This is a genomic window from Hydrogenophaga sp. YM1 (assembly GCF_016903055.1).
Lineage (GTDB): Bacteria > Pseudomonadota > Gammaproteobacteria > Burkholderiales > Burkholderiaceae_C > Hydrogenophaga > Hydrogenophaga borbori.
On record NZ_CP070223.1, the window covers coordinates 3,066,207 to 3,177,624 of the forward strand.

At 69.1% G+C, this 111,418-nt stretch carries 109 protein-coding genes and 3 tRNA genes (2 of these 112 only partly in view); 65 read left to right on the top strand and 47 right to left on the bottom strand.

Annotation, left to right across the window (positions count from 1 at the left end; translation table 11 throughout):
* The 5 genes from JNX00_RS14400 to JNX00_RS14420 all read left to right on the top strand — a co-directional run.
* A protein-coding gene (locus tag JNX00_RS14400) for a TAXI family TRAP transporter solute-binding subunit (RefSeq protein ID WP_083293248.1) crosses the window boundary here: on the top strand, positions 1-210 show its 3' portion. It extends 750 nt beyond the left edge of the window; the window shows 210 of its 960 coding nt (coding positions 751-960); its start codon lies beyond the left edge, outside the window; it ends in the stop codon at positions 208-210.
* Between the two features lie 72 nt (positions 211-282).
* A complete protein-coding gene (locus JNX00_RS14405) occupies positions 283-2,337 on the top strand; it encodes a TRAP transporter permease (protein WP_070399911.1) in 2,055 nt (684 codons plus the stop codon).
* A gap of 13 nt (positions 2,338-2,350) precedes the next feature.
* On the top strand, positions 2,351-2,761 hold the full coding sequence (locus JNX00_RS14410) for a DUF1850 domain-containing protein (protein WP_204742702.1): 411 nt from the start codon (positions 2,351-2,353) through the stop codon (positions 2,759-2,761).
* A gap of 29 nt (positions 2,762-2,790) precedes the next feature.
* Positions 2,791-3,705, top strand: coding sequence for an AEC family transporter (locus JNX00_RS14415; RefSeq protein ID WP_070399910.1), 915 nt, complete (start codon positions 2,791-2,793; stop codon positions 3,703-3,705).
* A gap of 67 nt (positions 3,706-3,772) precedes the next feature.
* The gene (locus tag JNX00_RS14420) at positions 3,773-4,336 is read left to right on the top strand and encodes a glutathione peroxidase (RefSeq protein ID WP_239478148.1); all 564 of its coding nucleotides are present in this window, start codon (positions 3,773-3,775) and stop codon (positions 4,334-4,336) included.
* A gap of 66 nt (positions 4,337-4,402) precedes the next feature.
* On the opposite strand, the gene JNX00_RS14425 is transcribed toward JNX00_RS14420, so the two are convergent.
* The 3 genes from JNX00_RS14425 to JNX00_RS14435 form a co-directional block, all read right to left on the bottom strand.
* Positions 4,403-5,602 carry a branched-chain amino acid ABC transporter substrate-binding protein gene (locus tag JNX00_RS14425; protein ID WP_070399908.1) on the bottom strand — a complete coding sequence of 400 codons (1,200 nt, stop codon included), beginning with the start codon at positions 5,600-5,602 and terminating at the stop codon, positions 4,403-4,405.
* Between the two features lie 163 nt (positions 5,603-5,765).
* Positions 5,766-6,197 (bottom strand): DNA polymerase III subunit chi, encoded by a 432-nt coding sequence (locus tag JNX00_RS14430; RefSeq protein WP_204742703.1) that lies wholly within the window; start codon positions 6,195-6,197, stop codon positions 5,766-5,768.
* A gap of 14 nt (positions 6,198-6,211) precedes the next feature.
* Complete coding sequence (locus JNX00_RS14435; protein WP_204742704.1) at positions 6,212-7,705, bottom strand: leucyl aminopeptidase; 1,494 nt, start codon at positions 7,703-7,705, stop codon at positions 6,212-6,214.
* A gap of 27 nt (positions 7,706-7,732) precedes the next feature.
* Here JNX00_RS14435 and lptF point away from each other — a divergent pair, with 27 nt between their 5' ends.
* From lptF to JNX00_RS14460, 5 genes are all read left to right on the top strand, one after another.
* Positions 7,733-8,839, top strand: coding sequence for an LPS export ABC transporter permease LptF (lptF, locus tag JNX00_RS14440; protein WP_070399905.1), 1,107 nt, complete (start codon positions 7,733-7,735; stop codon positions 8,837-8,839).
* Positions 8,836-9,954 carry an LPS export ABC transporter permease LptG gene (gene lptG / locus JNX00_RS14445; protein WP_204742705.1) on the top strand — a complete coding sequence of 373 codons (1,119 nt, stop codon included), beginning with the start codon at positions 8,836-8,838 and terminating at the stop codon, positions 9,952-9,954. The genes lptF and lptG overlap by 4 nt, the downstream gene beginning before the upstream one ends.
* A gap of 2 nt (positions 9,955-9,956) precedes the next feature.
* Complete coding sequence (locus JNX00_RS14450; protein WP_070399903.1) at positions 9,957-10,322, top strand: CbiX/SirB N-terminal domain-containing protein; 366 nt, start codon at positions 9,957-9,959, stop codon at positions 10,320-10,322.
* Positions 10,319-11,263, top strand: coding sequence for a CysB family HTH-type transcriptional regulator (locus JNX00_RS14455; protein WP_070399902.1), 945 nt, complete (start codon positions 10,319-10,321; stop codon positions 11,261-11,263). The genes JNX00_RS14450 and JNX00_RS14455 overlap by 4 nt, the downstream gene beginning before the upstream one ends.
* 112 nt (positions 11,264-11,375) lie before the next feature.
* Positions 11,376-12,554, top strand: coding sequence for a pyridoxal phosphate-dependent aminotransferase (locus JNX00_RS14460; RefSeq protein ID WP_204742706.1), 1,179 nt, complete (start codon positions 11,376-11,378; stop codon positions 12,552-12,554).
* A 72-nt stretch (positions 12,555-12,626) separates the two neighbouring features.
* Here the strand turns inward: JNX00_RS14460 and JNX00_RS14465 are convergent, their stop codons facing one another.
* A complete protein-coding gene (locus tag JNX00_RS14465; RefSeq protein ID WP_083293246.1) occupies positions 12,627-13,343 on the bottom strand; it encodes a (2Fe-2S)-binding protein in 717 nt (238 codons plus the stop codon).
* 108 nt (positions 13,344-13,451) lie between these two features.
* Positions 13,452-17,342: an ATP-dependent RNA helicase HrpA gene (gene hrpA / locus JNX00_RS14470; protein WP_204742707.1), complete on the bottom strand. Its 3,891-nt coding sequence runs from the start codon at positions 17,340-17,342 to the stop codon at positions 13,452-13,454.
* Positions 17,343-17,418: 76 nt separating this feature from the next.
* Here hrpA and argA point away from each other — a divergent pair, with 76 nt between their 5' ends.
* Complete coding sequence (gene argA / locus JNX00_RS14475; RefSeq protein ID WP_070399899.1) at positions 17,419-18,759, top strand: amino-acid N-acetyltransferase; 1,341 nt, start codon at positions 17,419-17,421, stop codon at positions 18,757-18,759.
* A 7-nt stretch (positions 18,760-18,766) separates the two neighbouring features.
* Here the strand turns inward: argA and JNX00_RS14480 are convergent, their stop codons facing one another.
* Both JNX00_RS14480 and JNX00_RS14485 read right to left on the bottom strand, forming a co-directional pair.
* The gene (locus JNX00_RS14480; protein ID WP_070399898.1) at positions 18,767-19,282 is read right to left on the bottom strand and encodes a disulfide bond formation protein B; all 516 of its coding nucleotides are present in this window, start codon (positions 19,280-19,282) and stop codon (positions 18,767-18,769) included.
* A 7-nt stretch (positions 19,283-19,289) separates the two neighbouring features.
* A complete protein-coding gene (locus JNX00_RS14485) occupies positions 19,290-20,060 on the bottom strand; it encodes a ferredoxin--NADP reductase (protein ID WP_070399897.1) in 771 nt (256 codons plus the stop codon).
* Positions 20,061-20,302: 242 nt separating this feature from the next.
* Here JNX00_RS14485 and JNX00_RS14490 point away from each other — a divergent pair, with 242 nt between their 5' ends.
* On the top strand, positions 20,303-20,578 hold the full coding sequence (locus tag JNX00_RS14490; RefSeq protein ID WP_070399896.1) for an oxidative damage protection protein: 276 nt from the start codon (positions 20,303-20,305) through the stop codon (positions 20,576-20,578).
* 55 nt (positions 20,579-20,633) lie between these two features.
* Positions 20,634-21,764 carry an FAD-dependent oxidoreductase gene (locus JNX00_RS14495; RefSeq protein WP_204742708.1) on the top strand — a complete coding sequence of 377 codons (1,131 nt, stop codon included), beginning with the start codon at positions 20,634-20,636 and terminating at the stop codon, positions 21,762-21,764.
* A 26-nt stretch (positions 21,765-21,790) separates the two neighbouring features.
* On the opposite strand, the gene JNX00_RS14500 is transcribed toward JNX00_RS14495, so the two are convergent.
* Complete coding sequence (locus JNX00_RS14500) at positions 21,791-22,591, bottom strand: hypothetical protein (protein ID WP_139147077.1); 801 nt, start codon at positions 22,589-22,591, stop codon at positions 21,791-21,793.
* A gap of 186 nt (positions 22,592-22,777) precedes the next feature.
* On the opposite strand from JNX00_RS14500, the gene JNX00_RS14505 reads away from it, so the two are divergent.
* From JNX00_RS14505 to JNX00_RS14560, 12 genes are all read left to right on the top strand, one after another.
* A complete protein-coding gene (locus JNX00_RS14505) occupies positions 22,778-24,565 on the top strand; it encodes a nitrite/sulfite reductase (RefSeq protein ID WP_204742709.1) in 1,788 nt (595 codons plus the stop codon).
* Between the two features lie 14 nt (positions 24,566-24,579).
* A complete protein-coding gene (locus tag JNX00_RS14510; RefSeq protein WP_070399892.1) occupies positions 24,580-24,963 on the top strand; it encodes a DUF934 domain-containing protein in 384 nt (127 codons plus the stop codon).
* 9 nt (positions 24,964-24,972) lie between these two features.
* The gene (locus JNX00_RS14515) at positions 24,973-25,710 is read left to right on the top strand and encodes a phosphoadenylyl-sulfate reductase (protein ID WP_204742710.1); all 738 of its coding nucleotides are present in this window, start codon (positions 24,973-24,975) and stop codon (positions 25,708-25,710) included.
* Positions 25,707-26,666: a sulfate adenylyltransferase subunit CysD gene (gene cysD, locus JNX00_RS14520; protein ID WP_204742711.1), complete on the top strand. Its 960-nt coding sequence runs from the start codon at positions 25,707-25,709 to the stop codon at positions 26,664-26,666. The genes JNX00_RS14515 and cysD overlap by 4 nt, the downstream gene beginning before the upstream one ends.
* Positions 26,666-27,958, top strand: a complete 1,293-nt coding sequence (locus JNX00_RS14525) for a GTP-binding protein (protein WP_204742712.1) — start codon at positions 26,666-26,668, stop codon at positions 27,956-27,958. Before cysD ends, JNX00_RS14525 begins: the two co-directional genes overlap by 1 nt.
* Before the next feature lie 101 nt (positions 27,959-28,059).
* Positions 28,060-28,389 carry a ferredoxin FdxA gene (gene fdxA, locus JNX00_RS14530; protein ID WP_070399888.1) on the top strand — a complete coding sequence of 110 codons (330 nt, stop codon included), beginning with the start codon at positions 28,060-28,062 and terminating at the stop codon, positions 28,387-28,389.
* Positions 28,390-28,455: 66 nt separating this feature from the next.
* Positions 28,456-29,517: an NAD(P)/FAD-dependent oxidoreductase gene (locus tag JNX00_RS14535; protein ID WP_204742713.1), complete on the top strand. Its 1,062-nt coding sequence runs from the start codon at positions 28,456-28,458 to the stop codon at positions 29,515-29,517.
* Positions 29,518-29,572: 55 nt separating this feature from the next.
* A tRNA-Asn gene (locus JNX00_RS14540) sits at positions 29,573-29,648 on the top strand.
* Positions 29,649-29,718: 70 nt separating this feature from the next.
* Positions 29,719-30,081, top strand: coding sequence for a VanZ family protein (locus JNX00_RS14545; RefSeq protein ID WP_070399886.1), 363 nt, complete (start codon positions 29,719-29,721; stop codon positions 30,079-30,081).
* 45 nt (positions 30,082-30,126) lie between these two features.
* On the top strand, positions 30,127-30,897 hold the full coding sequence (gene aat / locus JNX00_RS14550; protein WP_070399885.1) for a leucyl/phenylalanyl-tRNA--protein transferase: 771 nt from the start codon (positions 30,127-30,129) through the stop codon (positions 30,895-30,897).
* Entirely contained in the window at positions 30,894-31,634 is a 741-nt protein-coding gene (locus JNX00_RS14555; RefSeq protein ID WP_204742714.1) for an arginyltransferase, read from the top strand. The genes aat and JNX00_RS14555 overlap by 4 nt, the downstream gene beginning before the upstream one ends.
* A gap of 80 nt (positions 31,635-31,714) precedes the next feature.
* Positions 31,715-32,497: an IclR family transcriptional regulator gene (locus JNX00_RS14560; protein WP_070399883.1), complete on the top strand. Its 783-nt coding sequence runs from the start codon at positions 31,715-31,717 to the stop codon at positions 32,495-32,497.
* Positions 32,498-32,518: 21 nt separating this feature from the next.
* Here JNX00_RS14560 and JNX00_RS14565 read toward each other — a convergent pair whose 3' ends face one another.
* The 7 genes from JNX00_RS14565 to JNX00_RS14595 form a co-directional block, all read right to left on the bottom strand.
* Positions 32,519-33,664: a serine hydrolase gene (locus JNX00_RS14565; RefSeq protein WP_239478149.1), complete on the bottom strand. Its 1,146-nt coding sequence runs from the start codon at positions 33,662-33,664 to the stop codon at positions 32,519-32,521.
* Between the two features lie 179 nt (positions 33,665-33,843).
* Positions 33,844-35,385, bottom strand: a complete 1,542-nt coding sequence (locus JNX00_RS14570) for a 2-isopropylmalate synthase (protein WP_204742715.1) — start codon at positions 35,383-35,385, stop codon at positions 33,844-33,846.
* Positions 35,386-35,412: 27 nt separating this feature from the next.
* Positions 35,413-37,101, bottom strand: coding sequence for a 2-isopropylmalate synthase (leuA, locus tag JNX00_RS14575; RefSeq protein ID WP_204742716.1), 1,689 nt, complete (start codon positions 37,099-37,101; stop codon positions 35,413-35,415).
* A gap of 220 nt (positions 37,102-37,321) precedes the next feature.
* Entirely contained in the window at positions 37,322-38,131 is an 810-nt protein-coding gene (gene pssA, locus JNX00_RS14580; protein WP_070399879.1) for a CDP-diacylglycerol--serine O-phosphatidyltransferase, read from the bottom strand.
* 116 nt (positions 38,132-38,247) lie between these two features.
* A complete protein-coding gene (gene ilvC / locus JNX00_RS14585; RefSeq protein WP_204742717.1) occupies positions 38,248-39,264 on the bottom strand; it encodes a ketol-acid reductoisomerase in 1,017 nt (338 codons plus the stop codon).
* 28 nt (positions 39,265-39,292) lie between these two features.
* Positions 39,293-39,784 carry an acetolactate synthase small subunit gene (ilvN, locus tag JNX00_RS14590; protein WP_009518995.1) on the bottom strand — a complete coding sequence of 164 codons (492 nt, stop codon included), beginning with the start codon at positions 39,782-39,784 and terminating at the stop codon, positions 39,293-39,295.
* A 114-nt stretch (positions 39,785-39,898) separates the two neighbouring features.
* The gene (locus JNX00_RS14595) at positions 39,899-41,680 is read right to left on the bottom strand and encodes an acetolactate synthase 3 catalytic subunit (protein WP_204742718.1); all 1,782 of its coding nucleotides are present in this window, start codon (positions 41,678-41,680) and stop codon (positions 39,899-39,901) included.
* A 241-nt stretch (positions 41,681-41,921) separates the two neighbouring features.
* On the opposite strand from JNX00_RS14595, the gene JNX00_RS14600 reads away from it, so the two are divergent.
* The 3 genes from JNX00_RS14600 to JNX00_RS14610 are packed head-to-tail and all read left to right on the top strand — an operon-like array spanning position 41,922 to position 43,455.
* Positions 41,922-42,479: an RDD family protein gene (locus tag JNX00_RS14600; protein WP_204742719.1), complete on the top strand. Its 558-nt coding sequence runs from the start codon at positions 41,922-41,924 to the stop codon at positions 42,477-42,479.
* A complete protein-coding gene (locus tag JNX00_RS14605) occupies positions 42,476-42,871 on the top strand; it encodes a diacylglycerol kinase (protein ID WP_070397734.1) in 396 nt (131 codons plus the stop codon). Before JNX00_RS14600 ends, JNX00_RS14605 begins: the two co-directional genes overlap by 4 nt.
* Positions 42,868-43,455: a TIGR00730 family Rossman fold protein gene (locus tag JNX00_RS14610; RefSeq protein ID WP_204742720.1), complete on the top strand. Its 588-nt coding sequence runs from the start codon at positions 42,868-42,870 to the stop codon at positions 43,453-43,455. Before JNX00_RS14605 ends, JNX00_RS14610 begins: the two co-directional genes overlap by 4 nt.
* Before the next feature lie 34 nt (positions 43,456-43,489).
* On the opposite strand, the gene JNX00_RS14615 is transcribed toward JNX00_RS14610, so the two are convergent.
* Entirely contained in the window at positions 43,490-43,828 is a 339-nt protein-coding gene (locus JNX00_RS14615; protein ID WP_070397732.1) for a P-II family nitrogen regulator, read from the bottom strand.
* Positions 43,829-43,994: 166 nt separating this feature from the next.
* Here JNX00_RS14615 and JNX00_RS14620 point away from each other — a divergent pair, with 166 nt between their 5' ends.
* Positions 43,995-45,017 carry an asparaginase gene (locus tag JNX00_RS14620; protein ID WP_204742721.1) on the top strand — a complete coding sequence of 341 codons (1,023 nt, stop codon included), beginning with the start codon at positions 43,995-43,997 and terminating at the stop codon, positions 45,015-45,017.
* Between the two features lie 19 nt (positions 45,018-45,036).
* Here the strand turns inward: JNX00_RS14620 and JNX00_RS14625 are convergent, their stop codons facing one another.
* Positions 45,037-46,725 carry an NAD+ synthase gene (locus tag JNX00_RS14625; RefSeq protein ID WP_204742722.1) on the bottom strand — a complete coding sequence of 563 codons (1,689 nt, stop codon included), beginning with the start codon at positions 46,723-46,725 and terminating at the stop codon, positions 45,037-45,039.
* Between the two features lie 59 nt (positions 46,726-46,784).
* On the opposite strand from JNX00_RS14625, the gene JNX00_RS14630 reads away from it, so the two are divergent.
* Genes JNX00_RS14630 through JNX00_RS14640 form a run of 3 tightly spaced genes read left to right on the top strand, consistent with a single transcriptional unit; the run spans position 46,785 to position 48,731 of the window.
* Positions 46,785-47,912: a GNAT family N-acetyltransferase gene (locus JNX00_RS14630; protein WP_239478342.1), complete on the top strand. Its 1,128-nt coding sequence runs from the start codon at positions 46,785-46,787 to the stop codon at positions 47,910-47,912.
* A 28-nt stretch (positions 47,913-47,940) separates the two neighbouring features.
* Complete coding sequence (locus JNX00_RS14635) at positions 47,941-48,288, top strand: hypothetical protein (protein ID WP_204742724.1); 348 nt, start codon at positions 47,941-47,943, stop codon at positions 48,286-48,288.
* Positions 48,282-48,731, top strand: a complete 450-nt coding sequence (locus tag JNX00_RS14640; RefSeq protein ID WP_070397727.1) for a polymer-forming cytoskeletal protein — start codon at positions 48,282-48,284, stop codon at positions 48,729-48,731. The genes JNX00_RS14635 and JNX00_RS14640 overlap by 7 nt, the downstream gene beginning before the upstream one ends.
* A 13-nt stretch (positions 48,732-48,744) precedes the next feature.
* Here the strand turns inward: JNX00_RS14640 and ppa are convergent, their stop codons facing one another.
* Complete coding sequence (gene ppa / locus JNX00_RS14645) at positions 48,745-49,287, bottom strand: inorganic diphosphatase (RefSeq protein ID WP_070397726.1); 543 nt, start codon at positions 49,285-49,287, stop codon at positions 48,745-48,747.
* A 280-nt stretch (positions 49,288-49,567) separates the two neighbouring features.
* On the opposite strand from ppa, the gene JNX00_RS14650 reads away from it, so the two are divergent.
* A complete protein-coding gene (locus JNX00_RS14650) occupies positions 49,568-51,628 on the top strand; it encodes a sodium-translocating pyrophosphatase (RefSeq protein WP_204742725.1) in 2,061 nt (686 codons plus the stop codon).
* Between the two features lie 49 nt (positions 51,629-51,677).
* On the opposite strand, the gene JNX00_RS14655 is transcribed toward JNX00_RS14650, so the two are convergent.
* A complete protein-coding gene (locus JNX00_RS14655) occupies positions 51,678-52,244 on the bottom strand; it encodes a TetR/AcrR family transcriptional regulator (RefSeq protein WP_116961054.1) in 567 nt (188 codons plus the stop codon).
* A gap of 155 nt (positions 52,245-52,399) precedes the next feature.
* Between JNX00_RS14655 and JNX00_RS14660 the strand changes: the two genes are divergently transcribed.
* Positions 52,400-53,752: a hypothetical protein gene (locus JNX00_RS14660; RefSeq protein ID WP_204742726.1), complete on the top strand. Its 1,353-nt coding sequence runs from the start codon at positions 52,400-52,402 to the stop codon at positions 53,750-53,752.
* Positions 53,753-53,918: 166 nt separating this feature from the next.
* Positions 53,919-54,377, top strand: coding sequence for an ATP-binding cassette domain-containing protein (locus JNX00_RS14665; RefSeq protein WP_204742727.1), 459 nt, complete (start codon positions 53,919-53,921; stop codon positions 54,375-54,377).
* 59 nt (positions 54,378-54,436) lie between these two features.
* Here JNX00_RS14665 and JNX00_RS14670 read toward each other — a convergent pair whose 3' ends face one another.
* Both JNX00_RS14670 and JNX00_RS14675 read right to left on the bottom strand, forming a co-directional pair.
* Complete coding sequence (locus JNX00_RS14670; protein ID WP_204742728.1) at positions 54,437-55,591, bottom strand: aromatic ring-hydroxylating dioxygenase subunit alpha; 1,155 nt, start codon at positions 55,589-55,591, stop codon at positions 54,437-54,439.
* A 101-nt stretch (positions 55,592-55,692) separates the two neighbouring features.
* Positions 55,693-56,097 carry a response regulator gene (locus JNX00_RS14675; protein ID WP_070397722.1) on the bottom strand — a complete coding sequence of 135 codons (405 nt, stop codon included), beginning with the start codon at positions 56,095-56,097 and terminating at the stop codon, positions 55,693-55,695.
* Between the two features lie 414 nt (positions 56,098-56,511).
* Between JNX00_RS14675 and JNX00_RS14680 the strand changes: the two genes are divergently transcribed.
* The 4 genes from JNX00_RS14680 to JNX00_RS14695 all read left to right on the top strand — a co-directional run bounded on the left by JNX00_RS14680 (position 56,512) and on the right by JNX00_RS14695 (position 59,063).
* On the top strand, positions 56,512-57,414 hold the full coding sequence (locus tag JNX00_RS14680) for a LysR substrate-binding domain-containing protein (protein ID WP_204742729.1): 903 nt from the start codon (positions 56,512-56,514) through the stop codon (positions 57,412-57,414).
* A 97-nt stretch (positions 57,415-57,511) separates the two neighbouring features.
* Positions 57,512-58,264: a TSUP family transporter gene (locus JNX00_RS14685; RefSeq protein WP_204742730.1), complete on the top strand. Its 753-nt coding sequence runs from the start codon at positions 57,512-57,514 to the stop codon at positions 58,262-58,264.
* A complete protein-coding gene (locus tag JNX00_RS14690) occupies positions 58,261-58,488 on the top strand; it encodes a hypothetical protein (RefSeq protein ID WP_204742731.1) in 228 nt (75 codons plus the stop codon). The genes JNX00_RS14685 and JNX00_RS14690 overlap by 4 nt, the downstream gene beginning before the upstream one ends.
* A gap of 47 nt (positions 58,489-58,535) precedes the next feature.
* Entirely contained in the window at positions 58,536-59,063 is a 528-nt protein-coding gene (locus JNX00_RS14695; protein ID WP_204742732.1) for a MarR family transcriptional regulator, read from the top strand.
* A 13-nt stretch (positions 59,064-59,076) separates the two neighbouring features.
* Here the strand turns inward: JNX00_RS14695 and JNX00_RS14700 are convergent, their stop codons facing one another.
* Positions 59,077-59,889 carry a hypothetical protein gene (locus JNX00_RS14700; protein ID WP_204742733.1) on the bottom strand — a complete coding sequence of 271 codons (813 nt, stop codon included), beginning with the start codon at positions 59,887-59,889 and terminating at the stop codon, positions 59,077-59,079.
* Between the two features lie 78 nt (positions 59,890-59,967).
* On the opposite strand from JNX00_RS14700, the gene JNX00_RS14705 reads away from it, so the two are divergent.
* The 4 genes from JNX00_RS14705 to JNX00_RS14720 are packed head-to-tail and all read left to right on the top strand — an operon-like array spanning position 59,968 to position 63,546.
* Positions 59,968-60,798, top strand: coding sequence for an SDR family NAD(P)-dependent oxidoreductase (locus JNX00_RS14705; protein ID WP_070397717.1), 831 nt, complete (start codon positions 59,968-59,970; stop codon positions 60,796-60,798).
* Positions 60,795-61,775, top strand: coding sequence for a TRAP transporter substrate-binding protein (locus JNX00_RS14710; RefSeq protein ID WP_070397716.1), 981 nt, complete (start codon positions 60,795-60,797; stop codon positions 61,773-61,775). The genes JNX00_RS14705 and JNX00_RS14710 overlap by 4 nt, the downstream gene beginning before the upstream one ends.
* Positions 61,772-62,248, top strand: coding sequence for a TRAP transporter small permease (locus tag JNX00_RS14715; RefSeq protein WP_070397715.1), 477 nt, complete (start codon positions 61,772-61,774; stop codon positions 62,246-62,248). Before JNX00_RS14710 ends, JNX00_RS14715 begins: the two co-directional genes overlap by 4 nt.
* Positions 62,248-63,546 (top strand): TRAP transporter large permease, encoded by a 1,299-nt coding sequence (locus JNX00_RS14720; protein WP_070397714.1) that lies wholly within the window; start codon positions 62,248-62,250, stop codon positions 63,544-63,546. The genes JNX00_RS14715 and JNX00_RS14720 overlap by 1 nt, the downstream gene beginning before the upstream one ends.
* A gap of 22 nt (positions 63,547-63,568) precedes the next feature.
* Here the strand turns inward: JNX00_RS14720 and JNX00_RS14725 are convergent, their stop codons facing one another.
* The 4 genes from JNX00_RS14725 to JNX00_RS14740 are packed head-to-tail and all read right to left on the bottom strand — an operon-like array spanning position 63,569 to position 68,026.
* Positions 63,569-65,986 (bottom strand): xanthine dehydrogenase family protein molybdopterin-binding subunit, encoded by a 2,418-nt coding sequence (locus JNX00_RS14725; protein ID WP_204742734.1) that lies wholly within the window; start codon positions 65,984-65,986, stop codon positions 63,569-63,571.
* Positions 65,983-66,468: a (2Fe-2S)-binding protein gene (locus JNX00_RS14730; RefSeq protein ID WP_070397713.1), complete on the bottom strand. Its 486-nt coding sequence runs from the start codon at positions 66,466-66,468 to the stop codon at positions 65,983-65,985. Before JNX00_RS14730 ends, JNX00_RS14725 begins: the two co-directional genes overlap by 4 nt.
* A gap of 18 nt (positions 66,469-66,486) precedes the next feature.
* On the bottom strand, positions 66,487-67,341 hold the full coding sequence (locus JNX00_RS14735; RefSeq protein WP_204742735.1) for a xanthine dehydrogenase family protein subunit M: 855 nt from the start codon (positions 67,339-67,341) through the stop codon (positions 66,487-66,489).
* A 10-nt stretch (positions 67,342-67,351) separates the two neighbouring features.
* On the bottom strand, positions 67,352-68,026 hold the full coding sequence (locus JNX00_RS14740; protein ID WP_204742736.1) for a carbon monoxide dehydrogenase subunit G: 675 nt from the start codon (positions 68,024-68,026) through the stop codon (positions 67,352-67,354).
* A gap of 89 nt (positions 68,027-68,115) precedes the next feature.
* On the opposite strand from JNX00_RS14740, the gene JNX00_RS14745 reads away from it, so the two are divergent.
* Genes JNX00_RS14745 through JNX00_RS14760 form a run of 4 tightly spaced genes read left to right on the top strand, consistent with a single transcriptional unit; the run spans position 68,116 to position 71,878 of the window.
* Entirely contained in the window at positions 68,116-68,826 is a 711-nt protein-coding gene (locus tag JNX00_RS14745; RefSeq protein ID WP_239478150.1) for a TetR/AcrR family transcriptional regulator, read from the top strand.
* Positions 68,827-68,863: 37 nt separating this feature from the next.
* Complete coding sequence (locus tag JNX00_RS14750; protein ID WP_204742737.1) at positions 68,864-69,934, top strand: C4-dicarboxylate TRAP transporter substrate-binding protein; 1,071 nt, start codon at positions 68,864-68,866, stop codon at positions 69,932-69,934.
* A gap of 59 nt (positions 69,935-69,993) precedes the next feature.
* On the top strand, positions 69,994-70,557 hold the full coding sequence (locus tag JNX00_RS14755; protein WP_204742738.1) for a TRAP transporter small permease: 564 nt from the start codon (positions 69,994-69,996) through the stop codon (positions 70,555-70,557).
* Entirely contained in the window at positions 70,550-71,878 is a 1,329-nt protein-coding gene (locus tag JNX00_RS14760) for a TRAP transporter large permease (RefSeq protein ID WP_204742739.1), read from the top strand. Before JNX00_RS14755 ends, JNX00_RS14760 begins: the two co-directional genes overlap by 8 nt.
* A gap of 20 nt (positions 71,879-71,898) precedes the next feature.
* Here the strand turns inward: JNX00_RS14760 and JNX00_RS14765 are convergent, their stop codons facing one another.
* From JNX00_RS14765 to JNX00_RS14785, 5 genes are read right to left on the bottom strand one after another with little or no spacing between them, the layout of a single operon-like run.
* Positions 71,899-72,903, bottom strand: coding sequence for an FAD-binding oxidoreductase (locus tag JNX00_RS14765; RefSeq protein WP_204742740.1), 1,005 nt, complete (start codon positions 72,901-72,903; stop codon positions 71,899-71,901).
* Between the two features lie 19 nt (positions 72,904-72,922).
* Positions 72,923-73,879, bottom strand: a complete 957-nt coding sequence (locus tag JNX00_RS14770) for a 4-hydroxythreonine-4-phosphate dehydrogenase PdxA (protein ID WP_204742741.1) — start codon at positions 73,877-73,879, stop codon at positions 72,923-72,925.
* A 17-nt stretch (positions 73,880-73,896) separates the two neighbouring features.
* Positions 73,897-74,361 carry a nuclear transport factor 2 family protein gene (locus tag JNX00_RS14775; protein WP_204742742.1) on the bottom strand — a complete coding sequence of 155 codons (465 nt, stop codon included), beginning with the start codon at positions 74,359-74,361 and terminating at the stop codon, positions 73,897-73,899.
* Complete coding sequence (locus JNX00_RS14780; protein WP_204742743.1) at positions 74,358-75,593, bottom strand: aromatic ring-hydroxylating dioxygenase subunit alpha; 1,236 nt, start codon at positions 75,591-75,593, stop codon at positions 74,358-74,360. The genes JNX00_RS14775 and JNX00_RS14780 overlap by 4 nt, the downstream gene beginning before the upstream one ends.
* 8 nt (positions 75,594-75,601) lie before the next feature.
* Complete coding sequence (locus JNX00_RS14785; protein ID WP_204742744.1) at positions 75,602-76,594, bottom strand: tripartite tricarboxylate transporter substrate binding protein; 993 nt, start codon at positions 76,592-76,594, stop codon at positions 75,602-75,604.
* Positions 76,595-76,703: 109 nt separating this feature from the next.
* Between JNX00_RS14785 and JNX00_RS14790 the strand changes: the two genes are divergently transcribed.
* The gene (locus tag JNX00_RS14790) at positions 76,704-77,531 is read left to right on the top strand and encodes an IclR family transcriptional regulator C-terminal domain-containing protein (RefSeq protein WP_083292876.1); all 828 of its coding nucleotides are present in this window, start codon (positions 76,704-76,706) and stop codon (positions 77,529-77,531) included.
* 120 nt (positions 77,532-77,651) lie between these two features.
* Here the strand turns inward: JNX00_RS14790 and JNX00_RS14795 are convergent.
* The 5 genes from JNX00_RS14795 to JNX00_RS14815 all read right to left on the bottom strand — a co-directional run bounded on the left by JNX00_RS14795 (position 77,652) and on the right by JNX00_RS14815 (position 81,493).
* Positions 77,652-77,727 (bottom strand) — tRNA-His (locus tag JNX00_RS14795).
* Between the two features lie 38 nt (positions 77,728-77,765).
* The gene (locus JNX00_RS14800) at positions 77,766-79,688 is read right to left on the bottom strand and encodes a SurA N-terminal domain-containing protein (RefSeq protein ID WP_204742745.1); all 1,923 of its coding nucleotides are present in this window, start codon (positions 79,686-79,688) and stop codon (positions 77,766-77,768) included.
* A 79-nt stretch (positions 79,689-79,767) separates the two neighbouring features.
* A tRNA-Val gene (locus JNX00_RS14805) sits at positions 79,768-79,843 on the bottom strand.
* A gap of 19 nt (positions 79,844-79,862) precedes the next feature.
* Positions 79,863-80,135, bottom strand: a complete 273-nt coding sequence (locus tag JNX00_RS14810; RefSeq protein WP_070397700.1) for an HU family DNA-binding protein — start codon at positions 80,133-80,135, stop codon at positions 79,863-79,865.
* Positions 80,136-80,407: 272 nt separating this feature from the next.
* Positions 80,408-81,493, bottom strand: coding sequence for a tartrate dehydrogenase (locus JNX00_RS14815; protein WP_204742746.1), 1,086 nt, complete (start codon positions 81,491-81,493; stop codon positions 80,408-80,410).
* 94 nt (positions 81,494-81,587) lie between these two features.
* Between JNX00_RS14815 and JNX00_RS14820 the strand changes: the two genes are divergently transcribed.
* Positions 81,588-82,565: a LysR family transcriptional regulator gene (locus JNX00_RS14820; RefSeq protein WP_070397698.1), complete on the top strand. Its 978-nt coding sequence runs from the start codon at positions 81,588-81,590 to the stop codon at positions 82,563-82,565.
* On the opposite strand, the gene JNX00_RS14825 is transcribed toward JNX00_RS14820, so the two are convergent.
* A complete protein-coding gene (locus JNX00_RS14825; RefSeq protein WP_239478151.1) occupies positions 82,522-83,421 on the bottom strand; it encodes a DMT family transporter in 900 nt (299 codons plus the stop codon). The two genes, JNX00_RS14820 and JNX00_RS14825, sit on opposite strands and share 44 nt — an antisense overlap.
* A 10-nt stretch (positions 83,422-83,431) precedes the next feature.
* On the bottom strand, positions 83,432-84,001 hold the full coding sequence (pgsA, locus tag JNX00_RS14830; protein WP_070397697.1) for a CDP-diacylglycerol--glycerol-3-phosphate 3-phosphatidyltransferase: 570 nt from the start codon (positions 83,999-84,001) through the stop codon (positions 83,432-83,434).
* 129 nt (positions 84,002-84,130) lie between these two features.
* Here pgsA and JNX00_RS14835 point away from each other — a divergent pair, with 129 nt between their 5' ends.
* The 4 genes from JNX00_RS14835 (at position 84,131) to rpoD (ending at position 91,444) form a co-directional block, all read left to right on the top strand.
* On the top strand, positions 84,131-84,889 hold the full coding sequence (locus JNX00_RS14835) for a 3-hydroxyacyl-CoA dehydrogenase (RefSeq protein ID WP_070397696.1): 759 nt from the start codon (positions 84,131-84,133) through the stop codon (positions 84,887-84,889).
* Positions 84,890-84,917: 28 nt separating this feature from the next.
* A complete protein-coding gene (locus tag JNX00_RS14840; RefSeq protein WP_204742747.1) occupies positions 84,918-86,705 on the top strand; it encodes a gamma-glutamyltransferase family protein in 1,788 nt (595 codons plus the stop codon).
* A gap of 132 nt (positions 86,706-86,837) precedes the next feature.
* Complete coding sequence (dnaG, locus tag JNX00_RS14845) at positions 86,838-88,787, top strand: DNA primase (protein WP_070397694.1); 1,950 nt, start codon at positions 86,838-86,840, stop codon at positions 88,785-88,787.
* Between the two features lie 281 nt (positions 88,788-89,068).
* Entirely contained in the window at positions 89,069-91,444 is a 2,376-nt protein-coding gene (rpoD, locus tag JNX00_RS14850; protein ID WP_139146934.1) for an RNA polymerase sigma factor RpoD, read from the top strand.
* A 61-nt stretch (positions 91,445-91,505) separates the two neighbouring features.
* Here rpoD and JNX00_RS14855 read toward each other — a convergent pair whose 3' ends face one another.
* Positions 91,506-91,907 carry a PPC domain-containing DNA-binding protein gene (locus tag JNX00_RS14855; RefSeq protein ID WP_070397692.1) on the bottom strand — a complete coding sequence of 134 codons (402 nt, stop codon included), beginning with the start codon at positions 91,905-91,907 and terminating at the stop codon, positions 91,506-91,508.
* 9 nt (positions 91,908-91,916) lie between these two features.
* Positions 91,917-92,792 (bottom strand): LysR family transcriptional regulator, encoded by an 876-nt coding sequence (locus JNX00_RS14860; RefSeq protein WP_070397691.1) that lies wholly within the window; start codon positions 92,790-92,792, stop codon positions 91,917-91,919.
* Between the two features lie 96 nt (positions 92,793-92,888).
* Between JNX00_RS14860 and JNX00_RS14865 the strand changes: the two genes are divergently transcribed.
* Both JNX00_RS14865 and JNX00_RS14870 read left to right on the top strand, forming a co-directional pair.
* Positions 92,889-93,212 carry a 2Fe-2S iron-sulfur cluster-binding protein gene (locus JNX00_RS14865; RefSeq protein ID WP_070397690.1) on the top strand — a complete coding sequence of 108 codons (324 nt, stop codon included), beginning with the start codon at positions 92,889-92,891 and terminating at the stop codon, positions 93,210-93,212.
* A 44-nt stretch (positions 93,213-93,256) separates the two neighbouring features.
* Positions 93,257-93,679: a hypothetical protein gene (locus tag JNX00_RS14870; RefSeq protein WP_204742748.1), complete on the top strand. Its 423-nt coding sequence runs from the start codon at positions 93,257-93,259 to the stop codon at positions 93,677-93,679.
* 19 nt (positions 93,680-93,698) lie between these two features.
* Here JNX00_RS14870 and phbB read toward each other — a convergent pair whose 3' ends face one another.
* From phbB to phaC, 3 genes are all read right to left on the bottom strand, one after another.
* Complete coding sequence (gene phbB, locus JNX00_RS14875; RefSeq protein WP_070397688.1) at positions 93,699-94,436, bottom strand: acetoacetyl-CoA reductase; 738 nt, start codon at positions 94,434-94,436, stop codon at positions 93,699-93,701.
* Between the two features lie 51 nt (positions 94,437-94,487).
* A complete protein-coding gene (locus JNX00_RS14880; protein WP_204742749.1) occupies positions 94,488-95,666 on the bottom strand; it encodes an acetyl-CoA C-acetyltransferase in 1,179 nt (392 codons plus the stop codon).
* Positions 95,667-95,810: 144 nt separating this feature from the next.
* Positions 95,811-97,622 carry a class I poly(R)-hydroxyalkanoic acid synthase gene (gene phaC / locus JNX00_RS14885; RefSeq protein WP_204742750.1) on the bottom strand — a complete coding sequence of 604 codons (1,812 nt, stop codon included), beginning with the start codon at positions 97,620-97,622 and terminating at the stop codon, positions 95,811-95,813.
* A gap of 118 nt (positions 97,623-97,740) precedes the next feature.
* Between phaC and JNX00_RS14890 the strand changes: the two genes are divergently transcribed.
* Positions 97,741-98,049, top strand: a complete 309-nt coding sequence (locus JNX00_RS14890) for a hypothetical protein (protein ID WP_204742751.1) — start codon at positions 97,741-97,743, stop codon at positions 98,047-98,049.
* Here the strand turns inward: JNX00_RS14890 and pgeF are convergent.
* From pgeF to JNX00_RS14910, 4 genes are all read right to left on the bottom strand, one after another.
* A complete protein-coding gene (pgeF, locus tag JNX00_RS14895; RefSeq protein WP_204742752.1) occupies positions 97,969-98,748 on the bottom strand; it encodes a peptidoglycan editing factor PgeF in 780 nt (259 codons plus the stop codon). The genes JNX00_RS14890 and pgeF overlap by 81 nt on opposite strands.
* 31 nt (positions 98,749-98,779) lie before the next feature.
* Complete coding sequence (maiA, locus tag JNX00_RS14900; protein ID WP_204742753.1) at positions 98,780-99,421, bottom strand: maleylacetoacetate isomerase; 642 nt, start codon at positions 99,419-99,421, stop codon at positions 98,780-98,782.
* Between the two features lie 42 nt (positions 99,422-99,463).
* Positions 99,464-100,570: an alkene reductase gene (locus JNX00_RS14905; protein ID WP_204742754.1), complete on the bottom strand. Its 1,107-nt coding sequence runs from the start codon at positions 100,568-100,570 to the stop codon at positions 99,464-99,466.
* A 141-nt stretch (positions 100,571-100,711) separates the two neighbouring features.
* Positions 100,712-101,431, bottom strand: coding sequence for a GntR family transcriptional regulator (locus JNX00_RS14910; RefSeq protein ID WP_204742755.1), 720 nt, complete (start codon positions 101,429-101,431; stop codon positions 100,712-100,714).
* A 78-nt stretch (positions 101,432-101,509) separates the two neighbouring features.
* Here JNX00_RS14910 and JNX00_RS14915 point away from each other — a divergent pair, with 78 nt between their 5' ends.
* The 9 genes from JNX00_RS14915 to JNX00_RS14955 form a co-directional block, all read left to right on the top strand.
* Positions 101,510-102,883, top strand: a complete 1,374-nt coding sequence (locus tag JNX00_RS14915) for a Rieske 2Fe-2S domain-containing protein (protein ID WP_204742756.1) — start codon at positions 101,510-101,512, stop codon at positions 102,881-102,883.
* Complete coding sequence (locus JNX00_RS14920; RefSeq protein WP_070397679.1) at positions 102,880-104,355, top strand: glutamine synthetase family protein; 1,476 nt, start codon at positions 102,880-102,882, stop codon at positions 104,353-104,355. The genes JNX00_RS14915 and JNX00_RS14920 overlap by 4 nt, the downstream gene beginning before the upstream one ends.
* A 12-nt stretch (positions 104,356-104,367) precedes the next feature.
* Positions 104,368-104,691 (top strand): 2Fe-2S iron-sulfur cluster-binding protein, encoded by a 324-nt coding sequence (locus JNX00_RS14925; protein ID WP_070397678.1) that lies wholly within the window; start codon positions 104,368-104,370, stop codon positions 104,689-104,691.
* An 81-nt stretch (positions 104,692-104,772) separates the two neighbouring features.
* Positions 104,773-105,471, top strand: coding sequence for a fumarylacetoacetate hydrolase family protein (locus JNX00_RS14930; protein ID WP_204742757.1), 699 nt, complete (start codon positions 104,773-104,775; stop codon positions 105,469-105,471).
* A gap of 89 nt (positions 105,472-105,560) precedes the next feature.
* On the top strand, positions 105,561-106,607 hold the full coding sequence (locus tag JNX00_RS14935; RefSeq protein WP_070397676.1) for a TRAP transporter substrate-binding protein: 1,047 nt from the start codon (positions 105,561-105,563) through the stop codon (positions 106,605-106,607).
* Positions 106,608-106,678: 71 nt separating this feature from the next.
* Positions 106,679-107,233, top strand: coding sequence for an NUDIX hydrolase (locus JNX00_RS14940; protein WP_070397675.1), 555 nt, complete (start codon positions 106,679-106,681; stop codon positions 107,231-107,233).
* A 3-nt stretch (positions 107,234-107,236) separates the two neighbouring features.
* Positions 107,237-108,409 (top strand): MFS transporter, encoded by a 1,173-nt coding sequence (locus tag JNX00_RS14945; protein WP_204742758.1) that lies wholly within the window; start codon positions 107,237-107,239, stop codon positions 108,407-108,409.
* A 153-nt stretch (positions 108,410-108,562) separates the two neighbouring features.
* Positions 108,563-109,036, top strand: a complete 474-nt coding sequence (locus JNX00_RS14950) for a hypothetical protein (protein WP_204742759.1) — start codon at positions 108,563-108,565, stop codon at positions 109,034-109,036.
* Between the two features lie 393 nt (positions 109,037-109,429).
* Positions 109,430-111,418, top strand: the 5' portion of a protein-coding gene (locus JNX00_RS14955; protein ID WP_204742760.1) for a hypothetical protein. The gene runs 813 nt beyond the window's last position; the window shows 1,989 of its 2,802 coding nt (coding positions 1-1,989); the start codon lies at positions 109,430-109,432; the stop codon falls past the right edge of the window.

The window sequence follows — 111,418 nt, forward strand, 5'->3', positions numbered from 1 at the left end:
GCGATCCCGAACTTCCTGGTCACGCATTCCGGTGTTTCCGACGAACTGGCCTACCAGATGGCCAAGCAGCTCTACGCCAACCTGGACAAGCTGCACGCCGCGCACAACGCGGCCAAGGCCATCAACCCCGCCAATGCCATCAAGGGCATGCCGGTTCCCCTGCACCCGGGCGCCGAGCGCTACTACAAGGAAGCGGGCCTCATCAAATAGGCCTTCTGCCTTGAACACACGGCCCCGCACGGGGCCGTTCTGCTTTCTTGCCCGTCCCGAGTCGAGGATTTCATGAGCGACGCGACACCCTCTGCCGACACCCCCACCCACGCGCCCTTGCGCGGCGCCATCTTCTGGGTGGCCATCGCCTTCTCGGCCTACCAGATCTGGATGGCCTCCTTTCATCCCCTGTCGAGCCAGGTGATTCGGGCCATCCACGTGGGCTTCGTCCTGCTGATGATCTTCGCCCTGTACCCGCCCTTCGGACAGCGCGAGGGGGCACTGGGCGCGCTCGGCCGAGCGCTGGGTTGGGTGCTGGGCGGGGTCGGCTTCCTGTTCGGGCTGTACCACTGGGTCTACGAAGCCGACCTGACCGCGCGCGCGGGCGAGCTGATTGCACCGGACTGGGTGGTCGGTGTGGTCACCATCGCACTGGTGTTCGAGGCCGCGCGACGGGTCATGGGCTGGGGCCTGCCGCTGATCTGCGCGATGTTTCTTGCCTACGCCCTGTTCGGCCAATACCTGCCCGGCGTGCTCGCCCACCGGGGCTATGGACTCGACCAGGTCGTCGGCCAACTCGGCTTCGGCACCGAGGGCATCTACGGCACGCCCACCTACGTGTCGTCCACCTACATCTTTCTGTTCATCCTGTTCGGCGCCTTCCTGGAACAGGCCGGCATGATCCGCCTGTTCAACGACTTCGCCATGGGCACCGTGGGCCACACCCGAGGCGGCCCGGCCAAGGTGTCGGTCATCTCCTCCGGACTGATGGGCACCATCAACGGTTCCGGCGTGGCCAACGTGGTCACCACGGGCCAGTTCACCATTCCGCTGATGAAACGGTTCGGCTACTCGCCGGCCTTCGCCGGCGGCGTGGAGGCCACCGCCAGCATGGGCGGGCAGATCATGCCGCCGGTGATGGGCGCGGTGGCCTTCATCATGGCCGAGACGATCAACGTGCCCTACGTGGACATCGTCAAGGCCGCCTTGATTCCCGCCATCCTCTACTTCGGTACCGCGTTCTGGATGGTGCATCTCGAAGCCGGCCGCAAGGGCCTGCTGGGACTGCCCAAAGACGAATGCCCCAATCCCTGGACCGCCGTCAAGGACCGCTGGTATCTCCTGCTGCCACTGGCCGGCCTGGTCGGCCTGCTGTTCTCCGGCTACACACCGCTGTTCTCGGGCACGGTGGGGCTGGGGCTCACGGTCATCCTGATCTTCGGCGCCGCCGTCATCAGCGGCGTCAAAGGCCATACGCTGCGCGTGCTGGCCTGGGTGCTGCTGGGCCTGGCCACGGCGGGCTTCTACCGCTTCGGGGTGGGCACCTTCTACGTGATCACGCTGCTGTTGATCGCCCTGACCTTTGCGCTTCGCCGCGGCGGCGATGCCCGCCAGCTGGCCGTGCAGAGCCTGGTGGATGGAGCGCGCCACGCGCTGCCGGTGGCCATCGCCTGCGCGCTCGTGGGCGTGATCATCGGGGTCATCAACCTCACGGGCGTGGCGGCCGAAATCGGTGGACGCGTGATCGCCATCGGGCACGACAACCTGTTCCTGGCCCTGCTGCTGACCATGCTCACCTGCCTCGTGCTGGGCATGGGCATTCCGACCATCCCCAACTACATCATCACCAGCTCGCTCGCCGCACCGGTGCTGCTTGAACTCGGCGTGCCGCTGATCGTCTCGCACATGTTCGTTTTCTACTTCGGCATCATGGCCGACCTCACACCACCGGTGGCCCTGGCCTGCTTCGCGGCCGCGCCCATCGCGCGGGAGACGGGGCTGAAGATCAGCGTTCAGGCGATCCGCGTGGCCATCGCCGGATTCATCATGCCCTTCATGGCGGTGTACTCCCCCGCGCTGATGCTGCAGAGCGACGACTGGGGTGCCGTGGCCTACGTCGTCCTCAAGGCGGTGCTGGCCATCGCCATGTGGGGGGCCGGCGCCATCGGCTTCCTGTTCGCGCCGCTGGCGTGGTGGGAACGCCTGTGGGCGGTGGTGGCTGCCTGCTTCCTGGTGGCCGCCCTGCCACTCACCGACGAGATCGGCCTGGCGGCGATCGTGCTCTTCGTCGCCTGGCACTGGTGGCGCACGCGCCGCCCGGCGATGGGCCGGGCCGGCGCGCGCTGAGGCGGGCGGCCAAGTGTCGGCGGGTCTGCTGGGGCTGTGCCTGGCGCTGGCCGCCGCCCCGCAACAAGTGGTCTTCGTGCCGGGCCGGCACTTCACCCTGGCGTGGACGCACAGCATCGAAAAGGTGCGCTGGGAAGAAGACTACGAGGTGAGCGGACCGCCCGCGCGCCTGTTGGCCAGCGCCGCGCGCATCAAGGGCTCCGCGGCGGGCATGGAACCGCCGCCCGACGCGCGGTTGCGCGGCGGCTGGTACCACTACACGCCCACGGAGCGATCGCCCCGGCGGCTGCCGCTCACGCGCTCGGAGTTCACCGCCGACTTCGAGCTGTGCGTGAACGGCCGCTGCCAGCCCATGGGCCACTGGCTGCCCTCCGATGGCAACGTCACCGAAATGACGGCCTGCGAGCGGGCGGCGTCGCGCTGAGGCCACGTCGCGCCCTTACGATTCGCGCCGTGAACTTCGCCCAACTGCTCTTTCCCGATTTCTCCCTCATCCTGTGCGGCTACCTGGTGTGCCGCTTCACCAAACTCAACCGCCCGGTGTGGGAGCAGGTCGAGAGCCTGGTCTATTACTTCCTGTTCCCGGTGCTGCTGTTCCAGAGCATCGTCAAGAACCCGCTGGACCTAGGGGCCGCCTCCGCCCTGGTCGGCGCGGCCGTGTCGCTCGCGCTGTGCGCCATCGCCCTCACCTACTCGCTGCCGCACTGGCCCTGGCTGGGTCGGCGCATCGACGTGCGGCTGCACGCGGCCAGCGCGCAGGTGGGCTTTCGCTTCAATTCCTTCATCCTGCTCGCGCTGGCCGACCGGATCGCCGGCCCGCAGGCGCTGCTGATGGTGGCGGTGATCATCGGCTGCTGCGTGCCCATCTTCAACGTGGGGGCCGTCTGGCCCATGGCGCGCCACGCCAACAAGGGCTTCGGGCGCGAGCTGCTGCGCAACCCGCTGATCATCGCCACCGCCTCGGGCCTGCTCGCCAACCTGCTGGGCTTCTCGCTGCCCGACTGGCTCTCGCCCACGGTCAACCGCATCGGCCAGGCTTCGCTGGCGCTGGGCCTCATGGCGGCCGGCGCGGGCATGCAGTTCGGCAGCATGGCCTCGGCCAAAACCCTGGCGGTGGCGGTGCTGGCCATCAAGCACCTGGCCATGCCGCTGATGGCCTTCGGCCTGGCCCGGCTGTTCCGGCTGGACGCCACGCAGACCGCCGTGCTGCTGACCTTTTCCGCCGTGCCCACGGCGTCGAGCTGCTACGTGCTGGCTGCGCGCATGGGCTACAACGGGCCCTACGTGGCGGGACTGGTGACGCTGTCCACGCTGCTGGGCATGCTGAGCCTGCCTTTCGCGCTGGGGGTGCTGGGCGGCCTTCGCTAGGGCTTCCCCCGGCTCGCGCCAGGGGCGCTGGGACGCCCGGTTGTCGACCGTCGGGCGGCGGCCCACAATGCCCCGCATGAAACGCCGCCACCTCTGCCTCGCCGCCCCGCTGGCCCTGCTGGGCGCCCCCTTTGCCCGGGCGGGCGCCTGCCCCGCCCTGTTGAACCACCGCTTCCCCCGCCTGCAGGACGGCGCGCCGCAGGACCTGTGCCAGTACGCGGGCAAGGTGCTGCTGGTGGTCAATACCGCCAGCTACTGCGGCTTCACCAAACAATACGAAGGCCTGGAGGCGCTGTTCGCCAAGTACCGCGAGCAGGGGCTGGTGGTCCTGGGATTCCCGTCGAACGATTTCGCCCAGGAAACCGGCGATGCGAAGCAGATTGCCGAGCTGTGCTTCAACACCTACGGCGTGCGCTTCCCCATGTTCGACAAGAGCGTGGTCACGGGCGCGCAGGCCAACCCGCTGTACCTGCAGCTGCGCCAGGCCACCGGCGTGTCGCCGCGCTGGAACTTCCACAAGTACCTCGTCGGCCGCGACGGCCGCGTGATCGATCAGTTCGCCAGCGCCACCGAGCCCATGGGCCGCACCCTGACCCGGGCCGTGGAGGCGGCACTGGCGGCCAAGGGCTGAGCGCCGCCCGCCCAAAGAAAAAGCCACCGCGAGCGGTGGCTTTTTGCTTGCCGAGGGCTGAGGGGATCAGCGGATCACGGCGATGGTGGTGCGGTTGCCGCCCTTGTAGGTCATGAGCGTCAGGGCACCGTTCTTGATGTCGCCCTTCTCGTCGAACTCGATCTTGCCGGTCACGCCGTTGTAGTTCGTGGCCTTGAGCGCGGGCAGGTAGACCTTCGGATCGGCCGAGCCGGCGGTGACCATGGCGTTGGCCATGACCTTGACGGCGTCGTACACGTACGGGGCGTACACCTGCACGTCGGCGTTGAACTTGGTCTTGAAGTCGGCGCGGAACTTGTCCATGCCGGCCTTCTGCTCGCCCTCGACACCACCGGCCTCGGCGCAGTAGACCTGCTCGTCGCTGATGCCGTCGCCGGCCAGCTTGGGCAGCTCGGAGGTGCAGATGCCGTCGCCGCCCATGAACTTGGCCTTGATGCCGAGCTGCTTCATCTGCTTGAGCATGGGGCCGGCCACGGCGTCCATGCCGCCGAAGAACACCACGTCCGGCTTCTTGGCCTTCAGGGTGGTCAGGATGGCGTTGAAGTCGGTCGCCTTGTCGTTGGTGAACTCGCGGCCCACCACGGTGCCGCCAGCGGCCTTCACGCCCTTCTCGAACTCGTCGGCCACGCCTTGGCCATAGGCCGTGCGGTCGTCGATCACGGCCACGTTCTTGGCCTTGAGGGTTTCGATGGCGTACTTGCCGAGCGTGCCGCCCAGGTGCACGTCGTCGGCCACCACGCGGAACGCGCCCGGGAAGCCCTGGCGGGTGTACTTGGGGTTGGTCGCCGAGGGCGAAATCTGGGGGATGCCCGCGTCGTTGTAGAGCTGCGAGGCGGGGATGGTGGTGCCGGAGTTCAGGTGGCCGATGACGCCGTTGACCTTGGCGTCGACCAGCTTCTGCGCGGCGGCCGTGCCCTGCTTGGGATCGGCGGCGTCGTCTTCGGCCAGCAGCTCGAACTTGGCCTTGGCGCCACCGATGGTGAGGCCGGCGGCGTTCAGTTCCTCGATCGCCATGCGGGCGCCGTTCTCGTTGTCCTTACCCAGGTGAGCGATCGCGCCGCTGGTGGGGCCGACGTGACCGATCTTGACCACGACCTCCTGCGGTGCGGCCGGAGCGGGTGCCGCAGCGGGCGCCGCGGCGGGAGCGGGAGCAGCCTCTTCCTTCTTGCCACAGGCGGCGAGCGCGACGGCGGCGGCAAGCACTGCCAGTTTCATGTTCACTTGCATGGGATTTCCTTGATAAGGATGGATTGATTTGCGGAGGGAACTTTTTTTCTCCACCGCATAAAGATACTCCAAAACGATCCGGCTTTTGGCCGGGACAGCAGCCTAAAGCAGGGTTCGGAGAGCCGTTCGAGGGTTTTCCTGAAGCCCTCGCGCGGCCCGGGGCTCACTCGCCGGCGGCCTTCAGGTCGTGGCGCTGCGGCTCGATGCCGTCGGCCTGGTAGCGGCGCCAGCGCTGGCGCGCCGAGGCGCGGTCCTCGTCGTTCAGGCCCACGACCTCGATCACGCGCTCGAAGCGCGTGTAGTCGTCCGGCACGGCCTCGCCCAGGTTGACCAGCACCTGGGTGGGCGCGCGCTGGTCCGGCCGCTCGAGCAGGTGGATGGGCGAGTGGCGGCGCGTGGGCTCGGGGTCGGCCTGAACACAGTGGGGCACGAACTCGCCCTGGGCGAGCAGCCACAGCCCGCGGTCCAGGGCGTCGATCTGGTCGCCGGGCGCCAGCACGGTCACGCGCGCGCCCTTCAGGTAGGCCTTGCGCAGCAGGCGGCAGACGTAGGCGGCCTTGTCGGGCGCGTTGAAATGAAAGGCCACCTCGGCCACGGCGCGGCCCGGCTTCAGCGGCTGGCGGTGCGCGCCTTGGCCTTGGCTTTCGCCTGGCCGACGGGGCGCGCGGCCTCGTTCAACAGGTACTGCAGCAGCAGCGGCACCGGGCGGCCGGTGGCGCCCTTGGCCGCGCCACCGCGCCAGGCCGTGCCGGCGATGTCCAGGTGCGCCCAGGGCAGTTCGGTGGCGAAGCGCTGCAGGAACTTGGCCGCCGTGATGGCGCCGCCCGCGCGACCGGCCACGTTGGCCACGTCGGCGAAGTTCGACTTCAGGCCCTCGGCGTAGTCGTCGTCCAGCGGCAGGCGCCAGCACAGGTCGCCCGACTGCTCGCCGGCCTCGGCCAGGGCCGCGGCCAGGTCGTCGCGCGCGCTGAACAGGCCGCTGCGCACCGCGCCCAGGGCGATGACACAGGCGCCCGTGAGCGTGGCGATGTCGACCACCGCGCGCGGCTTGAAGCGCGCGGCGTAGGTGAGCGCGTCGCACAGGATCAGCCGGCCCTCGGCGTCGGTGTTGAGGATCTCGATGGTCTGGCCGCTCATGCTCTTGACCACGTCGCCGGGCTTGATGGCGCGCCCGTCGGGCATGTTCTCGCAGCTGGGGATGAGGCCCACCACGTTGATGGCCGGCTTGGCCTCGGCCAGGGCGGCGAAGGTGCCCAGCACGCTGGCCGCGCCGCCCATGTCGAACTTCATTTCGTCCATTTCGGCCGCCGGCTTCAGGCTGATGCCGCCGGTGTCGAAGGTGATGCCCTTGCCGACCAGCACCACCGGGGCGTCGGCCTTGGCAGCGCCCTGGTAGCGCAGCACGATGAAGCGCAGCGGCTCGGCCGAGCCCTGGGCCACCGCCATGAACGAGCCCATGCCCAGGGCCTCCACCTCGCGCGGGCCCAACACCTCGGCCTTGATGCCGGGCAGGCGGCCGAGCTGGCGCGCCGCGTCGGCCAGGCGGCTGGGCGTGGCGTGGTTCGCCGGGCGGTTGGCCCATTCCTTGGCGAACTCCACGCCCGCCACCACGGCCTTGCCGGCCTGGAAGCCCGAACGCACGGCGCCGGCGTCGTTCACGCCAAAGGTGACCTTGGCCAGGGCGCGCGGCTTGGCGCTCGGCTTGGTGGTGGTGTACACGTAGGAGGCGTCGGCGCAGGCCTGCACGGCGGCGCGCAGCCCATCGGCGTCGACCGCCACCAGAGAGAACACCACCGCCAGGCGGGTGACGCCCGGCGCCTTGAGCTGGGCCACGCCCGCGCCCACCGCCTTGCGCAGCGCGGCCGCGTCGGCCGTGCCGGCGCGCACCAGCAGCACGCGCGGCGCCTTGATGCCTTCGGGCCGGTAGCAGGCCAGGCTCTTGCTCACCCCGCCTTCCAGGTCGTCGTCCTTGAGCGCCCGGGCCACCAGCGCGTGCAGCGGCGACTGGCCCTTGGGCAGCGCATCGGGCACCAGCACCAGCAGCGCATCGGCGGGGAATTCGGCGGCCTGGGCCGGGCTCAGGGTCTTGAGGTCGAAGTTCATAATTCGGGTTCGTTCTGTAGCCAATCGATGTTATTCCATTCGTCCATCCGCAAGGAGCTGGCCCGCAGCTTTGGGGCCACCCTGGTGATCCTCTTCACCATCGTGCTCACCATGCTGCTCATCCGCACGCTGGGGGCGGCGTCCAAGGGCAGCGTCGATCCCCAGGAGATCATGCTGGTGCTGGGCTACACCGTCATCGGGCGCATGCCCACGGTGCTCACCCTGGCGCTGTTCATCTCCATCGTGTTCACGCTCTCGCGCATGTACCGCGACAGCGAAATGATCATCTGGTTCACCAGCGGGCGCTCGCTGGGGGGCTTTCTGGGGCCGCTCCTGCGCTTCGCCTGGCCGGTGCTGCTGGTGATCATGCTGATGGTGTTCTTCGTCTGGCCCTGGGCGAACCAGCAGGTGAACGACCTGCGCGACCGCTTCGAGCGGCGCGGCGACCTGGAGCGCGTGGAGCCCGGGCAGTTCCAGGAATCCTCCAGCGGCCGGCGCGTGTTCTTCATCGACAAGGACACGGCCGACGGCACCGAGGGCCGCAACATCTTCATCTCCAGCTCCGAGGCCAACGGCAGCGAAACCATCACCTCGGCGCGCTCGGGCCGCATCGAGTGGCTGGACGAGCGCCAGTTCCTGATGCTCAACAACGGGCAGCGGCTCGAAACGCGGCCCGATGGCAGCCTGCGCGTGAGCGACTTCGCCGAGTACGGCACGCAGATCGGCCAGGCGGGTGGCAACCTGGGGGCGGGCGTGGAGCTCAAGGCCCGCCCGAGCTGGGAACTCATCATGGACCCCAACCGCGCCAACCTGGCCGAGCTGGGCTGGCGCGTGGGCCTGGCGATCACGGCCTTCAACTTCGTGCTGATCGCCCTGGCCACCACCGTGGGCAACCCGCGCGCGGGCCGCAGCGGCAACCTGTTCTTCACGCTGTTCGCTTTCGTCTTTTATTACAACCTGCTCAACATCGGGCAGAACTGGGTGGCGCGCGGCGTGATCGATCTGCTGCCCTTCATGCTGGGCCTGCACGGCGGCGTGCTGCTGCTCACGCTGGTGTGGTTCTACAAGCGCCACCAGGGCCTGAGCCTGCGCGACCTGCTCACCGGCTGGCGCCGCCGGGAGGCCGACGCATGAAAACCATCCGCCGGCTGATCTATGGCGAGGTGTTCGCGGCCGTGTTCTTCGTGCTGCTGGCCTTCCTGTCGCTGTTCTTCTTCTTCGATTTCGTTGACGAATTGCCCGACATCGGCAAGGCCTCGGTGCTCGACCCGACGCGCGTCTACGGCCTGCCGGACGCCCTGCTCTACGTGGGCCTGCTCACGCCCAGCCGCATCTACGAGCTGCTGCCGATCGCGGTGCTGATCGGCTCGGTGTTCGTGCTTGCGCGCCTGGCCCAGGGTTCGGAATACACCATCCTGCGCACCAGCGGACTCGGGCCCTGGCGCGCCCTGCGCACCATGCTGGGGCTGGGCGCCGTGTTCGTGCTGCTGACCTTCGCCATCGGCGACTACGTGGCGCCGCTGGCCGACCGCGGCGCTCAGCTGCACAAGGCGCGCTTCCAGGGCGCCATCAGCCTGGGCCAGACCGGCGCCTGGCTGAAGGAGAAGCAGCCCTACAGCAACTTCTCGGTCAACGTGGGGTCGATGTCGCCGCAAGGCGATCTGGGCAATGTGCGCATCTTCGAGTTCAACAACCAGGGCTTCCTGGTGTCCACGCTGCACGCGCAGAGCGGGCGCATCGAGGCCGACGAGAGCTGGACGCTGCGCAAAGTGGAGCGGCGCGAGTTCGACGCCGCTGGCCAGCAGTCGGCCAAGGTGCAACGCAGCACGCTGGAGAGCTTTCGCTGGCCCACCAGCCTGAACGCCGAAATGGTGTCGGTGGCCCTGCTCAAGCCCGAGCGCATGCGCACGGCCGACCTGTTCGCCTACATCCGCCACCTGGAGGCCAACGGCCAGACCGCTCAGAGCCACGAGATCGAGTTCTGGCGCAAGGTGTTCTACCCGCTGTCCTGCCTCGTGATGGTGGTGCTGGCCCTGCCCTTCGCCTACCTGCACTTCCGCTCGGGCAGCATCACGGGCTACGTGTTCGGTGGCGTGATGATCGGCATCAGCTTCTTCCTGCTCAACAACGTGTTCGGCTACATCGGCAACCTCAACCAGTGGCAGCCCTGGCTGGCGGCGGCCTCGCCGGCGCTCATCTATTCGGTCTTCTCGCTGGGCGCCTTCGGGTGGCTGGTGCTCAAGCGCTGACCATGCTGGGCGTCATCGTCTTCGCCCATGGCTCGCGCGACCCGCAATGGCGCGCGCCGGTGGAGGCCGTGGCACGGCGCATCGCCGAGCGCGCGCCCGACACGCTGGCCGGCACCGCCTACCTGGAGCTCACGGAGCCCGATCTGCCCACGGCCGCGCGGGTTCTGGTGCGCGCCGGCGCCACGCGCCTGCGCGTGCTGCCGCTGTTTTTCGGCATGGGCCGGCACGCGCGCGAGGACCTGCCCCAGCTGGTGGAGGGTCTGCGGCGGGAGCACCCGTCCGTGCCCGTCGAGCTCATGCCCACCGCCGGCGAAGACCCGCGTTTGATCGATTTGCTGGCCACACAGGCCTTGAAGGAGGGTGCATGAACCTGCACCAGTTCAAGTTCGTGCAGGAGGCGGTGCGCCGCAACCTCAACCTCACCGAGGCCGCCAAGGCGCTGCACACCTCGCAGCCCGGCGTGTCCAAGGCCATCATCGAACTGGAGGACGAGCTCGGCATCGAGATCTTCGCCCGCCACGGCAAGCGCATCAAACGCGTCACCGAGCCGGGCCAGCAGGTGCTCAAGAGCATCGACATCATCCTGCGCGAGGTGAACAACCTCAAGCGCATCGGCGAGCAGTACTCGGCGCAGGACAGCGGCACCCTGTCCATCGCCACCACCCACACCCAGGCGCGCTACGTGCTGCCGGGGCCGGTGGCCGCGCTGCGCCAGGCCTACCCCAAGGTCGGCATCAGCCTGCACCAGGGCTCGCCCGACCAGGTGGCGCGCATGCTGATCGAAGAGGTGGCCGAGATCGGCATGGCCACCGAATCGCTGGTGAACTACCCCGAGCTCGTCACCCTGCCCGCCTACGAATGGCAGCACGTGCTGGTGTTCCCCTTCGACCACCCGATGCTCGCGCGCGAGCGCATTGGCCTGGAAGAGCTGGCGCAGTTGCCGCTCATCACCTACCACCCCAGCTTCACCGGGCGCACGCGCATCGACCAGGCCTTCGCGCTGCGCCACCTGCAGCCCAACATCGTGCTCGAGGCCATCGACTCGGACGTGATCAAGACCTACGTGAAGCTGGGCATGGGCGTGGGCATCGTGGCCGAGATGGCGGTCAAAGGCGAGAACCAGACGCCCGACCTGGTCTCGCGGCCCGCGGGCGCGCTGTTCGGCCACAACCTGGCCCGCGTGGCCTTCAAGCGCGGCACCTACCTGCGCCAGTTCGTGCTGCGCTTTGCCGAGCTGCTGTCCGAGCGCCTGTCGCGCGAGCTGATCCAGCGCGCCATGGCCGGCGAACCCGACGAATATGACATTTGACACCCCCGCGCCGGCCTGACGGCCGTCACCCCCTCAAGGGGGCAACACCAGCGGCCCAGCAAAGCCGGTTCCGCGGTGTTTCTCGATCCGCCACCGCAAGCGCCACGCTCTCATGACCTCGAACGCACCTCGCACCCCCGCTCTCACCTCCCGCCTGCCCCAGGTGGGCACCACCATCTTCACCGTGATGTCCACGCTGGCGGCCGAGCACGGCGCGGTCAACCTCGGCCAGGGTTTTCCCGACTTCGGCTGCGACCCGGCCCTGCTGGACGCGGTCGACGGGGCCATGCGCGCCGGCCACAACCAGTACCCGCCCATGACCGGCGTGCCCGCGCTGCGCCAGGCCATGGCCGACAAGGTGCAGGCGCTGTACGGCCGCCGCTACCACCCGGACACCGAGATCACCGTCACCGCCGGCGCCACGCAGGCCATCCTCACCGCCATCCTGGCCGTGGTGCACCCGGGCGACGATGTCATCGTTCTGGAGCCCTGCTACGACAGCTACGTGCCCAACATCGAGCTGGCGGGCGGGCGCGTGGTGCGCGTGCCGCTGGTGCCGGGCAGCTTCCGCCCCGACTTTGACGCCATCGCCGCGGCCATCACGCCGCGCACGCGCGCCCTGATCGTCAACACCCCGCACAACCCCAGCGGCATGTGCTGGACGGACGCCGAGATGCGCCGCCTGGACGAGCTGCTGGCGCCCACCGACATCGTGCTCATCAGCGACGAGGTCTACGAGCACATGGTGTTCGACGGCCTGCCGCACCACAGCGCGGCGCGCTACCCCGGCCTGGCGGCGCGCGCCTTCATCGTCAGCAGCTTCGGCAAGACCTACCACGTGACCGGCTGGAAGGTGGGTACCGTGCTGGCGCCCGCGCCGCTCACGGCCGAGTTCCGCAAGGTGCACCAGTTCAACGTGTTCACGGTGAACACGCCCATGCAGCACGCCCTGGCCGCCTACATGGCCGACCCCGCGCCCTACCGCGATCTGCCGGCCTTCTACCAGCGCAAGCGCGACCTGTTCCGCCAGGGCCTGGCGAAGACGCGGTTCCGGCTGCTGCCGGGCGAAGGCACCTACTTCCAGTGCGTGGACATCTCCGCCCTGGCCGTGCCCGAGCGCGAACTGCCGGAGGCCGATTTCTGCCGCTGGCTCACGACCGAGATCGGCGTCGCGGCGATCCCGCTGTCGGCCTTCTATGGCGACGGCTTCGACCAGAAGGTGGTCCGCTTCTGCTTCGCCAAGAAGGACGAGACCCTGCTCGCCGCTCTGGAGCGCCTGCAGCGGCTGTGACCGATCCGGCGCCGGGCCGCCCCCGGCCGGATCGGCCCCCTGGGGGGCCGCCGTGGCGCGTGCAGACCGTGCTCAGCAACGGATGGGGTTGCGGCAGAAGCGCTCCAGCTCGCGCACCGTGCTGCGCCCCGCCACCGCCTGGCGCACGCCGGGCCCCATCTCCAGGCTCAGCTTCATTTCGTATTTCTTGAAAAACGCCTCGAACAGCTCGCCGCCGAGCGTGCCGGTGGCGGTGAGCTGATCGCTCCTGGCGTCGTGCTCCAGCAGCACCGCGCACAGCGGCTGCTCGGCCGGGCCGCGCAGCACCTGGGCGCCGCGCGCGGGGTCGTACTGGCTGTGGTCGGCGCAGCAGTGGATCAGGTCGTTGCCCTGGCTGGGCGTCTGCGGGTTGGCCGCCGGGCCTTTGCGGAAGCTGATGAAGCTCAGCTCCTTCGTGGGGTAGACCAGCTGGTGCGCGCAGATGGCCGAAAAGGCCACCACGCTGCGCTTCGCCCCCACGCCGCCGGGCCATTCGTAGGCCTGCTTGTCCTGGGTCGCCAGCTTCGTGGGCGGCGCGGCCTTGCCCAGGTCGAGCAGGAAGACCGGCGTGGCCTCGAAGGGGTAATGGAACACGTAGTTGACCTGGGCGCGCAGCTGGCTGGCCTTGACCGGCTGGCCCTGCTCGTCCACCAGCAGGGTGCGCGCGTAGGCGCGCGGCCGGGCATCGGCGGCCCAGGCGGTGCGGGCCAGGACGCCGCTCAGGGCGGCGGCGCCGACGGCGCACGATTCGACGAAATCACGGCGGTCCATGGGCGGTCTCCTCATGACCGCGCCAGTGAATCGCAGCAGGCCCCGCCCGTCAATTCGCGGCGGCCATGCCCGAGCGCCGCGTGGGTGAAACGCCGGAACCGGCGGCCCTCAGGCCTGCAGCTGGGCCCAGGCCTTGTCGAGCCGCTTCAGGCTCACCGGCTGCGGCGTGCGCAGTTCCTGGGCGAAGAAGCTCACGCGCAGCTCTTCCAGCAGCCAGCGCAGCTCCTGCAGGCGAGGGTCCTGCACGCCCTTGCGCTCGGCCACCAGGCGCCAGTAGCGCTGGTCCTGCGGCTTGAGCTCGGCCAGGCGCGCGGCGTCGCGCGCGGGGTCGCCGCGCTGCTTGTCCAGCCGCAGTTGCACGGCCTTCAGGTAACGCGGCAAATGCTGCAGCTGCGCGTGCGGCGTCTCGACCAGAAAACGCCGCCCCACCAGGCGCTGCAACTGCTGGGCGATGTCGGCGGCCACGTCGGCGGGCGGCTTGGCGTCTTTCAGCTTGCGCTGGGCGGCGGCGAATTCGGTGAGGATGGCGCCGGCCGAGCGCGCGATCTCGGCGGCGATGAGGTTGAGCCGCCCACGCCCGTCGGCCACGCGCTGCTCGAAGGCCTTGGCATCGGCCGGCAGCGGCTCCTGCAGGAAGGCGCGGTCCAGCGCCAGCTCCAGGAGCTGCTGGCGCAGCTCTTCCAGCGTGCCGCCGCCGCGCTCCTTGTCCACGCCCATGAAGGCCGCGCCCATGGCCTGCAGGCCGGGGATGTTTTTCTCCAGGTACTTCAGCGCGTCCTTGATCTGCAGCGCCACCAGGCGGCGCAGGCCCTCGCGGTGGCGCGCCTGCGCCAGTTCGGGCTCGTCGAAGACCTCGATGCGCACCGCGTCGCCGTCGTCCACCAGCGCCGGAAAGCCGATCAGGGTCTGGCCGCCGCGGCGGATCTCCAGCAGCTCGGGCAGCTCGCCGAAGTCCCAGCGGGTGTGGCGCTGGCTGGCGTCCACCGCAGGCGCGGCCGGCGGCGCGGCCTTGGCCACGCGCGTGGCCTGGCCCGCCAGGGCCGGCGATGGCGCGCCTGGCGAAGCACCCGCCGGCGCCGGCACGGCCGCCGGCACCTTGAGCGCCGCCAGGGCCTGGAAGGCACCGCGCGCCTGCGACCCCAGCTCGGCCTTGAGCGCGGCCAGGCTGCGCCCCTGGCCCAGCTGGCGGCCGTGCTCGTCCACCACGCGCAGGTGCATGAAGAGGTGCGCCGGCAGCTGGTCGGCCTTGAGGTCGTTGCGCACGATGTCGAGCTGGGTCGCCGCGCGCACCCGCTTGAGCACGGCGTCGAGGAAGTTGCCCTGGGCGAAGGCCTCGGGCGCGCACAAGGCCTCGGTGAAGCGCTCGGCCGTGGCCGGCAGCGGCACCAAGCGCGAGCGCGGGCGCTGGTGCAAGGTTTTGAGCAGGGCCAGTACCTTGTCCTTGAGCATGCCGGGCACCAACCAGTCGATGCGCTCCTCGCTCACCTGGTTGAGCGCGTAGATGGGCACCGTGACCGAGAGGCCGTCGCGCGGATCGCCGGGCTCGTGCAGGTAGGCCGCGGCGCAGTCCACGCCGCCCAGGCGCACGGTGCGCGGGAAGGCCTGGGCCGTGATGCCGGCGGCCTCGTGGCGCATGAGGTCCTCGCGCGTGAGGAACAGCAACTTGGGGTTCTCGCGCGCGGCCTGGGCGTACCAGCGCTCGAAGGCGGCGCCGTTGCACAGCTCGGCCGGGACCTGTTCGTCGTACCAGGCGTAGATGACCTCGTCGTCCACCAGCACGTCCTGCCGGCGCGACTTGTGCTCCAGCTCCATCACCTGGCGCACCAGTTTCTGGTTGGCGGCCAGGAAGGGCAGCTTCGTGTCCCACTCGCCCTGCACCAGGGCCTCGCGGATGAAGATCTCGCGCGCGCCGGTCGGGTCGATGCGGCCATAGTCGGCGCGGCGGTTGTGGTAGATCACCAGGCCATAGAGCGTGGCGCGCTCCAGCGCCGACACGCGCGCGGCCTTCTTTTCCCAGTGCGGGTCCAGCAGCTGCTTCTTGAGCAGGTGCGCGCCCACGCGCTCCACCCAGGCGGGCTCGATGGCCGCGATGCCACGCCCGAACAGGCGCGTGGTCTCCACCAGTTCGGCGCAGACGATCCAGCGGCCGGGCTTCTTGCTGAGATGGGCGCCGGGGTGGCGGTGGAATTTGATGCCGCGCGCGCCGAGGTACCAGTCCTCGGTTTCGCTCTTGACGCCCAGGTTGCCGAGCAGGCCGCTGAGCATGGCGCTGTGCAGCTGCTCGTAGCTGGCCGGCGTGGTGTTGGGCTTCCAACCCTGCTCGCCCACCACGGTGTGCAACTGGCTGTGGGTGTCGCGCCACTCGCGCACGCGGCGCACGTTGATGAAGTTCTCGCGCAGCAGGTTCTCGTATTGGCGGTGGCTGAGCTTGTGCGCCTGCCCGTGGCCGCCACGGCTGTCCTCCAGCCACTTCCAGAGCTTGAGCGTGCCGGTGAATTCGCTCTTCTCGTCGTCGAACTTGGCGTGCGCCTGGTCGGCCTGGGCCTGCTTGTCGATGGGCCGGTCGCGCACGTCCTGCACGCTGAGCGCGGCGGCGATGACCAGCACCTCGTCCAGCGCGTGGTGCTCGCGCGCGGCCAGGATCATGCGGCCCACGCGCGGGTCCAGCGGCAGCCGTGCGAGCGACTGGCCGGTGGGCGTGAGTTGGTTGTCGTCGTCCACCGCGCCGAGTTCGGCCAGCAGCTGGTAGCCGTCGGCGATGGCGCGCCGCTGCGGGGCGTCGACGAAGGCGAAGTCTTCCACCGCGCCCAGGTGCAGGGCCTTCATGCGCAGGATGACACCGGCCAGCGAGCTGCGCAGGATCTCGGGGTCGGTGAAGCGGGGGCGGTTGTTGAAGTCCGCCTCGTCGTAGAGGCGGATGCAGATGCCGTCGGCCACCCGTCCGCAGCGGCCCGCGCGCTGGTTGGCCGCTGCCTGGCTGATGGGCTCGATCTGCAGCTGCTCGACCTTCTGGCGAAAGCTGTAGCGCTTGACGCGCGCGGTGCCGGCGTCGATGACGTAGCGGATGCCCGGCACCGTGAGCGAGGTCTCCGCCACGTTGGTGGCCAGCACGATGCGGCGCTGGCCGTGCGGCTGGAAGATGCGGTCCTGCTCGGCCTGGCTCAGGCGCGCGAACAGCGGCAGCACCTCGGCATGGCGGTTCAGCGGCTGGTGGGCCAGGTGCTTGCGCAGGTGGTCGGCGGCCTCGCGGATCTCGCGCTCGCCCGGCAGGAAGACCAGGATGTCGCCACCCTGGCCGCCGCGCCACAGCTCGTCCACGCCGTCGGCGATGGCGTCGTTCAGATCGAACTCGCGGCTTTCCTCGAAAGGCCGCCAGCGCACTTCGACGGGGTAGGTGCGACCCGACACCATGAGCACCGGCGCCGGGCCCTTCGACGAGGAAAAGTACGCGGCGAAGCGGTCGGCGTCGATGGTGGCCGAGGTGACGATCACCTTCAGGTCGGGCCGGCGCGGCAGCAGCTGGCGCAGGTAGCCGAGCAGGAAGTCGATGTTGAGGCTGCGCTCGTGCGCCTCGTCGATGATGATCGTGTCGTAGGCGTTCAGGTCCGGGTCGGTCTGCGTCTCGGCGAGCAGGATGCCATCGGTCATCAGCTTGACCGAAGCCTCGCGCGAGAGCCGGTCCTGGAAACGCACCTTGTAGCCCACCACCTCGCCCAGCGGGGTCTTCAGTTCCTCGGCGATGCGCTTGGCCACCGAGCTGGCGGCGATGCGCCGCGGCTGGGTGTGGCCGATCAGGCGGCCGCGCTGGCCGGGCTTCGCATTCAGGCGGCCGCGCCCCATGGCCAGCGCGATCTTGGGCAGCTGCGTGGTCTTGCCCGAGCCGGTCTCGCCGCAGACGATGACCACCTGGTGCTCGCGCACCGCCGCCTCGATCTCGTGGCGGCGCGCCGACACGGGCAAGGCCTCGGGGAACTCCAGGTGCAGGGCGGGCGTGGGCAAAACGGGACTTCGGTGAAAATCGGCGAACCCGCGATTATCCGGTGCCCCCACGCCCCCTGCAGCCACCCCCGACCTGATGTCCAACGTCTTCAACTTCACCTTCGTCCCGTGGTTCCGCTCGGTCGCGCCGTACATCCACAAGCACCGAGGCAATACCCTGGTGGTGGGCATCGCGGGTGAGGCGATCGCGGCGGGCAAGCTGCAAAACCTGGCGCAGGACCTGGCACTGATCCAGAGCATGGGCGTGAAGATCGTGCTGGTGCACGGCTTCCGGCCGCAGGTGAACGAGCAGCTGCGCCTCAAGGGACACGAGGCGAAATACTCGCACGGCATGCGCATCACCGACGAGGTGGCGCTGGACTGCGCGCAGGAAGCCGCCGGCCAGCTGCGCTACGAGATCGAGGCCGCCTTCAGCCAGGGCCTGCCCAACACGCCCATGGCCGGCGCCACGGTGCGCATGATCTCGGGCAATTTCGTCACCGCTCGGCCCGTGGGCCTGATCGACGGCGTGGACTTCCTGCACTCGGGCCTGGTGCGCAAGATCGACACCGACGGCATCCAGCGCTCGCTGGACATGGGCGCCATGGTGCTGCTCTCGCCCTTCGGCTTCTCACCCACCGGCGAAGCCTTCAACCTCACCATGGAGGACGTGGCCACCTCCGTGGCGGTGTCGCTGCAGGCGGACAAGCTGATCTTCCTCACCGAGATTCCCGGCATCCGCGTGGACGCGGCCAACCCCGACAGCGAGATCGACACCGAGCTGCCCCTGGCCGACGCCAAGCGCCTGCTCGCCAGCCTGCCCAAGCCCGAGCGGCCCACCGACACCGCCTTCTACCTGCAGCACTGCATCCGCGCCTGCGAAGGCGGCGTCGAGCGCAGCCACATCCTGCCCTTCGCGGTAGACGGCTCGCTGCTGCTGGAGATCTACACGCACGACGGCATCGGCACCATGGTGGTGGACGAGAAGCTGGAGAGCGTGCGCGAGGCCTCGATCGACGACGTGGCGGGCATCGTGGCGCTGATCGAGCCGTACGAGAAGGACGGCACCCTGGTCAAGCGCGACCGCCACGAGATCGAGCGCGACGCCGGGCTCTACACCATCATCGAGCACGACGGCGTGATCTTCGGCTGCGCCGCGCTCTACCCCTACCCCGAGGAACGCACCGGCGAGATGGCCGCGCTCACGGTATCGGGGCAGTCACAGAGCCAGGGCGACGGCGAGCGCCTGCTCAAGCGCATCGAGGCGCGCGCGCGCGCCCAGGGGCTGCAGAGCATCTTCGTGCTCACCACGCGCACCATGCACTGGTTCATCAAGCGCGGCTTCGTGCAGGTCGGCGCCGACTGGCTGCCCGAGGCGCGCAAGCGCAAATACAACTGGGACCGGCGCAGCCAGGTGCTGGTGAAAAAGCTGGCCTGAACGCCGCTCAGGCCGCCGCGCGGCGGCGCGCCAGCAGCATCCACGCGGCCAGCCCCCCGAAGGCCACGAACCACAGGAAAGACCAGTTCGCGATCGTCAGACCGAGGAAGGTCCAGTCGACCTTGGCGCAGTCGCCGCTGCCGCGAAAGATCATGGGAATGGCGCGACCCAGCGGAAAGGCCTCGATCATCCCGAAGAAGTCGCGCCCGCAGGCCATGATCTCGGGCGGGTTCCACTGCAGCCAGCTCTGGCGCGCGGCGGTAAAGGCGCCGAAGGCCGCGAACAGGCCCATCAGCGACACACCGGAGGCGCGCGCCACCGGCGAACGCAGACAGGCCGCCACGCCCGCCAGCACCGCCACCAGGATCAGCGCGTAGCGCTGCACGATGCACATGGGGCAAGGCTCCAGCCCCACCACGTGCTGCAAATACATGCCGAAGGCCAGCAGGGCCACGCTGACCGCGGCGATGAGGGCGAGCACCCGTCGGGGACGCTGGCCGGGCAGCGCGAGCAAGCCGTTCATGCCGGCCTCAGCTCACGAAGGCGCGTTCGATGACGAACTCGCCCGGCGTGGTGGTGTTGCCTTCCTTGAAGCCCAGCTTCTCGCACAGGGCCTTGAGGTCGCGCAGCATTTCGGGGCTGCCGCAGATCATCACGCGGTCCTCGGCGGGGTTGAGCGGGGGCAGGCCCAGGTCCTTGGCGACCACCCCGTCGGCCAGCAGCTGCGGGATGCGGCCCTGGTGCATGAAGGGTTCGCGCGTGACCGTGGGGTAGTAGAGCAGTTTCTGTTTGACCATGTCGCCGAGGAATTCGTCCTGCTTGAGCTGCTCTGTGATGAGCTCGCGGTAGGCGAGTTCCTTGACCTGGCGCACGCCGTGGATCAGCACCACCTGTTCATAGCGCTCGTAGGTCTCGGGGTCGCGGATGATGCTCATGAACGGCGCCAGGCCGGTGCCCGTACCCAGCAGGTACAGGCGCTTGGCCGGCAGCAGGTAGTCGGTGAGCAGCGTGCCGGTGGGCTTGCGGCCCACGATGACGGTGTCGCCGGGCTGGATGTGCTGCAGGCGCGAGGTGAGCGGGCCATCCTGCACCTTGATGCTGAGGAACTCCAGGTGCTCCGCCCAGTTGGGGCTGACGATGCTGTAGGCGCGCAGCAGGGGCTTGCCGTCCACCCGCAGGCCGATCATCGTGAAATGGCCGTTGGAGAAGCGCAGCGAGGTGTCGCGCGTGGTGGTGAAGCTGAAGAGCCGGTCCGTCCAGTGGTGAACGCTCAGCACGCGCTCTTCGTTGAATGCACTCATGATGAAAGATGATCCCGGGAGAAAGACGGGTCGTTATTGTAGAAAGTGGCGCTGTCGCGGCGGCTTGGCCCGACCCTGACGGGATTGAGGCCGATCAAAGATTGCTACAGTGCGGGCCTCGCGATGGCCCGTGTCCGCTGGTCGCGCATCTTGCCGCAGCGGCGCGCGAAACCGAACGAATCGTTTATTCCATCCGATATAACTCCCTCGCATAAAGAGGGGCCCACGACAAGGATTCACCGATGGCACGAATGGTTCAATGCATCAAGCTCGGCAAGGAAGCCGAAGGCCTGGATTTCCCGCCCTACCCCGGCGAACTGGGCAAGAAGATTTTCGAGAACGTGAGCAAGGAGGCCTGGGCCGCCTGGCTCAAGCAGCAGACCATGCTGCTCAACGAGAACCGGCTCAACATGGCCGACGCCCGCGCCCGCCAGTACCTGGCGCGCCAGATGGAAAAGCACTTCTTCGGCGAAGGCGCTGACCAGGCCGCCGGCTACGTGCCGCCCAGCGCGTCCTGATGCCCGCCACTCCGGCACCCGCAGGCCCGCCGCGCGCGGGCCTCTTGCTTTGCGCATGCCAGCCCCTGACGAGACGCGCCGAGCGCTGGTGATCGGCGCCGGCCTGGCGGGCGCGGCGGTCACGGCCGCGCTGTGCCGGCGCGGTTGGCGGGTCACGCTGCTCGACGCCGCGGAGGGCCCGGCCCGCGCGGCCTCGGCCCTGCCGGTGGGCGTGCTGAGCCCGCACCTCACGCGCCAGCCCACACCGATGTCGCGCCTCACGGCCCTGGGCGTGCCCATCGCGCGGGCCGAGCTGGAGCGCCTGGTGGCCCCGGGCGCCGGCTGGCAGGCGGCGACGATCGACAACCGCGGCGCCCACGCCCCCGGCCAGCAGCCCGCCGCGCTGGTGCGCCCGGGCGCCTTGGTGCTGGCCTGGCTGGCCGAGGCCGGCGAGCGGCTGGACACCCGCTGGAATGCGCCCGTGGCGGGCCTGTCGCGCGGGACCGGCCAGTGGCAGGCGCTGGACCCCGCGGGCCGGGCCATCGCCGCCGCGCCGCACGCCGTGATCGCCGCCGCACTGGGCAGCCGCGATCTCGCGCCCGAGGTCGGCGGCGCCTGGCCGCTGGGCCCGGTGTTGGGCCAGATGAGCCTGGGCGCGCTGGACGGCGCGCCGCTGAGCGAGCGGCCGCAGCGCGACGACGGCGTCTTCGTGCCGGAGTACCGCGACAGCGGGCTGGCTCCGCGCTGGCCGGCGGCGATCTGGGCCATGGGCTCGACCTATGCGCGCGGCCGCACCGACACCGCCCTGAGCGATGCCGCCCACCGCGACAACGCCGCCCGGCTGCGCGCCCTGGCGCCCGCCGCCGCCGACCGGCTGGAGGACGGGCTCGCGCAAGGCCGTCTGCTGGGCTGGGCCGGCGTGCGCTGCGCCTCCATGGACCGACTGCCCCTGGTGGGCGCCGCGCCCGACCCGGCGGCCTGGGCCGCGCGCGACAGCGCGGGCCACGCGGCATCGGCCGTGCCCCGACTGCCCGGGCTTTGGTTGCTCACGGCCCTGGGTTCGCGCGGGCTGTCGCTGGCCGCGGCCTGCGGCCAGTGGCTGGCGGCCGAGATGGACGGCGAAGCGCCGGGCCTCGACGCCGAACTGCGCACCGCGATCGACCCCGCGCGCTTTGCCTGGCGGCGCGCGCGGCGCACCCGCGGCTGAGCCGCCGGCCGGCGCTCAGCCCCGGCTCAGAGCATTTCCAGGTAACGCGACACCACCGGCGGCTGCAGCGGCAGCGCCAGCAGGCCCGAAACGCCCAGGCGGCGCGTGTGCGCGCGCACCCGCCGCCGGTGCCACCAGCCCGTGAGGGGGCCGGCGAAGCGCTGCGCGTGCTCGCTGGTCGCCAGGGTCATGGCCTCGGGGTAGCGCTGGCGGAACAGCTGCATCAGGCCCCAGGCGTCGATGTGGTGGTCGTCGAGGTTGAACACCCCGCACAGGTAGTGGTGCTGGGCCATGCACTCGGCGGCGCGTTCGGTGCTCGGCGCCTCATCGATATAGGGCACGGCCGCCTGCGTCAGCCGCTCGCGCAGGTAGCCCGACTCGTTCGCCGCGATGCCCACCACCAGGGCCCGGCGCACCTCGACCAAGGGAAATTCGCCAAGCTCGATGTCCAGCGGCGCGGGCTGGGACACGTCCAGGTCCAGGAAACCGGAATCGCTCTGCGTGGCGGCGAAGGTGGTGTCCAGGTCGTGCAGCAGGTGGGCCCAGGCGATGGGCCGCGCCACGACCCGCCAGGCGTGCTCGGGCGCCTGCTCGCCCACCCAGATCAGCCGCTGACCGGGGCGCGGCGCGCGCGCATGCACCAACACGGCTTCGGCGCAGTCGCCATCCACCAGCAGCACGGGGGGCATTTCTTCCAGCAGGCCCGAGGCCGCCCGCCAGGGTCCGTAGGACACCTCGCGCTCACGCGAGAGCCGGAAAACGGTGTTCAACGCGTGGCGCTCCACGTCTGAGAAACCGATCACCTGAACCCGAACGACGCTCGTCATGTTGGGGGATGTTACTTCAGACAAATTGTGATAGCCAATTTTGCTCCATGGGCCACCAGGATTTGCTTATTTCAAATTGATATACAGGCATAAAAAAAAAGTAGTTCGTCGAATAAGGCCAACTTTCTACAGTGCCGGGCATCCCCACGAATCGCCGACCGCTCCGGTGGTCCCATCGCCCGATCCATGTACCGCCACGACACTTTCGACCGCCAGTTCGTGCAACAGCGCGCCGCCCAGTACCGCGACCAGCTGGAGCGCTGGCAGGCCGGCACCCTCTCCGACGACGCCTTCAAGCCGCTGCGCCTGCAGAACGGCTGGTACATCCAGCGCTTCGCGCCCATGCTGCGTGTGGCCGTGCCCTATGGGGAGATCAACAGCGAGCAGCTGCGCGTGCTGGCCCGCGTGGCGCGCGAGTTCGACCACAAGGAAGACAACGACATTTCCAAGGCCAACGCCGGCCTGTCCGACGTGCCGAGCCTGCCCGACCGCACGGCGCACTTCACCACGCGTTCCAACGTGCAGTTCAACTGGATTCCACTGGCGCGCTCGGCCGACGTGATGGAGCTGCTGGCCAGTGTGGGCCTGCACGGCATCCAGACCAGCGGCAACTGCATTCGCAACACCACCTCCGATGCCCTGGCCGGCATCGCCGTGGACGAGGTGGCCGACCCCCGGCCCTTCGCCGAGATCCTGCGCCAGTGGAGCACCCTGCACCACGAGTTCGCCTTCCTGCCGCGCAAGTTCAAGGTGGCCATCACCGGCGCCCGCGAAGACCGCGCCGCCACGCCCTGGCACGACGTGGGCCTGCGCCTGCTGCACAACGTCGACGGCGAGCTGGGCTTCCAGGTGCGCGTGGGCGGCGGCATGGGCCGCACGCCCATCATCGGCACCGTGCTGCGCGAGTTCCTGCCCTGGGACCAGATGCTCAACTACCTGGAAGCCGTGGTGCGCGCCTACAACCGCTTCGGCCGGCGCGACAACATGTACAAGGCGCGCATCAAGATCATCGTGAAGGCCGAGGGCCAGGCCTTCGCCGACCAGGTCGAGGCCGAGTACCGCGACATCCTCGAGCTGGACGGCGCGCCGCACACCATCACCGCCGCCGAGCTGGCCCGCGTCAGCGCCTTCTTCACGCCGCCCGCGCTGGCCTGCGACCGCAAGAGCGCCGACGCCAAGATCGCCCACATCCTCAAGGCCGCGGCCGAGGACGACCTGGAATTCAGCCGCTGGCTCACCCGCAACGTGGTGGCGCACAAGAACCCCGACCTGCGCGCGGTCACGCTCTCCTTCAAGCGCCTGGGCCAGTCGCCCGGCGACGCCACGGCCGAGCAGCTGGAGCGCGCGGCCGAGCTGGCCGACCGCTTCTCCGGCGGCGAGGCGCGTGTGACGCACACCCAGAACCTGCTGCTGCCCTGGGTGCGCTGCGACCAGTTGCCCGAGCTGTGGCGCGAGGCGCGCCGCCTGGGTCTGGCCAAGCCCAACATCGGCCTGCTCACCGACATGATCGCCTGCCCCGGCGGCGATTTCTGCGATCTCGCCAACGCGCGCTCGCTGCCCATCGCCCAGGCCGTGCTCGCGCGCTACGCCGACCTCGACGAGCTGCACGACATCGGCGAGATCGACCTGCACATGAGCGGCTGCATCAACAGCTGCGGCCACCACCACAGCGGCCACATCGGCGTGCTCGGCGTCGACAAGGACGGCCAGGAGTGGTACCAGGTGACGCTGGGCGGCTCCGACGGCAAGCGCCTGTCGGGCGAGGCCACGCCGGGCAAGGTCATCGGCCCGTCCTTCGCGGCCAACGAGGTGCCCGAGGTCATCGAGGCCCTGCTCGACACCTACCGCGCCCAGCGCGAGGACGGCGAACCTTTCATCGCCACCCTGCGCCGGATCGGCCTCGACCCGTTCAAGCAGGCCGCCAACGCCGTGCGCAGCACCACCGCGCGTCCCGTCGACGCCGCCACTGTCTGAACCAGGAGCCGAACATGAGCATCCAGCTGCTGCGCGCCGACACCTTCAGCCCCCCCGAAACCGAGGCCGAACGCCGCGTGCTGGCCAACACCGACGACCCACGCGAGGCCGACCTGAGCGGTGTGCGCGTGGTCGAACTGCAGTTCCCCAAGTTCAGCGACGGCCGCGCCTTCAGCCAGGCCTTCCTGCTGCGCCGTCGCCTGGGCTTCACCGGCGACATCCGCGCCACCGGCGAGGTGCTGATCGACCAGCTGCTGCAGATGCAGCGCAGCGGCTTCAGCCAGGCCGTGCTCAAGGCCGACCAGGACCTGGCGCACGCCGAGCGCCTGCTGCGGCACTACGGCGGCTTCTACCAGGGCGACGCGTTGCAGCCGCAGCCGCGCTTCGCGAACGCCTGAGGACCTGCCATGAGCGCCATCGATCTCTACAACCACCCCTCGGCCGACTTCGCGGCCAAGGTGGAGCGCGCCCTCGCGCTGCTGCGCGAGCAGGCCTCCGCGCACCCACGCCTCACGCAGGCGTCCAGCCTGGGCGCCGAGGACATGGTCGTCACCCACCTGGTCCACCTCGCCGGCGTCGAGGCCAGCGTCTTCGTCCTGGAGACCGGCAAGCTGCACGCCGAAACCCTGGCCATGATCCCCAAGATCGAACGCCGCTACGCCACCAGCGTGCGCGTGTTCCGGCCCAGGCACGAATCGGTGGTGCACTTCGTGCGCCGCCATGGCGAGGACGCCATGTACCGCAGCATCGAGCTGCGCAAGGCCTGCTGCGACGTGCGCAAGATGGAGCCGCTGTCGCGCGCCCTGGCCGGGCACGACGGCTGGATCACCGGCCTGCGGCGCGAGCAGTCGAACGCGCGCGCCGAGGTTGGCGAAGTGATCCAGGAACCCGAGCGCGTGAAGATCAGCCCGCTGGTGGACTGGACCTGGGGCGACGTGTGGCATTTCATCGCCTTGCACGGCCTGGACACCAACGAACTGCACGACCGCTTCTTCCCCAGCATCGGCTGCGAGCCCTGCACCCGCGCCATCAGCGTGGGCGAGGACTTCCGCGCCGGCCGCTGGTGGTGGGAGCAGGAAAGCGCCAAGGAATGCGGGTTGCACGTGCCGCCCGCCGCCTCCTCTCTCGATCGGACCCCCGCATGAACGCCCGCCCAGACCCCGCCGTGATCGAAGCCGCCCTGCTGCACGACAGCGGCCACCAGCTCAGCAACGCCCACCTGGACGCGCTGGAAGAGGAAACCATCTTCATCCTGCGCGAGGTGGCCGGCGCCTTCGAGCGCCCCGCCCTGCTCTTCTCGGGCGGCAAGGACTCGCTGGTCATGCTCAAGTGCGCCGAGAAGGCCTTCGGCGCCGGCCGCATTCCCTACCCGCTGCTGATGATCGACACCGGCCACAACTTTCCCGAAGTGACGGATTTCCGCGACCAGCGCGCGAAAGAACTCGGCGCCGAGCTGATCGTTCGCAGCGTGGAAGACTCCATGGCGCGCGGCACCGTGCGCCTGGCCCACCCGGGCGAGAGCCGCAACGTGCACCAATCGGTCACGCTGCTGGAGGCCATCGAGGAGTTCCGTTTCGACGCCCTGATCGGTGGCGCGCGGCGCGACGAAGAAAAGGCGCGCGCCAAGGAGCGCATCTTTTCGCACCGCGACGGCTTCGGCCAGTGGCAGCCCAAGGCCCAGCGCCCCGAGCTCTGGACCCTGTTCAACACCCGCCTGCAGCCCGGCGAGCACTTCCGCGTGTTCCCCATCAGCAACTGGACCGAGCTCGACGTCTGGCAGTACATCGCGCGCGAGGACATCGGCCTGCCCTCCATCTACTACACCCACCCGCGCGAGGTGGTGGACCGCCGCGGCCTGCTGGTGCCGGTGACCGAGCTCACCCCGCCGCGCGAAGGCGAGCGGGTGGAACGGCGCGACGTGCGCTTTCGCACCGTGGGCGACATCACCTGCACCTGCCCCGTGGAAAGCACGGCCGCCACGCCGCAGCAGATCGTGATCGAGACCCTGGCCGCCGAGGTCAGCGAGCGTGGCGCCACCCGCATGGACGACAAGACCAGCGACGCTTCCATGGAGCGCCGCAAGAAAGAGGGTTACTTCTGATGAGCACCGCCACCTCGCAAGACACCCGCGCCGCGCTGCGCCTGATCACCTGCGGCAGCGTCGACGACGGCAAGAGCACGCTCATCGGCCGCCTGCTGGTCGACAGCAAGGCCGTGCTGCAGGACCACCTGGCCGGCGTGCAGCGCCAGGGCCAGACCGACCTGGCCCTGCTCACCGACGGCCTGTCGGCCGAGCGCGAGCAAGGCATCACCATCGACGTGGCCTACCGCTACTTCAGCACCGAGCAGCGCAAGTTCATCATCGGCGACGCCCCGGGCCACGAGCAGTACACGCGCAACATGGTCACCGCCGCCAGCAGCGCCGACGCCGCCGTGGTGCTGGTCGACGCCACCAAGCTCGACTGGCGCGACCCCGCCCTGGCCCTGCTGCCGCAGACGCGCCGCCACAGCCTGCTGGTCAAGCTGCTGCGCGTGCCCTCGGTGGTGTTCGCGGTGAACAAGCTCGACGCGGTGGACGACGGAGCCACCGCCTACACCCACATCAAGGCCGCGCTGTACGCCTTTGCCCAGCAGGCCGGGCTCGACGTGACGGCCGTGGTGCCGGTGTCCGCCCTGAACGGTTGGAACGTGGTGGACGAGGCAGCGAAAGCCGGCTGGTGCGGCTACCACGGCCCCACGCTGCTGGAAATCCTGGAGCACCTGCCGGTAACGGAACCCGACGCCGAGCTGCCGCTGGCCTTCCCGGTGCAGTGGGTGGAGAAGTTCTCGTCCTCGTCCGACACCTCCCAGGGCCGGCGCGTGTTCTGGGGCCGCGTGGCGGCCGGGCAGTTGCGCCCGGGCCAGGCCGTGCGCGTGGCGCCCCGGGGCCAGAGCGCCGTGGTGGCGCAGGTGCTCGACCATGTGCGCCGGCCCGGCGAGGTGTCCGCCGGTCACAGCGCGGGCATCGTGCTCGACCGCGAGCTCGACGTCTCGCGCGGCGACTGGCTGCTCGGGGTGGACGACGCGGACGCCTCGCTCGACGCGCAGCGCGAGATCGCCGCCACCGTCGCCTGGCTGGACGACGAGCCCCTGGTGCCGGGCCGCGTCTACTGGGCCTTGCACGGCCACCGCTGGGTCAAGGCCAAGGTCAAGCGCATCGCGCACCAGCTCGACATCCACACCCTGGCCGAACATGACGCCCGCGAACTGCCGCCCAACGCCATCGGCCACATCGAACTCGCGCTGCAGGAGCCGCTGGCCACGCGGCCGTTCGCCGAATCGCGCGCCCTGGGCTCGCTGGTGCTGGTGGACACCGCCAGCCACCGCACGGCCGGCGCCGTGCTCGTGCGCTGAATAACCCCACAGACACCGACCGGGAAGCCACCAAGGGCAAGCCCGGCCGGTCGGGTGCGGCACCGTAAAATCACCGCTTTCCGTCTGCCCGATCCGCCACCATGACCCACGTCGTCACCGAAGCCTGCATCCGCTGCAAGTACACCGATTGCGTCGATGTCTGCCCCGTGGACTGCTTCCGCGAAGGCCCGAACTTCCTCACCATCGACCCCGACGAGTGCATCGACTGCGCGGTCTGCATCCCCGAATGCCCGGTGAGCGCCATCTACGCCGAGGAAGACCTGCCCAAGGACCAGCTGCACATGACGGCGCTCAACGCCGAGCTGGCCCGCCTGCCCACCTGGAAGAGCATCACCAAGCGCAAGGCCGCGCTGCCCGACGCCGAAGAGTGGAAGGACAAGACCGGCAAGCTCGACCAGCTGATCCGCTGAGTCCATGAGCGCCGCCCGGCCGCCCGAAGGCGCTCGCGCCGCAGCGCGCCGAGCAAAGGTTTTCCAGTGACCCCTACCGCGCCGATCGAGACCGACGCGCTGGTCATCGGCGCCGGCCCCGTGGGGCTGTGGCAGGTCTTCCAGCTCGGCCTGCAGGACATCCGGGCGCAGGTGGTCGACGCCCTGCCCCACGCCGGCGGTCAGCCCGCCGAGCTCTACCCCGACAAGCCCATCTACGACATCCCCGGCCTGCCCGTGTGCAGCGGCCGGGAACTGGTCGATCGGCTGCTGCTGCAGGTCAAGCCCTTCCAGCCCCGGCTCCACCTCGACCAATCGGTGAGCGCGCTCGCGCGCGAGGCCGATGGCCGCTGGGCCGTTCGCACCAGCGCGGGCCAGGGCTTCCTCGCGCGCCTGGTGTTCATCGCCGCGGGCGTGGGCGCCTTCCAGCCCAAGCGCCTGAAGCTCGACGGCATCGAGGCCCTGGAAGGCCAGCAGGTGCACCACCGCTTCGACGCCACCCGCGACTGGCGCGGCCAGCACGTGGTGGTGCACGGCGGCGACGCGCTCGCGATCGACTGGGCGCTGCGCCTGCTCGACAGCGCCCAGCCCCCCGCGGGCCTGAGCCTGCTGCACCGGCGCGAGGTGCTGCAAGCCGACGACGAGGCCGCGCTCGCGCGCGTGCAAGACGCCATCGCCTCGGGCCGCGTGAGGCTGGTGGTCGGCCAGCCCCTGGGGCTGGACCTGGAAGCCGCGCGGCTGCGCGGCCTGCAGTTGCTCGATCCCCAAGGCCAGACCCAGACCCTGGCGCTGGACCAATTGATCGTCGCCCTCGGCCTGTCGCCGCGCCTGGGGCCCATCGCCGACTGGGGCCTGGCCATGGAGCGCAAGCAGATCGTGGTGAACCCCGAAAGCTTCGAGACCAGCGAAGCCGGCCTGTACGCGGTGGGCGACATCAACACCTACCCGGGCAAGAAAAAACTCATCCTCTGCGGCTTCCACGAAGCCACGCTGGCCGCCTTCGCCGCCGCCGCGCGCCTGCGCCCCGAGGAGCGCGTACCGCTGCAATACACCACCACCAGCCCCCGCCTGCACCGGCTGCTCGGCGTGGCCCCCGAGGCAGAACGCTGACTTTCTTCGGGCCCGCCCGGAAACGCTTCAAAACAACGCTATAATTTGAGGCTGTTCCCTGATAGCTCAGTCGGTAGAGCGACGGACTGTTAATCCGCAGGTCCCTGGTTCGAGTCCAGGTCGGGGAGCCACCCAACACCCGCACAACGGCCTTCTCGCGAAGGCCGTTGTCGTTTTTGCGCCTTCGTCTTCACGCACGCCATGCAACGCCTGATCGCCGTGGGGTTCTGGTGCAGCCTGCTCGGCCTCACCATCGCCTCGCTGGTGCCGGTCGAACTGCTGCCGCCGCAGGCCATGAACATCTGGGACAAGGCGCAGCACGCCCTGGGCTTCGCCTGGCTGGCGCTGTGGGGACTGCTGGCCTACCCGCGCCGGGCCGGCGCGGTGGTGGCGGGGCTCATCCTGTGGGGTGGTCTGATCGAACTCATGCAACTGGCCGCGGGCTGGCGCTACGGTGAATGGATCGATTGGCTGGCCGACGCCATCGGTGTGCTGACCGTGTGGCTGCCCTGGCGCCTGCTGCCGGGACGCCTGACCGGTCGCGTTTTGCCCGCGCGCACTTGATGCCGCGGGGGCGCCGCGCACAATAGCGGCCATACCTCTCGCGCCATGACCCAGACGCCCCCGACCCGACCGCTGCCCTGGCTGGAGCCGGGGGAGCCCTTCCCGCCGGTGGAACAGGCCTGGGGCCCGCACGACCCCGCCCCCGGCCTGTTGGCCGCCGGCGGCGTGCTGGACGTGCCCACGCTCGTGGCCGCCTATTCGCGCGGCATCTTTCCCTGGTACAGCTCGGGCCAGCCCATCCTGTGGTGGAGCACCGATCCGCGCATGGTGCTGTCGCCGACCGAGTTCCGGCTGCACCGTTCGCTGCGCAAGACCATCCAGAAGCTGCTGAACGCCCAGCGGCTGGAGCTGCGCATCGACCACGACTTCGAGCGCGTGATCCTGGCCTGCGCCCAGACCCCGCGCGACGGCCAGAGCGGCACCTGGATACTGCCGGCCATGGTGCAGGCCTATACGCGCCTGCACCGCGCCGGCATGGCCCATTCGGTGGAAACCTGGATCGACGGCGAGCTGGCCGGCGGCCTGTACGTGGTCAACCTCGGTGCCATGGTGTTTGGCGAATCCATGTTCAGCCGGCGCAGCGACGCCTCCAAGATCGCCCTGGCGGGCCTGATGGCGCTGTGCCGGCGGCACGGCATCACGCTGGTGGATTGCCAGCAAAACACCGCCCACCTGGCCTCCATGGGCGGGCGGCTGATGCCGCGCGATCCCTTCGTGCAGCACGTGCGCCTGGCGCTGCTGCAGCCCGCGCCCCGATGGGAATTCCGGCCCGTATACTGGCGCGAGCACCTTTCCATCGGCGACGAACGCGCGTGACGCACCTCAAGGACCTCCCGCTCCAGGCGCTGCAGTTCTACGCCACCGCGCCCTATCCCTGCAGCTACCTGGCGGGACGGCAGGCGCGCTCCCAGGTGGCCACGCCCAGCCACCTCATCCACAACGACGCCTATTCCGATCTGGTCACGCACGGCTTTCGTCGCAGTGGCATGTTCACCTACCGCCCTTACTGCGACGGCTGCAGCGCCTGCGTGCCGCTGCGCGTGCCGGTGGCGGGCTTCCAACCCAACCGCAGCCAACGGCGCAGCCAGCGCCAGCACAGTGGGCTCATCACCCGTGTGCTCAAGCTGTGCTTCATGCCCGAGCACTACCAGCTGTACCTGCGTTACCAGAACAGCCGCCACGCGGGCGGCGGCATGGACCACGACAGCGTGGACCAGTACACCCAATTCCTGCTGCAAAGCCGCGTCAACTCGCGCCTGGTGGAGTTCCATGAACCCGACGCCCAGGGCCGGCCGGCGCGGCTCAAGATGGTCTCGATCATCGACGTGCTCAACGACGGCCTCTCCGCGGTCTACACCTTCTACGAGCCCGACGAGCGCTGCAGCTACGGCACCTACAGCGTGCTCTGGCAGATCGAGCAGGCGCGGGCGCTCGAGCTGCCCCACGTCTACCTGGGCTACTGGATCGCCCAGAGCCCCAAGATGAACTACAAGGCCAGCTTCCGCCCGCACGAGGTCCTGGTGGACGGCCGCTGGACCGCGGCCGACGCCTGATTCGATCCCACCGCAGGGTTTTTCACCGATGCTGCGGTGCGGCGATTTCATCTTGTAAGATGGGGTTTGCACATCCGACCATGAGCAAACGATCCGACTCCCCCCCCACCGCCCCCACCGTTCAGGTGCTGGAGCGCATGTTCAACCTGCTGGAGGTGCTGGCCTCGCGCGAGGAGGCGGTCTCGCTGAAGGAAATCAGCGAGAAGACCGGCCTGCATCCCTCCACGGCGCACCGCATCCTCAATGACCTGACCATCGGCCGCTTCGTCGACCGCCCCGAGGCGGGCAGCTACCGGCTGGGCATGCGCTTGCTGGAGCTCGGCAACCTGGTCAAGGCCCGGCTGAGCGTGCGCGACGCCGCCCTCGGGCCCATGCGCGAGCTGCACAAGCAGATTCAGCAGCCGGTGAACCTCAGCGTGCGCCAGGGCGATGAGATCGTCTATGTGGAGCGCGCCTACAGCGAGCGCTCGGGCATGCAGGTGGTGCGTGCCATCGGAGGCCGTGCGCCGCTGCACCTCACCTCGGTGGGCAAGCTTTTCCTGGCCGACGACGACCCCACGCGCGTGCGCGCCTACGCCACCCGCACCGGCCTGGCCGGCAATACACGCAACAGCTTCACCCAGCTGCCGGCACTGGAGCGTGAACTCGCGCAATGCCGCCAGGCTGGCGTGGCGCGCGACAACGAGGAACTGGAGATGGGCGTGCGCTGCATGGCCGCCGGCATCTACGACGACCAGCGCAAGCTGGTGGCGGGTTTGTCGATCTCGGCGCCGGCCGATCGCATCGACGAAGGCTGGCTGCCCCGCCTCAAGGCCACGGCGGCCGAGATCTCGGCCGCGCTGGGCTTTCCGGCCAGCCGCTGACGCGCCGGCCTTGCCCGGGCATCAGCCCTGGGGACGCACCTTGCTGGCGAGCAATTCGCCCTGGTGCTCCACCCAACGGCGCACGCGCTCGGCGTCCTGCACGCGGCCCAGCTTGCCACTCGCGTCAAGGAACACCATGATCAGTTGGCGGCCGGCCACGCGGGCCTGCATCACCAAGCAGCGACCCGCTTCGGAGATGTAGCCGGTCTTCTGCAGGCCGATGTCCCACTCGGGGTTCTTCACCAGGCGGTTGGAGTTGTTGTACTGCAGCGTGCGGCGGCCCACGTCCACTTCATAACCCGGCGACGTGGACAGGTCGCGCAGCATGGGGCGTTCATAGGCGGTCGACACCAGAGTGGCCAGATCGCGGGCGCTCGAGCGGTTGTCGCTGGACAGCCCCGTGGGCTCCACGTAGCGCGTGTCGTGCATGCCCAGCTCGGCGGCCTTGGCGTTCATGCGGCGCACGAACACATCGAGGCCACCGGGATAGGTGCGGCCCAGCGCATGCGCCGCGCGGTTCTCGCTCGACATCAGCGCCAGGTGCATCAACTCGCCGCGCGTCAGCTGGGTGCCCACGGCCAGGCGCGAGCGGCTTCCCTTGAGGGTGTCGACGTCCTCGCTGGTGATGGTGATCACCTCGTTCATGTTCAGGCCCGCCTCCACGACGACCAGGCCGGTCATGAGCTTGGTGAGCGAGGCGATGGGCAGCACGGCCGAATCGTTCTTCGAGAACAGCACCTCATTGGTCTGCTGGTCCACGACCAGGGCCACGCTGGAATTCAGGTCCAACGCGTCGTCCATGCCATGCAGGCCGAGGCGCTGGCCCACCGACACCACCGGTGGCGTGGCCACGCGTACCACGCTGGGTTTGGCGCTGATGGCACGGGGCTTGGACGCGGGCGCTGCCTTGACCAGCGTGAGCTTGCGCGAAGCGATGCTTTGCTTGCGCTTGGCGGTGGTGGTCTTGGTGACCTTCTTGGTGGGGCGGCTGGCCACCTTGGGCTTGCTGGCCTTCTTGACCGGGGCCTTGGCAGCCTTGCTCGTCTTGCTGGTCTTGGCCGAGGAACCGGAGGCCGCTTGCGCCACACCCGTCGGCCCGAGCGCCCCGATCAACGCAACCGCCATAGCAGCAATCAGCGATTTCAGGGCGATCGGACGGAACAACATGACTCAACTCCAGCAAGACGGGACCAGCGCTGGGGCGGAGTATAGGGAGTCAGAAAAAAATCAGCAATATCAAAAGCTTGGACGGTGGTCTTAAGTGATCGGTGGAATAGACGCGCGTTTGGAGGTCAATTTCCACCGATCAATAAGGAAGTTCTACAAGTCGTTGAAACGTTTGAACTTTATCCCTGTGCCGCCACCCGGTCGGCCTTGCTGTGCAGTTTGTTGAGTGCGCTCAGGTAGGCCTTGGCCGATGCGACCACGATGTCCGGGTCCGCGCCCACGCCGTTGACCACGCGGCCACCATGCTGCAGCCGCACGGTGACCTCGCCCTGACTTTCGGTGGAGCCGCTGGTGATGGCGTTTACCGAATACAGCAGCAACTCGGCGCCACTCTTGACGTGCTGCTCGATCGCCTTGAGCGAGGCATCGACCGGGCCGTTGCCGTCGCTGTCGCCGCGCAGTTCCTTGCCATCCACGGTGAACACCACGCTGGCGTGCGGACGCTCGCCGGTCTCACTGCGCTGGGCCAGCGAAACGAAGCCGTACTGCTCCTTCTCGGCGGTGACGCTCTCGTCGCTCGCCAGGGCCAGGATGTCCTCGTCGAAGATCTCGGCCTTGCGGTCGGCCAATTCCTTGAACTTGGCGAAGGCCGTGTTGATCTCGGCCTCGGACGCCATCTCGATGCCCAGCTCCTGCAGGCGCTGCTTGAAGGCGTTGCGGCCCGAGAGCTTGCCCAGCACGATCTTGTTGGCGCTCCAACCCACGTCCTCGGCGCGCATGATCTCGTAGGTGTCGCGCGCCTTGAGCACGCCGTCCTGGTGGATGCCGCTGGCGTGCGCGAAGGCGTTGGCGCCCACCACGGCCTTGTTGGGCTGCACCACGAAGCCGGTGGTCTGGCTCACCATGCGACTGGCGGGCACGATCTGAGTGGTGTCGATGGCCACGTCGAGGCCGAAGTAATCGCGGCGCGTGCGCACCGCCATCACGATCTCCTCCAGCGAGCAGTTGCCCGCGCGCTCGCCCAGGCCGTTGATGGTGCATTCCACCTGGCGCGCGCCCCCGATCTTCACGCCCGCGAGCGAGTTGGCCACGGCCATGCCCAGGTCGTTGTGGCAGTGCACGCTCCAGATCGCCTTGTCCGAGTTGGGAATCTTCTCGCGCAGCGTGCGGATGAAATGGCCATAGAGCTCGGGCACCGCGTAGCCCACGGTATCGGGGATGTTGAGCGTGGTCGCGCCTTCCTTGATCACGGTCTCGAGCACGCGGCAGAGAAAGTCCACGTCGCTGCGATAACCGTCCTCGGGGCTGAACTCGATGTCCTGCACCAGATTGCGCGCGAAACGCACCGACTGCTTCGCCTGCTCCAGCACCTGCTCGGGCGTCATGCGCAGCTTCTTCTCCATGTGCAGCGCGCTGGTGGCGATAAAGGTGTGGATGCGCGCGCGGCTGGCGCCCTTGAGCGCCTCGGCCGCGCGCGCGATGTCGCGGTCGTTCGCCCGCGCCAGCGAGCACACCGTAGAGTCTTTGATGTGGTCGGCGATGGCCTTCACAGACTCGAAGTCCCCGTTGGAGCTGGCCGCAAAGCCGGCCTCGATCACGTCGACTTTCAGGCGCTCGAGCTGGCGCGCGATGCGCAGCTTCTCGTCCTTGGTCATGGACGCGCCGGGTGATTGCTCGCCATCGCGCAGGGTGGTGTCGAAAATGATCAGCTGTTCGCTCATGGGGACTCCTTGTTGTGTTCGCGCGCCTCAGGGCGCCACGCGTTCCATCGCTTCCTGCGTCTGCTCGGGCGCCACGCGCCGCAGGCCCGAAACGATGGCCTTGAACGAGGCGGACACGATGTTCGTGTCACGCCCCACGCCGAAAACCGTGTGGCGCTCGTCCACGCGCAGTTCCATGTAGGCCATGGCCTGCGCCTGGGCACCGGCGCCGATGGCGTGCTCATGGTAGTCGAGCACGCGCACCGACCGGCCGGTGGCCGCGTTGAGCGCATTGACGAAGGCGTCGATGGGCCCATTGCCCTGCCCTTGCACCGGCACCACCGCGCCCGCCCAGTCCACGTCGGCCGTCACACGCACGCTGCCGCCGGCCAGCTCGGTGGTGGTCGCGTTCGCAGGTGCAGGCGCCGACAGGGCGTACTCGCGCTCGAACAACTGCCACAAATCCTTGGCCGTGAGCTCCTTGCCGTCCAGGTCCATCACGGCCTGCACCACCTGGCTGAACTCGATCTGCAGGCGGCGCGGCAGCTCCACGCCGTACTCGGTCTCGAGCAGGTAGGCGATGCCGCCCTTGCCCGATTGGCTGTTCACGCGGATCACGGCCTCGTAGCTGCGGCCCAGGTCCTTGGGATCGATGGGCAGATAAGGCACGTTCCAGATGTCGTCCGCCCGGCGCGCCGCGAAGGCCTTCTTGATCGCGTCCTGGTGCGAGCCCGAGAACGAGGTATAGACCAGGTCACCCACGTAGGGGTGGCGCGGATGCACGGGCAGCTGGTTGCAGTGCTCCACGGTCCGGCGGATCTCGTCGATATCGGAAAAATCCAGCCCGGGCGACACGCCCTGGGTGTAGAGGTTGAGCGCGACGTTGACGAGGTCGAGGTTGCCCGTGCGCTCACCATTGCCGAACAGGCACCCCTCCAGCCGATCGGCCCCGGCCATGAGCGCGAATTCGCCCGCCGCCGTGCCGGTACCGCGGTCATTGTGCGGGTGCACCGACAGGACGATGGATTCGCGCCGCGCCAGGTGGCGGTGCATCCACTCGATCATGTCGGCGAAGATATTGGGCGTGCTGTGCTCCACCGTCGACGGCAGGTTGACGATGCACTTGTGCTCGGGTGTGGGCGCCCAGACCGCGGTGACCGCATCGACCACCCGCTTGGAGAAGGCGAGTTCGGTGCCCGAGAACATCTCGGGCGAGTACTGGAACGTCCAGCGCGTGTCCGGCTGCTCGGCCGCCAGGCGGGCGAACAGTCGCGCGTTGTCCACGGCCAGCTCCACGATGGCGTCCTCGTCCATGCCCAGCACCACGCGCCGCATGATCGGCGCAGTAGCGTTGTAGAGGTGGACGATCGCGCCGCGCGCACCTCGCAACGCCTCGAAGGTGCGGCGGATCAGGGGCTCGCGGGCCTGGGTGAGCACCTGGATCGTCACGTCGTCAGGGATCAGGTTCTCTTCGATCAGGCGGCGCACGAAGTCGAACTCGATCTGCGAGGCCGAGGGGAAGCCCACCTCGATTTCCTTGAAACCGATCTTCACGAGCTGCTGGAACATGCGCAGCTTGCGCTCCAGGTCCATGGGCTCGATCAGTGCCTGGTTCCCATCGCGCAAATCGGTGCTCAGCCAGGCGGGGGCCTTTTGGATCACGGCGTCTGGCCAGGTGCGGTCCTTGAGGCCGACGGGCCGAAAAGCGGCGTACTTGCTTGCAGGTTGCTTCAGCATGGTGTGGACTCTCTCGTGTCGACAGAACCCGCAACCCCAAAATACAAACGGCCCGTTGCGGGTGCAAACGGGCCGTTGGTGTGAGTCGCTCGCGCGCTACCGCATCTGCCCGTGAAGGACAGCCAGTAGTAGCAGCGAGGCGGCTTGGGAAAACATGCGATGCAATGTATCACAAAGCCCACGAGGGCCGATAGGGCTTGTCCATGGGCTCAATGGCCGATCAGTCGTGCAGACCGCGCTCGTCGGGCTCGTCGGTGGAGGTGCTGATCACGCTGGTGGGCCGGCCCTTGGACTTTCGCCACAGGTACACCCCATAGCCCGACAGGCCGTAGACCACGAACAGCAGGAACAGCACGGTGGGCGGGTGGATGTTGATCACCGCGATGCCCAGGGCCACCAGCACCAGCGCGGCGAAGGGCACGCTCTTCTTCAGGCTCAGGTCCTTGAAGCTGTAGAAGGGCACGTTGGTCACCATGGTGAGGCCGGTGTAGAGCGTGAGCACGAACATCACCCAGCTCACGTCCTGCGGCGGCACCCCCGCCTCCTGCATGAGCCAGATGAAGCCCGCCACCAGCGCCGCCGCCGCGGGTGACGGCAGGCCCTGGAAGTAGCGCTTGTCCACCACACCCGTGTTGACATTGAAGCGTGCGAGGCGCAGCGCGGCGCAGGCGCAATAGACGAAGGCGGCGATCCAGCCCCAGCGCCCCAGGTCGCGCAGGCTCCATTCGTAGGCGATGAGCGCGGGCGCCGCGCCGAAGGACACCATGTCGGAGAGCGAATCCATCTGCTCGCCGAAGGCGCTCTGCGTGTTCGTGAGGCGGGCCACGCGACCGTCCAGGCTGTCGAGCACCATGGCCACGAAGATGCCCACGGTGGCGAGGTCGTAGCGGCCGTTCATGGCCATGACCACCGCGTAGAAACCGCCGAACAGCGCGGCCAGGGTGATCATGTTGGGCAGGAAGTAGATGCCCTTGGGGCGCCGACGCGCCTCGTTCAGGGGCTCCACTTCGGTGTCGTTTCCGTCGTGCATGTCGTGTGTTGGGATGAAATCCGTCGTCCGGAAAGCCATGCAGTGTACGTGGGGGCGAACAAACAAAAAAGGGCCAGGGCCGCGCACGGCCCTGGCCCGGGAACGGCGTTTGCCGATCAGTTGCGGGTCTGGTCGACCAGCTTGTTCTTGGCGATCCAGGGCATCATGGCGCGCAGCTGGGCGCCCACCACCTCGATGCTGTGCTCGGCCGTGTTGCGCCGGCGCGCCGTCATGCTGGGGTAGCCCGTGCGCCCCTCCAGGATGAACATCTTGGCGTAGTCGCCGTTCTGGATGCGCTTGAGCGCGTTGCGCATGGCCGCGCGCGACTGCTCGTTGATCACCTCCGGACCCGTCACGTACTCGCCGTACTCCGCGTTGTTGGAGATCGAGTAGTTCATGTTGGCGATGCCGCCCTCATAGATCAGGTCCACGATCAGCTTCAACTCGTGCAGGCACTCGAAGTAGGCCATCTCGGGCGCGTAGCCGGCTTCCACCAGCGTCTCGTAGCCCATCTTGATCAGCTCGACCGCGCCGCCGCACAGCACCGCCTGCTCGCCGAACAGGTCCGTCTCGGTCTCTTCCTTGAAGTTGGTCTCGATGATGCCGGCCTTGCCGCCACCGTTGGCCATGGCGTAGCTCAGCGCCAGATCGCGCGCCTTGCCGCTCTTGTCCTGGTGCACCGCCACCAGGTGCGGCACGCCGCCGCCCTGCGCGTAGGTGCTGCGCACCGTGTGGCCCGGCGCCTTGGGCGCCACCATCCACACGTCCAGGTCGGCGCGCGGCACCACCTGGTTGTAGTGCACGTTGAAGCCGTGCGCGAAGGCCAGCGAGCCGCCCTGCTTGATGTTCGGCTCCACGTTGTTGCGGTAGACCTCGGCGATCTGCTCGTCGGGCAGCAGGATCATCACCACGTCGGCCGATTTCACCGCCTCGTTGACTTCCAGCACCTTCAGCCCGGCCTTGCCCACCTTGTCCCAGCTCGCGCCGCCCTTGCGCAGGCCCACCACCACCTTCACCCCGCTGTCGTTGAGGTTCTGCGCGTGCGCGTGGCCCTGGCTGCCGTAGCCGATGATCGCGACCGTCTTGCCCTTGATGAGGGACAGATCGCAGTCCTTGTCGTAGAAAACTTTCATGGTTGCTCCGTTGGAATGGAAGGGGTGATCAGACGCGCAGGATTCTCTCGCCGCGGCCGATGCCGCTGGCACCGGTGCGCACCGTCTCCAGGATGGCACCGCGGTCGATGGCTTCCAGGAAGGCGTCGTTCTTGCCCTGGTCGCCGGTGAGTTCGATGGTGTAGCTCTTGTCGGTCACGTCGATGATGCGGCCGCGGAAGATGTCGGCCATGCGCTTCATCTCCTCGCGTTCCTTGCCCACCGCGCGCACCTTCACCATCATGAGCTCGCGCTCGGTGTAGGCGCCTTCGGTGAGGTCGACGACCTTGACCACCTCGATGAGGCGGTTCAGGTGCTTGGTGATCTGCTCGATGACGTCGTCCGACCCGGTGGTCTGGATCGTCATGCGCGACAGGCTCGGGTCCTCCGTCGGCGCCACGGTGAGCGATTCGATGTTGTAGCCACGGGCCGAGAACAGGCCCACCACGCGGGAGAGTGCGCCGGGCTCGTTCTCGAGCAGCACGGCAATGATGTGCTTCATATGCAGCTTCCTCTTTTTGCCGCCCTCCCCCGTGCACGGTAATGCACGGGCTCGACGGTCAATAGATTCGACTTGGGGATGGACCGGCCTCGCGGCCGGTCCGCGGGGGGTGGATCAGAGGTCTTCCGAACCCAGCAGCATCTCGGTGATGCCCTTGCCGGCCTGGACCATGGGGAACACGTTCTCGGTCGGGTCGGTGCGGAAGTCCATGAAGACCGTGCGGTCCTTGAGCTTGCGCGCCTCGCGCAGCGCCGGCTCCACGTCCTGCGGGCGCTCGATCAGCATGCCCACGTGGCCATAAGCCTCGGCCAGCTTCACGAAGTTGGGCAGTGCGTCCATGTAGCTGTGGCTGTAGCGGCCCGAGTACTCGATCTCCTGCCACTGACGCACCATGCCCAGGTAGCGGTTGTTGAGCGAGACCACCTTGATCGGCGTGTTGTATTGCAGGCAGGTGGACAGCTCCTGGATGCACATCTGCACCGAACCTTCGCCGGTGATGCAGAACACCTCGGACTCGGGCTTCGCGAGCTTGATGCCCATGGCGTAGGGAATGCCCACGCCCATGGTGCCCAGGCCACCCGAGTTGATCCAGCGGCGTGGCTCGTCGAAGCGATAGAACTGCGCCGCCCACATCTGGTGCTGGCCGACGTCGGAGGTGATGTACGTCTCCGTGTCCTTGGTCATGTTCCACAGGGTCTCGATGACCATCTGGGGCTTGATGACGTCCGTGTTGTGGCGGTCGTACTTGAGGCAATCGCGCGAGCGCCACCCCTCGATCGTCTTCCACCAATCCGCCAGCGCCTTCTCGTCCGCGCGCTGAGGCGTCTCGCGCACCATGTGGATCAGCTCGGTGAGCACGTCCTTCACGTCGCCGACGATGGGCACATCGACCTTGACGCGCTTGGAGATGCTCGACGGGTCGATGTCGATGTGGATGATCTTGCGCTCGTTCTGCGCGAAGTGCTTGGGGTTACCGATCACGCGGTCGTCGAAACGCGCGCCCACGGCCAGCAGCACGTCACAGTTCTGCATGGCGTTGTTGGCTTCGATGGTGCCGTGCATGCCCAGCATGCCGAGGAACTTGCGGTCCGACGCGGGGTAGGCGCCCAGGCCCATGAGCGTGTTCGTCACCGGGTAGCCGAGCATGTCGACCAGCGTGCGCAATTCCTGCGTGGCATTGCCCAGCAGCACGCCGCCGCCGGTGTAGATGTAGGGACGCTTGGCGCTCAGCAACAGCTGCAAGGCCTTGCGAATCTGGCCACCATGGCCCTTGCGCACCGGGTTGTAGGAGCGCATGGCCACGGACTCGGGGTAACCGGTCCAGGTGGTCTTGTTGAAGGACACGTCCTTCGGGATGTCCACGACCACGGGGCCGGGTCGGCCCGAGCGCGCGATGTGGAACGCCTTCTTCATCACCTCGGCCATGTGGCGCACGTCCTTCACCAGGAAGTTGTGCTTGACGATGGGGCGCGTGATGCCGACCGTGTCGCATTCCTGGAAGGCGTCCAGGCCGATGGCCGCCGATGGCACCTGCCCGGTGAGGATCACCATCGGGATGCTGTCCATGTAGGCCGTGGCGATGCCGGTGACGGCGTTGGTCACGCCGGGACCGGAGGTGACCAGGGCCACACCCACGTCGCCCGTGGCGCGCGCGTAGCCGTCGGCGGCGTGCACGGCGGCCTGCTCGTGGCGCACCAGCACATGCTGGATGCTGTCCTGCTTGTAGAAGGCGTCGTAGATGTGCAGCACGGCACCGCCGGGGTAGCCCCAGACGTACTTCACGCCTTCGGCCTGCAGGGCCTTGACGAGGATTTCCGCGCCGCGGAGTTCGAGGGGGGGCTGGCCGGATGTGGAAGCGGCGGCCGCCGAGGCCAGTTCGGCCTTGGTGATGTCCATGATCAACCTTTCGAGAATTTCTCTGACGAAAAACCTTGGGTGCCCCTTGGCCCACCCTTGTGGGGCGGCTTCGGGACTTGAGACCAGTGGCCATGGGCGGAACGATCTGCCGCCGGACCCTGATCCGTTTGCCTTGTGAAGACGGAAGCCCGAGATTATGGCACTGCAGCAAAAGCCGGCCAGGGCTTTTTTGTCGGCCCGGGCCGGAATGCGACAATTCCGCCCTTCTCCCAGAGTCCCCATGACCCCCGACGCCCCCGCTTCCGGCGCCGCCGACCGCCCCGACCTCACCGCCCCTTCGCTGCGCCGCCGCATGGCCTGCTGGCTGTACGAAGGCATGCTCATGTTCGGTGTGGTCTTCATCGCCGGCTACCTGTTCTCCGCCCTCACCCAACAGCGCCACGCACTGGAAGGCCGCCACGCCCTGCAGGGCTTCCTGTTCGTGGTCTTCGGCATCTACTTCACCTGGTTCTGGCACAAGGGGCAGACCCTGGCGCAGAAGACTTGGCACATCCGCGTGGTGGACACCGCCGGCCGGCCAATTGGCCAGGCCCGCGCCCTGGTGCGCTACGTGTTCTCGTGGCTGTGGCTGCTGCCGCCACTGGCGCTGAGCTGGGTGCTCGGTGCCCAGGGCGGCGAGGCCGCCGTGCTGCTGATCGGCTGGGTGCTGGTCTATGCGCTGCTCTCGCGCCTGCACGCGCAACGCCAGTTCCTGCACGACGCGCTGGCCGGCACCCGGCTCGTGCACCACGCGCCGCCCCCCCAACCGAAGAAACCGAAGAAAGCGCGCCGCCCGTGAACGCCCCCGAAGTGAACCCGCAGAAGCGCCGGCGCGGCATCAGCCGCGTGTGGCACGCGATGTTTTACTCCCTGGCCGGGCTGCGCGCCGGTTGGGGCGAAGCCGCCTTTCGCCAGGAGGCCATCGCCGCCTTCCTGCTGGTGCCGCTGGCTTTCTGGGTGGGAGAGGGATGGGTCGAGGTGGCGCTGCTGATCGGTACCGTGGTGCTGGTGATGGTGGTCGAGTTGCTCAACACCGGCATCGAGACGGCCATCGACCGCATCGGGCCCGAATGGCACGCGCTGTCCAAGCGTGCCAAGGACATGGGCAGCGCCGCCGTGCTGCTGAGCCTGCTGCTGTGCGGTGGCACCTGGCTGGCGGCCTTGTGGGTGCACGCGAAGGATCTGCTGTGAGCGCCCCGAGTTTTTCCCTTTGTGTGTACTGCGGTTCGAGGCCGGGGGGGAGCCCCGCGTTCCTGGACGCCGCCCGCCAGGTGGGCGAATGGATCGGCCGCCACGGTGGCCAGCTCGTCTATGGCGGTGGCCGCAACGGCCTGATGGGCGTGGTCGCCGACAGCACGCTCAAGGCCGGCGGCCGCGTAGTGGGCATCATTCCCAAGGCCTTGGTGGAAAAGGAATGGGCCCACAACGGCTGTACCGAACTGCACGTGGTGGACACCATGCACGAGCGCAAACGCCTCATGGCCGAGCACGCGCACGCCTTCCTGGCCCTGCCCGGCGGCATCGGTACCTTCGAGGAGTTCTTTGAAGTCTGGACCTGGCGCCAGCTGGGCTACCACGACAAGCCCGTGGGCCTGCTCAACGTCGGCGGCTACTACGAGGGCCTGATGGCCTTCCTGCGCACCGCCGTGCAGGCGCAGTTCATGAACGACTGGCAGATGGACCTGATCCGCGTGGACGCGGACACCGAGCACCTGCTGCCGGCGCTCATCGAGGCCGCGGGCACGGCGCCACAGCCTCGTCTGGACGAAATCTGAGCGCCTGAACCTGTGCGGGAGGGCGCGCGGGCGCTCAGACCGCGGTTTCGTCTTCTTCGCCGGTGCGGATGCGCACCACGCGTTCGACAGAGGTGACGAAGATCTTGCCGTCGCCAATCTTGCCGGTGCGCGCGGCGCGCACGATGGCATCGACGCAGCGATCCACGTCTTCGTCCTTCACGACGACCTCGACCTTCACCTTCGGCAGAAAGTCCACCACGTATTCGGCGCCGCGGTACAGCTCGGTGTGTCCCTTCTGCCGCCCGAAGCCCTTGACCTCCGTCACCGTCAAGCCGGTCACGCCTTGTTCGGCCAGCGCTTCGCGCACCTCCTCGAGCTTGAACGGCTTGATGACGGCGGTGATCTGTTTCATGAGCGGGGCCCTTATGGATGACGGAACGTGCCGAAAAATGTATCACGCTCACGTCATCGACCGGCCCCGCAGGCCCGGCCAGCCGAAGGCCGTCGTCGGAAATGGATCTTTCGCTGCCCCCGACACCCTCGCGTGCCATACTGCCGCCCCCATACCGCCCCACGCCATGCCCCCTCACTGGCCCCGCCACGTCCCCATCGCCGTGAGCTGCCGCGGTGGCCACCCGGAGAACGTGCACCATGGCTCGTTCGCGGTGGTCGATCGTGCGGGTCGGGTGCTCGCGAAGGCGGGCGACGTGGACACACCGGTGTTCACGCGCTCTTCGCTCAAGCCGTTCCAGGCCATGCCACTGATCGCGCGCTCGGCGGAGCGGCTGGCGCTGGACGAGGCCGACATCGCCTTGCTGTGCGCCAGTCACAACGGCGAGCCGGAACACGTGGCCCGCGTGGCCGCGCTGCTCGCGCGCATCGGTGCCGACGAATCGGCCCTGGCCTGCGGCGCGCACGAGCCGTATGTGTTCCGCTTCAACGGCCTGACGCCGCCGACTGGCGAGCGCTACGGCCCACTGCACCACAACTGCTCGGGCAAGCACGCGGGCATGCTGCTGCTGGCCGAGGCTTTGGGTGCCCCTCTGGCGGGCTACCTGGCACCCGACCACCCCGCACAACGCGAGATCGCGCGCTGCGTGAGCCACTGGTCGGGCCTGCCCGAGGCCGCTCTGGTGCGCGGCCTCGACGGTTGCAGCGCGCCGAACTTCGCCCTGCCGCTGCGTTCGCTGGCACAAGCCTTCGCGCGGCTCGCCTCGCCCGAGCCCGACCCCGTGTACGGCCAGGCGCCGCAGCGCATCGCGCGAGCCATGAGCCGGCACCCCCACCTGGTGAGCGGCCGGGGCCGCAACGACCTGTTCCTCATGCGCGCGGGCCGGGGCGACTGGGTGAGCAAGGTGGGCGCCGACGGTGTGCAGGCACTGGCCAGTTTCCGTCGCGGCATCGCCATCGCGGCCAAATGCGGCGACGGTCAACTCACGCCGCTGATGGTGGCGCTGGTGGCCGCCCTGGAACAGCTGGGCTGGATCGACGACGGCATCGACCGCGAGGAGCTGGCCCGGCTGCTGCCGCCGCCGATGCAAAACGCGGCCGGCGCGGAGGTGGGCGAGATGCGGGCCGTGCTGCACCTGTCGGCCGCCTGAAGGGCCCCAGGCGGACGGCTCACGCCCGGTACTTGCTCGTGATCGGGTAGCGCCAGTCCTTGCCAAAGCTGCGGTGCGTCACGCGGATGCCCACGGGCGCCTGGCGGCGCTTGTACTCGTTGATGCGGATCAGCCGCACCACCTTCTCGACGTCCGCGCGCGCGAAGCCCGCGGCCACCAGGGTCTGCGGACTCTGGTCGTTCTCCATGTAGCGCTCGATGATGGCATCGAGCACGGCGTACTCGGGCAGGCTGTCCTGGTCCGTCTGGTCGGGGCGCAGTTCGGCGCTGGGCGGGCGCGTGATGATGCGCTCGGGGATGGGGTTGCCGCCGGTGCCGTAAGGGTCGTGCGCGTTGCGCCAGCGCGCGAGCTTGAAAACCGTGGTCTTGGCCACGTCCTTGATGACCGCAAAGCCGCCGGCCATGTCGCCGTACAGCGTGCAGTAGCCCGTGGCCATCTCGCTCTTGTTGCCGGTGGTCAGCACGATGCTGCCGAACTTGTTGGACAGCGCCATGAGCAGCGTGCCTCGGATGCGCGCCTGCAGGTTCTCTTCGGTGGTGTCCTCGGCGCGGCCCTCGAACAGCGGCGCAAGCGAGGCCTTGAAGGCTTCGAACTCGGGCGCGATGGCGATCTCGTCGTAACGCACGCCCAGGCGCGCGGCCATGTCGCGCGCGTCGATCCAGGAAATGTCGGCCGTGTAGGGCGAGGGCATCATCACCGTGCGCACCTTGTCCCTGCCCAGCGCGTCGACGGCGATGGCCAGCACCAGGGCCGAATCGATGCCGCCCGACAGGCCCAGGATGGCGCCGGGAAATCCGTTCTTGCCGACGTAGTCGCGCACGCCGAGCACCAGGGCGTGCCACAGGTCGGCCTCGGCGCTGTGTTCGCGATCGATGGCGGCGTGAATGCGCCAGGCGCCCTGCCCCGCGCGCTCGAAGCGGGCGTCGAACTCGGCTTCCTCGAAGCTGCGCGCGCGCCCGGCGAGATCGCCCGCCGCGTCGAGCACGAAGCTGCGGCCCTCGAACACGATCTCGTCCTGCCCGCCCACCAGGTGGGCGTAGACCAGCGGCAGGCCGGTGGCGCGCACGCGTTCGCGCATCGTGGCCTCGCGTTCACCGCCCTTGCCGGCGTGGAAGGGCGAGGCGTTGATCACCGCCAGCAGCTCGGCGCCCGCGGCGCGCGCGTCGGCGGCCGGCGCCTCGAACCAGGCGTCCTCGCAAATGAGCAGGCCCACGCGCACCGGCTGGCCGTCGGTGCCGGGCACGTCGAACACGCAGGGGGCGTGGCCGGGCACGAAGTAGCGGCGCTCGTCGAAGACCTGGTAATTGGGCAGCTCGCGCTTGGCGTAGGTCGCCACCACACGGCCTTCGCACAGCACCGTGGCGGCGTTGTGCAGCGAGGCCACGGCCACGCTGCGCCCGCGCGCCCCGCCGCCCGCGCGGGCCGGATGGCCCACCACGATGCAAAGGCCTTTGAGCTGCGCCGTGCAAGCCGCCACCGACTTGAGGGCATCATCGCAGGCGTCGACGAAGGCGGGCCGCAGGTACAGGTCTTCGGCGGCGTAGCCGCAGAGGGCGAGTTCGGGCGTGAGCAGCAGCCTCACCCCGCGCGCGTGGGCGGCCGTGGCGGCCTCGACGATGCGGCGGGCATTGCCCGCCATGTCGCCCACCACGAAGTTGAGTTGGGCAACCGATACGGAAAACGACATGGAATCTGGTGCGAAGGCAGGGGTCGGGCGTGGCTGAAATCGATTATGTCACCCGCGTCCTGGGCGATTGGGGCGCGGTGGACGCCGCGCAATGGGCGCAGTTGCTGGCCCTGGAGGACGACCCCAGCCCCTTCGCGCGGCACGAGTACCTGCGGGCCATGAGCGACACGGGCTGCGCCACGCCGGACACCGGCTGGACGCCGCGCATCCTCACCCTGTGGCGGGGTGAACGACTGGAAGCCGCCTGCGCGGTCTATCTCAAGTCGCATTCCTACGGCGAATACGTCTTCGACTGGGCCTGGGCCAACGCCTATGCGCAGCACGGCCTGGCCTACTACCCCAAGGCGCTGGTGGCCGTGCCCTTCACCCCCGTACCGGGCGCGCGGCTGCTGGCGCGCGACGGCGCCGCGCGCGCCGCGCTGGTGCGCTCGCTCGTGCGCTGGTGCGAGGAGGAGCGCCTGTCTTCGCTGCACCTCCTGTTCGCCCAGCCGCGCGACGCGACCGCCTGCGCCGAGGCCGGCCTCATGCTGCGGCACACGGTGCAGTTCCATTGGCAGAACACCGGGTGGCCCGACTGGGACGCCTTCCTCGCCAGCCTGCAGCAGGACAAGCGCAAGAAGATCCGCCAGGAGCGCCGCAAGGTGGCCGAGGCCGGGGTGCTGTTCCGCCACGCCGAGGGCCGCGCCATCGCCCCGACCGACTGGGATTTCTTCTACCGCTGCTACGAGCGCACCTACTGGGAGCACGGCAACCCGCCCTACCTCAGCCGCGGCTTCTTCGAACGCATGGCGAGCGACATGCCGGAGCACTGGCTGCTGTTCATCGCCGAGCGCGGGGGCCAACCCATCGCCAGCAGCCTGATCGCCATCGACCCGGCGCACCGCGTGGCCTATGGCCGCTACTGGGGCGCCCTGCAGCGCGTGGACTGCCTGCACTTCGAGGCCTGCTACTACCAGCCGCTGCAGTGGTGCATCGCCCAGGGCTACCAGCGCTTCGAGGGCGGCGCCCAGGGCGAACACAAGATGGCGCGCGCCCTGCTGCCCGTCAAGACCACCAGCGCCCACTGGCTGGCCCACCCGGCCTTCGCCCAGGCGGTGGACCGCTTCCTCGAACGCGAAGGCGAAGGCGTGGAGCAGTACCTGGGGCATCTCGCCGCGCGCAACCCGCTCAAGGCCGAGCCCTCCTGAGCGAACCCTTTCGCTACACTCGGCCGCCATGGACGAGCAGGACGCGTTCTTCACCCACGGCATCGTGGGCGCCCCGTTTTCGGTGCTGCTCGGGCGACGCCTGGACACGGGCGACCGCAAGGCGCAGGGCCTGCGGCTCGACCCCAACAGCGGCGACAGCCGCCTGAGCTCGGCCTGGCGGTCCTGGGCCATCGAGCGCCTGGCCACGCTGCCCGCGGGGCAGCCGCGGCGCCGCCCCAGGCCCCTGCGCCGCTGGCTGGAGCGCCACGCCCTGGCCATCGCCGCGCTGGGCCTGGTGGCGCTGGCCGCGGGACTGGTGCTCACCGCCCGGTCCCAGGGCTGGCTGGCCCCGTTGTTGCAGAGGCTGCCATGGTGAGCAAGAACGCGCAGGACACCCTCACCATCGACCCGGTGGCGATGGAGATCACCAACCGCGTGGCCGCTGGCTGCGATCTCAGCGGCGACCTCAACTTCGAAGGCGGCCTGCTGGTCCAGGGGCACCTGGAAGGCCACATCCGCGTCGACGGCCGCCTCATCATCTGGACCGGTGCCAGCGTGCGCGGGCGCATCCGCGTGATGGGCGACCTCTACCTCTTCGGCCAGCTCGGCTCGCCCAACGGCGGCCCGCACGACACCAGCCTGGAATGCGAGGGCATGGTCTACGTGAGCAAGTCCGGCGTCAGCACCGGCACCCTGTTCGCGCGGCGGCTGCAGATGTACGAAGGGGCCCAGTTGAAGGGCCCCTTCCATACCCTGCAGGTCGAAGACCGCCTGCCGGTGCTGCGCGACGTGCTGGTGCAGCCGCCCGCCGCGTCCTGAACGCCCTGGCCGCTCAGGCCTTTTTCTGGGCCTTCTCGTAGTTGGCGATCCCGTCCAGGATTTCCTTGTGGGCGGCGGCCTTGTCGGCCCAGCCCAGCACCTTGACCCACTTGCCCTGCTCCAGGTCCTTGTAATGCTCGAAGAAGTGCTGGATGGTCTTGAGGCGCATGGGGTTCAGGTCCTCGGGCTTCTGCCACTGGGTGTAGATCGACAGGATCTTGTCCACCGGCACGGCCAGCAGCTTGGCGTCCTCGCCAGCCTCGTCTTCCATGCGCAGCATGCCCAGGGCGCGGCAGGTCACCACCACGCCAGGGTGCAGGGGCACAGGGGTGATCACCAGCACGTCCACCGGGTCGCCGTCGCCCGAGATGGTCTTGGGGATGTAGCCGTAGTTGGTGGGGTAGTGCATGGACGTGCTCATGAAGCGGTCCACGAAGATGGCGCCGGTTTCCTTGTCGACCTCGTACTTGATCGGGTCGGCGTTCATCGGGATTTCGATGATCACGTTGAACGCTTCGGGAACCTTGCTGCCAGGGGTGACGTTGTCGAGGGACATGAAAGACTCGAGGGGAGGTTGAAGGGGATCGGTCACGGAGCCGTCGCGGGCGCGACGGGTGGGCGCGGCGCCCGCTCCGTATTTACCCTGATTTTACCGACGCCAGCCTGACGCCCCCGATGGCAAACGGGGGGAATCTGGCTACATTGCGTCGGTTGGCCAATCGCCGGTGCCCTGCTGCAAGTTCCGCAGCGCGGGCGACAGCGAGGAAGCAACGCAGCGGGGGCATACCCCGGAGGCGTTGCCCCCTCCAAGTCGAACTCACTGGCAGGAGAACTTCATGGTTGGTCAAAGTGCGCTGATCTTCGCGCTCGTCTGTGGCCTGATCGCCGTGGTCTACGGCTTCTGGTCGCGCAGCTGGATCCTTTCGCAGGACGCCGGCAATCCCCGCATGCAGGAAATCGCCGGCGCCATCCAGACCGGCGCGGCCGCCTATCTGGCGCGGCAGTACAAGACCATCGGCCTCGTGGGCATCGTGCTCGCGGTGCTCATCGGCGTCTTCCTCGACGGCCCCACCGCCATCGGCTTCGTGGTCGGCGCGGTGCTCTCGGGCGCCTGCGGCTTCATCGGGATGAACATCTCGGTGCGCGCCAACGTGCGCACCGCGCAGGCCGCCACCAAGGGCATGGGCCCGGCGCTGGACGTGGCCTTCCGCGGCGGCGCCATCACCGGCATGCTGGTGGTGGGCCTGGGCCTGCTGGGCGTCACCGGTTTCTTCTGGTTCCTGGTGGGCAACGGCAACCTCAACGCCGCCTCCAACCTGTCCAAGATGCTCAACCCGCTGATTGGCCTGGCCTTCGGCTCCTCGCTGATTTCCATCTTCGCGCGCCTGGGCGGCGGCATCTTCACCAAGGGCGCCGACGTGGGCGCCGACCTGGTGGGCAAGGTGGAGGCCGGCATTCCCGAAGACGACCCGCGCAACCCGGCGGTGATCGCCGACAACGTGGGCGACAACGTGGGCGACTGCGCCGGCATGGCGGCCGACCTGTTCGAGACCTACGCCGTCACGCTCATCGCCACCATGGTGCTGGGCGCGCTGATGGTGGCGACCGCACCGCTGCAGGCCGTGATCTACCCGCTGGTGCTGGGCGGCGTGTCCATCATCGCGTCCATCATCGGCTGCTTCTTCGTCAAGGCCAGCCCCGGCATGAAGAACGTGATGCCCGCCCTGTACAAAGGCCTGGTCATCGCCGGCGTGCTCTCGCTGATCGCCTTCTGGTTCGTCACCGCCTGGGTCATGCCCGACAACGCCATCACCCAGAGCGGCAGCCAGCTGCGCCTGTTCGGCGCCTGCGCGGTGGGTCTGGTGCTCACCGGCGTGTTGGTGTGGATCACCGAGTTCTACACGGGCACGCAGTACAGCCCGGTCAAACACATCGCACAGGCCTCCACCACCGGCCACGGCACCAACATCATCGCCGGCCTGGGTGTCTCGATGCGCTCCACGGCCTGGCCCGTGCTGTTCGTCTGCGCGGCCATCGTGGCCGCCTACATGCTCGCGGGCCTGTACGGCATCGCCGTCGCCGCCACCTCCATGCTGAGCATGGCCGGCATCGTGGTCGCGCTCGACGCCTACGGCCCCATCACCGACAACGCCGGCGGCATCGCCGAGATGGCCGAGCTGCCCAGCAGCGTGCGCGACATCACCGACCCGCTGGACGCCGTGGGCAACACCACCAAGGCCGTCACCAAGGGCTACGCCATTGGCTCGGCCGGCCTGGCCTCGCTGGTGCTGTTCGCCGACTACACCCACAAGCTGGAGACCTACGGTGCCAAGGTCAGCTTCGACCTGAGCGACCCGATGGTGATCATCGGCCTGTTCATCGGCGGCATGATTCCCTACCTCTTTGGCGCCATGGCCATGGAGGCCGTGGGCCGCGCGGCTGGCTCGGTGGTGGTAGAGGTGCGCCGCCAGTTCAAGGAGATCGCCGGCATCATGGAAGGCACGGCCAAGCCCGAGTACGGCAAGGCGGTGGACATGCTGACCACGGCGGCCATCAAGGAAATGATCGTGCCCAGCCTGCTGCCGGTGATCGTGCCCATCCTGGTGGGCGTGTTCCTGGGGCCCAAGGCGCTGGGTGGCCTGCTCATGGGCACCATCGTCACCGGCCTGTTCGTCGCCATCTCCATGTGCACCGGTGGCGGCGCCTGGGACAACGCCAAGAAGTACATCGAGGACGGCCACCACGGCGGCAAGGGCTCGGAGGCGCACAAGGCCGCCGTCACCGGGGACACCGTGGGCGACCCCTACAAGGACACGGCCGGCCCGGCGGTGAACCCGCTGATCAAGATCATCAACATCGTGGCGCTGCTGATCGTGCCGCTGCTGCCGCTGACCTGACCCTCGGCAAGCCCATCAGAAAGCCCGCCCCGCGCGGGCTTTTCTGTTTTCAGGCCTGCGCGAGCCGGCGCACGATGTCGCTGGCCGCTGGTGTGAGCGAGGTGAGCTGCGCCTGCTCGCCGCGTTCTATCGCGTCGAGCACCAGCTCGGTGATCGCGCCCACGGCCGCCATGGCCATGGCCTCGCTCAGCGCGTGTTCGGCGTCGCGATCGCGGTTGACCGTGTCGCGCATGAAGTCGGCCAGAGATCGCATGACCTCTCGGCGCACGTTGGCGCCCGCCTCGCCCAGGTGGTGGATCTCCACAAAGAGCGTGCGCAGCAGTTGCGGCCCGGCCGCAAGGTGAGCGAAGTAGGCCTGCAGCGCCGTTTCCAGCTGCGCCTGCCAGGGCCGCTCGGGCTGCACCGACTCGCGCAGCGTGCGCAGCGCCGAGGCGCTGGCCTGGCGGTACAGCGTGAGAAAGCAGGCGTCCTTGTCGCTGAAGTGTTCGTAAAAGGTGCGCTTGGAGACGCCCGCCACGCGCACCACGTCGGACACGGTGGTGGCCGCCAGTCCCTTCTCGCCGGCGACGGCGGCGAGGGCTTGCAGCAGGCGGGTGTCGTGCGGATCTCGGTGCATGGGCGGGTGGTGTTTGAAACGCGCAAGAAATTATGACCAACACCAAACGCGGCATCTGCCGCTGGGCCTGCACTCATAGACTGCCGCGCCTTGTGGCCACCCGCATCCGCACCGGTAGGCCGCGTTGCTTGTGGACATCCAACACCTACCCTTTGATGGCACTCAAGTACCTGTTCACCGACATTCGCGGGTTTCTCATGCAAGTCGCCCGCAATGGACGAGTCTCCGGCGTGCTCTCCCGCGTTCCCATCTCCGGCGCCCTCGTCCCGGGTTGGCAATCCGAAGCCGAATCGGATTTGCAACTGTTGCCCGACGAAGCCAGCTCGCTCACCGATCCTTTCGGCGGTGACCGACTCGTCTTTGCGCAACCGGTTCAGCCCGGCGAGCCGCGTGGGTCCTACCCCATGGACGCTCGGGGCGTGGCGCAGCGCGCCGAAGCCATGCTGCGCACCCTACGCATCGCGGAAAGGGCGCAGGTCGGCGTCGAACTCGAATTCAATCTGTTCAAGGGCGTTCGCTTCGCCACCACCGCCGAACGCAATTTGGTGGAAATCGCAGAAGAGGATGGCTGGGCCGGTAACGCGGGCGAACTCGGTAGCGGTTACCGCAGCGGACACCGGACCTTGCACTTCCTGGCGGGGCCAGCCGATCAACACGCACCCATCCGATCCGAGATTTGCGAACGCCTCACCGCGGCTGGTATCCAACCGCTTCATCAGGCGCATGAGGCCGGGCCCAGCCAACATGAAATCGCCGTCGAACACGCGCCCTTGTGCCGGGCGGCCGATCAAGTGCAACTGCTCAAACATGTGGTTCGAACCGTGGCTGTTGGCCACGATCGAACGGCTACGTTCATGCCGCGACCGATTCCCTATGCCGAATCGAACGGCATGCACGTCAATGTGTCGCTGTGGCGGGATGGTCGCAACATCTTTCACTCGCCTGAAGCGCCCAGCGGCCAACTCAGTGCAGAGGGGCTGGCCTTTGTCGCCGGCATCCTGGTGCACCTTCAGTCCTTGAACGCCATCACCAACCCGACCGTCAACAGCTACAAGCGCTTGAATCACTTCTACTCCCTGATGCGCGGCCCGGGTTGGGGCTATCGCAACAGGACCACCGCCATTCGAATCCCACACTTCACCGGCGAGCAGGATTGCCGCATCGAAATCCGCTTTCCGGATCCCTCCGCCAACCCCTATCTCGCGTTCGCCGCCTTGGTCTGCGCGGGCGTGGATGGCATTCAGCGCGGACTGCAACCGCCCCCGGAAGAGCGCGGCGCACCCAAGTGGTACGAGCAACCGTTTCACGCCGCCCACGGCGTGGAAGCTATGGCGCCTGAGCTTCTTACCGCCTTGAAGGCACTTCACCAAGATCGGCCCTTCCTGACAGCTAACAGCGTGTTCTCCGATGAACTGATTGAAGCCATCCTGCGCGACGGCAGCTTTTTCTGGCACTGGTCCGCGACGACGCCGGCACCGCTCGAATACCAGGTTTTCTACGGACATTGATTGCCGATCCCGCCTGGCAACCCACTTTGCGCATGGTGCGCGAAGACGTGCGACGCACGTTCATACCAAAAAGGAATCCCTATGGATCTCATTGAAGCTGAATTCGGCGACGTCTTGTCCCAAGAGCCCTCTCAACGCGGATTGCATGGCGGTAGTAGCGGAGGTGATGACGGAGGTGTCGCAGGAGGTTGCGGTGGCTTCACACCTCTTCAGCTGTGGGATTTTTGAGAACGTGATGCTCGGCCGCCATTCACCGAATGCCGCCGAGCAGAGCCTGCACCGACTGGATCTGAACGCGCTGCTCACGGCGCAGCCCAACCCGATAGAAGGAGTGGGCCAGTTGTCCGGCGGGGAACGCCAAGGCGTCTGCATCGCGCGCGCCATGGTGCCGCCAGACGCGGCCTTGTTCCTCGACGAACCCACCACCGCCCTGGATGCCGGACGGCGCGCCAACATCGTCTCCTGGCTTCACGCGAAGGCTCGCGAACGCCAGGTCATGGTGTTCGCCACGCACGACAGCAACCTGGCGCAGATCGCCGACTACGTACTTCGCCTCTCTCAAGGTCGCCTGGTCAGCTTCACTCCGCAGGAGGACAGCCTCCATCGGGTCAAGCAGCAAGCCTAGGCTGGACGGCGGCCACCGGCCAATCTGGCGGATGACAGGCCGCCCGGTCGTTCGGTGCGCTATCGACCCACCAGCACCCGCTCCACCGCAGCATGAAACCGCGCCGCGCTGCACTCCGTCGCGCCCAGGTGCCAGTGCGCGTTCGCCCCGCTGGCGAGGGTCGATTGGCAGCTCACCCCGAGCGCGAAGTCCTCGTCCAGCGCTCCCCAGAAGGACTCGACGTTCTTCTGCCAGTGGCGGGCCGCTTTCTCGCTCGTGGGCTTCTCGGGGATCAGCGTGACCGCGCGCACCGTGCTATGGCCCACGCTGTCCGGCAGCACGGTGAACAGGTTGGCGTGGTCGCCCTCGTGCAGGATGAAGGTGGCCGGGAAGAAGAAGTAGATGATGTTTGAGTGCGGGCCAATCGCCCAGCGCTCATGCGGCTGCTCGCGCAGCCCCGCCATGCTGCGCTTGGGCAGCAGCAGCCGCTGGTGGTCGCCGTCGTGGTCGGCGATCAGCAGGTTGTCGTGGAACAGGTGGGCGATGCTCTGGCGGTGCGCGTACTGGAAGTGGTAGGTCTCCAGGTTGCCCTCGAAGGGGATCTTCCAGTTCGCGGCGTTGGGAAAGCTGCGCTCATGGAAGGGCACCCAGCCGTCGTAGCCCCAGTGGCGCAGGTCCTGGCCGAAGCGGCCCAGGTGGCGCTCCAGGTCGATGCGATCGGGCTCGCCCTCGCGCAGCGCGCGCGGCACCACCCACACCAGGCCCAGCGCCTCGCCCACGGGCACGCGGGCGAGCGAGCAGCGCTCGGGGGGTGCGTGCGGAAAATCCGCGGCGTGCGGGCGGCCGCGCAAGGCGCCGTCCAGACCGTAGGTCCAGCTGTGGTACGGGCAGATGAAGGCGCGCTGGTGGTGGTGCGCTCCCGCGCCCAGCAGGCGCGCGCCGCGGTGGCGGCAGGCGTTGATGAAGGCGTTCAGCTCGCCGCCCTCGCCGCGCGCCAGCAGCAGCGGCACACCCGCCACGTCGAGGGCCAGGCTGTCGCCGGCGGCCGCCAGGCTGCCCGAGGCGCAGACCGCGATCGGCAAGGCGCGGAACAGCCGTTCCCGCTCGGCTTCGAAGCGCGCCGGGTCCAGGTAGCGGCTCACGGGGCTGAACGTGGGTTCGCCGCGCTCGCTGGCGCCGGCCTCGATGAGCGCGAGCGCACGCTGGATCAGCCGAACCTGCTCGTCGTGGTGCATGCGGTCTCCTCTGCCCCGTGTGCGGTGCACGGGTGCGGGGCATTGTGCATGCCGTCGCGCACGGCGGACGCCGCCTGGGCGACGCGCCGCCCCCGGCCGGATCAGCCCGCGCTGGCCTTGGCGCGCGCGCGGGCCATCACTCGATCCAGCGCCTCGCGCGTGAGCGGCTTGACCAGGAAGTCCTCAATGACGGGCAGATCCTGCGCCGCGCGGCGGTCGTCGCGCCAGGTGGACGAGGTGAGCACGCTCACGAACACCGGGTGGCCCTCGCCCACCAGGGCCTCGATCTGACGCGCGCAGTCGAAGCCATTCATGCCGGGCAGATTGATGTCCAGCAGCACCAGCGTCGCGGAGCGCTCAGCGTCCTGGCGCAGGAATTGCAAGAAGTCCTCGGCCGATTCGAAGGCCCGGATCTCACCCGCAAAGCCGGTCTTGCGGATGGTGATCTCGTGGAACAGGTTGTCGTTCTCGCTGTCGTCGACGAGCAGGATGCGTTCGGTATTCATGGCGGGCGGGCCAGGGATGGGCCCGGAAAAGCGTCACCACCGCGCCCTCGTGGGGCACCGGCGGGATGAACGGAACGGAAAACGAAAAACCCGAGGGGCACGCCGGGTGGGCGCGCTCGCGCGGTGTGGACGCCAAGGGGCGGCGATGTGGCGGTGCGGTGTTCGCCCGACCGGCGGACCGCGCCGCGAGGGCGCCAATCGCATCGGATGACCCGGGGGACAGGTCGGCGGGAAGTTCCCGCTGGAGGACGCGCAGAAGCGCGTCCCGTCAACGAACGCGCGGAATTTTGCACGCTCATGACCAAAATAACTAGGGTAAACCCTTAGTTCTCGGCGGGAATGCTTGGGCATTGCGGCCGGGTCTCCTGGATCCGCGCCTGTCTATGATCGCCACGCCCTCCCGCGCCCTCCCCCATGAAAGTCGACGTCGCCAAGCTCAAGCTGTTCATCGAGGTGCTCGACGCCGGGTCCATCACGGCCGGTGCCGGGCGCTGCCACCTGTCCGTGGCGGCGGCCAGCAGCCGGTTGCAGGAGCTGGAATCGGCCCTGGGCGTGCGCCTGTTCGAGCGCCGCGCCTCCGGCGTGCGGCCCACCGACGCTGGCATCGAGCTCGCGCGCCACGCCCGGTCGGTGCTGGTGGAGCTGGACCGGCTGCAGCGCGAGATGGCGCCATTCGCGCACGGCGTGCGCGGCCGCGTGAGCCTGCTGGCCAACACCGCCGCGCTCTCGGGCTACCTGCCCGAGCCGCTGTCGCGCTTCCTGAGCGAACACCCCGAGGTCGACGTCGACCTGCAGGAAATGTGGACCGGCGAAATCCTGGAGGCCCTGCACCGCCGCAAGGCCGACGTGGGCGTGCTGGCCGACACCATGGACACCAGCGGCCTGCACGCCATGCCGCTGGCCGACGACCATCTGGTGGTGGTGGGCACCGCGCACCGCCTGGCCGCGCTCGGCGATTCGCCGCGCTTCGACGAGTGCCTGAATCACCCCATGGTCGGCCTGCCCGCGCAGAGCGCGCTCTACACCTACCTGCAGGTGAAGGCGGCCGATCTCGGCAAGGTGATCCGCTACCGCGTGAGCCTGCGCACCTTCGAGGGCGTGCTCAAGATGGTGGCGCTCGACGTGGGCCTGTCCATCGTCTCCAGCCTCGCCACACGCGAACTGGTGCGCCAGTACCCCGGCCTGCAGTGGCGCCCGCTGCGCGACAGCTGGGCCAAGCGCCGCCTGCTCGTGTGCACGCACCACGCACACGACACGGCACCGGCCTCGGTGAAGGCGCTGATCGGCTTCCTGCACGAGCAGTCCGCGCGCGGCTGAGCCGCGCCATGGCCCGCGCGGCCTCCGGTTTTTTCGAACGCCCCCTCCGCTTCTTTGCGATGGCTCGCCCGGCGCGGCCTCGACAGAATCGCGCCGCATGGAAATGCAGCAACTGGTGGCGGTGGCCGCCGTGTTCGTGGTCGCGGGCACCGTCAAAGGGGTGACCGGGCTGGGCCTGCCCACGGTGGCCATCGCCGGGCTGTCGATGGTGCTGCCGCTCGCGCAGGCCGCCGCGCTGCTGGTGCTGCCCTCCCTGCTCACCAACGTCTGGCAGTACCTGCGCTGCGGCGTGGCCTGGGCGGTGTGGCGCCGCACGCGCGGCCTGTGCCTGGGCACCGCGGCCGGGGCCTGGCTCTCGCCGCTGCCCGAGGTGGCCAGCGCCGGCCCCTGGGCGCAGGCCCTCACCGGCGGCCTGCTCGCGTTCTACGGCCTGGCCGGTCTGGTCGGCCTGCGCCTGCCGCCGCCCGGGCGCCACGACGCATGGATCGGTCCCGCCATGGGCCTGGCCACGGGCGCGCTCACGGTGGCCAGCGGCGTGTTCGTCATGCCCAGCGTGCCTTACCTGCAGTCGCTGGGCCTGAACAAGGACACCCTGGTGGGCGCGCTGGGCCTCACCTTCACCGTCTGCACGCTGTGCCTGTGGATCAGCCTGGGTGCCGGTGGCGTGCGCACGGACGCGCTCGCGGCCTCGGCCAGCATGCTGCTGCCCGCGCTGCTGGGGCTGGGCCTGGGCGCCTTCGCGCGCCAGCGGCTCAGCGAGGCCGCGTTCAAACGTGGGTTCCAGATCGCCATCGGCGCGCTGGGCCTCGCCATGGTGCAACGCGCACTGGCATCGATGGGGGCCGCATGAACACGCTGCAAGACCTGTCCGCCCAACTGGAGGCGCTGCACGCATCCGCCTTGGCGCTGCGCTCGCTGATGGAAGACCTGGAGCCCAGCGCCGCGCTGTCCGAGCAGCGCTGGTTCGTGGGCCTGCACCTGGCGCGCCAGCTCACCGAGGCCAGTGACGAGGCGCGCGCGCAGCTGGTGCGCTGGTCGAACGCCGACGCCGCGCCGCCGCGCACGCCCCACTGAACCCAGGCGACGCGGGGCATGGCAGGCCTCGCATACACTGCCGCGCCATGGCTTCGCGCGCGACACCCCCTTCACGCACCGCCGGCGGCGGTGGCCGCGCCCGGCCCGCGAAACGCGCGCTGCTCTCCACCGAGAGTTCGCCCTACTACCGCATCTGGGTGCTCACCAACGTCACGGGCAAGCCCTTCGGCCTGCGCTTTGGGGAGCGCTTCGACCTCAACCTCACCGAGTGGCGCGTGCTGCTCACCGTGGCCGACAAGCCCGGCATCACGGCGCAGACGCTGTCGGATTTCACCGGCCTGGACAAGATGAGCGTCTCGCGCGTGGTGCGCAAGCTCGAATCGCAGGGCCGGCTGGCGCGCGAGAACAGCGAGGCGGACCGCCGCAGCTTCCACCTCAGCCTCACCGACGAGGGCTGGGCCGTGTATGGCGAGATCGCGCAGGCCGCGATCAAGCGCGAGGCCCATGTCTACGCGAGCCTGAGCGAGAGCGAGCTCAAAACCTTGCACAAGCTGCTGGGCAAGCTGCTGCTGCAGGCGCGCAACGACCCCACGGGCGACGACCCGATCGAGTGATCTCGGCGCGCGCTCAGAAGCCGTAAGGCTCCAGCGACGGATCGCCGCCCGCGTGCGCGGGCGCCTCGGCCCAGGCCAGCAAGGAGCAGCCGAAGGTGGACGACACGTCCACGCGCGACCCCGGTTCGATCACCACCACCGACGGCCCCGCCACGCGCGTGTCGCCGATGCGCAGGTCGCCCGCCATCACGAACCAGTCGGTCAGGCCCTGGTGCTGCAGATCGGGCAGGTGCGCGCCGGGCCACAGCTGCAACATGCACAGGCGCCGGTTGTGGCCCGTGCCCGCGTAGTCGAACACCGCGCGGCGCGACACCCGCGCAAACGGCGAAGCCACCGGCACCACCTCGTCGAGCACCACGGTGATGTCCGGGGGGGTGAACGGCGATTCGTTGACCACCGTGGTCTTCTTCGCGTGCGGGTGGATCGCCGCGCCATCGGGCTCGATGGTCACCGGCGCCTCCAGGCGCGAGAACAGCGTGCAGCCGCCGTAGGTCACCGCGTCGTGCGTGGCACCCGCCAGGTTGATGCCCACCGCGCCCGCGCGCGTGGTGCACTGGAAATCGACCAGCTCGCCCGACAGGAAGTAGCTGCTCGCGGTACCCCGGTGCTGGTGCACGCCCGATCGGCTCATGGGATCGAAGGCGATCATCCCGAGGAACAGGCCCGCGGCTTCGTCGCGGCGCACCGCCTTCTCGCGCGCGGTGCCGCGCGGCGTGGTGCGCCAGGGCAGGCTCTCCAGGTCGTAGGCGTACACGCCGGGCAGCGCCTGATGGCCAGGCATCCAGCCGGCGCTTTGGCCCTTCTGCGGTTCGTGGACAGCGTTCATCGAGGCTCCTTAGGGTAAACGAGAGGGTTCGGTATTTGGTAACGATCGTTACTATATGGCCGAACCAAGGATGCTGTCATGTCTTTTGTTTCGACCCCCGACGACGCGCCGGTGAGCGTGGTCACCGGCGGCGCCAGCGGCATCGGCGCCGCCACTGCCGCCCTGCTCGCGCGGCGCGGCCACCAGGTGGTCACGCTCGACCGCGCCGCCGTGCCGGACGCCACGCTCGCGGGCGCGGTGGCCGACGGGCGCCTCACGCACATCGCCTGCGACCTGGCGCGCGAGGACGCGGTGTGCGCCGCCTTCCTGGCCATCGCGCAGCGCTTCGGCCGCATCGGTGGCCTGGTGAACAGCGCCGGCATCGAATCGCGCCACCTGCTCGACGACATGACCGTGGCCGACTGGGACCGCGTGCTCGACGTGAACCTGCGCGGCACCATGCTCTGCCTGCGCGAGGCCGCGCCGCTCATGCGCCACGGCGGCTCCGTGGTCAACGTGGCCTCCATCGCGGGCAAGCGCATGTCCTATTCGGGCGACGCGGCCTACACCGCGTCCAAGGGCGCGGTGCTCGCCTTCACGCGCCACATGGCCTTCGAACTCTCGGGCCAGCGCATCCGCGTGAACGCCGTATGCCCCGGCCCCACACTCACGCCCATGATCCACCGCAGCCTCAGCGCCGAGCGCATTGCCGCCGTGGCCGAGACCGTGCCCCTGGGCCGCTGGGTCGAGGCCGCGGACGTGGCCGAGTCCATCGCCTTCCTGCTTTCCCCCGCCGCCGCCATGATCACCGGCAGCACCATCGACGTCGATGGCGGCATGCTGGTGTCCAACGGCACCCCTTACCGGGACTACGTGGCCGCCCGGCAAGCCCAGCGCCCCATGCCACCCCAACAGGAGACCACGCCATGAAACGCATCCGCCCCTTGCTGGCCGGGCTCGCGCTCGCCAGCCTCGCCTTCGCCGCGACCGCGCAACCCGCGCTGCGCATGGCCTACGTCGCACCGCCGCCGGTGTGGGGGCCCATCGCCGACCGCTACGCGAAAGAAGTGGCCGACCGCAGCAACGGCGAACTCAAGGTGCAGTCCTTCGGCGCCGGCCAGCTCGGCAGCCTGCCGCAGAACTACGCGGGCCTGCGCACCGGCCAGATCGACATGATGCTGGCCGACACCGGCACGCTGGCGCTGGCCAAGGGCGGCAAAGACTTCAACGCCCTGTTCGCGCCCTACGTGTTCCGCGACCACGCGCACTTCAAGGCCTTCATGCAGTCCGACACCTTCCGCCAGATGCTGGCGCCAGTGGAGAAGGAAGCCGGCTTCAAGTACGTGGGCTACGTGTCCGACCGCTCACCGCGCCAGCTCACCACCTCCAACCGCAAGGTGCTCAAGCCCGAGGACATGAAGGGCCTGAAGGTGCGCGTGCCCGAGACGCCCGCCATCCTGGAGGTCATGAAAGGCTGGGGCGCCGCGCCCACGCCCGTGCCCGCGGCCGAGCTCTACCTGGCCATGAAGCAGGGCCTGGTCGACGGCCAGGACAACGGCTTTGACGCCATCGCCGGCGCCAAGTACTACGAGGTGCAGAAATACGCCATGCGCATCGACTACATCCAGTCGGGCCTGATGGTGCTGATGGCCGCGGACAAATGGTCGCGCCTGTCGCCCGCCCACCAGAAGGCCATGACCGAGGCCGTGGCCGCCACCGAGAAGTGGGCCAGCCAGATGACCTGGGACGTGGCCACCAAGTCCATCGACACGCTCAAGGCCAACGGCATGGAGATCGTCGAGCCCGATCTCGCGGCCTTCCGCCAGGCGGCCGACAAGGTCACGACGGGCTTCGACGGCCAGCTCTGGGCCAAGGGCACGGTCGAGAAGATCCGGGCCGTCAAATGAACCGCCTGCTGGGCTGGCTCGACCGGCTGATGCTGGCCCTGCTGGGCGCCTGCCTGCTGGTCCTCGTCCTGGTGGGCGGGGGCCAGATCCTGCTGCGCGAGATCGCGGGCATCCCCCTGCCCTGGGCCACCGAATTCAGCGTCGTGCTCATGATCTGGGCCACCATGCTCACCGGCTACGTGGGCGTGCGCCGCGACAGCCACCTCTCGGCCGACTTCCTGGGCCTGAGCATGTCCGAGCGCAAACGGGCCGTGCTGCGCACCCTGGCGCTGCTGCTCTCGCTGGTGTTCGTCGCGGTCTACGGCTGGGAGAGCCGCCTCGTCATCGACGCCATGGAGGGCATTCCCTTCACCTCCATGCCGGCCACGCAGCCGCTGCTGTACTGGTCGCTTCCGGTGGGCGCGGCGCTGATGGCGCTGGCGCTGCTGGACAAGCTGTGGCAGCAGTGGACCGGCGTTCGCGGAGCGGCCTGATGCAGCAGCTGATCCTCTTCGGCATCCTGATGGCCGCCTTCATGGCCTTCGCGGTCATCGGCGTGCCGGTGTTCTTCGCCATGGGCCTGGCGGCGCTGGTCTTCATCGCCTGCAGCGGCGGGGCCGTGCCGCTCAACATCGTGGCCTCGTCCATGGTGCAGGGCATGGACTCCTTCGCCTTCCTGGCCATCCCCTTCTTCTTCCTCGCGGGCGAGCTCATGAACACCGGCGGCATCACGCGCCGGCTGCTCAACTTCGCCTCCGCCGCGGTGGGGCACATCCGCGGCGGCCTGTCGCACGTGGCCATCCTGGCGAGCATGGTGTTCTCGGGCGTGTCGGGCTCGGCCGTGGCCGACGCCTCGGCCATCGGCTCCTCGATGATTCCGGCCATGAAGGACAAGGGCTACCCCGGCGCCTACGCGGCCGCCGTGGTGGCCGCCGCGTCCACCATGGGTCCCATCATTCCACCCTCCATCGCCTTCGTGGTGTATGCCCTGGTGAGCGACGTGTCGGTGGGCCAGCTGTTCCTGGCCGGCGCCATCCCGGGCCTGCTGATGGGCGTGTACCTGCTGGCCGCCGCAAGCTGGGTCGCGCACCGGCGCAACCTGCCCTATTCCGAACGCACCTCGCTGCGTGCCGTGGGACGCGCCGCCTGGGACGCGCTGCCCGCGCTGGCCATGCCGGTCATCATCATCGGCGGCATCGTGGGCGGCGTGGTCACGCCCACCGAGGCCGGCATCACCGCCGTGCTCTACGCCATCGTGATCAGCGTGCTGTTCTACCGCGAACTCAGCTGGGGCCAGACCTGGCACATCTTCCGCGAGTGCATGGTCAGCTCCGGCATCATCCTGCTCACCATCGCGGCCTCGGGCATCTTCTCCTGGCTGGTGGCCAACCTGGCCATCGGCGAGACCCTGGCCACCACGCTGAAGACGCTCACCGACAGCCCCTGGGTGATGCTCGCGCTCATCAACGTCGTGCTGCTGCTCTGGGGCCTGGCGCTGGAGCCGGCGGTGGCGCTGGTGACGCTGGTGCCGGTGCTGGTGCCCATCGCCAACGCCTATGGCATCGACCTCGTGCACCTGGGCGTGATCGTGGTGCTCAACCTCATGATCGGCCAGCTCACGCCGCCCTCGGGCGTCATCACCTTCCTCACGGCGCAGATCGCGGGATCGCCGCTGCACGCGGTGTTCAAGGAGGCCCTGCCGTTCACGCTGGCGCTGATCGCGGTGCTGCTGATCGTGACCTACGTGCCGCTGGTGTCGCTGTGGCTGCCGGCGGTGTGGATCGGCGGCTGAGCGCCGCCGCGCCCACCCACGCTCACGCCACCTTGCCCAGCGCCCGCAGCAGCTTCTGCGGCGTGATCGGCTGCGAGTGCACCACCGCGCCGAAGGGCGCGATGGCGTCGTTGATGGCGTTCATCACCGCCGCCGGCGCGCCGGCCGTGCCGGCCTCGCCAGCGCCCTTGGCACCCAGCTTCGAACTGCGCGTGGGCGTCATCACGTGCGCCAGCTCGATGTCGGGCATTTCGGCCGACATGGGCACCAGGTAGTCGGCCATGTTGGCGTTGAGCATGAGGCCGGCCTCGTCGTACAGGCATTCCTCGAACAGCGCGCCGCCGATGCCCTGCACGATGGCGCCGCGCATCTGCTCGTCCACCAGCATGGGGTTGAGCACGCGGCCGCAGTCTTCCACCGCCCAGTGCTTGAGCAGTTTCACGAAGCCGGTGTCGGGATCGACTTCCACGTAGGACGCCTGCACGCCGTTGGTGAAGATGAAGGGGTAGTCGCGCTGCGCGTAGTGGCGCGTGACCATGAGCTCGGGCGTGAAGCCCGCCGGCAGCGTGTCCGAACGGAAGTAGGCGATGCGGCCCAGTTCCTGGAGCGGCAGCAGCTCCTGGCCATCGCCAGCGTCGACCACGCGGTCGCGGCGCAGCGCCAGCGTGCCCGGCTCGCGCTGGAGAATGGCCGCCGCCACCTTGAGGATGTTCTCGCGCAAGGCCTGGCCCGCGAGCAGCACCGCCTCGCCGCCGATGCCGGCGCCGCGCGAGGCCCAGGTACCGCCGCCATAGGGCGTCACATCCGTGTCGCCCGTGATGACCTTGACCTTGGCGATGTCCACGCCCACCGCGTCGGCTGCGATCTGGCGATAGATGCCCTCGGTGCCCTGCCCTTGCTCGCCCACACCCACCAACACCGTGACGTCGCCCTCGGGGTCCAGGCGCAGGGTGGCGCCGTCCTGCGAAGCGATGCGCGCGCCGCCCACGCCATAGAACGCGGCGCTGGGGTTGGTGAGCTCGATCACCACCGCAAAGCCGATGCCGCGGTGCACGCCCTGTTTGCGCAGCGCGGTCTGCTCGGCGCGCAGCGCGTCGTAGTTCATCAGTTCGCGCAGCTTCCTCAGGCTGGCCTCGTGCGACAGCACCTCGAGCTTGATGCCTGAGGCACCCGTGGCCGGGTAGGCGTCGTCCCGTATCACGTTGCGGGCGCGGATCTCGAATGGGTCCATGCCGATCTTCTGCGCCGCCAGGTCCACCAGTGCCTCGGTCACGGCGCAGGCGATGGGGTGGCCCACGCCGCGGTACTGGCAGGTGGGCGTCTTGTTCTGGAACACCACGTCCAGCTTGGCGCGGTAGTGCTGGTGCTTGTAGGGCCCGCCCACCAGGTTGACCACCTGGTTGCCCTCGATGGCGCTGGTGCGCGGAAACATCGAGTAGGGCCCGATCGCGGTGAGGTCGTCGATCTCGAAGCCGAGGATCTCGCCGTCTTTGTTGGCCGCGATGCGGCCGCGCACGCGGTGGTGGCGCGCGTGGATGTCGCTGGTGAAACTCTCCAGCCGGTCGGCCACGAACTTCACCGGACGGCACAACAGGATGGACAGGGCCACGGTCGCGAAGTCGTCGGGATAGGCGTGCACCTTGATGCCGAACGAGCCGCCCACGTCCTTGCAGATCACGCGGATGGCGCTCGCGGGCAGGTCGAACTGGCGGCCGTAGAGGTCCTGCATCATGTGCGGCGCCTGGCAGGAGTGGTAGACCGTGAGGCGCTGCTCGGCCGAATTCCAGTGCGCGATCTGCCCGCGCGGCTCCAGCGTCACGCCGGTGTGGCGGCCGAACTCGAACGTGGCCTCGGCCACCGCATCGGCTTCGGCGAACACCCGGTCGACCTCGCCCACGTTCAGGCTGCGCGTGAAGCACAGGTTGTCGCCCAGCTCGGCGTGGATCGGTGGCGTGCCGGCGTCCAGCGCGGACTCCATGTCGGTGGCCAGCGGCAGTTCCTCCCAGTCCACCACCACGTGCTGCAGCGCGTCCTCGGCCTGCGCACGCGTTTCCGCCACCACCGCCACCACGGGCTCGCCCTGCCAGCAGGCGCGTTCCACGGCCAGCGCGTGCTGCGGCGCGGACTTCATGCCCGCCAGGTGGCCCAGCACAGCCACCCAGGGCTTGCAGACCTTGGCGAGGTCGTGGCCGTCGGCCACCATCAGCACGCCGGGCATGGCGCGCGCGGCGTCGGCCTGCACGGCCTTGATGCGCATGTGCGCGACCGGGCTGCGCCAGAACACCACATGCGCCAGGCGCGGCAGTTCGATGTCGTCGATGAACTGGCCCAGGCCCTGCGTGAGGCGCTCAATGCCGCCGCGCGGCACCGGCGCGCCGATGTAGCGCTGGTCCTCGGTGACGGGCGCGATCGGCGTGGCCTGTTCGACGCCGGGCTCGAGGTTGACGATGTCGCGTTTCACAGGGCGGCCTCCTGGCGCTGGCGCAGCACGTCGCAGATCGCATCGACGATGGCGTGGTAGCCGGTGCAGCGGCAGTAGTTGCCCGAGATCCAGTCGCGCACCTCGGCGCGCGTGGCATCGGGGCGCGTCTCCACCAGCTCCTTGGCCGCCATCAGCATGCCCGAGGTGCAGAAGCCGCACTGCAGCGCGTTGCGCGCAACGAAGGCCTGCTGCAGGTCGCGGATCGCGCCACTCTGGCTCAGACCTTCGATGGTCTTGACCTCGCCGCCATCGGCCTGCACGGCCAGCGTGAGGCAGCCGCGCACGATCTGGCCGTTGAGTTCCACGGTGCAGGCGCCACAGACGCCGTGCTCGCAGCCGAGGTGGCTGCCCTTGAGGCCGAGGTCCTCGCGCAGGAAGTCCACCAGGTGGGTGCGCGGCTCGACGCGGCAATGGCGCGTGTGGCCATTGACGCTGACTTGGATGGGATGCAGGTCCGACATGGGCGTGGGGCTTTCGGGTCAGGCGCGCGCCGCGGCCAGCAGGCGCTGCAGCAGCACGCCGGCCAGGTGGCGCTTGGTCTCGGGGGTGTTGGTGAGGTCGGGCAAGGGATCGATCTCGGCGCGCAGGCTGGCCACGGCGAGCGCCAGCGTGGCCTCGTCGGGCGCCTTGCCGTCGAGCAGGGCTTCGGTGCGGCGCGCGCGCCAGGGCGTGGTAGCCACGCCCATGAAGGCCAGCCGCGGCGACGACAGCGCGCCGCCGCGGCGCCGCGCCGAAGCCGCCAGGCCCACGATGGCGTAGTCGCCGTGGCGGCGCGCGAGCTGCGCCATGCCGCTCCACCCATCGGGCGCCGCCACCGGAATTTCGCCCGCGACCACGATCTCATCGGGCCGCAGCGCGGTGGTGTACAGGCCGGTGAAAAAATCGTCGGCGGCGATGCGGCGCTCGCCCGCCGGCCCTTGCGCCACCACCGTACCGCCCAGCGCAAGCAAGCAGGCGGGCCATTCGGCCGCCGGGTCGGCGTAGGCGATGGAGCCGCCCCAGGTGCCGCGGTTGCGGATGGCGCGGTGCGCGATGTGGGGCGCGGCCTCGACGAGCAGTGGCGCGTGCCGCGCCACCAAGGGGCTTTGCTCGATCTGCGAGTGCGTGGCCAGCGCGCCGATGCGCAGCACCTGGCCACGCAGCTCGATGCCGCGCAGCGCGGCCAGGCCGGTGATGTCGATCACCAGCGCGGGCTCGGACAGGCGCATGTTCAGCGTGGCCATCAGCGTTTGCCCGCCGGCCAATACGCGCGCGTCGTCGCCATGGCGAGACAGCAGGTCGATCACCTGCTCGATCGAGCCGGCCTTGACGTAATCGAATGCAGCGGCCTTCAAGGCACCCTCCTCAAGCGGACAACAGGGAAGCGATCCACACGCCGAAGCCGGTGGCCAGGGCGCCCAGCGCGAACCACAGCACACGCACGCCCTCGCCGAGCGGCGCGGGTGCCTGCGCCGATGCGGCCCGGGGTGCGGGCGCGACGGACGCGGTGGTGGTGGCCGGCGCACCCGCCGCCGCGGGTGGCGCGGCGTCAGCGGGCGCGGTCTCTTGCGCCACGGTCTCGGCCAGCGGCACCGCCGCGCCAGGCGCCAACTCGCCCTGGAAGGCCGCGAAGAACTGGTCCGCCATCTGCTTGGCGGCCGCGTCGATCATTCGCCCGCCCACCTGCCCCAGCTTGCCCCCCACCGAGGCCTGCGCCGTGTAGCGCAGCCGCGTGTCGCCGCCTTCGTCGGCCAGCGACACGGTGGACTGCCCCTTGGCCATGCCCGCCGCGCCACCCGAGCCCTCGAACTGCAGCGTGCAGCCCTCGCCGGGGCGCACGTCCTGCAAGCGCAGGTGGCCCGTGAAGCGCGCGCGCACAGGCCCCACCTTCACGGCCACGCGCGCCGTGCGCTCGGTGTCGCTGGTGGCCTCCAGGCTTTCGCAACCGGGGATGCAGCGCGCCAGGACCTGCGGGTCGTTGAGCGCGGCCCAGACCGTGTCGCGAGGTGACGCGATGAGGATGTCTCCGTTGAGTTCCATTCGTTTTTTCTGCCCCCGGGTTTTCACGGGTGCGCTTGTTTACCAACCGTTCAACAATGCTATGTCTCATTGACCGTTCGGTAAATAGCGTGCGCATACAGAAAAACCCTGAGCGAGCCAAAAAAGTCGACGCGGCAGCGGCCGAAGGCGCTCCCGCGCGCCGCCGGCTCAGCGTGTCCGAACGCGAGCGCCAGATCGTCGACGGCGCGATCCAATTCTTCGCCTCCAACGGCTTCGGCGGCCAGTTGCGCGACCTGGCCAAGAGCATTGGCGTGACGCACGCCCTGCTCTACCACTACTTCCCCACCAAGCAGGCCCTCATCGACCGCGTGTACCTCGACGTGTTCGAGGGCCGTTGGCGCGACAGCTGGGACGAACTGCTGGACGACACCAAGGCCGACGTCGAGGACAAGTTCACCGCCTTCTATGCCGACTACGTGAACAACGCGCTCTCGCGCGAGTTCGTCCGCATCCTCATGTTCTCGGGCCTGATGGACCACGCCATCTCCGACCGCTTCTTCGCCATGCTGCGCGAACGCCTGTTCCCGCGCCTGATCCGTGAGACGCGGCGCTTCCGCGGCTCGACTTCGCGCGCCAAGCCCAGCGAGCGCGAACTCGAGTTGCTCATGGGCCTGCACGGCGGCATGTTCTACATCTCGATCCGCCGCTGGATCTATGGCCAGGACGTGCACAGCGAGGCCATGCACGACACCTGCGACGAAGCCCTGGTGCGCGACCGCGTGCGCGGCTACCTGCAAGCCAGCCGCGACCTGCTCATCCAGAAGAACCCGGCTCGATGAGCCGCCACCCCAAGAGCAACAGAAGGAGACACGACAGATGAAGCTTTCGACCCTCGCCGTGGCCAGCGCACTGGCCCTGGGCACCGGCCTGGCCGCGCTGCCCGCCGCCGCGCAACAGCGCATCACGGTCAACATCGGCTCCAGCCACCCCACCTCCAACATCTGGGCCTATGCCATGAAAGAGGTGTTCCAGCCCGAGGTGGACCGCATCCTCAAGGCCGGCGGCGGCAAGTACGAGATCCGCTGGCGTGAGAACTACGGCGGCACGCTCTACAAGTTCACCGACACGCGCACCGCCGTGCGCGACGGCATCGTCGACGTGGGCATGGTCGGCACGGTCTGGGAAAACTCGGCCATGCCGCTGCAGAACGTCACCTACTTCACGCCTTTCGCCACCACCAACCACGAGCTGCTGATCGAAATTTTCGACAAGCTCAACACCACCGTGCCGGCGCTGCGCGAGAGCTGGGCCGCGCAGAACATGGTGCCGCTGTCCTCGCTGATCACCGACAGCTACGACATCTACGCCAACTTCCCGATCCGCACCATGGCCGATCTTCACAACAAGAAGATCAACGCGCCCGGCACCTCGGCCAACTGGCTGCGCGAGACCGGCGCCACGCCGGTCGACGGCGCCCTCACCACCTACTACACCAACATCCAGACCGGCGTGACGCAGGGCGCGCTGTCCTTTGCCAGCGGCATCGGGCCGGCGCGCGTGTACGAAGTGGCCAAGTACCTCACGCGGGTGGACGTCGGCTCCATGTACTTCGGCAGCGTCGCCGCGAACAAGAAGTTCCACGACGCCCTGCCGAAGGAAGTGCAGGACGCCTTCGCCCAGGCCGGCAAGGCCACGTCCAAGGCGCATGGCCAGCACGTCACCAAGACGGCCAACGCCGCGCTGGACACCATGAAGGCCGCGGGCCTGCAAATCGCCGACCTGCCGGCGGCCGAGAAGGCCAAGTGGGTCAACGGCCTGCCCAACATCGTGCAGCCCTGGCTGCAGGCCACGGGCGACAAGGGCAAGGCCGTGCTCAAGGCCTACTTCGACGAGCTGCGCGCGCACGGCGTGAAGCCGCTGCGCGACTGGGACGGCCAGAACCGCTGAAACCCGGCGCCCGCGCCCGACGCCACGCGGCGACGGGCGCGCGCCCGTGAAAGTGAACCGTGCACAAGCCAGCTGAACCCGCCACCGAGGGCGGCGCCCCCGCCCCGGCCGACCCGCACCCGCTGCAAGGCATCGCGCGCACGCTCGCGGCCGCCGGCACCGTGTGGATCTTCCTCATGATGATGATGGTCGTGGCCGACGTGGTCGGCCGCAACTTCCTCGACAGGCCCATCACCGGCGTGGCGGAATTCGCCGCGCGCTCGGTGGCCTCCATCGTGTTCCTGCAGCTCGCCGCCGCCATTTGCTCGGGCCGCATGACGCGCAGCGACTTCCTGCTGCGGCTCATCGGCGCACGCTCGCTCGGCGCGCTGCGCGTGCTCGAGGTGGGCAACGCCCTGCTGGGCTGCCTGCTGTTCGTGGCACTGGCCTTCATCGCCTGGCCCGAACTCTCCCAGGCCTGGCGCACGAACGAGTTCTTCGGCGTGCAGGGCGTGTACACCGTGCCCACCTGGCCCTTTCGCGCACTGATCGTGGGCGGCTCGCTGGTGGCCGCGGGCGCTTACCTGCTGCAGATCCCTTCGCTATGGCGCCACGCGGGCGAATTCGGAGATCCGCATGAGTGAACTGGTTTTTGGCGGGCTGCTGATCGGCGCGCTCGTGGTCTTCGTGCTGCTGGGCGTGCACATCGCCGTGGCGCTCATCGGCATCGGCTTCGCGGGCATCTGGCTCATGCGAGAGGACGTGGAGATGGCCATGCGCCTGCTCTACCTCTCCGCCTACAACGGCGTGGCCGACTACATCTTCGCCACCATCCCGCTGTTCGTGCTGATGGGCCTGTTGGTGTCCATATCGAACGTGGGCAAGGACACCTTCGAGGTGGCCGAGGCCCTGCTGCGCCGCGTGCGCGGCGGGCTGGGCGTGGCCACGGTGGCGGCCAACACTGTGTTCGCCGCGGTCACGGGCGTGTCCATTGCCTCGGCCGCCGTCTTCACCCGCGTGGCCGTGCCCGAGATGGCCCGCCATGGCTACCGCACGGCCTTCGCGGCGGGCACGGTGGCCGGCAGTTCGGTGCTGGGCATGATGATCCCGCCCAGCCTGCTGATGATCATCTACGGCGTGCTCGCCGAGCAGTCCATCGGCACACTGTTCATCGCGGGCATCATCCCGGGCTTCATGCTCGCCGCGGTGTTCGTGGCGATGATCGTGCTGATGGCCACCTTCGCGCCCGGCATGGTCTTCGACCTCAAGCGCCAGCGCGACATGGCCCTGCAGCGCGCCAGTGGCCCGCTGCTGAGCGGCGCGCAGATGGCCGGCAAGCTGGTGCCCATCGTCGCCCTGGTGGCGCTGGTGCTGGGCGGGCTCTACAGCGGCTTCTTCACCCCCACCGAGGCCGGCGGCATCGGCGCCTTCGGCGCGCTGGTGGTGGCGCTGGCGCGGCGCAGCCTGGGCCAGGGCCGCTTCTGGCGCGTGCTGCACGAAACGGGCAGCGTCTCGGTCACCATCCTGATCCTGCTGATCGCCGCGAGCTTCTACAGCCGCATGCTGTCGGTGGCGGGCGTGCCGGTGGCCATCAGCGAGCTGGTGCAGGACGCCGGCCTGGGCCCCTATGGCTTTCTGCTGATCTACGTGCTGATCGTGCTCTTCCTCGGCATGATCCTGGACTCCAGCTCCATCCTGCTGATCATGACGCCCGTGGCCGTGCCGATCGCCAGCGACCTCGGCTTCAACCTCATCCAGTTCGGCGTGCTGACCGTGCTCGCGGTGGAGATCGGTCTGCTCACGCCGCCCTTCGGCATCTCGGTGTTCACGGTGAAGTCCACCTTGAACGATCCGCGCGTGTCGGTGGAGGCCATCTTCGGCGGCACCCTGCCCTACGTGGCCGCCATGCTGTTCGTGCTGCTGCTGGTGGCGGTGTTTCCGGTGCTGTCGCTGGCACTGACCTGAGGCGCCCGCGCGCGGCGGGCTCAGCCCGCCGGGCCGGGCACGAAGATGTCGGCGTGGAAGCGCTCGGCCGACAGTTGCATCGCATCGGCGCAGGCCGCGCGCACGGCGGACACCATGGGTGGCGCGCCGCAGCAGTAGACCTCGCCGCCGCGCGGCAGTTCATCGGCCAGGGCCCGCACGGCGGCGTCCACCCGGCCATGGAAAGCGCCCAAGGCCTTCGCCTCGGCACCGTCCTCCAGCGCCGCCACGAAGCGCCAGTTCGGCAAGGCCTTGGCCCATTTGGCGGCGTGTTCCAGCAGGTAGAGGCCGGCGCGGTCGCGCGCGCCCCAAATCAGGGAAACAGGACGCGCCGACCTGCGCTTCGCGAGGTCGTCGAGCAGCGATTTCACCGGCGCGAAACCGGTGCCGCCGCAGACGCACAGCAAGGGACTGCCGGCCTCGGGGTCGAGGTCCACCTGGCCGAAGGGCAGCTCCACATCGAGCAGGTCACCGGGCTGCAGCTCCGCCACCAGGGCGCTGAAGCGCCCACCCGCGACGTGGCGCACGTGCAGTTGCACGCCGTCGCTTTCGTGCGGCGGGTTGGCCATCGAGTAGCTGCGCCGTTCGCCGTCGGGCAGATGGACCTGCAGGTACTGCCCCGCGCGGAACTTCGCGCGCTGGCCCGCTGGCAGGCGCAGTTGCAACAGGCTGACATCGGGCGCGGCCAGGGTGTTGCGGTAGACCTTGAGCTGCAGGCGCTTGCGCGCGCCGGGCTCCAGGCGGCGCCAGCTCGATGGCGCGATCGCCAGGTCCGCGCGCGGGCGGCATTGGCAGAGCAGCTCCTGGCCAGGCGGCGTCGCTTCGGCGGACACGGGGCCGCGCTCGAAGTCACCGCCCTCGACGCGCGCGGCGCAGTTGCCGCACACGCCCTTGCGGCAGGAGTAAGGCACCTCGATGCCGGCCTTCAGCGCGGCGTCGAGGATGGTTTCTTCGGGCTCGCATCCGAAACACAGGTCGGAGCCCACGATGCGGATCTGGTGGCTCATGGCAAATGAAAGAAAGGGGTCAGGCGCGCACCGGGTCCAGCATCAGGCGCAGGCTGCGCAGCAAGGCATCGGGCCGCGCCCGGCCGGTGCCGGCGATGTCCATGGCGCTGCCATGGCCGGTGCTGGCCAGCAGCACCTCGGCGCCGATGGACAGGGCGCAGGCGCCTTGCGGGGCCAGCAGCTTGATGGGGATGTGGCCCTGGTCGTGGAACATGGCCACGTACAGGTCGTGCGGCCGATGCGCGTGGTCCGCCAGCAGCACGTCGGCGCCTTGTGGTTCGCCCACGTCCAGGCCCTGCTCGCGCAGCGCGCGCGCCGCGGGCACGGTGCAGTGCGCGTCGTGCGGCCCGAACAGCCCCCCTTCGGACGCGTGCGGATTGATGCCGAACAGCGCCACGCGCGGCCGGGACAGGCCCAGCCGCTGGCAGGCGCGCACGCCGGCGCGCGCGGCCGCCGCCACCAGATCGGGACTCAGCCGCGACAGCGCGCGCTCCACGCTTTCGTGCAGCGTGGCGTGCACGATGCGCAGGCCGCCGCCAATGAGCAACAGGAACACCTCGTCTTCACCGAGTCCGCACACCGAGGCCACCAGGCTGGGGTAGCCGCTGAACACGATACCGGCCTGCGCGATGGCGGTCTCGTGGTGCGGGCCGGCCACCACGGCTTGCACCGCCCCCGCGCGGCAGGCCTCAATGGCGGCGCTGGCGCTGGCCACCGCGCTGCGGCCGGCGCCGGCATCGATGCGACCGGGCTGGTGCGCGCCCCTCGGCAGACCGCCCACGTGCACATGCTGCAGGCCGACCAGCAGGTCTTGCAGTCCCAGGCTTTGCGCCGTGGCGCGCAGCACCTCGCCCGGCCCATAGAGCACGAGGCGCTCGCGCGCTTCGGGCGCCAGCTCGGCCAAGGCCTTGAGCGCGATCTCCGGACCGACGCCGTTCGGGTCGCCCAGGCTCAGGGCCACGCGCGAGCTGTTCATCGCGAACGCCGCGCCGCTCACAGCGGCAAGGCCATGAGCGTGTCGGTGACGGTGCTGTCGCACACCGCCACGCGCTCGGCCAGCAGCAGCCTCCCGTCCACCCGAACGAAGCGGTCGCGGTAGACGCCGGTTGCGAAGAGCTGCGTTTCACCGTGCGCCATGATGCGCGCCACCATGAAAGGCGTTCGGGCGCGCGCCGATTGCGCGTCGGCCGACTCCAGCACCGACACGCCCAACAGGTGGCGGTAGCGCTGGCGCTCGTAGATGTTGGCCTCGCGCAGCGCGGCCACCCGGTCTTCGAGCATGGCGCGCGAGTCGGCCCAGACGATGCCAGCCGGCAGGCCCTGCTGTTCGTTCTCCACATGGGTGATGCGGTAGAGCGCATCGGGCGCGAAGAAGTCGGGCCACTGCTCCAGGCGGTCGCTGTCGATGGTGTCGGCGTAGGCCGCGTGAAAGGCCATCAGGCTCAGCAGGTCGATCATGCCGCCACCCCCATGTGCTGGCGGTAGGCTTTCCAGAAGCCGCGCACCGAGGTCTCCGTGGCCCGGCCTTCGCCCGAGGCCACCACCTCGCCGCCCATGGCCACCACGGCCTGCTGGTCTCGCGCCCCCGCGATGCCGCGCTGCACGAAGCCGCCCACGGCGCCGTCTTCCATGGAGATGAAGCCCGCCGGGCCCACCAGGTTGCACTGCTTGAGCCGCACGCGCAGCCGCTCGGGCGTGTCGTCCTCGAAGCCCAGATAGACCCAGTGCAATTCGGCGCGGTCCTTGCCTTTGGTCACCACCTGGCGCACGGCCAGGCAGTTCTGTATCTGCTGCAGCACGAAACCGGGGAACACCGACAGGATCTGCAGCGTGACGCCATCGGGCCATTCCTCGAAGCCCTCGAGCAGACTCGGGTCCTTCAACCGGTAGCGGTCGTGGTCGGAACGCAGGCCCTGCTCCTTGTACGACGCGTCCTTGGCCGAGGGATCGATCATCGAATAGCTCACGTGGTTGCCACCCGATTCGTCCACGATCACCCCACCTTTTTGCGAGAGGCGGTTGATCTCGAAGGTGGTGAAGAACAGGTGCAACAGGCTCGCGTGGTAGCTGTCGCGCACGTTCTCCACGTAGAGCTTCCAGTCGTTGGGCAAGGCCTGCGTGAACCGGCCGATCACCTTCACCGGCTTGTGCAGAACGCGCTCGATGCGCGCGCAGATGTCCTCGCCCAGGTACTCCTCGATCGGCGGCACCTCCTCGCTGAAGCTGCCGAACACCAGGCCGCAGAACACGGCCACGCGCAGCTTGCGCGGGCCGTGGTCTTCCTTGCAGAAATCCGGCGGCATGCCGCCCTGCCCTTTGACGCCCTTCTCGAAGGCCACGCCGGTGAGGTCGCCCTGGCGGTTGTAGCTCCAGGCGTGGTACACGCATTGAAAGCTCTCGGCCTTGCCCGACTTCTCCAGCGCGATCAACGCGCCGCGGTGCGCGCAGCGGTTCTCGAAGGCGTAGATCTCGCCGTCGGCGTCGCGCACCACCACCACGGGCGTCTCGCCCACGTGCGTGGTGCGGTAGCTGCCGGCCTCGGGCAGCTCAGCGTCCAGGCACAGGTAGTTCCAGGTGGCGCCTCTGAACACGCGCGCCTGCTCTTGCTCGTGGGTCCCCTCGTCCGCATAGACCGCGTAGGGCACGCGGCTGAGCCGATCGGTCCACCGGATGGTTTGCACGTCTGGCATGGCCGGCATCACTCGAGGGTCACGTTGGCGGTCTTGATCACGCGCGCCCACTTGTCCGACTCCGCCTTGATGAAGGCGGCCGTCTGCTGGGGCGTTTGTCCACCGGGTTCGGCGCCCTGGGCGGCGAACTTTTCGCGCACGTCGGGCAAGGCCATGGCCTCGGCGAAATGCTTCTGGATCTGCTGGGCCACGGCGTTGGGCGTACCGGCGGGCGCCACCACGCCAAAGAAGGTCACGGCCTGCATGTCGGGCAACTTGAGCTCGGCGAAGCTCGGCACGTCGGGCAAGGCCTTGGAACGGCGACTGTCGGCCACGGCCAGCACCTTGATGCGCTTGCCCTGGTGGTACTGGGCCGACGACGCGATGTTGTCGAAGAAGACGTCGACCTGGCCACCGACCAGGTCCGTGAGCGCGGGCGCGGTGCCGCGGTAGGGGATGTGAACCATGCGCGTGCCCGTGAGCTGCATGAACAGGTTGGCGGTCAGGTGCGAGGTGGAACCATTGCCCTGCGAGGCATAGGTCACCTTGTCGGGGTTGGCCTTGAGGTAGGCGATGAACTCGGCCAGGTTGGCCACCGGCAGGCGGTTCGACACGCCCAGCACGTTGGGCACCGTGGCCACGACGGTCACGGGCACCCACTTGGTGGGGTCGAACGGCATGGACTTGTAGAGGTGGTGGTTGATCGCGATCGGGCCCGGCGGCGATACGAGCAGGGTGCTGCCATCGGGCTCGGCCCGGGCGACGAACTCGCCACCGATGTTGCCGCCCGCGCCGGTGCGGTTCTCCACCACGATGCCGGCGGGATAGGCGTCGCGCATCTTCTCGGCCAGCACGCGCGGCAGCACGTCGGCCGTGCCGCCGGCCGGAAACGGCACCACCAGGCGCAGCACCTTGGGTGCCACGGCCGTTTGGGCCTGCGCGTTAAAGGGCAGCACGGCGCTGAGGCCGGCGGCGACCGACGCCGCGGCCAGCGCGCGTCGCGTGATTCGTGGGGAGCTCATGTCATTCCTCTACTGGGGTGGGCAGAACGTGGCGGCCAAACACCGACACGGCGGCGCAGTCTAGGCGCGCACTTGATGCACATCAACGAATTCGAACAAAATGTGCGCCATGCGAACTTCAACCAAAGCCTCTCCTGGCACCCATGCCGACGACGCAAGCCATGGCGCGGACGAACGCGCCGAGCGCGGCGAGCGCGACTACGTCATGGCGCTGGAAAAGGGGCTGGCCATCATCGAAGCCTTCGGCCAATTGCGCAGCGGGGCCACGCTCACCGAGTTGGCCGACGTCACGGGGCACACCAAGGCGTCGGTGCGCCGTTCGTTGCACACCCTGTGCCACCTGGGCTACGCCACGCAGGACGGCCGTCAGTTCCAGCTCGCCGCGCGCGCCTTGCGCCTGGGCTCTGCCTTCGTGGTGTCGGATGCGCTCACGCGATTGGCCCAGCCCATCCTGGAAACCACCGCCGAGCGCACGAAGGAATCGGCTTCGATCGCGGTACTGGATTCGCAAGACTCCGTGTTCGTGGCCCGCGCCACGCACCGGCGCAGCCTATCGGTGGGGCTGGGCGTGGGCGCGCGCCTGCCGGCCTACGCCAGTGCCACCGGGCGCGTGCTGCTGGCCGGGCAGCCGCGCGACGCGGTGCGCTTCATGCTCAGCCGCATGGGGCGCCCGGCGCTCACGGTCAAAACCATCACCAGCCTGCCGAAGGTGATGCAGCAAGTAGAGCTGGCGCAGCGCCAGGGCTACGCGCTGTGCGACCAGGAACTGGAGATCGGCCTGCGCTCGATCGCGGTGCCCATACTCGACCGCCATGGCCGCACCATCGCGGCAATGAGCCTGTCGGTGGCAACCAGCCGAATGGACATCCCGGCCATCATGGACAAGCTGTTGCCTGAGCTGGAGCGAGCGAAGCAGAAGTTTCCGGCGCTGCTGTGAAGCGGCGCCCCGCGCGCCTCAGGGGTGGCGGCATGGCGGTGGCCCGCTCGGCAATCGAGGCGCCGGAAACAGAAAGCCCCTGGAGCCTGGCGGCTCAGGGGCTTTGTGCGTTTCAGAATCTGGGGTGGCTGATGGGACTCGAACCCACGACAACAGGAATCACAATCCTGGACTCTACCAACTGAGCTACAGCCACCGCAAGCCGCGCATTATAGCCTCAGCTGGAAAGCGCCCTCAGCGCGCGGCCAAGGTGGCCGCGCCGGGCTTGGGCACCTTGATGCTGGCCTTGTAGCGGGCCTTGAGCGTTTCGTAGTAGGCCAGGCCTTCGGCGCCCGACCACCACTGCGACACCTGCTGCACCTCCTGTCCCAGGCGCTGGGCGCTCACCTCGCCGCGCGGCAGCACCTGGCTGACCTGCACCACCGCATAGCCCTGCTCGCCCAGGTTCACGCCCGCCCAGGCCGGCAGGGCCTTGGGATCGGCGCTGAGGGCAGCGTCGAGCACGCGCGGATCCAGGTCGAGCGGAGCGTCGCGCGACACCGTGACCGAGGCACCCAGCGCGGCCGCATCGGCCCCGCCCTTCCAGGCCGCCAGCTGCTTCTCGCCTTCCTGCTTGGCCAGCTCGGTGGCGCGCTGCGCGACCAGTCGGGCGCGCACATCGTCGCGCACCTCGGCCAGGCTCAGGGTGCGCGCGGGGTGGTATTCCACGATGCGCGCCGACACCAGCTGGTTGCTGCCGGTGTCGATGGCCTCGGTATTGCGCTTGCTGGCCGTGGACTCGGGCGCGAACAGGGCCTCGAGCAGGCGGCGGTTGCTCAACACGCCCTGCGCGCCAGGGGCGGGCACGCGGTGCAGGCCCTTGGCGGTCTGGATCGTGAGGTTCAGGCGCTCCGCGGCGGGTTTGAGCGAATCGGACTGTTCGTAGACGAGGTTGGTGAAGGTGTCGGCCGACTCGGCGTAGCGCTGCTGGGCCTGCTGCTTGCGCAGCGCGGCCTCGATCTGCGGGCGCAGTTCCTCGAACGAGCGCTTGGGCGGCGCCTTGATGTCCGTGAGCTGGATGATGTGCAGGCCGAAATCGCTCTCGACCAGGTTCGAGATCTCACCCTTCTTGAGCGAGAACACGGCCTGCTCGAACGGCGGCACCATCGCGCCGCGGCCAAAGAAGTCGAGGTCGCCGCCGTTGGCGGCCGAGCCCGGGTCCTGCGAGTTGGCCTTGGCCAGTTCGGCGAACTTGGAGGGATCGGCCTTGACCTTGGCGAGCAGTTCCTCGGCCTTTTTGCGAATCTCCGCCTTCTGCTCGGGCGTGGCGCCCTGGGGCACGCTCAGCAGGATGTGGCTGGCGCGGCGCTCCTCGGCTCCGCTGAGTTGCGCGGCGTTCTGCTCGTAGTAGGCGCGCAGGTCGGCCTCGTTGAGTTTGACCGATTGCTCCAGCGCCGCGGCGTCGAGCACGAGGTACTCGATGTCGGCCTGCTCGGTGGCCTGGAACAGCGCCTGGTTCTGGTTGTAGAAGGCCTCGATGTCGGCGTCGCTCGGCGCCACGCGCGAGGCAAAGTCTTTGGCCGCGAAGGTCTTGACGCGCACCTGGCGTTTCTGGAAGAAGGCATCGAGCGACATCCGCGCCATCGCGCTGCCGGCGAAACCGCTGTCCTGCACGCTCTGCAGCACCTGGCGCTGCGACAGGTCGGCGCGCACGGAGGCCTCGAACATCTCGGGCGTCATGCCTTGGCGAGAAAGCAGCTGCCGGTAGGCCTCGACGTCGAGGCTGCCGTCGGGGCGGCGCATGGCGGCGATGGTGGGGTTGGACTGCAACTCGCGCGCGAGGCGCTGGTCGCTGGTGTAGAGGTTCAGCTTCTGCGCGGCGGCGGCCAGCACGCGCTCGCGCACCATGCGCTCCAGCGTGCCGTAGCGCGCCTCGTCGGAGTCGAGCATGGCGGGGTCGATCGTCGGCATCATCTCGCGCAAGCGCTGCGACTCCTGGCGGTGCGCCTGCTCCCACTCGTTGCGCTTGATGCTCTTGCCATCGACCGTGGCCACCGTTTCGCCACCTTCGCTGAAGCGGGTGTAGCCCTCGACCCCGAAGAGCACGAAGGAAGGAATGATCAGGATCAGCAGGAAGCCCATGAGGTACTTCTTGTGATCGCGAATGGAATCGAACATGCGAACGTCCTTGAGGTGGCGGGTCGAGTGCCGGATTCTGATGGACAACAAAAAAGGCGAACCCGGGTTCGCCTTTTTTTGGTGGGTGCTGACGGGGTCGAACCGCCGACCTACTCCGTGTAAGAGAGCCGCTCTACCGACTGAGCTAAGCACCCATGTACTTGAATGGCCAGGTCAGTTGACCGCATCCTTCAGTGCCTTGCCGGGGCGGAACTTCGGCACCTTGGCGGCCTTGATTTTAATCTCGGCGCCGGTGCGCGGGTTGCGGCCCTTGCGGGCGGGACGTTTGCTCACGCCGAACGAGCCGAAGCCCACCAGGGAAACGGTGCCGCCCTTCTTGAGCGTGGTGCGGATGGCGGCGATGGTGGAGTCGAGAGCACGCGTCGCAGCGGCCTTGGAGATGTCGGCGTGCTTGGCGATGTGTTCGACGAGTTCGGTTTTGTTCACGAAGAGCCCCTCTTGAAATGGATTGGGTGAAGCGTGTATTGGGCCGGGTGCGACGGCCGCCGCGGGGGCCGGCCGGTGTCTGCCCGGGAGCGCAGGCCCTGGCGGAAGTGCCGGAATCCATGCGCCGAACGATTAGACCCATGTGCCGCGGCGCGTGTCAACAAGACATCGGGCGCCGAGGCCCATGGGCCACACGAGCGGCGATTCTAGACGCAGATGCCCCACACAGGCCTCCCTTGCCTGGGGCATCGGCGCGTCGGCGAGATCAGCGGTCAGAGGAGCGCGGCGATCGCGCGGCCCACGTCGGCCGTGCCCGCGCGCCCGCCCAGATCGGCCGTGCGCGGCGCACCACTCTTGGGCTCCAGCGTGGCTTCGATGGCGCGCAGCACGGCGTCGTGCGCCTCGCGGTGGCCCAGGAAGTCCAGCATCATCGCGCCGCACCAGATCTGTCCGATGGGGTTGGCCACCCCCAAGCCCGCGATGTCCGGCGCCGAGCCGTGCACCGGCTCGAACAGCGACGGCTGGGTGCGGTCGGGGTTGAGGTTGGCGCTGGGCGCGATGCCAATGGTGCCGGTACAGGCGGGCCCCAGATCCGACAGGATGTCTCCGAACAGGTTGCTGCCGACGACCACGTCGAAGAAGTCGGGCCGCTGCACGAAATGCGCGGTGAGGATGTCGATGTGGAACTTGTCCACCGTCACATCTGGATACTCTTTCGCCATCTCAGCCACGCGCTCGTCCCAGTACGGCATGGTGATGGCGATGCCATTGCTCTTGGTGGCGCTGGTCAGGTGCTTCTTGGGCCGCGAACGCGCCACCTCGAAGGCGTAGCGCAGCACGCGGTCGACGCCGTGGCGCGACATCACGGTTTCCTGCATCACGATCTCGCGCGGCGTGCCGGCGTACATGCGCCCGCCGATGCTGCTGTACTCGCCCTCGGTGTTCTCGCGCACGATGACCATGTCGATCTCGCCCGGCTGGCGCGGACTGCCGTCGCGCCGCACCACCGGCGCGACCACGCCGGGCATCAGGCGCGCGGGCCGCAGGTTGATGTATTGGTCGAACTCGCGGCGGAACAGCAGCAGCGAGCCCCACAGCGACACGTGGTCGGGCACCTTGGCGGGCCAGCCCACGGCACCGAAGTAGATGGCCTCGTGCCCCCCGATGAGGTCCTTCCAGTTGTCGGGCAGCATCTGGCCGTGCTTCTCGAAGTAGTCGCAGCTGCTGAAGTCGAAGTGGTCGAACTGCAGGTCGATGCCGAAGCGCGTGGCCGCGGCCTCGAGCACGCGCAGGCCCTCGGGCATGACTTCGGTGCCGATGCCGTCGCCGGCGATGACCGCGATGCGGTGCTTGCTCATGGGGGTCTCCTGGTGGTGCCGTCGAATCGGTGCGCCACTGTAGCGAATCCATTCGCAATAATCCGTGCATTGATTATTGAGGCAGGAGCAATTCATGGACCGCGCCGATCTGGAGATGGTGCAAGCCGTTCGCCAGCACGGCAGCCTGGCGCAGGCCGCCCAGGCCCTGGGGCTCACGCCGTCGGCCATCACGCGGCGGCTGGCGGCGCTCGAGGCCTCGCTCGGTGTGCGCCTGTTCCAGCGCACCACGCGCCGCGTCAGCCCCACGGCCGAAGGCGAGACCCTGTCGCTGCGGGCGGCCGAGCTGCTGCGCGGCTTCGAGGCGGCGCAGGCCGAGCTGCGCGAGCGCCAGGCCGAGCCCGCCGGGCCGATCCGCCTGGCGGCCACCTTCGGCTTCGGGCGGCGCTGGTTGGGGCCGGCGCTGGCGGCCTTCCAGGCGAAGCACCCGGCGGTGTCCATCCAGCTGCAGCTCACCGAGCGCCTGCCCGATCTGGCCGCCGAAGGGCTGGACGGGGCCGTGTGGCTGTGGAGCGCGCCCGACCAGCGCGCGGGCGAGTGGGTGTCGCGCCGGCTGGCGCCCAACCGGCGCGTGCTGGTGGCCGCGCCCGCCTACCTCGCCGTGCACGGCGCGCCGCGCACGCTGGACGACCTGGCCATGCACCACTGCCTGGTGGTGCGCGAGCACACCGACGCCGACCCGAGGCGCCAAGACCACTGGGCGCTGCAGCACGAGGGCGACGCCGCCCTGCGCCGCGTGGCCATCGCCGGGCCGCTGTCGAGCAACTCGGGCGAGCTGGTGCGCGACTGGTGCCTCGCGGGCCAGGGCATCATGCTGCGCAGCCTGTGGGACATCGCGCCGCGGATCGCCAGCGGCGAACTGGTGCACGTGCTGCCGGCCTGGAGTCACCGCGACGCCGACATCCACTGGTTGGCGCCCTGGCAGGCGCAGTCGCCCAAGCGCATCCGGCTGCTCGTGACCGCGCTGGCCGAGGCCTTCCGTGACGAGCCCTGGCGGCCCGCACCGGCGCTCAGCGCGGCGAGCGCACGACCAGGCTCACGCCGAAGGCCGTGACCGCGATGCCCGCCACCGTGAGCGGCGTGATCGGCTCGCGAAACAGCAGCCAGGCGATGACGGCCGTGGTCGGCGGCACCAGGTACATCAGGCTGGCCACACTGGCCGCGGCCCCGCGCTGGATCAGCAGATAGAGCAGCGAGCTGCCGCCCAGCGTGAGCCCCAGCACCGACCACGCCATGGCGCCGATGAACTCGCCCGTGTAGTGCATGGGCTCGGGCTCCAGCAGGGCCAGGGGCAGCGTGACGATGAAGGCCGCGATCAGTTGCACCGTGTTGGCGGTGCGCACGTCGCAGGCCTGTACGAAGCGCTTCTGGTACAGGGTGCCGGCCGTGATGGCGAACAGCGCGAACACCGCGTACGACAGGTTCTCCGCATTGGCGTGGTCGCCCGGCGAGCCTTCGACCAGCTTGCGCGATACCACCAGCACCAGCCCCGCAAACCCCAGCAGCAGGCCCAGCCACTGCCGGCGCGACACCCGCCCCTGCGCGCCGCCCACGGCGCTGAGCCAGATGGCGGTGAGCACCGGCTGCAGGCCGACGATGAGCGAGGACAGGCCCGAGCCCATGCCGGCCTTCACCGCGGCCCACACGCCGCCCAGGTAGCCCGCGTGCATGAGCACACCGACCACCGACAGGTGCAGCCATTGCGTGCGGTTGGCCGGCCACTTCACGCCGGCCCAGACGATCCACGGCAGGAAGCACAGGATGGACAGCGCGTAGCGCATCGCCAGGAAGGACAGCGGCGGCGCGTGCGGCATGCCGTAGCGCGCGACGATGAAACCCGTGCTCCAGATCAGCACGAAAATCCAGGGCATGGCGCGCAGCCAGGCGTTGTCGGACGCGGGAGAACTCACGGGCTCGCTTTCAACGGGAACGCGCGCGGATCTCGGGCAGCGCCTTCTGCAGGTAATAGACCATGGACCACACCGTGAGGACGGCCGACATCCACAGCAGCCAGGTGCCCCACAGGCGGGTGTCGATCAGGCCGAACAGGCGGCCGTCGAACAGCAGGAAAGGGATCGCGATCATCTGCACCATGGTCTTGACCTTGCCGATCATGTGCACCGCCACGCTCTTGGTGGCGCCGATGATGGCCATCCACTCGCGCAGCGAGGAGATCGCGATCTCGCGGCCGATGATGATGAGCGCCGCGAACACGTCGGCCCGGCCCATGTGCACCAGCACCAGCAGGCTGGCGCAGACCAGGAACTTGTCGGCCACCGGGTCGAGGAAGGCGCCGAAGGCCGAGGTTTGGTTGAGCTTGCGCGCCAGGTAGCCGTCGGCCCAGTCGGTGAGCGCGAAGACGATGAACATGGCGGTGGCCACCAGGTTCTGCTCGGCCGGGCTGAGATGCCCCACATAGAACACCCCCACGATCAGCGGAATGGCCACGATGCGGGCCCAGGTCAGCAGGGTGGGGAGGTTGAAGAACATGGCCGGATTATGCGGGCTGGCCCGCACGGGCCAGATCGATGGCTGCGGCCATCGTGCGCCACTGCATAATTGACGTTTACGTCAACGTCAAAGCCACCCCGGCGCACCCATCCCCTCAGGAGCACAAGCATGGAGATTGCAGGCAAGGTATTCATCGTCACCGGCGGCGCCTCGGGCCTCGGCGAAGGCACGGCGCGCATGCTGGCGGCCAACGGCGGCAAGGTCGTCATCGCCGACATGCAGGCCGACAAGGGCGAGGCCGTGGCCAAGGACATCGGCGGCGTGTTCGTCAAGTGCGACGTGAGCAGCGAGGCCGATGGCCAGGCCGTGGTCGCGAAGGCGGTGTCGCTGGGCAAGCTGATGGGCCTGGTCAACTGCGCGGGCATCGCCCCGGCCGAGAAGACCGTGGGCAAGAACGGCCCGCACGCGCTGGCCGTGTACACCAAAACCATCATGGTCAATCTGGTGGGCAGCTTCAACATGATCCGCCTGGCCGCCGACGCGATGTGCAAGAACGAGCCCGAGTCGACCGGTGAGCGCGGCGTGCTCATCAGCACCGCCAGCGTGGCGGCCTACGACGGCCAGATCGGCCAGGCGGCCTACAGTGCCTCCAAGGGTGGCGTGGTCGGCATGACGCTGCCGATCGCGCGCGACCTGGCGCGCAACGGCATCCGCAACATGACGATCGCCCCCGGCATCTTCGGCACGCCCATGCTGTTCGGCATGCCTCAAGAGGTGCAGGACGCGCTGGCCGCCAGCGTGCCCTTCCCCAGCCGCCTGGGCACGCCGCAGGACTACGCCAAACTGGCCAAGCACATCATCGAGAACGACATGCTCAACGGCGAGGTGATCCGCCTGGACGGCGCGATCCGCCTGGCGCCTCGGTAAGCCGGTGCTTCGGGCGTAGAGTCGCGCCATGAAGCGCTGGCTCTCGCCCCTCCTCCTGACCTTGCTGCTGGCGGCCTGCGCGCAGCCGCCCGCCACGCCCCCTCAGCCCGAAGCCGCCTCCGGCTACACCGCGAAGCCGGGCTGGTCTTTCGGGCGCTTGGCCGTCGCCGCCGCCAACCCGCTGGCCACCGAAGCGGGCGCGCGCGTCCTGCGCGAAGGAGGCAGCGCGGTGGACGCCGCGATTGCGGTGCAGATGGTGCTGACGCTCGTGGAGCCGCAGTCCAGCGGCATTGGCGGCGGCGCGTTCCTGCTGCATTGGGACGGCCGGCGCGTGCAGGCCTTCGATGGCCGCGAGACCGCGCCGGCCGCCGTCGACGAGCGCCTCTTCCTCGACGCACAGGGCCAGCCGATGCCCTTCGCGCAAGCAGTGGCCAGCGGCCGTTCGGTGGGCGTGCCGGGCACCGTGGCCATGCTGGCCCTGGCGCACCGGCAGCACGGGCGCCTGCCGTGGGCGCGGCTGTTTCAGCCCGCCATCGACCTGGCCGAGCGCGGCTTTCCCGTGAGCCCGCGGCTGCACACGCTGCTGGCCGCCGAGCAGGCACTGCCGGCCGACCCCGTGGCCCGCGCCTACTTCTACCGCGCCGATGGCACGCCGCATCCCGTCGGCCACGCGCTGCGCAACCCCGAGCTCGCGGCGGTGCTGCGCGACATCGCGGCCATCGGGCCACGGGCCCTGGTCGACGGCCCGATCGCGCGCGCCATCGTCGACAAGGTTCGCCAGCACCCCAGCCTGCCCGGCGCGCTCACGCAGGACGACCTGCGCCGCTACCAGCCGCGCGAGCGTGAGGCCTTGTGCCACCCGCTGCGCACCGGCGGGCGCTGGGTGCGCCTGTGCGGCTTTCCGCCGCCCAGCTCGGGCGGCATCGCGGTCGGGCAGATCCTGGGCCTGCTCTCGCGCACGCCGCAGGCCCTGGCCGGGCTGCGCGACGGCCGCCCCGGCGCCGACTGGCTGCACGCCTACACCGAGGCCTCGCGCCTGGCCTTCGCGGACCGCGCCCAGTACGTGGGCGACCCCGACTTCGTGCCCGCGCCCGGCGGGGACTGGAACAGCCTGCTGGCCCCCGAATACCTCAACGCGCGCGCCCAACTCATCGGCCCGCAGCGCATGCCCGAGGCCAGGCCGGGCCGGCCAGCCGGCGCGCCGCTGGCCTTCGCGCCCATGCCCTCGCAACCCGAGGCCGGCACCAGCCACGTCAGCATCGTCGACGGCCGCGGCAACGCGCTGGCCATGACCACCACCATCGAATCGGCCTTCGGCTCGCGCCTGATGGTCAGCACCGATCCCTCTCGCCCCGGCGGCTTCCTGCTCAACAACGAACTCACCGACTTCAGCTTCGCCCCCGCCGACAGCCAGGGCCGCCCCATCGCCAACCGCGTGCAGCCGGGCAAGCGGCCGCGCTCGTCCATGGCGCCCACGCTGGTGTTCGACGCCCAGAGCGGCGAACCCCTCATGAGCGCGGGCAGCCCGGGCGGCGCGCTCATCATCCACTACACCGCCAAGGCACTGCACGGCAGCTTGCACTGGGGCCTGCACCCGCAGGCCGCGCTGGACCTGCCCAACTTCGGCACCCTGGGCGGTCCGCTGATGCTGGAGCAAAACCGCTTCCCCGACGCCACCGTGCAGGCGCTGCGCGCCCTCGGCCACACGGTGCAAACGGTGGAGATGACCAGCGGCGCGCAGGCCCTGCTGCGGCGCGGCGGGCGCTGGCTGGGCGGTGCCGATCCGCGGCGCGAGGGCATCGTCGCAGGCGATTGACCGACACCCCCGTCGGCGCGGGAGATCCCGTCCAGACAGGCCACGGGTCCGGCTGTGCCGGTCCCTTGGCAGGGTCCCGTCGGGGGGGCGCGCGCGGCGCGGCGGGGGTGCTTCATACTCTCCCCCTTCCCCATGGCCATCCCCCAGAGCTTCATCCAGGAACTGCTCACCCGCGTCGACGTGGTCGACGTGGTGGGCCGCTACGTGCAGCTCAAGAAGGGCGGCGCCAACTTCATGGGGCTGTGCCCCTTCCACGGCGAGAAGTCGCCCTCGTTCAGCGTCAGCCCGTCCAAGCAGTTCTATCACTGCTTCGGCTGCGGGGCGAACGGCAACGCCATCGGCTTCCTCATGGAGCACACGGGCATGGGCTTCGTGGAAGCCGTGAAGGACCTGGCCGCCCAGGTCGGCCTGCAGGTGCCCGACGACGCCGCCTCGCCGCAGGACCGCGAACGCGCCGCGCAGCAACGCCAGCAACAGGCCACGCTGACCGACGTGCTGGAGAAGACCGCCCGCGACTACCAGAAGCAGCTGAAGGCCTCGCCGCGCGCCATCGGCTACCTCAAGGGCCGAGGCCTGTCGGGCCAGATCGCCAAGGTGTTCGGTCTGGGCTACGCGCCCGAGGGCTGGCGCCACCTGGCCGGCGTGTTCCCGGACTACCAGTCGCCGCTGCTCACCGAGTCGGGCCTGGTGATCGAACACGCCGACGAAAAAGGCCAGGACGGCCAGGCCAAGCGCTACGACCGCTTCCGCGACCGCGTGATGTTCCCCATCCGCAACGTCAAGGGCGAGTGCATCGGCTTTGGCGGGCGCGTGCTCGACAAGGGCGAGCCCAAGTACCTCAACTCGCCCGAGACGCCGGTCTTCAGCAAGGGCCGCGAGCTGTATGGACTGTTCGAAGCCCGCACCGCCATCCGCCAACACGGCTACGCCCTGGTCACCGAGGGCTATATGGACGTGGTGGCGCTCGCCCAGCTCGGTTTTGGCAACGCCGTGGCCACGCTGGGCACGGCCTGCACGGCCGACCACGTGCAGAAGCTGTTCCGTTTCACCGACGCCGTGGTGTTCAGCTTCGACGGCGACGCCGCCGGCCGGCGCGCCGCGCGCAAGGCGCTGGACGCCGCCCTGCCCTGGGCCAGCGACACGCGCAGCGTGAAGTTCCTCTTCCTGCCCGCCGAGCACGACCCCGACAGCTTCATCCGCGAGCACGGCACCGAGGCCTTCGCCGCGCGCGTGAAGGAAGCCATGCCGCTGTCGCGCTTCCTGCTGGAGGCCGCCGGCGCCGACTGCGAGCTCGACACCGCCGAAGGCCGCGCGCGCATGGCCAGCCAGGCCCGCCCGCTGTGGAGCGCCTTGCCCGACGGCGCGCTCAAGAGCCAGCTGCTGGCCGACATCGCCCACACCGCCGCCCTGGACGCCCAGGACCTGCTGCGCCTGTGGGCACCGGCGGGCGGCCGCGGCCAGCCGGGCGGCGCCGCGCCGCGCCCGGCCCGCGCCCGCCAGGAACCGCGCGACCCCGACGGGGGCCCGGAACACGATCATGGGTACGAACACGGTGGCGGGTACGGGTCCGGTGCCCCGCGCCGCCGCCAGGGGCAGGCCGCCACCCAGCACGCCTGGCACGGCCGCTCGTCGGCGTCGCGCCGCGGCCTCATGAGCCGCGAAGACCGGGCCCTGGGCCTGCTGCTGTCGCATACCCCGTCCTGGGACCAGCTCTCCGCCGACGACCACCACCTGCTGGCCGAGTTGCCCGCACCGCACGGCCCCCTGTTCGCCTGGCTGGAGGCGCAACTGCACGAGCACGGCCACCAACCCTGGGCCGCCCTGCGCGAGGCCCTGCGCGGCCACGAACACGAAGCGCTGGCTTGCCAGCAGGTGGAGCGCTGCGCCCTGACCCCCGGCGCCGAGGAAGACGCCGAGGAACTGGGCGGCGTCATGCTGCGCCTGCGCATCGAGCACCTGAAGGCCCTGGAGGTCGAGGCCATCGCCCGCGCCGGCAGCGACCCGGCCGAACTGCGGCGTTATGCCGACATTCAGGCCCAGCGCAAGGCGCTGGAGCACCAGATCGGGGCCGCGCCGGTATAATCCTCGGTTGCACCGCAAGCGCGACAGCAGCACCTCCGGCACCGGCCCGGCCCTCCTGCAAGGGCTACATGGCAACACCGCCTGGCCACCCCGCCCTCCCCGGGCGCGCGGAACCCCGCAAGGACTGCACACCAAATGATCGCCCCACAGCTTGCAGGCCCGCCCGCACCGGCCCGTGGCGGGTGCCGTGCTCTTCCAAAACCACCGGTTGACCCCAAGTAGGGTTTTCTGGCGGCTGTTGGGTGTTCTGCCGGTTCCATCGACGTTTTTTTGAGGTTCCCATGCCCGCGAAGAAAGCCAGTCCGTCCGCTGCCGCCACCAAGACCGCCGCCAAGAAGGCCGCTCCGGCCAAAGCCCAACCGGTGGCCGCTCCCAAGAAAGCCCCCGCAGTGACGACCAAGACCACCCCCACCAAAGCCGCCGCCAAGGCCGCGCCGGCCAAGAAGGCTGCCGCCAAGACGACCGCCAGCAGCACCGCGAAAAAATCCAAGCCCGAGGCCCTGGCCGAGGAGTTGCTGGAAGGCGAAGCCCCCGCCAAGAAGAAACCTGGCCGTCCCGCCAAGGCCGCGGCCGACAAGCCCGCCGCCAAGCGCGGCCGCAAGCCCAAGGCCGACGCCAAGGGCAAGGGCGAGGACGATCTCGACGACGCCGACCTCGGTGACATCGACGAGGACCTGGTCGGCGACGACGTGCCCGAAGAGGCCAGCACCGAGGAAGCGCAGCCGGTCGAAAAGGCCAAGCCGCTGCGCATGAAGATCAGCAAGGCCAAGGAGCGTGCGCTGATGAAGGAATTCGGGCTGGACGAGACCGTCCTGTCCGAGGAGGAGGCGCGCGCCCGTCGCGAGCGTCTCAAGACCCTGATCAAGCTGGGCAAGACGCGCGGCTACCTCACGCACGGCGAGATCAACGACCACCTGCCCGACAAGCTGGTCGAGGCCGAGACCCTGGAAGTGGTGGTCTCGCTGCTCAACGACATGGGTGTGGCCGTCTACGAACAGACGCCCGACGCCGAGACCCTGCTGCTCAACAACACCGGCCCCACCGCCGCCACCGAAGAAGAGGCGGAAGAGGAAGCCGAAGCCGCCCTGTCCACGGTGGACAGCGAATTCGGTCGCACCACCGACCCGGTGCGCATGTACATGCGCGAAATGGGCACGGTGGAGCTGCTCACGCGCGAGGGCGAGATCGAGATCGCCAAGCGCATCGAAGGCGGCCTGCACAGCATGATGGAAGCGATCAGCGAATCGCCCGCCACCATCGCCGAGATCCTGGCCATGGCCGAGGAAATCCGCGAAGGCAAGGTCGTCATCTCCACCGTGGTGGACGGTTTCGCCGACGCCGACGAGGCCGACGACTACGTTGCCGAGGAAGACTTCGACGACTACGACGAGGCCGACGACGACGACGGCAAGGGCGGCTCCAAGGCCCTCACGCGCAAGCTCGAGGAACTCAAGCGCGAGGCGCTGGAGCGCTTCGACGCCATGCGCGGCATGTTCGAGAAGCTGCACAAGATCTACGACAAGGAAGGCTACGGCAGCCCCCACTACGCCAAGACGCAGCAGGCCATCACCGAGAAGCTGATGACCATCCGCTTCACGGCCAAGGCGATCGAGAAGCTGTGCAGCACGGTGCGCGGCCAGGTCGACGAGATCCGCAAGAAGGAGCGCGAACTGCGCCGCATCATCGTGGACAAGTGCGGCATGCCACAGGAGACCTTCATCAAGGACTTCCCGCCCAACCTGCTCAACCTCAAGTGGGTGGAGAAGCAGGCCGCCGCGGGCAAGCCCTGGAGCACGGTGCTCGAGCGCAACATCCCGCCGGTGCAGGAGCTGCAGCAGGGCCTGATCGACATCCAGAGCAGCGTGGTGGTGCCCATCGAGCACCTCAAGGACATCCACAAGCGGATGAACAACGGCGAGGCCTCCTCGCGCGACGCCAAGAAGGAAATGATCGAGGCCAACCTGCGCCTGGTGATCTCCATCGCGAAGAAGTACACCAACCGCGGCCTGCAGTTCCTGGACCTGATCCAGGAAGGCAACATCGGCCTCATGAAGGCGGTGGACAAGTTCGAATACCGCCGTGGCTACAAGTTCTCGACCTACGCCACGTGGTGGATCCGCCAGGCCATCACGCGCTCGATCGCCGACCAGGCGCGCACCATCCGCATCCCGGTGCACATGATCGAGACCATCAACAAGATGAACCGCATCAGCCGCCAGCACCTGCAGGAGTTCGGCTTCGAGCCCGATGCGTCCATCCTGGCCGAGAAGATGGAGATGCCCGAGGACAAGATCCGCAAGATCATGAAGATCGCCAAGGAGCCGATCTCCATGGAAACGCCGATCGGCGACGACGACGATTCGCACCTGGGCGACTTCATCGAGGACACCACCAACACCGCCCCCATCGAGGCCGCCATGCAGGCTGGCCTGCGCGAAGTGGTGAAGGAAATCCTGGACAGCCTCACGCCGCGCGAAGCCAAGGTGCTGCGCATGCGCTTCGGCATCGAGATGTCCACCGACCACACGCTGGAAGAAGTGGGCAAGCAGTTCGACGTCACGCGCGAACGCATCCGCCAGATCGAGAGCAAGGCGGTGCGCAAGCTCAAGCACCCGAGCCGCAGCGACAAGCTGCGCAGCTTCATCGACTCGCTCTGATCGGGCGGGTTGACCAGAAAAAAAAGGGAGCCACTGGCTCCCTTTTTTTTGGTCGCGTGGATCAGGTGCCGCGGGGCCGGACGACGAGCTCAAGGTAGCCCGTCGCCGCATCGGGCTCGCGCGCGAAGTCCCAGTCGGGCAGCCAGGCGATCAGCAGCTCGGCCGTGGTGCGCACGCAGCAACCCGCCATCACGTGCCCACCCCACACGCGGCCCTGGGCGTCCGCCACGCTCATGTGAAGGTGCGCGTGGTCCATGCCCAGCGAGCCGCTGAGCGTGAGGATCTCGCTGGGCCCGGGCACGAGCAGGACGTCCTCGGCCGCCGCCAGGCGCAGGCGAGCGTCCACCAGGCTGCCGATGCCCGCGACCACGAAGGCCGCGCGCTGGTGGTGCTCACGCGCCGCCGATTGCAGTGCGGCGCGCAGGTCCTCACCCGGGTTCAGGCGCAAGGGCAGGTGGTCCATGGTCGCGGTCTACATCAGCTCATCAAGAAATCCGCGCGCCGCAGGCGAGAGCGGATGGCCGTTGCGCTGGTAGATATAGAACGCGCGCTCGATCGCGGGTTCGACCAGCGGGATGAAGCTCAGCTTGAGATCGCGGCGCAAGGCCCTGGCGTAATCGGGGGCGGTGGTGACGCCCAGGCCCTGGCCGACCAGTGCGAGCGCCGTGGGCAGGTGCTCGACGACGGTGGCGTCTTCCATGCGCTGGGTGCGGCCGTGCCGCCACAGCGCCTCGCGGATGTCTTTCTCGAACGTGCTCGGGTAGCAGATCCAGGGATCGTCCTGCGTGTCGCTCCATCGGATGGACCGCTTGCGCGCCGCGGGATGCGCGGACGAACAGACGAACTGGATCGCGACCTTGCGAAAGAAACGGCGTTCCACGCCGGCATCGCATGGCCGGTCCGGACCGATGCCGAACTCCACCGCACCGCGCGAGACCGCGGCGGGAATGTCCTCCAGCGCCGTGTCCATGATCTGCACGCTGACCTGCGGGTGCCGGGCCGAGAACTCGGCCAGCGCCGGGGGAATGAGCGTGCAGGCGAGCAGGCTCGGCGCGCTGAAGCGCAAGGAGCCCCGCTGCAGCTGGCGGACGTCGGCCGCGCTGACGGCGATGCGGTCCAGATCGTCGAGCATGCGCTTGGCGATGGGCACCAGCTGCAGGCCCATCTCGGTCGGCGTGATGCGCTTGCCCTCCCGATTGAACAAGGGCAGGCCGACCTCGGCCTCCAGTTGGCGGATCACCATGCTGACGGCCGACTGGGTCAGGTGCAGTCGGTGCGCGGCGCGCGTGAAACCGCCGGTCTCGACCGCGGCAATGAAGGCCCGCAGTTGCCGGAGACTGATGTGCATCAGCTGAACTTATGGGTGGGTCAAAAAACAGCGTTTGAATCCTAGCACCGGGGGCCGCAGACTCCACCGCCAGCACAGCCCCCACCCGCGACGCCCATGCCCCGAATCACCTTTGTCAGCCCCGATGGGGGACGCAGGACCATCGACGCACCCGATGGCGAAACCCTGATGCGCGCCGCGACGCAGCACGCGGTGGACGAGATCCTGGGCGAATGCGGCGGCGCCTGCTGCTGCGCCACCTGCCACATCTACCTCGACGAAGCCTCCCTGGCCAAGGTGCCGCCGGCCAGCGAGATGGAACGGCAGGTCCTCGAGTTCACCGCCGCGCCGCGCCGAACGGGCAGCCGGCTGGCCTGCCAGGTGCTGGCGGACCGGCTGAGCGACGGGCTGATTGTTGAACTGCCGGCGACCCAGATCTAGGCGCCACCCCCAAGACACCGTTTCACCACCTCACCCCTACTGCCATGCCACAAACCCCTCGCCCCCGCTCCTTCCAGCTCCATCCCGACGACAGCCCCTGGGAACCCGCGGACTACAACATCATCTGGGAGGACGGCCGCGAATACGGGCGCTTCCGCCGCGTGCTGCGCCGCGACGCGCACGGCCTGACCGTCATCGCCCGCTTCGTGGCGCCACCGGGCAAGGCCTGGAAGATCATGGGCCGCGCGCCCGAACTCGGTGAAGAGGTCTACATCATGAAAGGCGCCTACTACGACACGCGCGGACGGGTCGTGGCCAGGGAAGGCAGCTTCATGTACAACGCGCCGGGCGCGCTGCACGGCGGCATCTCGACCGACATGACGCTGTACCTGCACTGGTGCAGCGGCAAGCCGGACGAGATCGTGTCGGTGGACCTGATCGACTTCGAGGTGGCCCCAGGCGCCTGAGGCCGCGGGGCCGAGGCCCTCAGCCCATGTGCAGGCCGCCGTTGACCGAGAAGTCGGCGCCGGTGGAGTAGCCCGCCTCGTCACCGGCCAGCCAGGCGATGATGGAGGCGATCTCGCTCGGCTCGCCCAGGCGCTTGACGGGCACGGTGGCCACGATCTTGTCCAGCACATCAGGGCGGATCGCCTTGACCATGTCGGTGCCGATGTAGCCCGGGCTCACGGTGTTCACCGTGACGCCCTTGTTGGCCAGCTCCTGCGCCAGCGCCATGGTGAAGCCGTGCATGCCGGCCTTGGCCGCCGAGTAGTTGGTCTGGCCCGCCTGGCCCTTCTCGCCGTTGACGGAGCTGATGTTGATGATGCGGCCCCAGCCCTTCTCCACCATGTCGGGCACGACCTGCTTGGTCACGTTGAACATGGAGTTGAGGTTGGTGCTGATGACCGCGTCCCAGTCCTCGCGCGTCATCTTGAGGAACATGCGGTCGCGCGTGATGCCTGCGTTGTTGACCAGCACGTCGATGGAGCCGTGATCGGCCTTGGCCTTGGCGAACGCGGCGACGGTGGAATCCCACTCGGCCACATTGCCCACGCTGGCGTGGAACGTGAAGCCCAGGGCCTTCTGCTCGTCGAGCCACTTCTGGTAATCGCGCGTGGGCCCGCAGCCGGCAACGACCTTGAAGCCCTCCTTGTGCAGGCGCTGGCAGATGGCGGTGCCAATGCCCCCCATGCCCCCCGTGACGTATGCAACCTTCTGACTCATGGTGACCTTTCCAGGCGATTGTTGTTGAACACGTTCATGCTAGCCGTGCGCTCAGCGCTCGACAGCAAGGGAAACCCCCATCCCGCCGCCGATGCACAAGGCCGCGAGGCCGCGCTTGGCGTCGCGGCGCTGCATCTCGTGCAGCAGCGTCACCAGCACGCGGCAGCCCGAGGCACCGATCGGGTGCCCGATGGCGATGGCGCCGCCGTTGACGTTGACGCGCGACGGGTCGAGCTCCAGCGCTTTATTCACCGCGCAGGCCTGGGCCGCGAAGGCTTCATTGAGTTCGAACAGGTCCACGTCGGCCGCCTTCCAGCCCGCGCGTGCCAGCGCCTTCTTCGACGCCGGCACCGGACCCATGCCCATGGTGGCCGGGTCCAGGCCGCTGGTGCCGAAGGCGGCGATGCGCGCCAGCGGCGTCAGGCCCAGCGAGGCCGCCTTCTTCGCGCTCATCACCACCACGGCGGCGGCGCCGTCGTTGATGCCGCTGGCGTTGCCCGCCGTCACCGTGCCCGCCTTGTCGAACGCGGGGCGCAGGCCGGCCAGCGCGTCGGCGCTGGTCTTCTTGTTGATGAACTCGTCGGCGTCGAAGACCAGGGGGTCGCCCTTCTTCTGCGGGATGCTCACGCCCACGATCTCGTCCTTGAACCGGCCGGCCTCCTGCGCGGCCGAGGCCTTCTGCTGGCTGCCCAGGGCCAGCGCGTCCTGCATCTCGCGCGTGATGCCGTGCGCCTTGGCCACGTTCTCGGCGGTGATGCCCATGTGGTACTGGTTGTAGACGTCCCACAGGCCGTCCACGATCATGGTGTCGGTCATCTTCCAGTCGCCCATGCGCTGGCCGTCGCGGCTGCCGTTGAGCACGTGCGGCGAAGCGCTCATGTTCTCCTGGCCGCCGGCGATGACGATCTCGCTGTCGCCGGTCTGGATGGCCTGGGCCGCGAGCATCACGGCCTTCAGGCCCGAGCCGCACACCGCGTTGATGGTGAGCGCGGGTGTTTCCTTGGCGATGCCGGCTTTCATCATGGCCTGGCGCGCGGGGTTCTGGCCCACGCCGGCGGCCAGCACCTGGCCCATGATCACTTCGCCGATGGCGTCGTGGGGCAGGCCGCTGCGCTCCAGCAGCGCCTTGATGACGGTGGCGCCGAGTTCGGTCGCGGGCGTCTTGGCCAGCGTGCCGCCAAACTTGCCGACCGCGGTGCGGGCGGCGGCGACGATGACGATGTCTTCCATGAGCGTTCTCCTGTAGGGATAAAAAGCAAATGCGATCCGGGAGGGGCGTCCTTCAGCCCGAGGCACCGAGGAACCGGCTTTGCCGGGCCCCTGGTGTCGCCCCCGGGTGGGGGGCGACGCGAAGCGGCGCGGGGGAGAGTCATCTCACGCCTTGGCCTTCACGTAGCGGCCCGGCGCGGGTTCGATGGCGCCGTAGGCCTTGCCCCGGCCGTAGGCCTTGGGCGCGGGAATCTGCTTGCCCCCCAGGGGCTTGAGCCAGGCGGCCCAGTCGGTCCACCAGCTGCCCGGGTGCTCGGTGGCCTGGGCGATCCAGTCCTTCACGTTCTCCGGGAAGGCGCTGGAGCCGCTGGTCCAGTGGCTGCGCTTGCCCTTGCTCGCGGGATTGATGACGCCCGCGATGTGGCCCGAGGCGCCCATGACGAAACGCTTCTTGCCCGGGAACAGCTGCGTGCTGCCATAAGCGCCGCCGATGGGCACGATGTGGTCCTCGCGCGAGCCGTAGATATAGACCGGCAGCTTGACCTGGCGAAAGTCGATCTTCTGCCCGCAGACCAACACCTCGCCGGGCTTGATCAGGTCGTTCTGCAGGTACATGTGGCGCAGGTACCAGGCGTAGTAGGGGCCGGGCAGGTTGGTGCTGTCGGAGTTCCAGTACAGCAGGTCGAAAGGCGGCGGCGTTTCGCCCTTGAGGTAGTTGCCCACCACGTAGTTCCAGACCAGGTCGTTGGGCCGCAGGAAGCTGAAAGTGGTGGCCAGGTCGCGCCCGGGCATGAGGCCGCCGTTGGCGAACTGCATCTCGCGAAAGCGCACGAAGTTCTCGTCGATGAAGACGTCGAGGATGCCGGTGTCGCGGAAGTCGAGCAGCGTGGTGAGGAAGGTGGCGCTGTGCACCGGCTGCTGGCCCCTCCCGGCCAGCACGGCGAGCGCCGTGCCCAGCATGGTGCCGCCCACGCAGAAGCCCAGGGCGTTGATGTCCTTGGCGCCGCTGATGTCGCGCACCACCTCGATGGCACGGATGACCGCGTCCTCGATGTACTGGTCCCAGGTGGCCTGGGCCAGCGACTCGTCGGGGTTGCGCCAGCTCACGACGAAGGTGCGGTGACCCTGCTCCACCGCGTAGCGGATCAGCGAGTTGTCGGGTTGCAGGTCGAGGATGTAGAACTTGTTGATGCAAGGCGGCACCAGCAGGAAGGGCCGCTCGTACACCTTGGCCGTGAGCGGCTTGTATTCGATGAGCTGGAACAGCTCGTTTTCGAACACCACCGCGCCTTCGGTGGTGGCCACGTTCTTGCCGACCTCGAACACGCTTTCGTCGGTCATGGAGACGTGGCCCTGCTTGATGTCGTGCAGCAGGTTGGCCACGCCCTTGGCGATGCTCTCGCCCTGGGTCTCGATGGCCTTCTTCTGCGCCTCGGCGTTGAAGGCCAGGAAGTTGCTCGGCGCGCTGGCGTCGATCCACTGCTGCACGGCGAAGCGCACGCGCGCCTTGGTCTTGGCGTCGCCCTGCACGGCCTCGGCCATGGCCATGAGGGTGCGGGCGTTGAGCAGGTAGGTGGCCGCCGTGAAGGCCGCCAGGGGATTGCCGCCCCAGGCCTCGGACGCGAAGCGGCGGTCACCCTCCGGCCTGGCCGCCAGGCCCTGATTCCACAAGGCCGCGGCGTCTTTCAGGTAGGTCTGCTGGATTTCCAGCAAGGTGGCCGGATCGAGCGACGCCTGGGCGCCACCGGCCTGCTGGAACAGCTCGGTGAAGGCTGGCATGCCCATCGGCGCGGCGCCCTGCGCGGGCGGCATGAAGGCCCGGAAGGCGGCCATGGGGTCGGGCGCGGGCCCGGCCGTGGCGGACGCGGCGCCGGGAAAGGCCTGGGCCATCTGCGCCCACTGCCGCACCAGGCCCTGCTGGAACTCCTGGGCCGCCTGCGCCCAGTCGGCCGTGTCGTTCTTCTTGCCCGATGCCATGCCAGTCTCCTCAGCTTTCACGCTAGGCCTACAGTGTCGGCCCTTGTCTTCAGGAATGTCCCAGTATCCCTGCGCCGCCCCTATGGGGCATTGACGCCAATCAACGAGAAAGCAAGCCGTGTACCTGGTCGTGATCGCTTGGATGTACGTCGTGCTGATGATGTCGGTGGCCGAGGCCACGAACACGACCGGCTCGGTGCTCGGGGCCATTGTGACCTTTTTTCTCTACGGGGTACTCCCCATGGTCGTGGTGGTGTACCTGCTGCGCACGCCGCAGCGGCGCCGCGCGATCAAGGCGCGCGAAGCAGCCGAGGACGCGGCGCGCGCGTCCGAGCGGGCGGCGCCCTCAGCCCAGCCAGACGCAGGCGGCGAAGCGACCGGTGCCGCCGAGGCGGGCGGCGTCGCGCCGGTGCGAAAAGAACCTTGAGCGTTCGCTGACGGTGCACCAGCCGGCGCTGCCGTCGTTGCCATGCAAGGAGCGCAGCCCGGCCGCCGACAGGCGCTGGCGCGCGAGCGCGGGCAGGTCCGCCCACCACTTGCCGCGCGTGGGGTGGGCGTGAAAGTGCGCGGCGGCCGCGCGGTCGGCGCTGACGAAGGCTTCCCACACCTCTTCGCCCACCTCGAAGGCCGTGGGGCCGATGGCCGGACCCAGCCAGGCCATCACCTCGCCCGGGCCGGCCACCTCGCGCAGCCGCTGAAGCGTGGCCTCCAACACCCCGGCGTGCAGGCCGCGCCAGCCGGCGTGCGCGGCGGCCACGGCACGGCCGCTGGCGTGGGCGAACAGCACCGGCAGGCAGTCGGCCACCATGATGGTGGCGGCCAGGCCGGGCGTGTGCACCACGGCCGCGTCGGCTTCGGCGCCGTCGGGCGTGCCGGCGTCCAGCACCGCCACGCCCGTGCCGTGCACCTGGCGCAGGAACACCGGGCGCGCCGGCGCGCAGAACACGGCCAGGCGCTGGCGGTTGGCGGCCACGGCGGCGGGATCGTCGCGCACGTGGTCGCCCAGGTTGAAGCTGTCGAAGGGCGGCGCCGAGACGCCGCCCGCGCGCGTGGTGCACAAGGCGCGCACGCCCGCGGGCGCGGGCCAGTCCGGCGTGAAAACCGAAGCGGGGGTGTCCGGCGCCATCAGGCCGCGATGCCGCAACAGGCCAGGGCCATCAGGCCTCGGCGTCCGGGCAGGCCGAGGGCTGCGCCTTCTGGAAGGCGTCCAGCGCCATGCAGGCCTCGAACGCGGCCATGGTGCGAGGCAGGCCACTGAAGTCGGCCTTGAAGCGCTGGCCATTGAAGATCTGCGGCACCAGGCAGCAGTCGGCCATGGTGGGCGTGTCGCCGTGGCAGAAACGGCCCGAGGGACCGGCGGCGAGCTGTTTCTCGAAGGCCTCGAGGCCGACGCGCACCCAGTGGCGGTACCAGTCGTTCTTGGGCTCCTCACCCACCTTGAGCTCGTTGACGAGGTACTTGAGCACGCGCAGGTTGTTGATGGGGTGGATCTCGCAGGCCACGATCTGCGAGAGCGCGCGCACACGTGCGCGGCCCAGGGCGTCGGCGGGCAGCAGCTTGGCGCCGGCCTGGGTCTCGTCCAGGTACTCCATGATGGCCATGGACTGCGTCAGGCGCGTGCCATCGCCGAGTTCCAGGGTGGGCACCAGGCCTTCGGGCAGTTGCTCGGACCAGGCCGCCTGCCGGTGCTCGCCGCGCGCGATGTGGATCGGCACGTACTCGTAGGGCAGGCCCTTGAGGTTGAGCGCGATGCGCACGCGGAACGAGGCCGAGGAGCGGAAGTAGTTGTAGAGCTTCATGGCCCCCGAGGATAACCCCCGGGGGCTTGCGCACCGGGACGCTCAGGCGCCGGCCAGCGCCGGGTAGTCGGTGTAGCCCTTCTCGCCGCCGCCGTAGAAGGTGGTCCGGTCGGCGGGGTTGAACGGACCGCCCTGGCGCAGGCGCTCCACCAGGTCGGGGTTGGCGATGAAGGGCTTGCCGAACGCCACCAGGTCGGCGCCATCCTTCAGCGATTGCTCGGCCAGCGCGAGGTCGTAGCCGTTGTTGACCATCCAGGCGCCCTGTCCGCCCGCGCTGCGCCAGGCCTGGCGCAGCGCGGCGTAGTCGAAGGGCCGGTCGTCGATCTGCCGGGGGCCACCGGTGGCGCCCTCGATGACGTGCACGTAGGCCAGGCCCAGCGGGCCGAGCTCGCGCGCCACGTACTCGAAGAGCGGCTGCGGGTCGGCGTCGACGATGTCGTTGGCCGGCGTCACGGGCGACAGGCGGATGCCGGTGCGGCCCGCGCCGATGGCGCCGACGACCGCCTGCGTGACTTCCAGCAGCAGGCGCGCGCGGTTCTCGATGGCGCCGCCGTAGGCATCGTCGCGCTGGTTGGCGCCGGTCTTGAGAAACTGGTCGAGCAGGTAGCCGTTGGCGGCGTGGATCTCTACGCCGTCGAAGCCGGCCTCGATGGCGGCGAGCGCGGCGCGGCGGTAGTCGTCCACGATGCCGGGCAGTTCGTCGGTGCGCAGCGCGCGCGGCGCCGAGGTGTCCACGAAGGTCGGCACGCCGTCGACGATGAGCACGGTCTTGGTCTTGGCCGTGACGGCCGAGGGCGCCACCGGCGCGCCCTTGCCCGGCTGCAGTTCGGTGTGCGAGACGCGGCCCACATGCCAGAGCTGGGTGACGATCTTGCCGCCGGCCTGGTGAACGGCCTCGGTCACGCGCTTCCAGCCGGCGATCTGCTCGGGCGCGTACAGGCCCGGCACGTCGGCGTAGCCCTGCCCCTGGTGGCTGATGGCGGTGGCCTCGGTGATGAGCAGGCCGGCGCTGGCGCGCTGGCGGTAGTAGGTCGCCATCAGCGGCGTGGGCACGGCGCCGGGCGCGCGGTTGCGCGTGAGCGGCGCCATCACGATGCGGTTCTTGAGTGCGATGTCGCCCGCGCGGGTGGGCTCGAACAGGGTGGTCATGGGCGGTTTCTCCGGATGAAGGGGCGCGGCCCGCAGGCCGCCGACACCCGCATTCTCGGGCCGCGCCGCAAAGGGCCTACGCCCCGTACGGCCAAGCGATTGGCGCTACCCGACGCCGCCCGCGCCGGCGCGCCAACCGCCTCAGCCCACCACCAGCTTCATCAGCGGCATCACGCGCTCGCTTTCGCTGCGCCGCTCCAGCGCCAGGCGCATGTTCATCTGCGCCACCTGGGTGTGTTCCACCGCCAGGGCCTGGGCGCGGGCGCCCTCGCCGCGCTTGAGGGCGTCGAACAGCATGTGGTGCTGGCGGTGCGCGTAGAGCATCCAGTCGCGGTCCATGGCCACGGTGCCCTGCATGGGCAGCATGGCCGAGGCCGGTGCGAAGGGCAGCTTGTCGTTCAACACCACCGCGCGCTGCAGGGCGCGATTGCCGCAGGCCTGCAGGATGAGTTCGTGGAAGCGGTCGTTCATGCGCGCGTAGGCCGCATAGCTTTCCAGCGTGAGCGGGTCATCGGCCAGCAGGCGGTCGCCTTCGTCCAGCACGGCCTGCAGGTCGTTCTGCAAGGCACGCGGTATCCCGTGTTCGGCCACCAGCCGCGCGGCCATGCCCTCCAGGTGGCCACGCACGGCGATGGCGTCGACCACCTCCTGCGCGGTGAACTGGCGCACCAGGTACTTGCCGGTCTCGTTCGCCTCGACCAGGCCTTCCTGCTCCAGCATCACCAGCGCGGCGCGCACCGGCGTGCGCGAGGCGCCCAGGCGCTCGGCCAGCTGTTGTTCGGCCAGGCGCTGGCCGGGCTCGAACTGGCCCGACAGGATCCAGTCGCGCAACTGCATCAAAACGGTTTCTTGCAAGCTCATGGTTGAAACTGTACACTGCATTTTCAAAACGGGATACCGTTTTAGACAGAACCCCCACCCAAACCTTCCCAGAGCCCCATGAAAGCTGAACTGAATCAACGCCTTACCCAAGTCGGCCCCGGCACCCCCGGTGGCAACCTGCTGCGCCGCTACTGGCAGCCCGTGGCCCTGGTCGACGAGTTCAATCCGGCGATCGATCCGGCCATGGCGGTTCGCCCGGTCAAGCCGGTGCGGGTGCTGGGCCAGAACTTCGTGCTGTTCAAGAACAGCGAGGGGCGCTTCGGCCTGCTCGACCGCGATTGTCCGCACCGCGGCGCCGACCTGGCCTACGGCCGCAACGAAGGCGACGGCCTGCGCTGCCCCTTCCACGGCTGGAAGTTCGACGTCGAGGGCCGCTGCCTGGAGACGCCCGCCGAGCCCGCCGGCAGCACGCTGTGCAAGCGCGTGACGCAGAAGAGCTATCCGCTGATCGAGCGCAGCGGCGTGCTGTTCGGCTGGTTCGGCCCCGAGGGCGTGGAGCCCCCGCCCCTGCCCGCCCTGGACTGCTTCAGCGCGCCCGACACCCACGTCTTCGCCTTCAAGGGCCTGTGGAACTGCAACTGGCTGCAATCGCTGGAGGTGGGCATCGACCCCGCGCACGCCTCGTACCTGCACCGCTTCTTCAACGACGGCTCGCTCGACGACGCCTATGGCAAGCAGTTCCGCGGCGCCAGCGCCGGCGAAGTGGACGGCGAGCGCTGGCCCATGACGCGCGTGATGCGCGAGTTCGGCCAACCCGAGATCCTGCACGAGCCCAAGCCCTGGGGCCAGCAGCTCACCGCGCTGCGCCGCCTGAACGACGAGCTCACCCACGTGCGCGTCACCAACTGCGTGTTCCCCCAGACCTTCGTGATCCCGCTGTCCGAGACGATGACGATCACGCAGATGCACGTGCCGGTGGACGACACCCACAACTACTGGTACGCCTTCTTCACCAGCTTCGACAAGGCCGTGGACAAGGACGCCATGCGCAAGCCGCGCCTGGACGCCGTGACCCTGCCCTTCTTCCAGCCCAAGATGGGCCGCCACAACGACTGGGGCTTCAACGCGAAGGAGCAGGTGGAGCGCACCTACCTGGGCATGGGCGAGGAAGACATCAACGTGCACGACCAATGGGCCTGCGAGAGCATGGGCGCCATCCAGGACCGCACGCGCGAGCACCTGGGCACCAGCGACAAGGTCATCATGGCCCACCGCCGCATGCTGCAGCAGGCCATCGACACGGTGGAGCAAGGCGGCACCGCCCCCGGCATCGCCGACGCGGCCAAGCATGGCGACATCCATGGCCCCGACACCATCGACGGCTTCGCCCCCACGGGCGACTGGGACGCCTGGTGGCGCAAGGCGGTGGACGACCGCCGCGAGCGTTCGCCCTGGAGCGCGAAGGACGCGGCCACGGCGGGCGCCAAATGAGCTTCGCCGAACGCTGCGGACTCCACACCCCCGAGCGCGAAGCCGCCTGCCAGCGGCTGGAACGGCTGATCGCCGAGCGCGGCATTCAGCGCGTGCGCGTGGGTTGGTGCGACGCGCACGGCCTGCTGCGCGGCAAGACGCTGATGCCGCACGCCGCCGTGCGCGCGCTGCGCCAGGGCGTGGGCATGGTGGGTACGCTGATGCTCAAGGACACCGCCGACCGCACGGCCTGGAAGGTGTTCGAGCCCGGCGGCACGGCCGACCTGCCCGGCTTCGCCGGCGCCTCCAACCTGCTGCTGCTGCCCGACCCCGAGAGCTTCATCGAGCTGCCCTGGTCGCCCGGCACCGCCTGGCTGCGCGCCCAGCCCTGGCATGAGGACGGCCGGCCCGTGGCCTTCGACAGCCGGCGCGTGCTGCAGGCCGCGCTGGAGCGGCTGGCGCAGCGCGGCCTGGGCTTCACCACCGGACTGGAGGTGGAGTTCCACATCTACCGCCTCACCGACGCCACGCCCCAGCTCGACCCCGAACGGGCCGCCTGGCCGGGCCTGCCGCCGGCGGTGCAGATGGTGCACCCGGGCTACCAGCTGCATGGCGAGGCCATGACCGACATGGCCGAGGACGCGCTGCGCATCGTCGAGCGCACCGCGCTGGGCCTGGGGCTGCCGCTGCAGTCGCTGGAGATCGAACTCGGCCCGAGTCAGGTGGAGGCCGTGTTCGACGCCACCGACGCGCTCACCGCCGCCGACCAGATGGTGCTGCTGCGCAACGGCGTGCGCCAGGCGCTGCGCCGCGAGGGCTACCACGCCACCTTCATGTGCCGCCCGCCCTTCCCCGGCATCATGTCCAGCGGCTGGCACCTGCACCAGTCGGTGGTGGCGCTGGACGGTGGACGCAACGCCTTCATGCGCGACGCGCCCGCGCCCGGCACCGACCCGCGCGACGCCACCCACACGCTCAGCGAACTGGGCGCCGGCTGGCTGGCCGGTCTGCTGGCGCACGCGCCCGCGCTCACGCCGCTGTGTACCCCCACCGTCAACGGCTTCGGCCGCTTCCGCCCGAACGCGCTGGCGCCGCAGGCCATCCTGTGGGGCCGCGACAACCGCGGCGCCATGCTGCGCGTGGTGGGCGGCGCGGGCGACGGGGCGACGCGCATCGAGAACCGCCTGGGCGAGCCGGCGGCCAACCCCTACGTCTGCATGGCCGGCCAGATCCACGCCGGCCTGGACGGCGTCGACCAGCGACTGGCCGCGCCCCAGGGCACCGAGGCACCCTACGCCGAAGGCAGCCAGCGCATCCCCAACAACCTGGGCGACGCCCTGGCCGCGCTGCGCGCGGACGCCGCCATGGTCAAGGGCCTGGGCGAGACCGTGGTGAACCACTTCTGCCGCATCAAGCAGAGCGAACTGGAGCGCCACGCCGCCGCCGAGGACAAGACCGACTTCGAACGCCGCGAGTACTTCTCGCGCTACTGAACCCCACGCACCATGATCAAGATCCGAATCATCAACGCCGACCAGAGCGAGACCGAGCTCAGCGGCGCGCCCGGCAGCAGCCTCATGAAGGTGGCCGTGGACGCTGGCGTCAGCGGCATCGCGGCCGACTGCGGCGGCACCCTCACCTGCGCCACCTGCCACGTCTACGTCGACCCCGCCTGGGCCGACAAGCTGCCGGCGCCAGCCACCGACGAGAGCGACATGCTCGACTTCGCCGCCGCGCCGGTGCGGCCCGAAAGCCGCCTGTCCTGCCAGATCGTGCTGACGCCCGAACTGGACGGCCTGGTGGTCACGCTGCCGGCCAACCAGTATTGAAGTGGCACACTCGGGGGTCTTGAGCGCCTTCGGCCGACCGAAGGCGCTCGCACCGCAGCGCATTGCGCGGAGGTTTATTCAGTGCCCGCCTACGTCATCCCCCCACCCCCCACCGTCTCCGTGCCCGTGGTCGGGCGCGCCGAGCGCTTCCCGGTCCACCGCATCTACTGCGTGGGCCGCAACTACGAGGAACACGCCAAGGAGATGGGCTTCACCGGCCGCGAGCCGCCCTTCTTCTTCCTCAAGCCGGCCGATGCCATCGTGGTGGCCGACGCCGGCCAGACGGCCAGCATCCCCTACCCGTCCCTGACCCAGAACCTGCACCACGAGATCGAGCTCGTGGCCGCCATCGGCACCGGCGGCAGGAACATCAAGGCCGCCGACGCGCTGAAGCACGTCTTCGGCTACGCCGTGGGCCTGGACATGACCCGGCGCGACCTGCAGGGCGAGATGAAGAAGCAGGGCCGCCCCTGGTGCATCGGCAAGGCCTACGACCAGTCGGCCCCCATCGGCCCCATCACCCCGGCCGCCCAGGCCGGCGACATCGCCAACGCCGCCATCTGGCTGCAGGTCAACGGCGCCGACCGCCAGCGCAGCAACGTCAGCAAGCTGATCTGGAACCTGGCCGAAACCATCGAACACCTCTCCGCCGCCTGGGAACTGCAACCCGGCGACCTCATCTACACCGGCACCCCCGAGGGCGTGAACGCCGTCGTCAGCGGCGACACCCTGCACGGCGCGGTGGATGGCCTGGTGCCCATCACGGTCAAGATCGCCTGAAAACCGCCGATCTTGGGGTTTGACCTCTGATACAGGGGCACACCCACGGTTTAAGCTTGAACCAGTTCACCAACCCCGGAGACCCTTCCATGATCCAGCGCAGAACCCTGCTCCAGTCCGGCGCGGCCATCGCCCTCGGCGCCCCGGCCCTCACCGGCTTCGCCCAGCAAAGCGTCACGCTCAAGTTCCACACCTTCATGGCGCCCCAGTCCAACGTGTGGCTCAACATGCACAAGGCCTGGATGGACAAGGTCGAGAAGGACTCCGGCGGACGCATCAAGTTCGAGGCCTACCCTGCCATGACGCTGGGCGGCTCGCCGGTGCAGCTGTACGACCAGGCGCGCGACGGCGTGGTCGACGTCGTCTGGACCCTGCCGGGCAACACCCCGGGCCGCTTCCCCCGCATCGAGGTCTTCGAGCTGCCGTTCATGATGAACAACGCCGAGGCCACCTCCAAGGCCTACTGGGAGTACGTGCAGACGGTGGCGCAGGACGAGTTCAAGGAAACCCAGCCCATCGCCCTGCAGGTGCACGGCCCCGGCATGTTCCACATGCGCAACAAGCTGGTGAAGACCGCCGACGACCTGCGCGGCTCCAAGGTGCGCGGCCCCACCCGCCAGATCACCAAGATGCTGGGCCTGCTGGGCGCCACGCCCGTGGGCATGCCGCTGCCGCAGATTCCCGATTCCCTCTCCAAGGGCGTGATCGACGGCTGCGTGATCCCCTGGGAGGTGGTGCCTTCGGTGAAGGTGCACGAACTCACCAAATTCCACAGCGAGTTCGCCCCGGCTGGCGGCGCGCTGTACACCACCACCTTCGTGATGGCCATGAACAAGGCCAAGTACAACAGCCTGGCGCCCGATCTCAAGGCCGTGATCGACAAGAACTCGGGCATCGAGACCTCGGGCTGGCTCGGCAAGACCCAGCAGGCCGGCGACGCCGCCGGCCGCAAGGCGGCGGCCGACCTGGGCAACACCATCTACCAGATTCCCGCCGCCGACGCGCAGGAGTTCAAGCGCAAGGCCCGCCTGGTGGAAGTGGAGTGGATGCAGGACATGGACAAGCGCGGCTTCGACGGCAAGAAGCTGTTCGAGACCGCCAAGGCCCTGATCGAGAAGCACGGCAAAAAGGCGTAAGCCGCCCGCTTGCCTGACCAGCCGGGGACATCCCCGGCTTTTTTTTGCGTTCCGCCCACTACACTGCCCCGATGCTGCGTCCGCCCGCCAAGTTCTGCCGCCACTGCGGCACCGCTGTGCAGATGCGCCTGCCCGACGACGGCGACACGCGCGAGCGCGCGGTCTGCCCGGCCTGCGGCACGGTGCACTACGACAACCCGCTCAACGTGGTGGGCACCGTGCCCGCCTGGGGCGCCGAAGGGGACCGGGTGCTGCTGTGCAAGCGCAACATCGAGCCGCGCTGGGGTAAGTGGACCCTGCCCGCCGGCTTCATGGAGCTCGGCGAGACCACCGCCGAGGGCGCGCTGCGCGAAACCGACGAAGAGGCCGGCGCGCAGATCGAGCTGGGCGAGCTCTTCACCCTCATGAACGTGCCGCGCGTGGGACAGGTGCACCTGTTCTACCGCGCGCGGCTGCTCAGCGAGCGCTTCAACCCCGGGCACGAGACCATCGAGGCCCGGCTGTTCCGCGAAGACGAGATCCCCTGGGACGAAATCGCCTTTCGCACCGTGCGCGAAACGCTGCAGTGCTACTTCGCCGACCGCCGGCAGGGCCGCTTCGGCTTCCACACCATCGACATCGTGTGAGGCATGGCCAGCAACACGCCGCTCGTGTTGCGCCTGGGGACGGCCCAGACCCTGGCCTGGGCCTCCAGCTACTACCTGCCGGCCATCCTGGCCCGGCCCATGGCCGAGGGCGCGGGCGTGTCCGAGGGCATGGTGTGGACGGCGTTCTCGGCGGCGCTGCTGCTGTCGGCCGGCATCGGCCCGTTCGCCGGCCGCGCCATCGACCGCTTCGGCGGGCGGCCGGTGCTGGTCGCCAGCAACCTGGTCTTCGCCGCCGGCCTGGGCCTGCTGTCGTGGGCGGATGGGCCGGCGCTGCTGTTCGCCGGCTGGCTGCTCATTGGCGTGGCGATGGGCGGGGGCCTGTACGAAGCGGCCTTCTCGGCGCTGGTGCGCCTGCAAGGTGAGGCCGCGCGCGACGCCATCACCGGCATCACCCTGCTCGCGGGCCTGGCCAGCACGCTGGGCTGGCCCCTGTCGGGCTGGATGGAGGCGCAGTGGGGCTGGCGCGGAGCCTGCCTGGGCTGGGCGGCGCTGCATCTGCTGCTGGGCCTGCCGCTCAACGCCCGCCTGCCGCGCGCGGTGGCCTTGCCTCCCCCCCGGCCCCACGGCGACGGCCAGGAGACGGGGGCGCCGCCGCGCGCGCCCCGCCACGTGGCCTGGGTGCTGGCCTACGTGTTCGCCGCCACCTGGTTTGTGAGCACCGCGCTGGCCTCGCACCTGCCGGCCATGCTCATGGCCAGCGGCCTCAGCCTGGCCGGCGCACTGGCGGTGGGCGCGCTGGTGGGGCCGGCGCAGGTGGCCGGCCGCCTGCTCGAATTCGGCGGGCTGCGGCGCTTTCACCCGCTCGTCTCGGCGCGTGTGGCCGCCGCCATGCACCCCGCGGGCGTGCTGGTGTGGATGGCGGCCGGCGCGGTGGCCGCGCCGGTGTTCGCCGTGCTGCACGGCCTGGGCAACGGCATCCTCACCATCGCCAAGGGCACGCTGCCGCTGGTCTATTTCGGCCCGGTGGGCTATGGCCGCCGGCAGGGCTGGATCGTCGCGCCCTCGCGGGTGGCCCAGGCCTTCGCGCCGCTGCTGTTCGGCGCGCTGGTGGAGCGCTGGGGCGCGCAGGCGCTGTGGGTGTCGGGGGCGCTGGTGGCGAGCGCGCTGCTGTGCCTGCTGTGGCTGCGCTCCGCGCCGGTCGACCACACGGCCTAAGGGTTCGCCCTGTCATTCCAAGGCGGGGGCGTCGACCGACCAGCACCGTTTGGCAGCCAGTCGTAGGCCCCAATGCCCAGGCCGCCATGTCACCGGAACATGAGCTCATGACTTCGTCACCCATGCAGCATCGTGGGGATCAAAGGAGTCAGCATGGACGAACCGGATCTGTCGACCTGGTTGCAGGATTGGCGATACGCCGCGCGCAGCGAACCAGCGCTCGGCATACACAGCCTGGATCCGATCGTCGTGTCGATCGACGACGACAACTGGGTCACCTTGTCGGCCACGGCGTCGCCCGACATGCTGCGCCTGGACATGCTGCTCGACGCGGACCTGCCCGACGAGGCCATTCCCTGGCTGGTCCGCCAGATCCTGCACTGGACCTTCGACCACCCCTACGCCGAAACCGCCCTGCAGTTCGCCCTCGCGCCCGACGCGACGCTCCTGGCCTACACCCACCTGCGCGTATCGCCCGAAGACGAAGCGCCAACGGTGATGGAGAGCATCCACACCGCCCTCGACCAAGCGGCGGACGCCTGGGGCCAGATCCTGGTCGACGCGCTGCTCAAGGCCCATCTGGAAGAGCGCGTCCCGGCCGGCGAACCCTCCGCACTCGCCGCCTGAGGGCGCCACCCCATCACCCAACGCCCGAGCGAACGCATCGACATGAAGCCTTGGACGACGCGACAGCCCTACGAACGGCACCACCATTCATGGTCGACGTCAGACCCGAGCACCCCGCGCCAGCGATCGGGAAGTGCCTCGTCCGACGAATCGTCGGAGGAACCCACCGTTCCCCTGCTCGGACAACGGGCGGCGAAGCACATCGCCCAGGCGCATGTCGATCGGTCCCGCCGTCCCCCCCGGGGGAGTGGCAGCTTCGGTGCGATTCAGCCGTCGGGCGATGCCATGCCCGTGCACACCCCACTGGCGCTGCCTGCGCTGCCAGACGCCCCCGGCATGGCCCCCCCCCAGTCTCTGGTGCCTTGGGCACCCCAGCCACGGCTCCCTGGGGCGATGGCGGCGGAGATCACGCAGAACCAGCGCCACCGCGTGGCATTGACGGTGCACAACAAGAGCGTGGTCTATGGGCTGTGGGCGCTCACGGCGATCGGCCAGGTGATCCTGGCCAGCGTGAGCGCGGGCGCGGGCGTGGGCGGTCAGGCCTCTCCGGCGCCCGCCTTCCTCAGGAGTTTTTTCTCCTTCTACGACGGCTTCATCGTCAACAGCGACCACCGCTACGCCGACCGCGACTACAAAAAGGTGCGGGGCCTGCTCGAACAGGCCCTGGAGGATTGGCGAACCATGGCCCGGCAGGTGAACGGGCAGCCGCTGGACGAAGCCTCCGAGCAACTGCTGGCCGCGACCCGCTACGCCGTGACGCTGCTTGCCGAAGTGTTGAGCGGGATCGAGAAGGCCTTCCTCACCATCCCCCAGGCCACGCTGCTGAAAGCCCATCGCGATCTGTCGCTGGCCGCCGAAGACAAATGGCTGGAGCGCCAGCGACTGCCCGATACGGTTCTCAACGCTCCCCAAAGGGCGGCGCTGGACCAGGAGATGCACGCCCTCCTGGATCAGCTCCAGGCCTTGCCACACCTGCGCACCCCACCCGTCACGCGCCGCGACCTCAAGGCCCTGCAGCTGGAGGTCCGCCGAGGGGGCCGTCGGATTCGCCGTCTGGAAAAGACGGCACCCCTCGATCCCCATTTGGCGACCCTGCGCGCTGAGCAGGCCGATCGGCAGAACCGACTCGACCGGCTGCGCCCCTTCTTCACCCGAGGCCGGGGCATCGCCCTGTTGGGGAACCCCCGCGATTTGGGGCCGCGGCAATTGGTGGAGATGCGCGATTGGGAGATCAACAAAATCACCGTGCCCGCCTCGGTGGCCTCCACGCTCGCCAACCTGATCGTGTCGAACCTGCACCTGGGCGCCCTCTCGTCACAAGGAATGGGCATTGCCGGCGCCCTGCTCGGCCTGGCGCTGACCCCGATCAGCTTCCGGTTCGCCGAACTCGACATGGAGGTCGCCAAGCGCGAGCGCCGGAGCACCGCCGACGGCATCCGCGGGGTATTCAGGCAACTGGCCGACGCGGTCGGCCTCAAGAATGACCTGGTCGGTGAATCCTCCCAGGCCACCATCGGGAGGTACCTGGTTGACAACCAGATCACCACCTTGCGCGGCGAGTTCAAGGCGCACAAACAAACCCAGTGGTACACGGGCATTCGCGCGCTCAGGGCGCAGTTCGTGTTCCTGCTGACCACGCCGGTGGCGGCCATCGCCCTGGGCGGCACGGCCCTTGCCCTGATCATCGTGGCCAACGTGGCCACGGCCGGCCTCGTGAGCGTGGTGGCCCTGGGCATCACTGCCGCGGTGCTGGCGCCCTTCTATGCCAGCATCTGGCACCGGCTGCGCAAAGCCAAGCAGGCCAAGGACGCAGACAAGCAACAGCTGCGCATCGAGCAGCACCTGCAAAAGGTGCTGGGCACGGACTACACCCAGTGGATCTACACACTGTCCGACACCGAATTCGATCGGCGCATGCAAGTGGCCAAGCAGAGCGCGCCCAAGGGCTTGCGCCAGGGGCTGGAACGCCAGGCCTTGCTCAAGCACAACAAGTTCGTCGCCATCGAGTGGCTCTCGCGCGATCTGCTGGGCGCCGCGCGACAGGCCGCCCTCAAGGGCGAGGCCGTGCGCGAGAGCTTCGCGGCGCAAATGCTGCGCAAGATGGGCCTGTCCGATGACGATGTCGACTACCTGCGGACCTGCCTCCCGCTCTGCGCGAATGAGCAGCACTACCTCGGCGTGTGCCGCAGCACCATCGCCGCCAAGGTGTACAAGACCCGGCACTTTCGGTCCGATCGCCTCCCGTTCCACAAACCGGCGGCCTCCGTGGAGAACACCCACCAGGCGCTGCTGGCCCTGCTGAACGATCCCGCCCATGCCGGCCTGCGGCAAGACCTGATCGCCGCGACCTCGCGCGATGCGCTGCATCCCTGGGGGGCCGCC

Coding starts and splice junctions, on each gene's coding strand:
- JNX00_RS14405 (WP_070399911.1), top strand. CDS start 283: ATGAGCGACGCGACACCCTCTGCCGACACCCCCACCCACGCGCCCTTG.
- JNX00_RS14420 (WP_239478148.1), top strand. CDS start 3,773: ATGCCCCGCATGAAACGCCGCCACCTCTGCCTCGCCGCCCCGCTGGCC.
- JNX00_RS14425 (WP_070399908.1), bottom strand. CDS start 5,602: ATGCAAGTGAACATGAAACTGGCAGTGCTTGCCGCCGCCGTCGCGCTC.
- JNX00_RS14435 (WP_204742704.1), bottom strand. CDS start 7,705: ATGAACTTCGACCTCAAGACCCTGAGCCCGGCCCAGGCCGCCGAATTC.
- lptF (WP_070399905.1), top strand. CDS start 7,733: ATGTTATTCCATTCGTCCATCCGCAAGGAGCTGGCCCGCAGCTTTGGG.
- lptG (WP_204742705.1), top strand. CDS start 8,836: ATGAAAACCATCCGCCGGCTGATCTATGGCGAGGTGTTCGCGGCCGTG.
- JNX00_RS14450 (WP_070399903.1), top strand. CDS start 9,957: ATGCTGGGCGTCATCGTCTTCGCCCATGGCTCGCGCGACCCGCAATGG.
- JNX00_RS14455 (WP_070399902.1), top strand. CDS start 10,319: ATGAACCTGCACCAGTTCAAGTTCGTGCAGGAGGCGGTGCGCCGCAAC.
- JNX00_RS14460 (WP_204742706.1), top strand. CDS start 11,376: ATGACCTCGAACGCACCTCGCACCCCCGCTCTCACCTCCCGCCTGCCC.
- JNX00_RS14465 (WP_083293246.1), bottom strand. CDS start 13,343: ATGGACCGCCGTGATTTCGTCGAATCGTGCGCCGTCGGCGCCGCCGCC.
- argA (WP_070399899.1), top strand. CDS start 17,419: ATGTCCAACGTCTTCAACTTCACCTTCGTCCCGTGGTTCCGCTCGGTC.
- JNX00_RS14480 (WP_070399898.1), bottom strand. CDS start 19,282: ATGAACGGCTTGCTCGCGCTGCCCGGCCAGCGTCCCCGACGGGTGCTC.
- JNX00_RS14485 (WP_070399897.1), bottom strand. CDS start 20,060: ATGAGTGCATTCAACGAAGAGCGCGTGCTGAGCGTTCACCACTGGACG.
- JNX00_RS14490 (WP_070399896.1), top strand. CDS start 20,303: ATGGCACGAATGGTTCAATGCATCAAGCTCGGCAAGGAAGCCGAAGGC.
- JNX00_RS14495 (WP_204742708.1), top strand. CDS start 20,634: ATGCCAGCCCCTGACGAGACGCGCCGAGCGCTGGTGATCGGCGCCGGC.
- JNX00_RS14500 (WP_139147077.1), bottom strand. CDS start 22,591: ATGACGAGCGTCGTTCGGGTTCAGGTGATCGGTTTCTCAGACGTGGAG.
- JNX00_RS14505 (WP_204742709.1), top strand. CDS start 22,778: ATGTACCGCCACGACACTTTCGACCGCCAGTTCGTGCAACAGCGCGCC.
- JNX00_RS14510 (WP_070399892.1), top strand. CDS start 24,580: ATGAGCATCCAGCTGCTGCGCGCCGACACCTTCAGCCCCCCCGAAACC.
- JNX00_RS14515 (WP_204742710.1), top strand. CDS start 24,973: ATGAGCGCCATCGATCTCTACAACCACCCCTCGGCCGACTTCGCGGCC.
- cysD (WP_204742711.1), top strand. CDS start 25,707: ATGAACGCCCGCCCAGACCCCGCCGTGATCGAAGCCGCCCTGCTGCAC.
- JNX00_RS14525 (WP_204742712.1), top strand. CDS start 26,666: ATGAGCACCGCCACCTCGCAAGACACCCGCGCCGCGCTGCGCCTGATC.
- fdxA (WP_070399888.1), top strand. CDS start 28,060: ATGACCCACGTCGTCACCGAAGCCTGCATCCGCTGCAAGTACACCGAT.
- JNX00_RS14545 (WP_070399886.1), top strand. CDS start 29,719: ATGCAACGCCTGATCGCCGTGGGGTTCTGGTGCAGCCTGCTCGGCCTC.
- aat (WP_070399885.1), top strand. CDS start 30,127: ATGACCCAGACGCCCCCGACCCGACCGCTGCCCTGGCTGGAGCCGGGG.
- JNX00_RS14560 (WP_070399883.1), top strand. CDS start 31,715: ATGAGCAAACGATCCGACTCCCCCCCCACCGCCCCCACCGTTCAGGTG.
- JNX00_RS14565 (WP_239478149.1), bottom strand. CDS start 33,664: ATGTTGTTCCGTCCGATCGCCCTGAAATCGCTGATTGCTGCTATGGCG.
- JNX00_RS14570 (WP_204742715.1), bottom strand. CDS start 35,385: ATGAGCGAACAGCTGATCATTTTCGACACCACCCTGCGCGATGGCGAG.
- leuA (WP_204742716.1), bottom strand. CDS start 37,101: ATGCTGAAGCAACCTGCAAGCAAGTACGCCGCTTTTCGGCCCGTCGGC.
- pssA (WP_070399879.1), bottom strand. CDS start 38,131: ATGCACGACGGAAACGACACCGAAGTGGAGCCCCTGAACGAGGCGCGT.
- ilvC (WP_204742717.1), bottom strand. CDS start 39,264: ATGAAAGTTTTCTACGACAAGGACTGCGATCTGTCCCTCATCAAGGGC.
- ilvN (WP_009518995.1), bottom strand. CDS start 39,784: ATGAAGCACATCATTGCCGTGCTGCTCGAGAACGAGCCCGGCGCACTC.
- JNX00_RS14595 (WP_204742718.1), bottom strand. CDS start 41,680: ATGGACATCACCAAGGCCGAACTGGCCTCGGCGGCCGCCGCTTCCACA.
- JNX00_RS14600 (WP_204742719.1), top strand. CDS start 41,922: ATGACCCCCGACGCCCCCGCTTCCGGCGCCGCCGACCGCCCCGACCTC.
- JNX00_RS14615 (WP_070397732.1), bottom strand. CDS start 43,828: ATGAAACAGATCACCGCCGTCATCAAGCCGTTCAAGCTCGAGGAGGTG.
- JNX00_RS14620 (WP_204742721.1), top strand. CDS start 43,995: ATGCCCCCTCACTGGCCCCGCCACGTCCCCATCGCCGTGAGCTGCCGC.
- JNX00_RS14625 (WP_204742722.1), bottom strand. CDS start 46,725: ATGTCGTTTTCCGTATCGGTTGCCCAACTCAACTTCGTGGTGGGCGAC.
- JNX00_RS14635 (WP_204742724.1), top strand. CDS start 47,941: ATGGACGAGCAGGACGCGTTCTTCACCCACGGCATCGTGGGCGCCCCG.
- JNX00_RS14640 (WP_070397727.1), top strand. CDS start 48,282: ATGGTGAGCAAGAACGCGCAGGACACCCTCACCATCGACCCGGTGGCG.
- ppa (WP_070397726.1), bottom strand. CDS start 49,287: ATGTCCCTCGACAACGTCACCCCTGGCAGCAAGGTTCCCGAAGCGTTC.
- JNX00_RS14650 (WP_204742725.1), top strand. CDS start 49,568: ATGGTTGGTCAAAGTGCGCTGATCTTCGCGCTCGTCTGTGGCCTGATC.
- JNX00_RS14655 (WP_116961054.1), bottom strand. CDS start 52,244: ATGCACCGAGATCCGCACGACACCCGCCTGCTGCAAGCCCTCGCCGCC.
- JNX00_RS14660 (WP_204742726.1), top strand. CDS start 52,400: ATGGCACTCAAGTACCTGTTCACCGACATTCGCGGGTTTCTCATGCAA.
- JNX00_RS14665 (WP_204742727.1), top strand. CDS start 53,919: ATGACGGAGGTGTCGCAGGAGGTTGCGGTGGCTTCACACCTCTTCAGC.
- JNX00_RS14670 (WP_204742728.1), bottom strand. CDS start 55,591: ATGCACCACGACGAGCAGGTTCGGCTGATCCAGCGTGCGCTCGCGCTC.
- JNX00_RS14675 (WP_070397722.1), bottom strand. CDS start 56,097: ATGAATACCGAACGCATCCTGCTCGTCGACGACAGCGAGAACGACAAC.
- JNX00_RS14680 (WP_204742729.1), top strand. CDS start 56,512: ATGAAAGTCGACGTCGCCAAGCTCAAGCTGTTCATCGAGGTGCTCGAC.
- JNX00_RS14685 (WP_204742730.1), top strand. CDS start 57,512: ATGGAAATGCAGCAACTGGTGGCGGTGGCCGCCGTGTTCGTGGTCGCG.
- JNX00_RS14690 (WP_204742731.1), top strand. CDS start 58,261: ATGAACACGCTGCAAGACCTGTCCGCCCAACTGGAGGCGCTGCACGCA.
- JNX00_RS14695 (WP_204742732.1), top strand. CDS start 58,536: ATGGCTTCGCGCGCGACACCCCCTTCACGCACCGCCGGCGGCGGTGGC.
- JNX00_RS14700 (WP_204742733.1), bottom strand. CDS start 59,889: ATGAACGCTGTCCACGAACCGCAGAAGGGCCAAAGCGCCGGCTGGATG.
- JNX00_RS14705 (WP_070397717.1), top strand. CDS start 59,968: ATGTCTTTTGTTTCGACCCCCGACGACGCGCCGGTGAGCGTGGTCACC.
- JNX00_RS14710 (WP_070397716.1), top strand. CDS start 60,795: ATGAAACGCATCCGCCCCTTGCTGGCCGGGCTCGCGCTCGCCAGCCTC.
- JNX00_RS14715 (WP_070397715.1), top strand. CDS start 61,772: ATGAACCGCCTGCTGGGCTGGCTCGACCGGCTGATGCTGGCCCTGCTG.
- JNX00_RS14720 (WP_070397714.1), top strand. CDS start 62,248: ATGCAGCAGCTGATCCTCTTCGGCATCCTGATGGCCGCCTTCATGGCC.
- JNX00_RS14730 (WP_070397713.1), bottom strand. CDS start 66,468: ATGTCGGACCTGCATCCCATCCAAGTCAGCGTCAATGGCCACACGCGC.
- JNX00_RS14740 (WP_204742736.1), bottom strand. CDS start 68,026: ATGGAACTCAACGGAGACATCCTCATCGCGTCACCTCGCGACACGGTC.
- JNX00_RS14750 (WP_204742737.1), top strand. CDS start 68,864: ATGAAGCTTTCGACCCTCGCCGTGGCCAGCGCACTGGCCCTGGGCACC.
- JNX00_RS14760 (WP_204742739.1), top strand. CDS start 70,550: ATGAGTGAACTGGTTTTTGGCGGGCTGCTGATCGGCGCGCTCGTGGTC.
- JNX00_RS14765 (WP_204742740.1), bottom strand. CDS start 72,903: ATGAGCCACCAGATCCGCATCGTGGGCTCCGACCTGTGTTTCGGATGC.
- JNX00_RS14770 (WP_204742741.1), bottom strand. CDS start 73,879: ATGAACAGCTCGCGCGTGGCCCTGAGCCTGGGCGACCCGAACGGCGTC.
- JNX00_RS14775 (WP_204742742.1), bottom strand. CDS start 74,361: ATGATCGACCTGCTGAGCCTGATGGCCTTTCACGCGGCCTACGCCGAC.
- JNX00_RS14780 (WP_204742743.1), bottom strand. CDS start 75,593: ATGCCAGACGTGCAAACCATCCGGTGGACCGATCGGCTCAGCCGCGTG.
- JNX00_RS14785 (WP_204742744.1), bottom strand. CDS start 76,594: ATGAGCTCCCCACGAATCACGCGACGCGCGCTGGCCGCGGCGTCGGTC.
- JNX00_RS14790 (WP_083292876.1), top strand. CDS start 76,704: ATGCGAACTTCAACCAAAGCCTCTCCTGGCACCCATGCCGACGACGCA.
- JNX00_RS14800 (WP_204742745.1), bottom strand. CDS start 79,688: ATGTTCGATTCCATTCGCGATCACAAGAAGTACCTCATGGGCTTCCTG.
- JNX00_RS14815 (WP_204742746.1), bottom strand. CDS start 81,493: ATGAGCAAGCACCGCATCGCGGTCATCGCCGGCGACGGCATCGGCACC.
- JNX00_RS14820 (WP_070397698.1), top strand. CDS start 81,588: ATGGACCGCGCCGATCTGGAGATGGTGCAAGCCGTTCGCCAGCACGGC.
- pgsA (WP_070397697.1), bottom strand. CDS start 84,001: ATGTTCTTCAACCTCCCCACCCTGCTGACCTGGGCCCGCATCGTGGCC.
- JNX00_RS14835 (WP_070397696.1), top strand. CDS start 84,131: ATGGAGATTGCAGGCAAGGTATTCATCGTCACCGGCGGCGCCTCGGGC.
- JNX00_RS14840 (WP_204742747.1), top strand. CDS start 84,918: ATGAAGCGCTGGCTCTCGCCCCTCCTCCTGACCTTGCTGCTGGCGGCC.
- dnaG (WP_070397694.1), top strand. CDS start 86,838: ATGGCCATCCCCCAGAGCTTCATCCAGGAACTGCTCACCCGCGTCGAC.
- rpoD (WP_139146934.1), top strand. CDS start 89,069: ATGCCCGCGAAGAAAGCCAGTCCGTCCGCTGCCGCCACCAAGACCGCC.
- JNX00_RS14855 (WP_070397692.1), bottom strand. CDS start 91,907: ATGGACCACCTGCCCTTGCGCCTGAACCCGGGTGAGGACCTGCGCGCC.
- JNX00_RS14860 (WP_070397691.1), bottom strand. CDS start 92,792: ATGCACATCAGTCTCCGGCAACTGCGGGCCTTCATTGCCGCGGTCGAG.
- JNX00_RS14865 (WP_070397690.1), top strand. CDS start 92,889: ATGCCCCGAATCACCTTTGTCAGCCCCGATGGGGGACGCAGGACCATC.
- JNX00_RS14870 (WP_204742748.1), top strand. CDS start 93,257: ATGCCACAAACCCCTCGCCCCCGCTCCTTCCAGCTCCATCCCGACGAC.
- phbB (WP_070397688.1), bottom strand. CDS start 94,436: ATGAGTCAGAAGGTTGCATACGTCACGGGGGGCATGGGGGGCATTGGC.
- JNX00_RS14880 (WP_204742749.1), bottom strand. CDS start 95,666: ATGGAAGACATCGTCATCGTCGCCGCCGCCCGCACCGCGGTCGGCAAG.
- phaC (WP_204742750.1), bottom strand. CDS start 97,622: ATGGCATCGGGCAAGAAGAACGACACGGCCGACTGGGCGCAGGCGGCC.
- pgeF (WP_204742752.1), bottom strand. CDS start 98,748: ATGGCGCCGGACACCCCCGCTTCGGTTTTCACGCCGGACTGGCCCGCG.
- maiA (WP_204742753.1), bottom strand. CDS start 99,421: ATGAAGCTCTACAACTACTTCCGCTCCTCGGCCTCGTTCCGCGTGCGC.
- JNX00_RS14905 (WP_204742754.1), bottom strand. CDS start 100,570: ATGACCACCCTGTTCGAGCCCACCCGCGCGGGCGACATCGCACTCAAG.
- JNX00_RS14910 (WP_204742755.1), bottom strand. CDS start 101,431: ATGAGCTTGCAAGAAACCGTTTTGATGCAGTTGCGCGACTGGATCCTG.
- JNX00_RS14915 (WP_204742756.1), top strand. CDS start 101,510: ATGAAAGCTGAACTGAATCAACGCCTTACCCAAGTCGGCCCCGGCACC.
- JNX00_RS14920 (WP_070397679.1), top strand. CDS start 102,880: ATGAGCTTCGCCGAACGCTGCGGACTCCACACCCCCGAGCGCGAAGCC.
- JNX00_RS14925 (WP_070397678.1), top strand. CDS start 104,368: ATGATCAAGATCCGAATCATCAACGCCGACCAGAGCGAGACCGAGCTC.
- JNX00_RS14935 (WP_070397676.1), top strand. CDS start 105,561: ATGATCCAGCGCAGAACCCTGCTCCAGTCCGGCGCGGCCATCGCCCTC.
- JNX00_RS14940 (WP_070397675.1), top strand. CDS start 106,679: ATGCTGCGTCCGCCCGCCAAGTTCTGCCGCCACTGCGGCACCGCTGTG.
- JNX00_RS14945 (WP_204742758.1), top strand. CDS start 107,237: ATGGCCAGCAACACGCCGCTCGTGTTGCGCCTGGGGACGGCCCAGACC.
- JNX00_RS14950 (WP_204742759.1), top strand. CDS start 108,563: ATGGACGAACCGGATCTGTCGACCTGGTTGCAGGATTGGCGATACGCC.